Genomic DNA, 111,770 nt, shown 5'->3' on the forward strand with positions numbered 1-111,770 from the left:
GGAGCAGCACGTCACGCTTCCCGCCCTCTCGGACGATCTGTCCCTGCATGAGACGGGCTTCGACTCGCTCGCCTTCGCCATCCTGGTCGCCCGCCTCGAGGACGAGACCGGCGTCGATCCCTTCACCATTTCCGAGGACGCAGCGTTCCCCGCCACGGTGGGCGATTTCGTGCGGGCCTACGAAAATGTCCCCGCGTGAGATCTTTGCACTTCGCGACCATCTTGGCGCGGAGCTGAAAGGCCGCACCATCTCCGATGCGCATGATGTCGTATCGCTGACGGGCATCCTGTCGCACACTGTTCTGGGCGGGCGGCTGCACGAGCTCTCTGGCCGTGCCGTGCTGCTCAAGCTGTCGGACCAGCTCCGGTCCGGCCTTGCCATGATCGAGCTCGACGGTATCGCCCGCCGCATGCTGTTGTGTCCGCCGGACCTCAACCCGGCGCATCTCGACGCCTTGATCGCGGATGCCGGGATCGATGCCGTCGTCACCGACGAGCCCGAACTCTGGGCGGCGTCCGGCGTGCCGCTGGTCGTCACCGCGCAATTGCCGCCGCAAGCCGCCCCGCCGGCCAAGACCGCGCGCGGCACCGAATGGCTGATGCTCACCTCGGGCACCTCGGGGGTGCCAAAGATCGCCGGCCATACGCTGGAAGCGCTGACCGGCGCGATCGTCGCCGAAGGCCCATCGCGCGGACCTGCACCGGTCTGGGCAACGTTCTACGACATCCGCCGCTATGGCGGCCTGCAAATCTTTCTCCGTGCCATCCTCTCCGGCGGTTCGTTGGTGCTGTCCGATCCCCATGAGGCGCTCGCCGATCACGTCGCGCGGCTGAAGGCGCGCGGTGTCTCGCATATCTCCGGCACGCCTTCGCATTGGCGCAAGCTCCTGATGAGCGGCTCGGCCGCCCAGTTCGCCCCGGCTTACGTCCGTCTCTCCGGCGAGATCGCCGACCAAGCCGTGCTCGACGGCCTGAAGGCGGCATTCCCCCATGCGTCCGTCGGCCATGCCTATGCCTCGACCGAGGCCGGCGTCGGGTTCGCCGTCAATGACGGGCTGGAAGGCTTTCCGGCCGACTATCTCGGCAACCGCAACGGCGTCGAGATGAAAGTCGTCGACGGCTCGCTGCGCATCCGCTCGACGCGCACGGCTCATGCCTATATCGGCCGCAACGCCTCCGCGCTCACCGACGACGACGGCTTTGTCGACAGCGGCGACATCGTCGAGCTGCGCGGCAACCGCTATTATTTCGTCGGCCGGCGCGGCGGCATCATCAATATCGGCGGGCTGAAGGTCCACCCCGAGGAGATCGAGGCGGTGATCAACCGCCATCCGGATGTGCGGATGTCGCGCGCGAAGTCGCGCAAGAGCCCGATCACCGGCGGCATCGTCGTCGCGGACGTGATCCTCACCGAGGGCACCGATCCGGCGCGCGCGAAAGAGATCCGCGACCAAATCCTGGATCTGTGCCGCGCCCAGCTCGCATCCCACAAGGTGCCGGCGGTCCTCCGCTTCGTCGAGGCGCTCGACGTCACCCCGGCCGGAAAACTGGCGCGCACCGATGCATAATGTTCTCGTCACCGGCGGCAGCCGCGGCATCGGGCTTGCGATCGGCAAGCGCCTTGTCGCGGCCGGCTTCAACGTCATCGCGGCGGCGCGGCGCGAAAGCGAAGAGCTCAAGGCGGCCATCGCAGCTGCCGACGGGCGCCTGCATTTCCGTGCCTGCGATCTTGCCGTGATCGATGCAATCCCGGCCTTCGCAAAGCTCGTGCGCGACGAATTCGGCCCGATCTACGGCCTCGTCAACAATGCCGGTCTCGGCACCGAAGGCCTGCTGGCCACCATGCACAATTCCGAGATCGAGGCGCTGGTGCAGCTCAACGTGCTGTCGCCGATCATCCTCACCAAATATGTGGCGCGCCAGATGATGGCCGACGGCACTGGGCGCATCATCAACATCTCCTCGATCATCGCGACGACAGGCTATAACGGCCTCTCCGTCTACGGCGCGACCAAGGCCGCCGCGACCGGCTTCACCCGCTCGCTGGCCCGTGAGGTCGGCAAGCTCGGCATCACCGTGAACGCGATCGCGCCGGGCTTCATCGACACCGAGCTCACCCACAATCTGTCTGAGGAAGGCCGCAAGCGCATTGCGGGCCGCAGCGCGCTGCGCCGGCTGCCGGAGACGGATGACGTCGCGCGCATGGTGGAATACCTCCTGGGCGAAGGCGGCCGCAACGTCACCGGCACCGTGTTCACCATCGATGCCGGGAACACGGCGTAGACGGAACCCGGCTGCCACAATTGCGCTGATCGTGCGCAATGACAGCCAGCCGGATTTGGTCGTAAGATGCCCCGCAATCGATTGGTTTACGTCAATCGATCTGCCCTAAACGAAGGGGAGCAGTCGATGGCCACTTCAGACATGACCGCTTCAAGCCGGGCCCTGAAAGAGCCGGTGCGTGTGAAGTCGGATGAGGTCCGCTGCCCGCCGATGTCGCATCAGAATTCCGGCGATCACGGCCACGAGGCGTATCCGCAGCAATTCGTGCGCCTGATCGGCTGCCACGACGTCCCTGCATCCCAGCTGCGCAAGCGTCAGGACGAGAAGCTGCACTAGCCGCTCACGGCCGCTGCTTCAGCAGGTCGAATCGTTCGTGTGAAAATTCCGGCGGCCCTTCGGTGAGGCGGCGAATGCGGCGCTCGCGTTCGTCTGGCGGCAATGCCGGATCGAGCAGTAACTCGATCTCATGCACTGCGATCTCTTCGATCTTGGTCGCGTCCGATACGACCGGGTGCGCGGGCGCGGAGACGGGGAGTGCCAACTTCAGCCCCAGCTCGATCAGCTTGCAGATCGCATCCGAGCGGGTCAGGCGGTGAGCTTCAGCCCAGGCATCGACCGCCTCCGTGAATCTTTCCGGCATCTTCACCGCGCTGATCGGGTCGACACCCGTGCGCCGGCGGACCGGACAGGTGGAGTCCTTGCTGCTGAAGTCGGACACCTCGATTTTACCATGCAACCCCTTGGAGCCGACCGACGATAGCCGCTCTCCCCGGAAGGCCGTTTGATGCCGATCAATGATCCCGCCGGGGCATTGCAAGGCGGCCGCATCTTGTTGTCCGGGCCGCTTTCGGCCAATGATCGAAAGGGGGCGCGAGCCAGCGAACCCGGATCGATCCTGCCACGTATCTTGCTTCGCATTCCAACAGTCCGGCAATCCCGATGAGCTCAGGCGAGTCCTTCTATGGCGGCATTCCCGTCTTCCGAGGCTTCACCAGCCTGATGGATCCTGCGCTTTATGCGCCGCTGCCGGACGACTGGAGCATCGGTGTTGCCGATATCGTCGATTCGACCAAGGCGATCGCGGCGCAGCGCTACAAGGCCGTGAACATGGCCGGTGCCGCCGTGATCGCGGCGGTGACCAATGCGCTGCAGGGGCGGGAATTTCCCTTCGTATTCGGCGGCGACGGCGCCAGCTTCGCGGTGGCGCCAGATGACGTCGAGCTTGCCCGCCAGGCGCTGGCTGCGACCGCAACCTGGGTGCGCGAAGACCTCGATTTGACCCTGCGCGTCGCCTTGGTGCCGGTCAGCGTCATTCGCGCACAGGGCCTCGATGTGCGCGTCGCCCGGTTCGGGCCGTCGGCCAACCTGTCCTATGCGATGTTTTCGGGCGGCGGGCTCGCCTGGGCCGACGCCGCGATGAAGCGCGGCGAGTTTGCCGTCGAGGAGGCGCCTGGCGGCACGCAGCCGGACCTTTCGGGCCTGTCGTGTCGTTTCGAGGTGATGCCGGCGGCGCGCGGCCTGATCCTGTCGGTGCTGGTGATGCCGGCGCGCGGCGTCGATCAGGTGGCCTTCCGCAGGGTGATCGAGGACATCATTCATCTCGTCGAGCGCAGCCCGGAGGGCGGCCGGCCGGTGCCGCCGCAGGGGCCCCCGCTGAAATGGCCGCCGCAGGGCGTGGAATTCGAGGCCCGAACCAGGCGCGGAGGTCCGCTGCTCGCGCGCAGAGCCAGCGTACTCGCCTATACGTTGTTCGCCTATTTCATCATGCGCTTCGACATCAAGATCGGCGGTTTCGTGCCCAGCCTCTACAAGCGGCAGGTGGTCGAGAACTCGGACTTCCGTAAATACGACGACGGCCTGCGCATGATTCTGGACTGCACGCCGCAGCTCGAGCGCGCGTTGAACGATCGTCTCAAAGCCGCTGCGCGCGAGGGCATCGTGCGCTACGGCCTCTACCAGCAGGACGCTGCGATGATGACCTGCTTCGCGCCGTCGGCGCTGCGCAGCGATCACGTCCATTTCATCGACGGCGCGCGCGGCGGCTATGCCTCGGCGGCGACGGCGTTGAAGGCGATGATGGCAGCGGGTTAGCGCCCCGCGCGCGTCCAGGTCTCACCGCCGCAGAGCGCGCCGACGCAGCCTTCGACCCGCAGCGCGTCCGCGCCAGTCAGGCTGATGTTGCTCGCATAGGTGCTGCCGTCGTCCGCATTGTAGATCTGGCCCGACCATTTGTTCGGTCCCGTCGGCTCCATGCCGCTGAACAATGGCAGGCCGATCATCGGGCGCCTGGCGAGCGCGGGATTGGGATTCTTGCTGTCGGTGGCGGGCTGGCCGGTCGCGCTGTCCATGGGCTCGCGCAGCCAGACGATGTGGCCGCAGATGCCGCCGCCGCATTTGCTGATCTTGACGCGTGCATCGCCCGCCTGCGTGAGCCAGGTCCCGTCGGCGCTCTGCGCATGGGCGGAAGGCGCACCGATCAGCGCAGCCAGAATGACGGTGAGAGCGACGAATCTGAATGTCATGGAGAGGAGCCCTGGAATGGAGGCGACTCCATAGCAGCAAATCGAGCGCGCGCAACGCCCGAGGGAATCACATCTCTGAGCTTATCTGCCGGCGCTTATTTGCCTGCGATCATTTGCCCCAGCGCGCGAATGCGACCGAGGCGGCGGTCGAGAGCCCGAACACGACCATGGCGCCCCCGACCAGCGCGAACAGGGTCCAGGCCGGCGCTTGCGCGGTCATCAGTCCGATGCCGCCGATCGCAACGATCAGAAGCCGTGCCGTGGAAGCGAGCACCGGACCGCCGACGCGTGCGGCGCCTTGCGAGGAGAAGTAAAGCGACACGCCCATGCCGAAGAACACGAAAGCCGGACCGGCCCAGTGGAAATAGCTGTGCGCGGCGGCGGTGACGCCGGGATCGCGGGTGAAGAGCCCGACCCACAGTGACGGCGCGAGCGCAACGACGAGGCCGATCAGCCCCACCGTGAGTCCCGAGGCGGCAGCCGCGGTCCAGGCGACACGCCGCGCGCGCTTCACATGCCCGGCGCCGATCGCCATGCCGACCATCGGCACCGAGGCGATGCCGAAGGCGAAGGTGATCGGGATCAGCAGAAATTCCAGCCGCGAGCCGATACCGTAGCCCGCCAGCATCTCGGTGCCGAAGGTCGCGAGGATCTTCGTGAAGATCAGAATGGTGAGCACGGTCTGCAGCGGCGACAGGCAGGCCACCGCGCCGACTTTGAGAATGTCCAGGAACATCGCGCGCTCGAAATGAAAGGCGCGGACATCCAGCGGCAGCCGGCTGCGCCCCGACAACAGATACCAGATGAAGAAGATCGCCGCGCAGCTGAACGCGATCAGCTGCCCGCTCGCCACGCCCGGCATGCCGAATTGCGGCACTCCGAACAGGCCGAGCCCCAGCGTGCCGCCGAGCACGATCTGCAGCGCGCTCGCGCCGATCAGAATCATCGAAGGCAGGCGCATGTCGCCGGTACCGCGGATCACCGAGGCCAGCGTGTTGACGAGCCAGATCGCGACCGCGCCGGAGAACAGCACCTGCGAATAGCCGCTGGCCTCCTCGAGCACGCGCTCGCGTCCGCCGAGCAGCGCGAAGAAGGAGCGGCCGAAGGCGAGCATCATCACCGTGAAGAACAGCCCGCCGCAAAGGCCGATGATGGCGGCATGCAGCGCCAGCGTCGCGGCGCGGTCGCGATCCCCTGCGCCGAGGGCGCGGCTGATTGCGGACGAGACGCCGCCGCCCATCGCGCCCGCGCTCATCATCTGCGTCAGCATCGCGAACGGAAACACCAGCGCGATCGCGGCGAGCGGGATGGTGCCGAGCCGGCCGATATAGGAGGTCTCAGCCACTGCGACGAGCGTGCTGCCGACCATCGCGATCATGTTGGGGATCGCGAGCCGCAGCAGCGTCGGCAGGATCGGCGCGGTCAGGAGGCTCGCGATGGGGGAGGCGACCGGCGCAACCGGCGGGACGGCATCTGCGGGGGCGTCGATCGTCATGTTCACCGGGCGGAAAATTAAATGATGACCGACATATTATAAGAGAATGAGCCGGCCGGCGCAGCCCTGGCTCACGCAGGGCTCACCACGGCAGGCCGCATAGGTCGATGGTGCCCAGCGTCGGCGCGCGCACGATGTGGAAGACATAGGGCGCCATGTAGGTGAACCGAATCCGCCCTTCCGGCTGTTCGCAATAGACCTCGCCTTTGAACGGCAGCCAGCTCCGGGCCTCGTAGAACGCGAAATTGTGCGGCTCGCAGACCAGTAGGGCGAACCGAACCGCCTCGTTGGCGCGCATGGTATGCACCGCCGCGTCGATCGCCACGGTCGCATAGCCACGGCCGCGCTGGTCCTCGCGCGTCGAGACGCCGCCGATGCCGCCGATATGAACCTTCTGTCCATTCCAGGTGATGGTGCGGAAGTAGATGCCGACATGGCACACGAGACCATCCTCGGGCGTCTCGACCAGCACGCGGAGATCGGCATTGGCCCATTTGACATGAGCCCAGGGCTTGCCTGCGACCAACTGCGGTGCCCAGACCGCCTGAAGTAGCGGCTCGGCCCTCGGCCACGAGGCGTCGCCGTTCAATATGTCGATCTCGATGCTCATGGCGTCGTCCTCCACAGCTCCGCTTCGTGGCGCGTTTGTTCTGTCTTAAGCTCCTCAAAGGCAATGATATTTTACAGCGAACCGCAGGCCTGATCGACACGGCCGGTTGCGACGAATTTGTGCATTCAGGCAGGACGCGCCAAGTCACGCTTTTCGCAAATTCTGAGGTATTTAATGGCGGCGGAACCTTCTATAAGGGGTGACCGTTAGAACTCGTTCCCCACCAGTTGCGGACAAGAAGCCATGACCTTTACGCTGCCCCCACTTCCTTACGCCTATGACGCCCTTGGCCAGTACATGTCGAAGGAGACGCTGGAATATCACCACGACAAGCATCATCAGGCCTACGTCACCAACGGCAACAACGCGCTCAAGGGGACCGAATGGGAAGGCAAGTCCCTTGAAGAGATCGTCAAGGGCTCGTTCGGCAAGAACCCCGCGGTGTTCAACAACGCCGGCCAGCACTACAACCACATCCACTTCTGGAGCTGGATGAAGCCCAATGGCGGCGGCACCAAGCTGCCGGGCAAGCTCGAGAAGAAGATCAACGAGGACCTCGGCGGCTTCGAGAAGTTCAAGACCGACTTCCAGGCGGCCGGCGTCGGCCAGTTCGGCTCCGGCTGGTGCTGGCTCCAGGTCAAGAACGGCAAGCTCGAGATCTCCAAGACCCCGAACGGCGAGAATCCGCTGGTGCACGGCGCCACACCGATCCTCGGCTGCGACGTCTGGGAGCACTCTTACTACATCGACTATCGCAATCGCCGTCCCGACTATCTCAAGGCGTTCGTCGAGAACCTCGTGAACTGGGAATACGTGGAGTCCCTGTTCGAGAAGGCGTGACAGGTGTCATTCCGGGGCGCGGGAAGCGCGAGCCCGGAATCCATTTGTCTGCTCGGGTGACGCCCGATGGATTCCGGGTTCGGCGCTGACGCGCCGCCCCGGAATGACAGAAACAAAGGCGGTCGCAGGCGCGACCGCCTTTTTGCTGTGCGGAATTGCCCTGCGTGGCGCGCGCATGGGTCTGTCGTCACACCGTTTGCATCGGGGGAACACCGCCCTTAATCAAAACGGGCATCACCCTTCGAGCGATCCAGCCCGTTGTCAGAACCTTCCCCGAACCATCCAGCGCCTTCCGGCGACGCGGAATCCGAGCCGCGGCCGGGCCGGGTCCGCAAGCCGATCGGCTGGTCGACCGTCATCATCGCAGCTCTGGTGGCGGTGAGTGCTGCACTGGTCTGGCGGCGGGACGGCACTGACGGCGTTCTGGACATCCTCACCCACGATCTCTCGCTGTTCTCGGGCATCCTGCCGCGCGTGCTCGCCGGCTGCCTGCTCGGGGCCTTCATCTCGGAGATCTTGCCGCACGAGAAGGTCTCGCGCTCGCTCGGGCCGAAATCCGGCCTGATGGGCCTGCTGATCGGCACCGCCTTCGGCGCGATTCTGCCCGGCGGTCCCTTCACCGCCTATCCGGTCGCGAGCGCACTGCTCGCGGTCGGCGCCGATTTCGGCGCCACCATCGCCATGGTCGTGAGCTGGACGCTGATCGGTTATGGCCGGGCGGTCGCCTGGGAAATCCCGATCATGGGCACCGATTTCACGCTGTGGCGGATCGTGATCTCGCTGCCGCTGCCGGTGCTCGCCGGCGCCCTCGGCCGCTTCGTCTATGTCAGGCTCTATCCGAAGCCGCTCGCGAAGGACGACGAGAGTTGAGCGCAGCGCTTCTGATCGACATCCTGCTGTGGGGCTCGGTGCTCGGCGTCGGGCTGATCGCCTTTCGTCGTGGGCGTCCGGTGTTCGTGGCCTCGCTGCGCGAGGGCACGATGGACTTCGTCAACATCGTGCCGCGGATCGCGCTTGGCGTGATCGGCTCCGGCTACATCGCGGCCATCATCCCGCAGGAGGTGATCACCGGCTGGCTGGGCCCGGATAGCGGCTGGCTCGGGGTTGCCACCGCCGTGGTCGCCGGCGCCGCCACGCCCGGCGGTCCCGTGGTCGGCTTCTCCATTGGCACCGTCGCGCTGAAGTCGGGCGGCGGGGTGCCGCAGGTGGTCGCCTATGTCGTCGCTTGGGCGCTGTTCGCCTTCCAGCGGGTGATCCTGTGGGAGATCCCGTTCATGCCCGCCCGTTTCGTCTGGTTCCGCTGCGCCGTCTCGGTGCCGTTCCCATTCGTGGCAGCCGCCATCGCCATGGTGATCGGCAAGCCCTGAGCCGCGATGTCAGTCCCGCCGTGGACAGGCGTAATGTTATAATATAACGTCCGCAAATGGCTCCCGCCGCGTCCCACGCCCACCAGCACGACCATGCTCATGGCCATTCCCATGGTCACGGCCATGGACATTCGCACGGGCACGATCACGCCCACGCCCATGTCCACGATGCGACGTCGCCGCATCCGGCCCAGACCGCGCCTTGGTCGATCCTGCGCATGACCATGGCGGGCCGTCTCGCGGCCGCGCTCGCGGTCTGTGCCGTGCTGTGGGGCATCGTCTTGCTGGCGATGAGGTGACGATGGCAGCGTTGCACTTTCACAACGTCACGCTCGGCTATGACCGGCACCCCGCCGTGCATCATCTCAGCGGCGAGGTCGCGCCGGGCGCGCTGGTTGCGGTGATCGGCCCGAACGGCGCCGGCAAGTCGACGCTGTTGCGCGGCATCGTCGGCATCCTCAAGCCGCTCGACGGCACGATCCATCTCGGCGGGCTCGATGCCCGCGACATCGCTTATCTGCCGCAAAGTGCGGAGATCGACCGCAGCTTCCCGATTTCGGTGTTCGATTTCGTCGGCACCGGGCTGTGGCGTGGCACAGGCCTGTTCGGCGGCATCGGCAAGGCCGCGCGCGACAAGATTCTCCGGGCAATCGGAGCCGTTGGCCTCAGCGGTTTCGAGAACCGCCCGATCGGCACGCTCTCCGGCGGTCAGATGCAGCGCGTGCTGTTCGCCCGTGTGCTGCTCCAGGATGCCAGCCTGATCGTGCTCGACGAGCCCTTCAACGCCATCGACAGCAAGACCACCGCCGATCTGCTCGCGCTGGTGAGGCGCTGGCATGGCGAGGGTCGCACCGTGCTCGCCGCGCTGCACGACATGGAGATGGTGCGCAATCATTTCACCGAAACGCTGGTGCTGGCGCGCGGCCCGGTCGCGTGGGGTCCGACGGCGGAGGTGCTGACGCCGGAAAATCTGCTGGTCGCGATGCGGATGTGCGAGGCCTTCGACGACAGCGCCGCGGCCTGCGCGGCCGATGATATCAGCTCGCGGGCGGCCTGATATCCGATGCTCTATGACGCGCTGATCGGTCCGTTCACCGAATTCGAGTTCATGCGGCGCGCGCTCGCCGCGGTGATTGCATTGGCGCTGGCGGGGGCGCCGATCGGCGTGTTCCTGATGCTGCGCCGGATGAGCCTCGTCGGCGACGCCATGGCGCACGCGATCCTGCCTGGCGCGGCGGTCGGTTTCCTGCTCTCCGGCCTCAATCTGTTCGCGATGACGGCCGGTGGCCTGGTCGCCGGCTTTGCCGTCGCGATCCTCGCTGGCGTGGTCGCACGCTCGACCGGGCTGAAGGAAGATGCCTCGCTCGCCACCTTCTATCTCGCTTCGCTTGCGCTCGGCGTCACCATCGTCTCGATCAAGGGCACCAACATCGATCTCCTGCACGTGCTGTTCGGCAACATCCTCGCAATGGACGATCAGACGCTGTTGGTGGTCGCCTTCAACGCCACGGTGACGCTGCTGGTGCTCGCGGTGATCTACCGCCCGCTGGTGATCGAGAGCGTCGATCCCCTGTTCCTGCGCACCGTGAGCCGCGCCGGCGGCCCCGCCCATCTCGCCTTCCTCGCGCTGGTCGTCATCAACCTCGTCAACGGCTTTCAGGCGCTGGGCACGTTGCTGGCGGTGGGGCTGATGATCCTGCCTGCGGGCATCGCAAGGTTCTGGTCGCGCGATCTCACCGCGATGATCTGCATCGCCGTCACTGCTGCTGCGGTGTCCGGCTATGCCGGCCTCGTGCTCTCATTTCAGACCCGCGTGCCCTCGGGCCCGGCGATCATCCTAGTGGCGACGGTGCTCTACATCGTCTCCGTCCTGTTCGGCCGTGTCGGCGGCATCGTCCGGCAGCTGTTTCCCGGCCGGCATCTGGAAGCATGACGATGCGGCTCATCCTGGTCTTTGCACTGTTGCTGATCGCCTCGCCGCTGCGGGCCGCGGAGCGCCTCAACGTCGTCGCGAGCTTCTCGATCCTCAGCGATTTCGTCCGCAATGTCGGTGGTGACCGCATCAACCTGACGACGCTGGTCGGGCCCGACGGCGACGTCCACGTCTATACGCCGGCCCCTAGCGATGCCAAGCGGGTCGCGGCGGCGAAGCTCGTCATCGTCAACGGGCTCGGGCTGGAGGGCTGGCTGCCGCGCCTCGTGCAATCCGCAGGGAGCAAGGCCAAGGTGATCACCGCGAGCACCGGCATCGCGCCGCTGAAGCTGGGCTCGGCCGCTGATCCCCACGCCTGGCAGTCTATCCCGAACGCCAAGATCTACGTCACCGACATTGCGAGCGCGCTCGCCACGGCCGCTCCTGACGATGCGGAGTTCTTCCGCGCCCAGGCCAAGGCCTATCTGGAAAAGCTCGAAGCCCTCGATCGCGAGGTCCGCGACGCCGTCGCAAAAATCCCGCCGGAGCGGCGCAAGGTGATCTCCACCCATGACGCCTTCGGCTATTTCTCCAGCGAATACGGTATCCGATTCATCGCCCCCCGGGGCGTCTCCACGGAGAGCGAGCCGAGCGCGCGAGATATCGCCGCCATCATCGGCCAGATCAAGGCCGCGAGGATCCCGGCCGTGTTCCTTGAAAATATCAGCGACGATCGCCTGATCCGGCGGATCGCCGCCGAGACCGGCGCCAAGGTCGGTGGCACCCTGGTTTCGGACGGTTTGACCGGCGAAAAGGGCCCTGCACCCACTTACATTGACATGGTCAGGCACAATATAAAGGCCCTGACCAGCGCGCTTGACCATTAGGGCAGGGGCCACCCCGCCTCGCGTCGCGCGAAAAAGCCTTGAAGTCCGGAGTTGTTATGTCTGACGCGACCTCCCAGAAGATTCCCGTGACCGTGCTGACCGGCTATCTCGGCGCCGGCAAGACCACGCTGCTCAACCGCATCCTGTCGGAGAACCACGGCAAGAAATACGCTGTCATCGTCAACGAATTCGGCGAGATCGGCATCGACAACGACCTCATCATCGGCGCCGATGAGGAAGTGTTCGAGATGAACAACGGCTGCATCTGCTGCACCGTACGAGGCGACCTCGTCCGCATCATGGACGGCCTGATGAAGCGCAAGGGCAAGTTCGACGCCATCATCGTCGAGACCACCGGTCTTGCCGATCCCGCCCCCGTCGCGCAGACTTTCTTCGTCGATGAGGACGTGCAGAAGAACGCCCGGCTCGATGCGGTCGTGACGGTCGCCGACGCCAAATGGCTGTCCGACCGTTTGAAGGATGCACCAGAGGCCAAGAACCAGATCGCCTTTGCCGACGTCATCGTTCTGAACAAGACCGACCTCGTCAACAAGGGCGAGCTCGCCGAGGTCGAGGCCCGCATCCGCGGCATCAATCCCTATGCGAAGCTCCATCGCACCGAGCGCTGCGCGGTGGCGCTGGCCGACGTGCTCGACCGCGGCGCCTTCGATCTCGACCGCATCCTCGACATCGAGCCGGCTTTCCTGGAGGCCGACGATCATGACCACGATCATGATCATCACGGCCACGATCACCATCACCATGATCACGGCCACGGTCTGAAGCACTATCACGACGAGGAGATGCAGTCGCTCTCGCTCAAGACCGACAAGCCGCTCGATCCCAACGTGTTCATGCCCTGGCTGCAGAACCTGGTGCAGGTCGAGGGCGGCAAGATCCTGCGCTCCAAGGGCATCCTCGCCTTCCACGACGACGACGATCGCTACGTCTTCCAGGGCGTCCACATGATGCTGGAGGGCAACCACCAGCGGAAGTGGAAGGAGGGCGAGCCGCGCGAGAGCCGCCTCGTCTTCATCGGCCGCGAATTGCCCGAAGAGGCGATCCGCAAGGGTTTCGAGAGCTGCATCGTCTCGTGATGAAAGAGTTTACGCCCGCGCCCGAGTCCGCTTCGATCGTTTCCGTCACCGACCGCGTCAAGCCGATTGCGCTCGGCATGGCCGTGACCTCGGTGCATTTCCTGAAGGATCGCGCTGCCTTCGTCGGCGGCGAGGAGAACGTCGCATTCGTCGATGCCAATTGCGAGATCACCACGGTTGCCGTGCATAGCGGCGGCATTCTCTCGACCGCCTCCGACGGCAAGCGTCTCGTCATGGGCGGCGACGACGGCAAGGTCGTCTCGATCGATGCCAAGGGCGAGGTGACGCTGCTCGCCACCGATCCCAAGCGGCGCTGGATCGACGCGGTGGCGCTGCACGCCGACGGCGCGTTCGCCTGGTCGGCCGGCAAGACCGCGACCGTCAAGAGCGGCAAGGCTGAGGAGAAGTCGATCGACGTGCCCTCGACGGTCGGCGGCCTTGCCTTCGCGCCGAAGGGCCTGCGGCTCGCAATCGCGCATTACAACGGCGTGACGCTGTGGTTTCCGAACATGGCGGGATCGGCCGAATTCCTGCCCTGGGCCGGCTCGCATCACGCGGTCACCTTCAGCCCCGACAACAAATTCCTGGTCACCGCCATGCACGAGCCGGCGCTGCACGGCTGGCGGCTCGCCGACAACAGGCACATGCGCATGACCGGCTATCCGGGCCGCGTCCGCTCGATGTCGTGGAGCGCCGGCGGCAAGGGGCTGGCGACCTCGGGCGCCGACACGGTGATCATCTGGCCGTTCGGCAGCAAGGACGGTCCGATGGGCAAGGAGCCCGCGATGCTCGCGCCGCTGCAGGCGCGCGTCTCCGCGGTCGCCTGTCATCCCAAGAACGACATCCTCGCCGCCGGTTACAGCGATGGCACCGTGCTGATGGTCCGTCTGGAGGATGGCGCGGAGATCCTGGTCCGCCGCAATGGCACGCCGCCGGTGGCCGCGATCGCCTGGAACGCCAAAGGCACGCTGCTGGCCTTTGCCGACGAAAATGGGGACGGCGGTCTGCTCGAGCTTTAATCTGTCATGGTTCCCGCCGTATAGGGAACCATGCGATTTCTGACGACCTTCCAGCTTGCCGACTTTGGCGACACCCTGGTCAGCCTGATCACGGCCTTCGTGCTGGGCACGCTGATCGGCGCCGAACGGCAATACCGTCAGCGCACCGCGGGGCTGCGCACCAACGTGCTGGTCGCGGTGGGCGCTGCCGCCTTCGTCGATCTCGCCATGCAGCTGGATGGCGCCGACGGCGCGGTCCGGGTGATCGCCTATGTCGTCTCCGGCATCGGCTTCCTGGGAGCCGGCGTCATCATGAAGCAGGGCATGGATGTGCGCGGGCTCAACACCGCGGCGACGCTGTGGGCCTCGGCCGCGGTCGGCTCCTGTGCGGGCGCCGACATGATCGCACAGGCGGCCGCGCTGACCGTGTTCGTCATCGCCGGCAACACCATGCTGCGCCCGCTGGTCAACGCCATCAACCGCATCCCGCTGAACGAGAAGGCGCTGGAGGCGACCTACTATCTCAAGCTCGCAGTTGCGGCCGACGCCTTGCCCGACATGCGTGACCGCCTCGTCGACAAGCTCGAAGCGGCGAAATATGCCGTGGCCGATATCGAAGTCGCCGAGATCAGGGAGGGCATTCTGGAGATCGCCGCCAAGCTGGTTGCGACCGCGGTCGACCCGAACGAGCTGAACGCGGTCGCGACCGATCTGCAGCATCTGCCAGGCGTCCGGCATGCAACATGGGAAGTCAGCACGACGGAGTAGCGCGGCGTTTTGGCGCGTGCGGGTGGGTTCCGCGCGTTTTCAGGTTCCGGAACCGGCGCGCCCCAGTTTCGTTGATTCCGCGAACAAAGGCGGTGATCGACATGCCCGGCCGAGATGACAAACGTAGACTGAAGCTCAACCTGACAATCGCCGGTGCGCTGTTCGCAGCAGGCGTTGCGGTGTCGGTGATGTCCCTGGCGCAAATCCGCGCCGAAAGCCGCATGCAGCTGGCGCAGGCGACGCCCCCGCTCCAGGGCACCCCGTCCGACGAACAGAGCAAGGTGCCCGCGGAGGCGAAGCCCGGCGGTGATCGCCCGACCACGCCGGCCCCCGAGCCGGCACGGCCGGATCCGCAGACTCAGGGCGCGGCTGGTGCGGCCAAACCGGCGCTGCCGCCGGCCCCGGCCGAGAAGATCGCGCCGCCGATGGAGAAGAAGTAGTTTTTCCGGTCATTCCGGGGCGCGCGAAGCGCGAACTACGGTGCGCAATTGCGCACCGGAGAATCCATTTACCTGCAGAGTCTGCCGCCCGATGGATTCCGGGCTCGCGCCAAGTGGCGCGCCCCGGAATGACGGGCGGAGAGAGCCCGCCTCACCGCACCAGAATATTCCGGAACTGCCAGGGATCGCTGGTGTCGATATCTTCCGGGAACAGTCCCGGACGATCCGTCAACGGGGTCCAGTCGGTATAAAAGCCCTTCACCGGGCCGAGATAGGGCAGCTGAATTTCGAGCAGGCGCTCGAAATCCATCTCGTCGGCCTCGACGATGCCTTCGTTCGGGTTCTCCAGCGCCCAGACCATGCCGCCGAGCACGGCGGAGGTCACCTGCAGGCCGGTGGCGTTCTGGTAGGGCGCGAGCTCGCGGGTCTCTTCGATGGAGAGCTGCGAGCCGAACCAATAGGCGTTCTTGTCATGGCCGAACAGCAGCACGCCGAGCTCGTCGATGCCGTCGACGATCTCGTTCTCGTCGAGGATGTGGTGCTTCTCCTGCATCTTCCCGGCGCGGCCGAACATTTCATGCAGCGACAGCACGGCATCGTCGGCCGGATGGTAGGCATAGTGGCAGGTCGGCCGGTAAATCGCCTTGCCCGACGCATCGCGCACGGTGAAGTAATCGGCGATCGAGATCGACTCGTTGTGGGTGACGAGGAAGCCATACTGGGCGCCGCGGGTCGGGCACCAGGTGCGCACGCGCGTGTTGGCGCCGGGCTGCATCAGATAGATGGCAGCGCCGCAGCCGGCTTCATGGGTGTGCGCATTCTCGGGCATCCATTTCTCGTGGGTGCCCCAGCCGAGCTCGGATGGCTGCATGCCTTCCGACAGGAAGCCTTCCACCGACCAGGTGTTGACGAAGACGTCCGGCTCCTTCGGCTTCTTCGAGCGCTGGGTGTCGCGCTCGGCGATGTGGATGCCCTTGATGCCGGCCTGCCGCATCAAATCCGCCCATTCGCCCTTGGTCTTCGGCCTGGGTGCATTGAGCTTCAGATCGGTGGCGACATTGAGCAGCGCCTGCTTGACGAAGAAGGAGACCATGCCGGGATTGGCGCCGCAGCAGGAGATGGCCGTGGTCGAGCCGGCGGGACGGGCCTTCTTGGCGGCCAGCGTCGTTTCGCGTAGCGCGTAATTGGAGCGCGCTTCCGGACCCTTCGAGGAATCGAAATAGAAGCCAAGCCAGGGCTCGTTGACGGTGTCGATGTAGAGCGCGCCGAGCTCGTTGCAGAGCTCCATGATGTCGGTCGAGCCGGTATCGACCGACAGATTGACGCAGAACCCCTGGCCGCCGCCCTCGGTGAGCAGCGGGGTCAGCACCTCGCGGTAATTGTCCTTGGTCAGCCCTTTCTGGATGAAGCGGACATTGTGCTTCTCGCAAAGCGCCTTGCGGCCCTCGTCCTTGGGGTCGAGCACGGTGATGCGGGACTTGTCGTAATCGAGATGCCGCTCGATCAGGGGCAGCGTGCCTTTGCCGATGGAGCCGAAGCCGACCATGACGATGGGGCCGGTGATCTTCGCGTAGATCTGCGAGGGAGGGCTCATGGGATGGATTCTCCGGAACGTGCTGGCAGTGAGGGATGGATCAGGCGCTGCAGCGCTTGTCAGATGCTGCGGCGCTTGGCGGTGACTTCAATCTCGACCTTCATCTCGGGCCTCGCCAGGGCAGAGACGACCAGCAAGGTCGCCGCCGGCCTGATGTCGCCGAGGACCTCGCCGCAGACGGCGAAGTGGGCATCGATATAGCTGGCGTCGGTCACGTAATAGGTCGCACGGACGATATCGGCCATCTCGAATCCGCCCTCCTGCAGGGCGGCTGCGATGGTCTTGAAGCAGTTGCGTGACTGGCTCGTGACATCTGATGGCATCGTCATCGTGGTGTAGTCATAGCCGGTCGTTCCCGCGACGAAGGCGAACTCGCCGTCGATCACGGCACGGCTGTAGCCGACGGACTTCTCGAGCGGGGAGCCGGTGGAGATCAGGCGACGGGACATGGTCATGGGCCTCGACTGAAGGGGGTGTTTCGCGGGGTTAAAGGGCGTTTCCGACGCCTGCGCAACCCCAAAGGAACGGGCCTCGCGCAGGCGCGGCAGGGCGTTGCCGCTCAATGCGGCTGCGGTCGTCGCTACACGAGCGATCCCTCAGGCCGCGTGCGCCTCAGGCGCGCGAACCGACCTCCGTTTGGGCAGGGCCGCGCCGGTCGGGACGATCATCCCGGCGGCGCTATCAAGCGCGCCATCAGTGAACTCGATCGCCAGCAGGCGGTTGCGCTCGAACGGGCCGGGCAGCGACAGCTCGGCGGTCTTCTCGGCTGTGAAGCCGAAGCGGGCGTAATAGGGGGCATCGCCGAGCAGGATCACGGCGCCATGCCCGCGCGCCCGGGCGGCAGCCAGCGCTTGTTGCATCAGCGCGGCGCCGATCCCGAGCTCGCGGCAGGCAGGGTCGACCGCCAGCGGTCCGAGGACCAGAGCGGGCCTGCCTCCGGCGCTGACATGCCACAGCCGCACGGTTCCCACGAGCTTGCCCTCGCGCATCGCCGACAGGGCAAGGCCTGCAGCGGGCGCGCGTCCGTCGCGCAGGCGCTGGCAGGTGCGGCCATGGCGGTTCTCGCCAAAGCAGGCATCGAGCAGCGCTTCACGCGTCGCGACGTCTCCAGCACGTTCCGCACGGATCACGAACGGAGCGGCTTTCGAGGTGAGGGCAACTTGCGGCTTCCGAGGAGCAGTCATGGCACGTCAGTCCCCGCTTGAACCGGCGTGCGCACAGCACGCCTGTCCAAGACGTCGTCAGAAATCGAGATGTTGGATGAGGAGCCGGCGGACCGGCTCCCGGGTTCGTCAGGCCTCTGGAAAAGAGAGGCGGATCAGATGTGGTACGTCCGCAGCGGCGGAATGCCGTTGAACGCCACCGACGAGTAGGTCGACGTATAAGCCCCGGTGCCTTCGATCAGCACCTTGTCGCCGATCTCGAGCGTCACCGGAAGCGGATACGGGGTCTTCTCGTACAGCACATCGGCGCTGTCGCAGGTCGGACCTGCGAGCACGCACGGGGTCATGTCCGCGCCGTCGTGACGGGTGCGGATGGCGTAGCGGATCGACTCGTCCATGGTCTCGGCGAGACCGCCGAACTTGCCGATGTCCAGGTACACCCAGCGCACCTCGTCCTCATCGCTCTTCTTCGAGATGAGCACGACCTCGGATTCGATGATGCCGGCGTTGCCCACCATGCCGCGGCCCGGCTCGATGATGGTCTCCGGGATCTGGTTGCCGAAGTGCTTGCGCAGCGCGCGGAAGATCGAGCGGCCGTAGGTGACGACCGGCGGCACGTCCTTCAGGTACTTGGTCGGGAAGCCGCCGCCCATGTTGACCATGGACAGGTTGATGCCGCGTTCGGCGCAGTCGCGGAACACCTGCGAGGCCATCGCCAGTGCACGGTCCCACGCCTTCACCTTGCGCTGTTGCGAGCCGACATGGAAGGAGATGCCGCACGGCTCCAGGCCCAGGCGCTTGGCGAGGTCGAGCACCTCGACCGCCATCTCCGGGTCGCAGCCGAACTTGCGCGACAGCGGCCACTCGGCGCCGGCGCAGTCATAGAGGATGCGGCAGAACACCTTCGCACCGGGAGCGGCGCGGGCGATCTTCTCGACCTCGGCGGCGCAATCGACCGCGAACAGGCGAATGCCGAGCGCGAAGGCGCGAGCGATGTCGCGCTCCTTCTTGATCGTGTTGCCGAAGGAGATGCGGTCGGGCGTCGCACCCGCAGCCAGCGCCATCTCGATCTCGGCGACCGTGGCGGTGTCGAAGCAGGAGCCCATGGACGCCAGCAAGGCCAGCACTTCCGGCGCCGGGTTCGCCTTGACGGCATAGAACACGCGGCTGTCGGGCAGCGCCTTGGCGAAGCTCTGGTAATTGTCGCGCACGACCTCGAGGTCGACGACGAGGCACGGCTCGGTGTCGAGGCCTTCGTTGCGGCGGTTGCGCAGGAATTCCTGGATACGTTCGGTCATGGCACTCTCCAACGGTCCCAGCGACGGGAGCCGTATCAACGTGACGTCTGATGAGAGTGCTTCGGCCGCATCGCGCGATGGAGGCGCGCTGGGGCCAAAAAACTCAAACCAGACTGTGCTGCCGTGGATTGGTTGGGAGAGTTTCCCGCCCGCTCACCTGGCAATGAAGGACAAGCCTTTTCAGTAGCCCGCGCCGGCGTTGGACTGCCGGTAGAGACCAAAAAAGCCCGATCCGTCGTTGCTTTAAGTCGCGTCCCCCGTTGAGAGCGGGGTGCGCCGGTTCGCCTCCGGCTGCCAGTCACGGTTGCAAAGAGCGAAGTCACCTTCGACATGGCATCTCTTTGAGAGAGATGCTGGGCGCTCCGGGTTTGCTTCGGTCGCTCGACGTTTCAGTCTCGACTTCCGCACTTCCGAAGAGCCCCTCGGCTTCTTCACCCCTTGGCGGCTGTCCGGCCTCTTGTCCGGATACCTACCGACTGACACACGACCACAGGCACGTGCGAAATTGGGCAAGTCCGCACATAAGCGTTTTGACTCTGGTTCGCAAGAATTTTTTTAGGCTGCGGACAGGATTGCCTAACATCTGCTTGCGCACTGTTGCGCGAGCGACGCGGAAGATGAACGCGCGTTAAGTTTTCGCCGCGCAGCGCGTGCTGCCCACGCGCGAGACGCGTCAGCCGCGCTTGGTGAAGGGCTCGATGCGCTGAGCGCCGCGGATGAAGGCGGTCATCACGAGCACGCCGAGTGCGAACAGCACGGCCTGCAGGATATGGGCGCCTTGGTCGCCGAGCCCGAACAGGATCGCGAGTGCCCAGCCGCCGGCAAAGGCCGCGCCGAACACCTCCGCGCCGATCAGGATGGCGGCGCTGATGACGGTGATGACGCTGGACCAGACGATCTGGCGGGACGATGAAGAAGGCGCGTTCATGGCTTCAGAGGGTCCTGGCTTCGAGGGCCGCAATCTCCCCGAAAAGGCGGCCGGGGGCAAGGGCAAACGGCCCAAAAAAGCCCCACGCGTGCTATAGCTGGCCGCAACAATCGAGCCACGAAATCCGGGACTTGCGATGTCAGAAACCCGCCAAACTACGGACGCCGAGACCAATCCGCTGCTGAAGGCCTGGGTGACGCCGTTCGCGACCCCGCCCTTCGACGAGATCAAGCCGGAGCATTTCCTGCCGGCCTTCGAGCAGGCCTTCGCCGACCACGCCGCCGAAATCGCGGCGATCACCAACGATCCCGCGGCGCCCGACTTCGCCAACACCATCACGGCGCTGGAGCGCTCGGGCAAGCTCCTGAGCAAGGTCGCGGCGGTCTTCTACGACCTCGTCTCGGCGCATTCCAACCCGGCCATCCTGGAGATCGACAAGGAGGTCTCCTTGCGGATGGCGCGGCACTGGAATCCGATCATGATGAACGCCGTGCTGTTCGGCCGCATCGCCCATCTGCACGAGAACCGCGCGGGTCTCGGTCTCACGCCCGAGCAGATCCGTCTGCTGGAGCGCACCTACACCCGCTTCCACCGCTCCGGCGCCGGCCTCTCCGAGGAGGCCAAGACGCGGATGGCCGAGATCAACGAGCGGCTGGCCCAGCTCGGCACCAGCTTCAGCCACCATTTGCTCGGCGACGAGCAGGACTGGTTCCTGGAGCTTGGGGAGTCCGACCGCCAGGGCCTGCCCGAGAGCTTCGTCGCCAGCGCCAAGGCTGCGGCGGAAGAGCGCGGCATGGCAGGCAAGGCCATCGTCACGCTGTCGCGCTCCTCGGTCGAAACGTTCCTGAAGAGCTCCGCCCGGCGTGACCTCCGCGAGAAGGTCTACAAGGCCTTCATCGCGCGCGGCGACAACGGCAACGCCAATGACAACAATGCGACCATTGTCGAGATCCTGAAGCTGCGCGAGGAGAGCGCCGGGCTCCTGGGCTATCCGACCTACGCCGCCTACCGGCTCGAGGACTCCATGGCCAAGACGCCGGACGCGGTGCGCGGCCTGTTGGAGCGGGTCTGGAAGCCGGCCCGCGCCCGCGCGCTTGCCGACCGTGACGAGATGCAGGCGCTGATCGCGGAGGAGGGCGGCAATTTCAAGCTCGCCCCTTGGGACTGGCGCTTCTACGCCGAGAAGCTGCGTCTGCAGCGCGCCAATTTCGACGATTCCGCGATCAAGCCGTATCTCGGTCTCGACAACATGATCGCCGCCGCCTTCGACTGCGCCACGCGCCTGTTCGGCGTCACCTTCGAGGAGCGCGAGGACGTTCCGGTCTGGCACCCGGACGTCCGGGTCTGGGAGATGAAGGACAGGGGCGGCAAGCACAAGGCGCTGTTCTATGGCGACTACTTCGCCCGGCCGTCCAAGCGCTCCGGCGCCTGGATGACCTCGCTGCGCGACCAGCAGAAGCTCGACGGCGACGTCGCGCCGCTGGTTCTCAACATCTGCAATTTCGCCAAGGGCGCCGGCGGCGAGCCGTCGCTGCTGTCGCCCGACGATGCCCGCACCCTGTTCCACGAGTTCGGCCACGGCCTGCACGGCATGCTCTCCAACGTGACCTATCCCTCGCTGTCGGGCACCTCCGTGTTCACCGACTTCGTCGAGCTGCCGTCACAGCTCTACGAGCACTGGCAGGAGCGGCCCGAGGTGCTGCAGAAGTTCGCCCGCCACTACCAGACCGGCGAGCCGCTGCCGGACGACCTGCTGCAACGCTTCCTCGCCGCGCGAAAATTCAACCAGGGCTTTGCCACGGTCGAGTTCGTCTCCTCGGCGCTGGTCGACCTGGAATTCCACACCCAGCCGGCCGCCGCCGCGCAGGATGTCCGCGCCTTCGAGCGACGCGAACTGGAGAAGATCGGCATGCCCGAGGAGATCGCGCTGCGTCATCGCCCCACGCAGTTCGGCCATATCTTCACCGGCGACCACTACGCTGCCGGCTATTACAGCTACATGTGGTCGGAGGTGATGGACGCCGACGCCTTCGGCGCGTTCGAGGAGGCCGGCGACATCTTCGATCCCGCCGTGGCCAAGCGCCTGCACGACGACATCTATTCGTCGGGCGGATCGGTCGATCCGGAAGCCGCCTACGAGGCGTTCCGCGGCCGCCCGCCGGAGCCGGATGCGCTGCTCCGCCGCCGCGGCCTGCTCGAAGACGCCAGGGCGGCCTGATGAACATGCGCGCCCTGTTCGGATGCCTGCTCGCCGCCGCGATGTCGCTCGCGGCCGGGGCAGCGAATGCACATCCGCATGTCTGGATCACCGCCACCAGCGAATTGCTCTATGCCGCCGACGGCAGCATCACCGGCGTGCGCCATGCCTGGACCTTCGACGACATGTTCTCGGCCTATGCGGTGCAGGGGCTCGAGAGCAAGACCAAGGGCGCCTATACGAGCGAGGAGCTCAAGCCCCTGGCGCAGACCAATGTCGAGTCGCTGAAGGAATACGCCTACTTCACCTTCGCGCGAGCCGACGGCAAGAAGGAGCGGTTCCAGGAGCCGGTCGACTATTTCCTCGACTACAAGGACACCGTGCTGACCCTGCACTTCACCTTGCCGCTGAAGAATCCGGTCAAGCCCAGGCAGCTGGTGCTCGAAGTGTTCGACCGCTCCTTCTTCATCGACTTCCAGATGGCCAAGGACAGTCCGGTTAAGCTGGTCGGTGCGCCCGCGGGGTGCCAGATGAAGCTGGAGCGGCCGAACGACGGCACCGCGAGCGCGCAGAAGCTGAACGAGCAGACCTTCCTGAACGGTGAGAACTCGAATTTCGGCATGATGTTCGCCAACAAGATCACGGTGGATTGCCCTTGAAGCCGCAACTCTCTCCGCTTGCGCGTGGGCTGCTCGCCACTGCCGCTGTGCTGCTGGTCGTGGCCGTGACTGATGCCGCTCTTCATGATCTTCTCGCGCAAAACCCGTTCGGTGCGCCGCGACCAGCGCAGGCGGCCGAGCCTGAAGCGAGCGGCCTCATCGGCTGGCTGCTCGCCAAGCAGTCGGAATTCTATCGCCAGATGTCGGCAACCATCCGCGCCGCGAAGTCCGATGGCTCGGCGGTGTGGACGCTGCTGTTCATCTCGTTCGCCTACGGCATCTTCCACGCCGCCGGTCCCGGCCACGGCAAGGCGGTGATCGCCTCCTATCTGGTCGCCAACCGCGAGACGGCGCGGCGCGGCATCGCGCTGTCCTTTGCCTCGGCCCTGATGCAGTCGCTGGTCGCGATCCTCATCGTCGGCATCTCGGCCTGGCTGCTGAATGCGACGGCCAAGACGATGTGCAAGGCGGAAGGCGCGATCGAGATTGCGAGCTACGCCCTGATCGCGCTGTTCGGCCTGCGCCTGGTCTGGGTCAAGGGTCGCACCTTCATCCGCGCATTTCAGGCCATCCAGCCGGTGCCGGCGATGGCGGGCGTGCCGCACGACCATGATCACCACCATCATGATGCGCATGATCATCATCACCACGATCACGGCCATGATCAACACCATGGCCACGGCCACGCTCACCATCACCACGGGCACGACCACGTCCACGACGAGCATTGCGGCCATTCCCACGGACCCACGCCAAGCGAACTCGCCGGCCCCGGCGGCTGGCGGCGCGGCTTCGCTGCGATCCTGACCGTCGGCATCCGCCCCTGCTCGGGCGCAATCCTGGTCCTGGTGTTCGCGCTGGCGCAGGGCCTGTTCTGGGCAGGGATCGCCGCGACATTCCTGATGGGGTTGGGCACCGCGATCACGGTGGCGGCCATTGCTGTCGTCGCCGTCTACGCCAAGGACATTGCCGCCCGCCTCAGCGCCGGACGCGACGGCGGTGGCGCGCTGTTTATGCGCGGCATCGAGTTCGGCGCCGCGAGTCTGGTCCTGCTGTTCGGCGTCGGCCTCCTGTTCGGCTACATCGCCGCCGAACGGACCACGTGTTTTTGAGGCGATAGATGTCGCGCGAACACTTCTGGTTCTTCCATCCGTTCCGGGTGCGCTATTCCGAGATCGACGGCCAGGGCGTCGTCTTCAACGCGCATTATTTGACCTATTTCGACACCACCATCACCGAATATTTCCGCGCGCTCGGCTTCGACCAATATGCGGATGCAAAGGCGAGCGGCATCGATTTCCACGTCGTCAAATCGCTGATCGAGTACAAGGCGCCTGTTAGGTTCGACTGGGAACTCGACGTCGGCGCGCGCGTGGCGCGGATCGGCAATTCGAGCCTCCTGTTCGAGCTCGCCATCTTCCGGAAGGGCGGCACTGAGGCTCTGGTAACCGGCGAGATCGCCTGGGTCTACACGGACCAGAACACCCATCGTCCGGTCACGATCCCGGCATCAATGCGGGCACTGATCGCGACGCGAGAACGCCATCTTTCGGCGTGAAGCCGCTCACACCGGCAGAAACCGCTTCAATGCCGGCATGAAGAAGATGCCGAGATTGATCGCAAAGCCGATGCTCCAGAGGATCGAGCGCAGCGTCGGGCGGTTGCCGAGATACGTCAGCACATAGGCAATCCGCACGATCAGGAACAGCGCCGCGAGCTCGTCGATCAGCCGCTGCGGCGCTTCCCTGTATTCGGCGAGCAGCACCGCGAACGCAAAGAACGGAAACGTCTCGATGCCGTTCTGGTGCGCGCCAAGCGCGCGTTGCGACAGGGCGTCCTCATAGAAGGCGGGGTCGCGCGGCCGGGAATTGTCGAAGCGGCGAAACCTGATCCATTTGACCGTGACGATCGTCGACAGATAGAGCAGCAGCGCCCCGAAGACGCACCATTCCGCGAGTGTCATCCTGCCTCCCCCCGCTTGGGTGCGACCCTAGCGAACCCCGGCTCATCTTGACAAGTTCGGACCAACGCGCGACCCAACCAGTCATGAACAGCGTCCTCCCCCTCGAGACCGCGAAACCGGCCACCCGATCCGCCCTACCGCGCGTCGGCGTGCTCCTGATCAATCTCGGAACGCCCGATACGGCCGATGCTCCGGGCGTGCGGGTCTACCTCAAGGAGTTCCTCAGCGACGCCCGCGTCATCGAGGACCAGGGCCTGATCTGGAAACTGGTGCTGAACGGGATCATTCTGCGCAGCCGTCCGCGCACCAAGGCGCTCGACTACCAGAAGATCTGGAACAATGAGCGGAACGAGTCGCCGCTGAAAACCATCACGCGCTCGCAAAGCGACAACCTCGCGGCCGCCTTGTCGGACCGCGACAACGTCGTCGTGGATTGGGCGATGCGCTACGGCAATCCGTCGATCAAGTCGGGCATCGACGCGCTGATCGCGAAGGGCTGCGAGCGTATCCTGGCCGTGCCGCTCTATCCGCAATATTCGGCCTCGACCTCGGCGACCGTCTGCGACGAAGTCTTCCGCGTGCTCGCGCAGCTGCGGAACCAGCCGACTCTGCGGGTGACGCCGCCCTACTATGACGACGAAGCCTATATCGAGGCGCTCGCCGCCTCGATCGAGGGCCATCTGGCGACGCTGTCCTTCAAGCCGGAGCTGATCGTGGCATCCTTCCACGGCATGCCGAAAGCCTATGTCGACAAGGGCGATCCCTATCAGCAGCACTGCATCGCGACGACCGAGGCGCTGCGCCGCCGGCTCGGCATGGACGAGACCAAGCTGCTGCTGACCTTCCAGTCGCGCTTCGGCAACGACGAGTGGCTGCAGCCCTATACCGACAAGACCATGGAGCGGCTTGCCAAAGAGGGCGTGCGCCGCATCGCGGTGGTGACGCCGGGCTTTTCCGCCGACTGCCTGGAGACGCTGGAGGAGATCGCGCAGGAGAACGCGGAGATCTTCAAGCACAATGGCGGCGAGCAGTTTTCCGCGATCCCCTGCCTCAACGACAGCGGACCGGGCATGGACGTGATCCGCACCCTGGTGCTGCGCGAGCTCCAGGGCTGGATCTGATGGGCGTCCCATGAACCGCCGCCGGTGCCTGGCGCTTCTGGGGATGCTCGCGGCGCTGCCGGCCCCGGCCCTGGCGCAGCAGCCGAACGCGACACGGCGGCTCGGCGTGCTCTCGGTCACGGCTGCTGATGATGCGATCGGCCAGACGCGCAGCATGGCCCTGGTCGAAGCGCTCGCCGGCCAAGGCTGGAAGGAGCGCGACAATCTCAAGATCGATTGGCGCAACGGCGGCGGCGAGCGCGCCCGCATCGCGCAGTTCGCCGACGAGCTGATCGCGCTCAAGCCCGACATCCTGCTTGCGGTCGGCACACCCTCGGTCGAAGAGCTGCGCCGGCGCACCACGACGATCCCGATCGTGTTCGCCGTCGTCACCGATCCCGTCAGCCAGGGTTTTGTCGAAAACCTCGCGCATCCCGGCGGCAACCTCACCGGCTTTACCGATTACGACGGTCCGCTGGCCGGCAAATGGCTGGAGATGCTGACGCAGGTCACGCCGAAGGTGTCCCGCGTTGCGGTCGTCTTCAATCCCGCCACCGCGCCGTTTGCGCCCCTGATGCTGCGCACCATCGAGGACGCCGCACGGACGCTGCGCCTGACGGTCGAGCCCGCGCCCGTCCGTGACGCCGTCTCGATCGGGGCGCTGGCTTCCAGGCAAGACGGCGCCATCCTGGTCCTGCCGGACTTCTTCACCATGGCCAACCGCGCGCAACTGCTCTCGGCGATCGCACAGGCGCGTGTGCCCGCAGTGTTCTGGAGCCGTACCTTCGTCGACGAAGGTGGGCTGATGTCCTACAGCACCGACAGCGTCGAGCAGCTTCGCCGCGCCGCGGACTATATCGATCGGATCCTGAAGGGCGCACGGCCGGCCGACCTGCCGGTGCAGAATCCCACCAAGTTCGAGCTGGTGATCAACCTGAAGGCGGCGAGAGCGCTCGGCATCACGCTTTCCCCGGGCCTGCTTGCAATTGCGAATGACGTGATCGAATGAACCCGTCCGTGACGGACGCCTCGCCCGAATTCGTTAATCTCCGCCGCTAGAGCATGATCCGGAAAAGCGTGAAGCGGTTTTCCGAAAAGATCATGCTCAAACAATGACCTAAAGCGCGATGACGATTCATCATGATCGCATCGCGGTTCAGGCCTGCGCGCGCGCGCTTTCAAGAGCCTGTCGCAAATACATATCGCGACCGTTCTCTTGCTGTGCGTCTTGTGTGGAATTGCTCCGATACCGACGTGAATTGCGACCGCTGAACCGGTAGGATCGTGATCCCGACCAATGACAGCGCCGGAAAGGGCTTTTTCCTGACGTCTTGTCCCGGCTTGGAGGAGATATGAGCGGCTTCGACATTTTCGCGATTGTTCTGGTTTTGCTCGTCATCGTCACGCTGGTCGCCGGCGTGAAGACGGTGCCGCAGGGCTATGACTGGACCATCGAGCGGTTCGGCAAATACACCCAGACGCTGAGCCCCGGGCTCAATTTGATCGTGCCCTATTTCGATCGCGTCGGGCGCAAGATCAACATGATGGAGCAGGTGATCGACATTCCCGAGCAGGAGGTGATCACCAAGGACAACGCCACCGTGACGGTGGACGGCGTCGCCTTTTATCAGGTGTTCGATGCCGCCAAGGCGAGCTACGAGGTCGCCAACCTGAACCAGGGGATTACGGTGCTCACCATGACCAACATCCGCTCGGTGATGGGCTCGATGGACCTCGACCAGGTGCTGTCGCACCGCGACGAAATCAACGAGCGCCTGCTCCGTGTGGTCGACGCCGCGGTCTCGCCCTGGGGCGTCAAGGTCAACCGCATCGAGATCAAGGACATCGTGCCGCCCGCCGACCTGGTCGAAGCCATGGGGCGGCAGATGAAGGCCGAGCGGGTCAAGCGCGCCGACATTCTCGCGGCCGAAGGCCAACGCCAGTCCGAGATCCTGCGCGCCGAGGGCGCCAAGCAGGGCCAGATCCTCCAGGCGGAAGGCCGCCGCGAGGCCGCCTTCCGCGATGCCGAGGCGCGCGAGCGGTCGGCGGAAGCCGAGGCCAAGGCCACGCAAATGGTCAGCGAGGCCATCGCCAAGGGCGATGTCGCTGCGCTAAACTATTTTATCGCCGACAAGTATATCAAGGCATTCGGGCAACTCGCCGACTCGCCGAACCAGAAGGTCATCATGCTTCCGGTCGAAGCGATGAGCATGCTGGGCTCGCTCGCCGGCATCGGCGAAATTGCGAAGGCCACGTTCGGGGAGAGCGCGGCGACCGCCGCCCGCCGCGGCGGCTCGGTACCGTCGTCGGGCCCGACACCCCCGTCCGTGCCGCAGCAGTAATGGGACTATTCACAGAGGTCGTGTCATGACCGACATGTTCGTATCGCTCGGCAACTGGAACTGGCTGATCCTCGGCTTCATCCTGATGGCCCTGGAGGTGCTGGCGCCCGGCATCTTCCTGTTCTGGCTTGGGCTCGCTGCGCTGCTGGTCGGCCTGATCTCGTTCGCGGCTGCGATCTCCTGGCAGATCCAGCTCGTGATGTTCGCGATCTTTGCCGCCGCTGCCGTGCCGGTCTGGCGCCGCCTGGCCAAGCCGAAGCCGGACGCCAGCGCCAGTCCGTTCCTCAACAAGCGTACCGAAGCCCTGCTCGGCCGTGAGTTCACGCTGGAGAAGCCGATCATCGACGGCACCGGCACCGTGCGCATCGGCGACACGGTATGGCGCGTGGCTGGGCCCGATACGCCGGCCGGCACGCGGGTGAAGGTGGTACAGGTCGACGGCGCGAACCTGACGGTCGCCGCGGCGTGAGGACTTTTCCCCTCTCCCCTTGCGGGAGAGGGTGGCTCGCCGCAAAGCGGCGAGACGGGTGAGGGGTGTCTCTCCGCGATAGCTAAGCTGAGTTCGTGGAGAGAGACCCCTCATCCGGCGCTTCGCGCCACCTTCTCCCACAAGGGGAGAAGGAACACCAGCGCGTGGCAACGAGTGATGCTCACCTTCTCCATCGCTCCGCAAACCTGTGCAGTGGCATGAAGGTCTCGCACAATTCCCGGCCCAGCGGTGTCAGTCCGTAACCTCCGCCGTCGCCCAGCTCCACGAAGCCCGCCTCGCGCAGCTCGGTCAGCCGGGCCTGCAGCACCGTGGGCGAGGCCTCGTCGCAGGCGCTGCGCAGGGCGCGCGAGGTGAGGGGCTCTCCGCGCAACTCCCACAAGATCCGCAAGGCCCAGCGCCGGCCGAGCAGGTCGAGCAAAGCCATGATCGGCCGTCCGGTGCGCGAGCCGCGGACGCGGCGTTCTGCTGTTGTCGCCCGTTTCGCCATGGTCACCTCTTGCGTCATGCTACGGATAATGTAGCGTAGTGCTACGGTAAATGTAGCAACGGAAATCGCTCATGTCCCAGGCCTCACCGCGCATCGCCCCGCTCTCGCCGCCTTATCCCCTGGAGATCCAGGCGCAGTTCGACCGCATCATGCGCGGTGCGCCGCCGCTGGTGCTGTTCCGGGTGATGGCGGGCCATGACCGCGCCTGGGACAAGTTTCGCGCGGGCGGGCTGCTTGATCCGGGGCCGCTCTCGCTGCGCCAGCGTGAGATCGTCATCGACCGCACCTGTGCGCTGAACGGATGCGAATACGAATGGGGCGTGCATGTCGCGATCTTCGCCGGGCCGGCGAAGCTCACCGCGGAGGAGGTGCGTGCGACGGTGCTGGGTGATGCGAATTCGGCCCTTTGGTCGCCGGCCGAACAGGCGCTGATCGCAGCCGTCGACGCGCTGCATCATCGCGCGACGTTGAGCGACGATGAATTCGCCGCGCTCTCCGCGCATCACGACGAGGCGCAGATCCTGGAAATCATGCTGCTGTGCGGCTTCTATCGCACGGTGTCGTATCTGGCGAACGGGCTGCGCTTGCCGCTGGAGGAGAACGCGGCGCGGTTTCCGGCGTAGGTCTCTCCACCGTCATTGCGAGGAGCGTCTCATCCTCACCGTCATTCCGGGGCGCGCGAAGCGCGAGCCCGGAATCCATCGGGCAGCGACCTCGGGGTGAAATGGATTCCGGGCTCGCGCCAAGTGGCGCGCCCCGGAATGACGGGTGAAGCGGGCTGCGCGCCCTACGCCACGCCCGCGCGCAGCAGATCGTGCAGGTGCACGATCCCGACCACCTTGCCCGCTTCCGTCACCAGCAGCGAGGTGATCTTGCGGGTGTTCAGCACCTCGATCATCTCGGTCGCTAGCATCGAGGGCGGCACGGTCTTGGGCTGCTTCGTCATGATCTCGTCGACGGTCACCGTCAAAAGGTCGGGCCGCATGTGGCGGCGCAGATCGCCGTCGGTGATGATGCCGACGGCCTCGCCCGCATCGTTGATGATGCAGACGCAGCCGAGCCCCTTCGCCGACATCTCGACCACGGCTTCCGACATCTCGGTGCCGAGCGGCTTGAGCGGAATCTCAGCGCCCGTGCGCATGTAGTCGCGGACGAATTTCAGCATCGCGCCCAGCTTGCCGCCGGGGTGGAAATGCGCGAACTCCAGCGCGGTGAAGCCGCGTCCCTCCAGCAGCGCGATCGCGAGCGCGTCGCCGATCGCGGCCTGCATCAGCGTCGAGGTGGTCGGCGCCAGATTGTGCGGGCAGGCCTCGCGCGCCTTGGGCAGCTCGATCACGAGGTCGGCGGCCTGGCCGAGCGAGGACGACGCGCTCGAGGTCACCGCGATCATGGGGATCGCAAAGCGCGCCGAATAGTTCACGAGGTTCTTCATCTCCGGCTGCTCGCCGGACCAGGACAGCGCCAGGATGACGTCGTCGGGCGTGATCATGCCGAGGTCGCCATGACCGGCTTCGGCGGCGTGCACGAAGAAGGAAGGCGTGCCGGTCGAGGCCAGCGTCGCGGCGATCTTGCGGCCCATATGGCCTGACTTGCCGAGCCCGGTGACGATGACGCGGCCCTTGGCATTGCGGATCAGCTCGACCGCCTTGGCGAACGGCTCGCCCAGCGGGCCGCGCAGCGCGCTAGCGAGCGCATTGATGCCGCCGCTCTCCGTCTCCAGCGTGCGGAGCGCGGATTCGACGGTATCGGGAATGGAGCCGGATGATTGGGTCATCAGCGGTTTCGAGCTCGGCATGGTCGGGTCCAGAGAGGAGGGGCGTTCGCCCATTGGCGCCTGCTTAGCACGCCCCGATCAGCGAGGCGACGCGCGGCCGGATGCCCTCAACCGGTCATTAACCATAATTGTTTTAACTCCATTAACGATGGTTCTCGCCAGTCGGCGGGGATGATCGAGAAAGTGTTTGATTTCGTTGGGGTAATTCCATCGTGGGGTCGTCTCCAGGCAGGGGCCGGAGCAAGGTCGCGCATTTCCTGCGCGCCTCTTTGCCGTGCCTCGCGCTGACCACCCTCGCAAGCGGCCCGGCGGCGGCCCAGGGGCTCACGCCCGACCTGTTCAATCCCAACCGCGGCGCCTTCGCCTCGCCTGAGACGCTGCCGACCCGCCGCACCGCCGGCGTACCCCAGGCGCCCTCCGATGCCTTGCCGAAACTGCCTGATCCCAACGCCGACCCGCGCCAGCGCCAGCAGGCGCCGGCGAGCTCGCGTGTCGGTCAGGTCCCGACCTACGGCCTGCCGGCCGCCACCGGCGCGAGCGGCTCCGGCTACGACTCGCTCAACCGCAAGCGCCAGCAGCCCAAGCTCTATCCGGGCCAGCCGAAGCCGAAGCGCGCCGCCGGTCCCGGCTCACCGCCGCCGCCCGCAACGCCGGCCACGACGCTGGGCCCGCCGCGCATCGCGCCACCGCCCTCCGAGACCGCGCACAAGGTCCCGGTGCCGGCGGCGATGGCGGGCAACGTGCCCGGCCAGCCGCTGCGACGCCGCCTCAGGGCCGATGACGATCCGTTCGGCGCGGTCGGCGATTACGCCGGCAGCTTCCTGATCAAGGGCGGGCTCGAACTCTCCGCCGGCTACGACAGCAATCCGACGCGCCTCAACAGGCCCGTCGGCTCGCCGGCCTATGTCATCGCGCCCGATCTGCTCGTGGTGTCGGATTGGGAGCGCCACGCGCTGGTCGCCGATCTGCGTGGCTCGTTCTCGGGCTACACCAAGGACATGCCGGCGACGATCAACGGCTTGGCCTCGCCGTCGCCGGTCGAGGCCAATCGTCCCGATTTCAACGGCCATGTCGATGGCCGCCTCGACGTCACCCGCGATTTCAAGCTGACCTCGCAGCTGCGCCTGCGGCTCGCCACCGACAATCCCGGCAGCCCCAACGTGCAGGCCGGCCTGCAGAGATATCCGGTCTACGCCGCCTATGGCACGACGCTCGGCTTCGACCAGACCTTCAACCGCTTCCAGGTCGCGGCCGGCGCCACCATCGATCGCACCGCCTACACCGATTCCAAGCTCACCGACGGCTCGACCTTCAGCAACGACGACCGCAACTTCAACCAATATGGCGGCGTCGGCCGCTTCTCCTACGACCTCAAGCCCGGCCTAAAACCCTTCGTCGAGATCCAGGGCGATACCCGCGTCCACGACCAGGCTTCCGACCGCAACGGCTATTTCCGCGATTCCAACGGCGGCTATGCCAAGGTCGGCTCGTCCTTCGAGTTCTCGCGCATCCTCACCGGCGAGATCTCGGTCGGCTATTCCGCGCGCAGCTACACCGATCCGCGCCTCAGCCAGCTCGCAGGGTTTCTGACCACGGGCTCGCTGATCTGGAGCGCCAGCGGCCTCACCACGGTGAAGTTCTTCACCGACACGCAGATATCGGAGACCACGGTCCCCGGCTCATCCGGCGTCCTGGTGCGCACTTACTCCGCCCAAGTCGACCACGACTTCCGCCGCTGGCTCACCGCGGTCGGCAAGTTCACCTACGGCACGCTCGACTACCAGGGCCAGAACCGCAACGACAAGACCTACTCGTTCGAAAGCAATTTGATCTACAAGCTCAACCGCAACATCTGGGTCAAGGGCACGCTGCGCCACGACATCCTGAATTCGAGCCAGCCGGGCTCGAGCTCGCAGGGCACGGTGGTGCTGCTCGGGGTGAGGCTGCAGAATTGAGGCTTGTTAGCGCGTCGCACGAGACGAAGCCGAAAGGCGCGGCTCTCTCCAATTGTCATTCCGGGGCGCGCCACTTGGCGCGAGCCCGGAATCCATCGGGCGTCTGGGTTGGTGATGAATGGATTCTCAGGTGCGCAATTGCGCACCATAGCTCGCGCTTCGCGCGCCCCGGAATGACATCTCAGCGCGGCAAATCCGTCTTCCCCATAAGGAACGTATCGATCGACCGCGCGCACAGCCGGCCCTCGCGGATCGCCCACACGACGAGCGATTGCCCGCGGCGCATGTCGCCGGCGGTGAACACGTTCGGGCGCGAGGTCTGGTAGTCGAGCGTGTTGGCCTTGACGTTGCCGCGGGGGTCGAGCTCGACCGCGAGCAGCTTCAAGAGGCCCTCGTGCACGGGATGGACGAAGCCCATCGCGAGCAGGACCAGCTCGGCATCGAGCTCGAACTCGGTGCCGGCAATCGGCTTGAACTTGTCGTCGACGCGGACGCAGTGCAGCTTCTTGACCTGGCCGTTCTCGCCCGAGAACTTCTGGGTCAGCACGGCGTATTCGCGCACCGCGCCTTCGGCCTGGCTCGAGGAGGTCCGCATCTTCAGCGGCCAGTTCGGCCAGGTCAGGCCCTTGTTCTCGCGCTCTGGCGGCGCGGGCATGATCTCGAGCTGCGTCACCGAGAGCGCGCCCTGGCGCAGCGAGGTACCGATGCAGTCGCTTCCGGTGTCGCCGCCGCCGATGACGACGACATGCTTGCCGCCGGCCAGGATCTCCTGGACGCCGCCGAGCGGCTCCTCGGAGACGCGGCGGTTCTGCTGCGGGAGGAAGTCCATGGCGTAGTGGATGCCGGCGAGCTCGCGGCCGGGGATCGGCAGGTCGCGCGGGGCTTCCGCACCGCCGGTCAGCGCCACGGCGTCGTACTCGTTGAGCATCTCGCGCGGATCGACATTGCCGTCCGCGCCGACATGGCTGTTGTAGTGGAAGGTGACGCCTTCGGCTTCCATCTGCGCCACGCGGCGGTCGATGACGCCCTTCTCCATCTTGAAGTCGGGGATGCCGTAGCGCAGCAGGCCGCCGGCCTTGGCGTACTTCTCGTAGAGGTGGACGTCGTGGCCGGCGCGCGCGAGCTGCTGCGCACAGGCCATGCCGGCCGGACCCGAGCCGATCACCGCGACTTTCTTGCCGGTCTTCACAGTCGCGACTTCCGGCTGGAGCCAGCCATTGTCCCAGGCGCGATCGACGATCGCGCATTCGATGGTCTTGATGGTGACGGGGTTGTCGTCGATGTTGAGCGTGCAGGACGCCTCGCACGGCGCCGGGCAAATGCGCCCCGTGAACTCCGGGAAATTGTTGGTCGAATGCAGGTTGCGCGAGGCTTCTTCCCAATTGCCCTGGTAGACGAGGTCGTTCCAGTCGGGAATCTGGTTGTTGACCGGACAGCCCGGCGTGCCCGGCGCGACCGAGCCGGTGCCGTGGCAATAGGGAATGCCGCAATTCATGCAGCGCGCGGCCTGGTCGCGCACCTCCTTCTCGGAGAGCGGAACGACGAATTCCTTGTAATGCTTCACGCGCTCGGCGACCGGGGTGTACTTGCGGTCGTGCCGTTCGATTTCCAGAAAACCCGTGATCTTGCCCATTAAACCCGAAGTCCCTGCCGCTTAAATTCGTCTTGTTGTTTCCTCACCGTCATTGCGAGGAGCGAAGCGACGAAGCAATCCAGTCTTTTTTCCGCGGAGAGATTCTGGATTGCTTCGCTTCGCTCGCAATGACGAGGTGTAATGCCTTACGCCCCGATCGCGATTTTCGGCTCGGCGTCCGCGTTGGCCGCCATCTCGCGCAGCGCGCGCCGGTACTCGACCGGCATCACCTTGCGGAATTTGGGCAGCCAGTCCTTCCAATTGGCAAGGATGTCGGCGGCGCGCTTGGAGCCGGTGGCTTTGGCGTGGCGCGAGATCAGGACGTGCAGCCGCTCGACGTCGGAGGCGAGCAGGTTCCTGAACACGTCGACCCGGCCATGCGCCTCGAGGTCGCCGGCATGGTGATAGGTGCCGGCGTTGATCAGCTCCTCCGACAGCACCGGCTCGAGCTCGACCATGCTGAGGTTGCACAGCTTGTCGAAGTCGCCGGCCTCGTCGAGCACGTAGGCGATACCGCCGGACATGCCGGCCGCGAAGTTGCGCCCGGTCTTGCCGAGCACGACCACGATGCCGCCGGTCATGTATTCGCAGCAATGATCGCCCGCGCCCTCGACCACGGCGACCGCGCCCGAGTTACGCACGGCAAAACGCTCGCCGGCGATGCCGCGGAAGTAGCACTCGCCCTCGATCGCGCCGTACATCACGGTGTTGCCGACGATGATGCTCTCTTCCGGCACGATGGCCGAGTTCCTCGGCGGCTTGACGATGATCTTGCCGCCCGAGAGGCCCTTGCCGACATAGTCGTTGCCTTCACCTTCGAGCTCGAAGGTGACGCCGTGGGCGAGCCAGGCGCCGAAGGCCTGGCCCGCGGTGCCCTTGAGGCTGACATGGATGGTGTCGTGCGGCAGGCCGGCATGGCCGTAGATCTTGGCCACCGCGCCGGACAGCATCGCGCCTGCGGAGCGGTTGGTGCTGTTGATGGCGGCCTCGATCTTCACCGGCGCGCCGCGGTCGAGCGCTGCCTGCGCCTTCTCGATCAGCGTGCGGTCGAGCACCGCCTCCAGATGATGGTTCTGGCGCTCGGAGTGATAGATCTTCTGGCCCTTCTCTTCCTTCTGCTTGACGAAGAGCTTGGAGAAGTCGAGCCCCTTGGCCTTCCAATGCGCGACCAGCTTGGTCTGGTCGAGCAGCTGGACCTGGCCGACCATCTCGTTGAAGGTACGGAAGCCGAGCGAAGCCATGATCTCGCGGACTTCCTCGGCGACGAAGAAGAAGTAGTTGATCACGTGCTCGGGCTGACCGGTGAAGCGCTTGCGCAGGACGGGGTCCTGGGTCGCTACGCCGACCGGGCAGGTGTTGAGATGGCACTTGCGCATCATGATGCAGCCGGCCGCAATCAGCGGCGCGGTGGCGAAGCCGAACTCGTCGGCGCCCAGCAGCGCGCCGATCACGACGTCACGGCCGGTGCGGAAGCCGCCGTCGACCTGGACCACGATGCGGCTGCGCAGCCGCTCGCGCACCAGGGTCTGGTGGGTTTCGGCGAGCCCGATTTCCCACGGCGATCCCGCATGCTTGATCGAGGTCAGCGGCGAAGCACCCGTGCCGCCCTCGAAGCCCGCGATGGTGACATGGTCGGCGCGCGCCTTGGCAACGCCCGCGGCCACAGTGCCGACGCCGATCTCCGAGACGAGCTTGACCGAGACGTCGCCCGTCGGGTTGACGTTCTTGAGGTCGTAGATGAGCTGCGCCAGGTCCTCGATCGAGTAGATGTCGTGGTGCGGCGGCGGCGAGATCAGGCCGACGCCCGGCGTCGAGTGCCGGACTCTTGCGATGGTCGCGTCGACCTTGTGGCCGGGCAGCTGGCCACCTTCGCCGGGCTTGGCACCCTGCGCCATCTTGATCTGCATCATGTCGGAGTTGACGAGATACTCCGTCGTGACGCCGAAGCGGCCCGAGGCGACCTGCTTGATCGCCGAACGCATGGAATCGCCGTTCGGCATCGGCTTGAAGCGGTCGGCTTCCTCGCCGCCTTCGCCGGTGTTCGACTTGCCGCCGATCCGGTTCATGGCGATCGCGAGCGTGGTGTGCGCCTCGCGCGAGATCGAGCCGAAGCTCATCGCACCGGTGGCGAAACGCTTGACGATCTCCTTGGCCGGCTCGACCTGGTCGAGCGGGATCGGCTTGCGCTTTTCTTCCTCCGCGTTCTTGATCCGGAACAGGCCGCGCAGCGTCAACAGGCGCTCCGACTGCTCGTTGAGGATCTTGGCGAAGGCGCGGTAGCGCTCCTGCGAATTGCCGCGCGCGGCGTGCTGCAGCAGCGACACAGACTCCGCGGTCCACGCATGGTCCTCGCCGCGGCTGCGATAGGCATATTCGCCGCCGACATCGAGCGCGGTCTTGTAGACCTGCGCCTCGCCGAACGCGTCGGCATGGCGGCGCACGGCTTCTTCCGCGATCTCCCCAAGGCCGACGCCCTCGACGCGGGTGTGCGTGCCGGCGAAGAACTTGGCAACGAAGTCGGCCTTGAGGCCGACCGCGTCGAAGATCTGCGCGCCGCAATAGGACTGGTAGGTCGAGATGCCCATCTTGGACATCACCTTGAGCAGGCCCTTGCCGATCGACTTGATGTAGCGCTTGACGATCTCATAGTCGTCGAGCGAGCCGGGCAGGCGGTCCTTCATCGCGGTGATGGTCTCGAACGCGAGGTACGGATTGATCGCTTCGGCGCCGTAGCCGGCAAGGCAGGCGAAGTGATGCACTTCGCGCGGCTCGCCGGATTCGACGACGAGGCCGACCGAGGTGCGCAGGCCGGTACGGATCAGGTGATGATGCACGGCGGCGCAGGCGAGCAGCGATGGGATCGGCACGCGGTCGGTGCCGACCATGCGGTCGGACAGGATGATGATGTTGACGCCCTCGCGCACCGCGCTTTCGGCACGCGCGCAGAGCTCGTCGAGCACCTGGTCCATGCCCGCCGCGCCGAGGCCGGCGTGGAAGGTGGTGTCCAGCGTGCGAGACTTGAAGTGCGACTCGGCCACCTCCGAGATCGAGCGGATCTTTTCCAAGTCCGCGTCGGTCAGGATCGGCTGGCGCACTTCGAGGCGCTTGGTCGTGGCCATGCCCTGCAGGTCGAACAGGTTCGGCCGCGGCCCGATGATCGAGACGAGGCTCATCACCAGCTCTTCGCGGATCGGGTCGATCGGCGGGTTGGTGACCTGTGCGAAGTTCTGCTTGAAGTAGGTGAACAGCGGCTTGGCCTTGTCCGACAGCGCCGAAATCGGCGTGTCGTTGCCCATCGAGCCCGCGGCTTCTTCGCCCGTGGCCGCCATCGGCGTCATCAGGATGGTGATGTCTTCCTGGCTGTAGCCGAACGCCTGCTGGCGGTCGAGCAGCGACAGGTTGGAGCGCACGCCTGTCGTCGGCACCTTCGGCAGGTCTTCCAGCACGATCTGGGTCCGCTCCAGCCACTCCTTGTAGGGATGGCTGGCGGCGAGCGAAGCCTTGATCTCGTCGTCCGGGATTAGGCGGCCTTGCTCGAGGTCGACCAGCAGCATCTTGCCCGGCTGCAGCCGCCACTTGGTGATGATCTGGTCCTCTGGGATCGTCAGCACGCCCATCTCGGACGCCATGACGATGCGATCGTCCTTGGTGACGAGATAGCGGGCGGGCCGGAGGCCGTTGCGGTCGAGCGTGGCGCCGATCTGGCGGCCGTCGGTGAAGGCGATCGCGGCCGGGCCGTCCCACGGCTCCATCAGCGCGGCATGATATTCGTAGAAGGCGCGGCGCTTCTCATCCATCAAGGGATTGCCGGCCCACGCCTCCGGAATCATCATCATCACGGCGTGCGGCAGCGAGTAGCCGCCCTGCACCAGGAATTCGAGCGCGTTGTCGAAGCAGGCGGTGTCCGACTGTCCCTCATAGGAGATCGGCCAGAGCCGGTTGATGTCCTTGCCGTAGAGCTCGGAGCTGACCGAGGCCTGGCGTGCCGCCATCCAGTTGACGTTGCCGCGCAGCGTGTTGATCTCGCCGTTATGCGCGATCATGCGGTAGGGATGCGCCAGCGACCAGGCCGGGAAGGTGTTGGTCGAGAAGCGCTGATGCACGAGCGCCAGCGCGCTCTCGAAGTCAGCCTCGTGCAGATCGGGATAGTACTTGCCGAGCTGGTCGGCGAGGAACATGCCCTTGTAGATCACGGTGCGGCAGGACATCGAGCACGGGTAATAGCCGGCAAGGCCGCGGTCGCGGCGCTGGTAGATCGCCTGCGAGATCGACTTGCGCAGGATGTAGAGCCGGCGCTCGAACTCGTCCTCGGTCTTGGCGGTGCCGTTGCGGCCGATGAACACCTGCATGCAGGCGGGCTCGGTCGGCTTCACGGTGACGCCCAGCGAGGAATTGTCGGTCGGCACGTCGCGCCAGCCGAGCAGGGTCAGGCCCTCTTCCTTGATCTGGTCGGCGACGATGCTCTTGATGACGTTGCGCCAGGCGGTGTCGCGCGGCATGAACAACGCGCCGATGGCGTATTCGCCGGGCGCCGGCAACTTGAAGCCGAGTTCGGAGGCCTTACGGCTGAAGAAGGCGTGCGGGATCTGCACTAGAATGCCGGCGCCGTCACCCGCGCGCGGGTCGGCGCCGACGGCGCCGCGATGCTCGAGGTTGCAGAGGATGCTCAGCGCGTCCGAGACGATCTCGTGCGACTTCTTGCCCTTGATGTTGGCGATGAAGCCGACGCCGCAAGAGTCCTTCTCCAGGCTCGGATCGTACAGGCCTTCGGCTTTGGGGCGCGAATTGTGCTCTTGAATCGGTGAGGTGATCGGATCGGTCGTTTTCGAGGCGACCGTCGCCGACAGCTCTTCTGCCACGATGTTTGCGCGCTCGAATTGCGACCCGTTCATTGTTCCTGTCCTCTCCATGCGGCAAGCTGCCTCACCGCCATCTTCGGCGCACCTTGGGCGTCCCGCGGCACCCGCTCCTGGGCCACCGCTCGTCCTCTGCGAGCCGCATTTTCTTAAATTCAGGCCTAGGCGTTCTTCGTCCCCGAGAACGGCTTTGCCTGGTACCTTGCCGGCGCTCGAGAGCACCAGTTCTCGCTGCAATCCCTATGCCGGAACCGCAGGCAAAATTGAGACAGTCTTCCTGTCCTAACCATCACCTTGCCAAATTTTTGTCTAGCACACAAGCGCGCGGAAGTCCCGATTCCGCAGAAGTCAATCGATCGCTTTCCAAAAGTTGCGCAGCCCCGGTTTTGAGGCAAACACGCCCTGATCCGGCCCCGGCGGCGCCGAAATCCCAAATGAAGCTTCGGATCAACCCTTCGGAAGGCGCGCCACGCCGCGAGAAGCGAAAGAGGGCGGCCACCGGAGGGCCTGACAGGAGCGTCTGGATCATGAAGTTTTTCACAGGATGTGTGGCCGCCGCCGTGCTGGCGCTGGGTGCCAGTGCGGGGCAGGCCCAGGTTCCCGCGAGCGGTATCGCCAGAGGGGCCGTCATCGCGGTCTCGGATTTCGACGGGCCCTATGCGCCGCCGGAAGCCGCCCCGCCGCCGCGCTACGGTTATGGCTACGAGGAGCGCGGCCCTGCGCTGGCCTTGTTGCCGCCGACCGAGGTTTACGCCGTGCTGCGCGAAAACGGCTTCTCGCCGCTCGGCATTCCGCGCCTGCGCGGCGGCGTCTACACCATCGCGGTGATCGACAGAAACGGCGACGATGGCCGGCTGGTGATCGACGCCCGCGACGGGCGGATCATCCGCTTCATGCCCGCCCCTGACGCCTATGGCATGGCGCCCGCCTATGACGAGCGCGCGGTCGCGCCCTACGGGCCGCAAACCGCACTGCCGCCGACCGTGGTCCGCGGCGGCCCGCCGCGCCCGCCGGCGTCGATCCCGCATGTGGCAAGCCGCGCCGTGCCGCTGCCGAAGGCCGCCCCGCGGCGCGCCGAGCCGCCGGTCGTCGTTGCCAAGCCAGCCGAGCCGGCGGCGCAGGCAGCGCAGGCCCAACCCGCGCAGCAAGCCGCCGTGGTGCAAGCCAAGCCGACCGAAGCCGCTCCGCAAGCAACCGCGCCGACCGTCGGTCAGGTCAGGCCGGCCCCGACCATCCTGCCGACGCAGGAGATGCCAGCCGCACTGGGGCTGGATTAGGCCTCAGCAAACGGAAAGCGCCCGAGAATCTCTCGGGCGCTTTTGCGTGAACTGACTGCGCCTCAGCTCCGCGGATAGCCCGCCGCATCCAGGATCAGATTCGCCACCTCCTTTGGATGCGACACCAGCGAGAGGTGGCCGGCATCGAGCTCGATCGTGGTGGCGTTCATGCGCTTGGCGAGGAAGCGCTCGAAATCGGGGTTGATGGTGTAGTCGTTCTTCGACACCGCGTACCAGCTCGGCTTGGAGCGCCAGGCCGCCTCCGTGGTGCGGCCGGCGAAGATCGAGGCCGCCGTCGGCCATTGCACGGCGTAGAGCTCCTTGGCCTGCTCCGGCTTCACGCCGTTGGCGAAGTACTTCAGGAAGGCCTCTTCCGAGAGCTTGGTGTAGCCGTCGCGCTCGACGATGCCGGCGCGCGCCGGCCCGGCCGGAAACTGCTTCGACAGCGCCACGAAATCCTCGTTCGCATCGGGCGCACGTGCGGCGACGTAGACGAGGCCGGTGACCTTCGGGTCGGTGCCGACCTGGCTGATCACGGTGCCGCCCCAGGAATGCGCGACCAGCACCGTCGGCCCGTCCTGCTCGGCCAGCGCCCGCTTCGTCGCCTCGACGGAGTCGCTGAGCGAGGACAGCGGATTCTGCACGGCCGTCACATGCAGGCCTGCAGCCTGCAGGATCGGGATCACCTCCGACCAGCTCGAGCCGTCGGCCCAGGCGCCGTGCACCAGCACGACGTTCTTCGCCTTGACCGTCTGCGGTGTCTGGGCATGAGCGAGGTTGAGGGGAGCGGCCAAAAGGCTCGCGGCGACGAAAAGGCTGCGCCAGAGTGACATGATCTTCTCCGTGTTTTTGGTTCGATGCCCAAAGGACGGAGAGCGAGGCGACGGTGTTACGCCATCACTGCTCTGTGATGCATTGCAACGAAAAAAACGCCCCGGGGCACCGGGGCGTTTTCGCAACCTGGAAGTCGCCGGGTTTGGTCGCCTGGCTCAGGCGGCCTGCGCGGCGGAGTTCTCGATCACCTGCGCCTTGGCGCCGGCGTTGATCGCGATCTGGCGCGGCTTCTTGGCCTCGGGAATCTCGCGGACGAGGTCGACATGAAGCAGCCCGTTCTCGAGCGAGGCGTCCTTCACCTGCACGAAGTCGGCAAGCTGGAAGGCGCGCTCGAAGGCACGCGCGGCGATGCCGCGGTAGAGCACTTCGGATTTCGAGTTCTCGTTCGCGACCTTCTCGCCCTTGATCGTCAGCGTGTTTTCCTTCGCGACGATGGAGAGCTCATCCTTGGCAAAGCCCGAAACCGCAACGGTGATGCGGTAGGCATTCTCGCCGGTGCGCTCGATGTTGTAGGGGGGATAACCGGGGCTGCCGTCCGAGCTGGCCTGGTCGAGCAGGTTGAAGAGACGGTCGAAGCCGACGGTGGAACGATAGAACGGAGTGAGATCGTAGCTACGCATGGTCAAGTCCTCCATTGAGCGACTGTTGGTAACCCGCCCGCCAATCGGGCCGGGCTTTAGTCTGTGTGCAGCCTGATGTTCCGGTTCCGAAACACTGGTAGCGGCCTGCACGAAGGTGATATGGGTGGAACGAGACGGCGTTCAAGAGGGCGGGACAGGCGCCTTTTCGGCGCTTTGGCCCCTTGATTTGCAGCACTTCCCGCCCAAGCACGCCCAATGACGCTGGTCTCGATTCCCGCCAATCCGGTCCCCGAAAACGTCGTCAGCGGCACCATCAAGACCCCTGATGGCGTCGAGCTGCGCTTTGCGCGCTGGGCGCCGCCGGCGAACCGTAAGGGCACGGTCTGCGTCTTCACCGGGCGCAGCGAGCAGATCGAGAAATATTTCGAGACCGTGCGCGACCTGCGCGACCGCGGCTTTGCGGTGGCGATGATCGACTGGCGCGGGCAGGGCCATTCGTCGCGCCGCCTGCGCGATCCGCGCAAGGGCTATGTGCGCGACTTCGCCGATTTCGAAATCGACGTCGAGACCTTCGTGCAGCAGGTGGTGCTGCCGGATTGCCCGCCGCCATTCTTCGCGCTCGCCCATTCCATGGGCGGCACGGTGCTGCTGCGGGTGGCCCATGCCGGCAAGCGCTGGTTCGACCGCATGGTGCTGTCTGCGCCGATGATCGACCTGCCCGGGCGCACCACCTCGCTGCCGGTGCGTGCGCTGCTCAAGACGATGCGCCTGCTCGGGCAGGGCGGCCGCTACGTTCCCGGTGGCAGCGACCGCCTCACCGGGCTCGAACCCTTCATCAACAATCCCTTGACCAGCGATCCCGTCCGCTATGCGCGCAACGCCGCGATCCTGGAGGAAGACCCGACGCTTGGCCTAGCCTCGCCGACGGTCGCTTGGGCCGATACCGCCTTCCGCGCGATGCACACCTTCAAGCGCGTGAACTACCCCTCCCAGATCCGCCAGCCGATCCTGATGCTGGCGGCCTCCAACGATACCGTGGTCTCGACCGCGGCGATCGAGGAATTCGCCTATCATTTGCGCGCCGGCTCCCATCTCGTGATCGCCGGTGCCAAGCACGAGATCCTCCAGGAGCAGGACCGCTACCGCGCGCAGTTCTGGGCCGCCTTCGACGCCTTCGTGCCGGGCACGCCGCTGTTCAAGTGAGAAGAGATCGGGAGCCTCCACGAGGACGATGAGAATCGGAGTCGAGGAGCGTCCTCATTCTCCGTCATTGCGAGGAGCTCTTGCGACGAAGCAATCCAGGCTATCTCCGCGGCGACAGCCTGGATTGCTTCGCTGCGCTCGCAATGACGAAGCAAGATTCTTTACAGCGTCTTCAGATACTCGATCAGGTCGTAGCGTTCGGCGTCGTCCTTGAACATGCGGCCGATGACGCCGGGGCGCTTCGACTCACCGTCCTTGCGCTCGAAGGAATGGCCGAGCACGCTGTTGCCCTGGATCGGCTTGCCGTCGGAGCCGGTCGCGGAGAACTCCGTTTCACCGGTCTTGCAGCGCTCGTCGGCGGTGACTGCGAAACCGACGCTGTCGGGGTCGTAGTCGCGGCGGCCCATGCAGAATTTTTGCGGACGCTCGTTCTGCGGCTTCAGCAACCAGTACAGCGAAGGCACCGAGCCGTTGTGCAGGTAAGGCGCAGTGGCCCAGATGCCGTTCAAGGGCCGCGCGCGATAGCGCGGATCGGGCGCCGGATTGAGACAGTTCTTGCGCGCCATATTCCACATTTGCGCCCGTTCGGCCTCCGGGATCTTCTCGTCGTCCATCCATTTGCGGGCGACGAGATCGACCACCGTCATCAGCCCGAGTGCATAGACCATCTCGTTGGGCGATTTGCTGGCGGTCGGGATCTCGCACTGCCACCACGTCTGCAGGTCAGCCGTGTTGACTTTCAGAAAGCCGGGCACGTCGACGGTCCGCTTGCTGAGAACGAGGGACTGCTCGGGATCGGTCTTGATCTCGTCGAGCGGGATCGTCACCGCATTCAGCACCTTGCTGTCGCCGCTCGGCTCCCAGCGCTTCGACGACCAGAAGGCCGGGGTGTTGATGTCAGGCAGATGGCATCCGGAGCACATCTCCGCGTAGATGGCGCGGCCGCGTTCGACCCGATCGGGCTTCAGCTTCCAGGCATCGCCGAGGATGTGCGAGGGCCATTTCGGTGCGAGCAGACCGCCGAACTTCGGACCATCAGCCGCCTTGAATGGATCGGGGCCTCTCAGCATGTCCTCGATCCAGCCGAGCGTCCTGATGTTCACCGAGGAGCGCCACAGCCTGTCCTGCGGATAGGCATCGGACAAATTGAGCAGCGCCGTCACGCCGAGGGCTTCGCCGGCGTTGCGGATCAGCGGCTGCTCGATCGAGGCGTCGTACTGGGCGAATTTGAACCAGGGCACCGTCCAGATCGCGGGATAGCTGACCGGCGCGTCCTGGGCGTGCAGGTTCTTCTCGAATCCCTTGACCCCGCTCATTGCGAGGTCCTGCGAAAACACCTGGTTGCCGATGCGGTTGAGGGCATCGAGCCGGCCGAACCCTTCCTCGGTGTCCTGCTGCTGCTTGCCGTCCCAGGTCGTCTTGCCTTCGATCGTCTTCTCGTAAGTCTTGGCCCAGTCGATCAGGAAGCTGCCGATCGTGCTCAGCTTCTGCTTGAGCGCGGCGCGGTCCGCCTTGCTGGCGTCGGGGCCGAGCACGCGATCGGCGAAACGCTGGAAGCGGAACGGGACGTACAGCGTGTAGGCGATCGACAGGCCGGTCGCGAGCTCGAGCTTCTTCAGGTCGGTCATCGCCGGGCCGCCGTCGAAACGGACGTCGATGCCCTGGTAATGGATCTGGCCGGTATGACAGGCGGCGCAGGTCAGTCCGATCATGTCGTCCTCGCGGCGGCTCGTCGCGGGATCGACCACGCCGGTCATGCGCGCGAAGCCGACCGGCAGGCCGTCAACGTTCTCCGCCGGCGTCCAGCGCGTCGACCAGTCCGACGCTTGCGTGGTCTCGTAGACATTGGCGTAGCCGAAGCGGCGCAGCGTCGCCGTGTCGGTCTGGATCGTCTGCGGGCTCGGGATGAAGCCGAAGCGTTCGAGATAGGCGCTGTCCTTGATCAGGCCCGGTTTGGAGAACAGGTGGAGCTGCGGCTGCTCCAGCGCCACGAACCACTCATAGGGCACCGGGAACGTCGCGGTGCCCTGGCTGGCGTGGTGGAACCAATGTCGGTCCTTGAGCGACCAGTTTTGCTCGAGCCAATAGGCAGCCTTGGTTTCGGGCATCGCCGGCAGGGGCGGCGGCAGGAGATTCACCAGCACGCCCTTCTGCGGCAGCATGGCACGAACCTGGTTGGGGAATTCGGCGACCGCGACCAGGGCGACGAGGCCGAGGCCGATGACGAACGCCGTGAGCGCGACCGCCCAGCGAAAGCGGAGCTGGCAGGACGACAGCAGCGGCTGCGATACGATCCGCTGATTGATGCGGTCGGGGAATTGGCGCTGTTCGAACAGCGTGCGCACGTCGGCCACGCTGAGATAGCGCTCTTCGCCCTGCTTGCCCTTGCCGATGATCTTCAAAAGGATGGGCCATTCGAACTTCATCAGCAGCGGGTAGTACCAGCGAGCGGCGCTGCCGGCGCGCTCGAGGTTGTCGCGCATGAAGGTCTTGATTTGCGCGGCGTTGAGGCCGGGCTCGCTGCTGCCGGTGTTCGGGTCGGTGTAGTTCCGGCCGAAGCTCGCGAGCCGCGCGATCTCGTCCTCGTCGATCTTGCCGTCGACGCCGAGGATGCGCGAGCCGGCGCCGCGCTTGTCCAGCGGGCCGCCGCGCAGCGCGTCGAGCTGCGCGCCCGAAAAGATGCTCTTCAGAATGTGCTTGACGCCGTTGGCGATCATCGCGACGCCGCGGACCTGGATGCGGGCCGAGACCTTCTTCAGCCCCGTCTCGCCGGTCGCATTGGCGATGGTCTGCGACAGCGTGTTGAGCGGGACGGTGCCGCCCTCGACGAAGCCTTCGCCGACGAGGCCGCGCAGGAACGGGCAGGGATTGTTCGGCGAGACCGGAATCGAGGGATCGAGGGGCGGCTTCGAAGCGGGGTGATGCATGGCCCAAATCCTGAAAGCAGCGAATCTTGAAAAAGCAGGCGCGCTGTTAGAGCGCGGAAAGTCCTAACAAACCGACAGCACGATATACTACTTCAGCGTGTGACGAGTGTGGCCCATTTCACTGTCGTGTCAACAACGAGCAGGCGGTCGCACGGGAACCACGTCGGGCCTGCGGCCCTTTCGCTCAGGATTCTGCGGCCCGTTTCACGTCGCTCTGCACCAGCGTCAGCTTGCCGAGCGGCACGCCGGCCTTCAGCAGCCCCTCGCGATAATGGGCGATGTCCTCGGGCCGCTTCCAGTGGAAGTTGCGCAAGTGCCTGTCGACATTCAGCGTTGGATAATTTGCCATCAGCACGCGGGCGGCTTCGCTGGCCTCGTCGCTTCGCCCGAGCTGCGCCAACGCCGCGGCGCGGATCGCCAGCGCCTGCATGTGATTCGGGTTGATGTAGAGCTGCTCTCGCGCCCATGACAGCGTCGCGTCATATTGGCGCAGAAGGTAATGACTGAACGCGTTCAGCGCCGCCCATTGATAGCGCGGGTCGCTGTTGTCGCGCTGCGACGCCATCGAGAACAGCTCGATCGCCTCGCGGTGCTCGCCGATCATGAAATGGCAGATGCCGAGCACGCCGCGCGCGCCATTGTCGTAAGGGTTGAGCGCGACTGCGCGCTTGGCGGCGTCCATTGCTGCCTCGTGATGACCCTCCAACGCGTGCGCCCAGGTCAGGATCGAGAACGCAAAGGAGGAGCGCGGATCGAGCCGGACGCTGGTTTCAGCGAGGCTCATCGCCTCGGCCCACATCTCGCGCGTGCCCTTGACCCAGCCGAACTGAATGCTCTGGATCTGGATCGTGGCGAGATAGGCATGCGCGATCGACAGCTTGGGATCGAGCCCGATGGCCTCGCGGAACAGCTCGACAGCGGTGGCCAGATCTTCCTTGGTCTGCCGGTAGTAATGCGACAGCCCCTTGAGGAAGCGGTCCCAGGCGGTGACGTCGGTCGAGAGCCGCGCCGGCGCCGAGGCCTCGGCACGGACGATCTCGGTGGCGATGGCGGCGGACAGGTTGGTGGTGATCTCGTCCTGCATCGCGAACAGATCGCCGATGTCGCGGTCGTAGCGGCCGGTCCAGAGCTGCTCGCCGGTCTCCGGCGCGATCAGCTCGGCGGTGACGCGGATCTTGGCGCCGGCGCGCCGCACCGAGCCCTGGATCAGATAGGAGGCGTCGATCTCGCGCGCGATCAGCCGGGTGCCCACGTTCTTGCCCTTGAAGGCGAAGGTCGAGTTGCGGCTCAGCACCCGGTAGAAGGATTGCAGCGACAGCGCGTGGATCAGGTCCTCGGTGAGGCCGTCGGAGAAATATTCGTCTTGGGCGTCGCTGAGATTGGCAAAGGGCAGCACGCCGACGATGGCCGTTCGGTACTGCTGCGACAGCGCCGAGGCCTCACGGAGCTCGGGGGCAAGCGCCGGCGCCCCTTCGGGCGTCCAGGTAAAGACCCCGATCGCATCCTTGATGTTCTTGAAGCGATGGTTGCCGGCATCGGTCAGCGGCACGGTGAGATGCTTGCTCGCCTCCCGGTAGGCCTTGGCCGAGATCGCGAAGCCGCCGGGGCTCGCCACCGATTCCAGGCGGACGGCGATGTTGACATCGTCGCCGAAGACCTCGTCCTCGTCGGCGATGACGTCGCCCATGTGGATGCCGAGCCGGAACTGCATGGCGCGGTCGGCCGGCAGATGGCGGTTGCGTTCGGCCATCAGCGTCTGCATCGCGATCGCCGCCTCGGCGGCGCCGACGATCGAGGCGAATTCCAGCAGGAAGCCGTCGCCGGTGTTCTTCACGACGCGGCCGCCGTGATTGAGGATGATCGGATGGATCGCGGCGCGATGGGCCTTGAAGGCGGCATGGGTGCCGGCCTCGTCGCTGCCCATCATGCGCGAATAGCCGGCGACATCGGCGCAGACGATGGCGGCCAGACGTCTTTCCATATCCTCAAAGCTCCAAGGGACCAGATGACCGGCCACAGCGTGGCGGTTGCCGCGAATCCCGCATTTCAAGAACCCCACCTTTATAGAGCAGATGCGCCGCAGCGGAAGCATGATCCGCATTGCAAATTCGAGGTAAATCCTGCGCAATCCCGGCGGTGGACGGGAACGGGCGAACCGACTAAGCGGAACCAGGACCGCCAGGACGGCAGCGGAGGACCTTCATGCTGGGCATTCACGAGATCGGGCTTTTCATCCTCTCGGGCGTGCTGCTCAACATCACGCCGGGGCCGGATTCGGTCTATGTGATCGGCCGCAGCATGCAGATGGGCTGGCGGGGCGGCGCCGCTGCCGCCCTGGGCATCAGTTGCGGCTGCTTCGTCCATGTCGCGGGTGCGGCGATCGGGCTCTCGGCTCTGCTGATGGCCTCGTCCACGGCCTTCTCGATCCTGAAGCTGGTCGGCGCGGCCTATCTCGTCGTGACCGGGCTTCAGATGCTGTGGTCGCGCCCGACGCTGGCTTCAGACCTGGACGAGCCGGTGCGGAGCTCATTGCAGCGGGTCTTCCTGCAGGGTGTCTTCACCAACGCGCTCAATCCCAAGGTCGCGCTGTTCTTCCTCGCCTTTCTGCCGCAATTCGTCGCAGCCGATGCCCCGCACAAGCCGCTCGCCTTCCTGACGCTCGGCCTGATCTTCATCTTTACGGGGACGCTGTGGTGCCTGGTGCTGGCGGCGTTCGCCGCCAGAGCCGCCTACCGGCTGCGGCAGTCCGAGGGCGCGATCGCCTGGGTCAACCGCGCGCTCGGCGGCCTCTTCATCTATCTCGGCATCCGCGTCGCCATGCTGGAGACACGGTAGCTCCTTCTAGTGAATGAGAAGCGGTCCGATCGAGGCTGCGCTCGGGAGGTTTCGATGATCCGTGGAAGCTGTCTGTGTGGCGCCGTGCGGTTCGAGATCGAGAAGGTGCGCGCGCTGACGCACTGCCATTGCGTCAATTGCCGCAAGCTGAGCGGCGCGGCCTTCGCCACCTACGCGCATGTCGATGCCGACAGATTTCGCTTCGTGGCGGGCGAGGACATGACGGCATCTTACGAATCCTCGCCGGGCAGTATCCGCTATCGTTGCAGGACCTGCGGCTGCCCGACGCCGGGCAAGGCGAGCTATCTCCCGACCGTCAGCATTCCCGCTGGCCTGCTCGATGACGACCCGGAAGTCCGGCCTCGCCTCCACGTTTTCACCTCGTCGCGCGCGTCGTGGTGGACAATCCAGGACGACCTGCCCCAGCACGAAAAATGGGTGCCGGGCTACGGGCCGAAATCGTAAGGCGCTTAAGCGAATTCTTTCGCCAGCGCGCTGCCGGCGAGGTAAAGGCCGAGCAGGATCATCGCGATCAGGAACCAGCGGCGAAACGCCTCCGCCGGCATCCGCGCCCGCACCGATTGGCCGATGAACATGCCGGCAAAGGCCATGGCGAGTCCGATCGCGCCCGGCACGACATTGGCGGGCGTGAGCAATCCGACCGCGGTCAGGTTGAAGGCGAGCGCCAGCGTCGCGGTGGTGAAAAACACCCCAAGCGCCTGCACCAATTCGTCCTTCTCCATGCCGATCGCCTGCATGAACGGCATCGACGGGATCACCTGCACGCCGGTCGAGGCCGAGATCACGCCGGTGATGACGCCGACCACGCCGCCGACCCATTTCTCGTTCTCGGGCGCGACGCGGAACTGGAACTTGTTCAGGCCGATCACGGCGTAGACGACCAGCAGGGCGCCGAGCACGATCGTGCCGTAGCGCGCATGCGGCCCGGTCAGCGCGCCGGCATTGAGCCAGCAGCCGACCACGGTGCCGATCATCAGCGGCCACAGCCGCTTCAGGATGTCGCGCAGATGAGGGCCGACGAAGGTCTGCCAGATGTTGGTGACGATGGCCGGCACGATCACGATCGCGATGGCGCGGCTCGGCGCCATGCTCACCGCAAGCAGCCCCATCGACACCGTCGGCAGGCCGAGCCCGACCACGCCCTTGACGAATCCGGCGAGCAGGAACACGGCGGCGATGAGGATGAGCAGCGGGTCGATCATGCCAGCACATTGACCGAAGCCGCGCCGGCGCACAATCTGGAGGTTACGGAGAGAGCCTTCGGCCTCAACGAAGGCTCAAGGGAGACATCGCATGCGCTTCGACCTGGTCGATCTCCAGCTCTTCATCGCGGTCGCCGACCAGCGCAGCATCACCCGCGGCGCGGAGCGCTCGCACCTCGCGCTGGCCTCGGCCAGCGCGCGCATCAAGGGGCTCGAGGATACGCTCGGCGTCGCGCTGCTCAAGCGCGGCCGCCGCGGCGTCGAGTTGACCGCGGCCGGCGAGAGCCTGCTCGATCATGCCAGGCTCGTGATCCATCAGATCGACGCCATGCGCGGCGATCTCGCCGGCTTTGCCAGCGGCGTGCGCGCCAGCGTGCATTTTCTCGCCAACACGTCGGGCCTGTCGGAGCATCTGCCGAAGGCGCTCGCCGGCTTCCTGCGCGAGCATCGCGACGTCGCCGTCGACATCGAGGAGCGCGAGAGCACCGATATCGCGGCGGCGATCACCGCAGGCGCCGCCGATCTCGGCTTCGCCGCCGAGCACGCGCTGCCCGAGCATATCGAACGCTTTCCCTTCAGCGAGGATCGCCTGACGCTGGTGACGTCGAAACGCGGCCCGTTCGCCGGCCGCCGCCAGATCGACTTTCAGGAGGCAGGGGCTTGCGACTTCGTCGGGCTGACCAGCGCCACCGCGCTCCAGATGCACATCTCGAAGCACGCCGCGCGGCTCGGCATGCGGCCGCATTTCCGCGCGCGCCTGCGCGACTTCGACGCGATCTGCCAGATGGTCGCGGCCGATGTCGGCGTGGCGCTGGTGCCCGAAGCCGCCGCCCGCCGCTGTGCCAGGACCATGCCGCTCGCCATGGTCCGCCTGCGCGATGCCTTCGCCAACCGCCGCCTCGTGATCTGCGCGCGCAGCTTCAAGGCGCTGCCGAAGCCGGCCAAGCTGCTGGTGGAGCATTTGCGAGCCGAGGCGGTGTGAGGAGCTGTTACCCTCCCCTGGAGGGTCAATCGCAATTGAATTTTGCAGAGGTCGTCATGCCCGGGCTTGCCCCGGGCATCCACGTTCTTTGTGCCGCGTGGAAAGGCGTGGATGGCCGGGACAAGCCCGGCCATGACGCTGCCATAGCGGCATCTCATATGCGATAGCCCTGGCCCTCCAGGGGAGGGTAAGACACGTACTTCGCCATCTCCGCTCCCGCGTCGGTGATGCAAGCCCTCCGCCCGCGCGCTACTGGTTCAAAAGCTTCAACGCTGCCTCGTGCACCCGCGCGTCGCCAGCGGCGATGATGCGGCCGCCGCCCTGGGCCGGCTTGCCTTCCCAGGTGGTGACGACGCCGCCGGCGCCGGTCACGATCGGGATCAGTGCCGCGATGTCATAGGGCTTCAGCTCGGTCTCGACCACGAGGTCGACGTGGCCCGCGGCAAGCATGCAATAGGAGTAGCAGTCGCCGCCATAGCGCGACAGCCGCGCGCTCTTCTCGATGTGGCCGAAGATGGCGCGGTCGCGCTCGTTCATCAGCAGCGGGCTGGTGGTGTAGGTCGTGGCCTCCGACAGCGAAGCGCAGCGGCGGACCTGGAGCCGGCGCTCGCCCGACGGCCCTTTATAATTGGCCGAACCGTTGTCGCCGGAAAAGCGCTCGCCGATGAAGGGCTGGTGCATCATGCCGAACACCGGCGTGCCCTTGTGCAACAGCGCGATCAGCGTGCCCCAGATCGGAAAGCCGCCGATGAAGGATTTGGTGCCGTCGATGGGGTCGAGCACCCAGACATAGTCGGCGTCCTCGCGCTCGTTGCCGAATTCCTCGCCGACGATGCCGTGCTGGGGGAAGTTGGCCTTGATCAGCCGCCGCATCACCGCCTCCGCGGCGCGGTCGGCCTCCGTCACCGGGTCGAAATCCTTGGTCTTGCTCTTGTCGTCGATCGACAGCGAGGTGCGGAAGAACGGCAGGATGGTTTCGCCGGAGGCGGTGGCGAGCCGACCGATGAAGGCGGAGAAGTCGATCACCGTCACAGGCGAAATCCTCGAAGCGAAGTTGGAGAGCTTGCCTCCTGCCTAGCTCAATTCGCCTGCCGCGTGCAGCGCTGTCTTGATGTTGCTCCCTGGTATTTTGGATGCCGCGGCGGGCTGCCCCATTCCAGTCATCTGCTGGCCAAATATCGATCATGGAGTTGAAATCTTAGTTCCGACCTTGCCTTGTTCGTATGCAAATGACTATCAACCCATTGAATTCCCTTATCAAAGAAACTGAATCTGGGTTTCCATAGAAGCAACTGAGCCATGTGCGATTTGCATGGGAAACCGCGCAAAAGCCCTTGCACTTTGTGCGGCGCGGTCGCATATTGTTGCGGTGCGGTAGCGCCTCGCGTTACCGCTGCCCTCCTTGGGCGTTTCCTCCCTAGACTTGGGCCGCTTGCGTCATTCGCGAGCGGCCCTTTTTTCTGAGCCCCGCCGTTTTCATTTGGGACGCGCAAGCTTGCGAAGCGAAAACGCAGTCGCGCGCAAGGCCTCGTCGTTTCAGAGAAGAAGCTTCGTCCTATTCCGCCGCGGCCTGGAACGGGCCGAGATCGGCGAACGGAATCGTGGTCGCCAGCACGTCGGCGAGAACGCCGAAGTCGGAGGCCACTTGCGCAAAGCGAGCGCTGCGCTCGCGCCGCCGCTCGTCCATGTAGATCGCGCGGTTGAGCTCGAGCTGCACGGCGTGCAGGCCGCTCGCGGGATTGCCGTAATGCTCGGTGATGAAGCCGCCGGCATAGGGCTTGTTGCGGCCGATCGAATAGCCGAGCCCGCTCATGGTCTCCTCGACGCGATCGGGCAAGAGCGGCGTGCAGCTGGTGCCGTAGCGATCGCCGATCACGACGTCGGGCCGGCGCGGCTCGTCCCTGCTGACGCCGACCGACGGCATCGAGTGGCAGTCGACCAGCACCACCGTGCCGAACATCTGGTGCACCTTGTTGATCAGCCGGCGCAGCGCGCGATGGTAGGGCTTGTACAGCGTCTCGATCCGTCCCAGCGCATCGTCGACCAGAAGGCGGTCGCGATAGATCTCCTGGCCGTCGCCCACCACGCGCGGAATGGTGCCGAGGCCGCCGGCGACCCGCATCGAGCGCGTGTTGGCGAAGCTCGGCAGCCGGCCAGTGAACATGCGCGGGTCGAGCTCATAGGGCTCGCGGTTGACGTCGACATAGGAGCGGGGAAAGTTGACCCGCACCGTCGGAAAGCCGCGCGCGCTCAGATGGCCGATCAGCTCATCCATGAACGAATCTTCCGACCGTCGCAGCGTGGGCAGGTCGATCCGCGACGCCGCCAGGAATTCTTCAGGATAGGTCGAGCCGGAATGCGGCGAGTTGAAGATGACGGGCGCGCGCCATTCGGCAGGCTCGAAGATCTCGAAGGCTGGCGACATGTCGCCGTCAAAGCGGGTCATCTTCTCAGGCTTCGTCCCTTCGTGCCGCACGATCCGGACAAGCTCCGGGTCCAATGATTCGGCCGATCTCGCGGCTCTTATGTGTCGTCATTGTCCGGAATCGCAACCATTCTGCCAAGCGAAAAGATGTCATGGCCCCTTGGAACACGTCTTAACCGTGCAGGCATCGGGATGGGGACGCGCCGGTCCGGCTCGATTGATCTGGACCTCGTTCCGGTCCACAAAGAGCCGGCAGCGGGGCCGGCGCAGGGTTAAGATTTTCACCCCAAATTTACCCTCTGTCGGGCTTAGTGACCTCTGCTGATATCCTCTGGGGATTCGACGTTTCCTGCCATGCCAAAGATCCTGCTCGCCGAAGACGACAACGACATGCGCCGTTTCCTGGTCAAGGCGCTGGAAAACGCCGGTTTTCAGGTCTCGTCCCACGACAACGGCATGGCCGCCTATCAGCGGCTGCGGGAAGAGCCGTTCGAGATGCTGTTGACCGATATCGTGATGCCGGAAATGGACGGCATCGAGCTCGCCCGCCGAGCCTCGGAACTCGACCCCGACATCAAGATCATGTTCATCACTGGCTTTGCCGCGGTCGCCCTGAACTCGGATTCGGACGCCCCCAAGAACGCCAAGGTCCTGTCCAAGCCGGTGCATCTGCGCGAATTGGTCAGCGAAGTGAACAAGATGCTGGCGGCCTGAATCGGCCCCCTTCCGTCCTTGCGCCGGCTCCCCTGAGCCGTTATAGGGACCCCACCCGACACAAGTGGACTTTAGGGCACGTAGCTCAGCGGGAGAGCACTACCTTGACATGGTAGGGGTCACAGGTTCGATCCCTGTCGTGCCCACCACGCTTCGCCTTCGGCTTCGCGTGGCACAGCCTGGAAGATTGCGGCGAAGCGTGTCCGGCGCAGCTCGAAGAGCGAAGACGGACTGGTGCGGCTTGCTCGAAAGCTTCTAGCCCGTTGCAGCGACGCGCAATCCGGCCGCAGTTTCCCGGCCGCTGTCCCGGATGACCCTGCACTCTATCCGGGCTACAATGACATCTCCGACACGAGGCCGCCCATGACCGTGTCCGTCATCGAGCAAGCGAAGATCCAGGCGCAGGTGCTGGTGCCGCTGATCAAGACGTTGCAGGCCGAGCTCGGCGAGGCGCGCGCCAATGCGCTGGTGCGCAAGGCGCTCGGCGATCTCTATCGCGGCTTCGGCGAGGCATTCTGGAAAACCAAGAACGAGAGCAATCTCGGCAAGGCCGTGTCGTCGGCCTTCAAAACTTATGCCCGCGACGATGCGCTCGCTTATGACGTGATCGAACAGACGGCGGACGCCTTCGCGTTCGACGTGACGCGCTGCGCCTATGCCGAGTTCTACAAGGCCCTGGGCGAGCCCGAACTCGGCTTCCTGCTGATCTGCACCGCGGACTTTGCGACCGCGGAGGGGTTCGGTCCCGACGTCAGGCTCACGCGCACGCAGACCATCATGCAGGGCGCCTCTCATTGCGATTTCCGCTACCGCCGGGATGGAGGCGGATCACAGTGAGAGGAGCGATGCGGACGATCGGTCTCGCCATGGCGATGCTGGCGCTGATGGCGCCGCGCGCCGACGCCGCGATCGTCGACTGGCAAGCCGAGCTCCAGCGCTGCCGCAGCTTGCGCCAGAACGTGGCGCCGCTGCTTCAGGCCGGCGAGGGGATCTCCGCCGTCGGCCGCTCCAGCAGGTCCGTCCGCCGCTGCATCTGGATCCAGCGGATGGCGGTGCGGAAGAGAATTCCCGGCGCGGAGGTGTGTAGCCTGACCGAGCTCATGGCCCCGGCGTGACGAAGGCCGAGATGATCGTGCCGTCGTTGCCGAGCGCGATGTGCCAGTGCGAGGCTGCGCCACCCTGATGCCAGACGGAATAGACGTCCTGTCCTTGTGCGTTCACACCGAGGAATTCGATCGAGGTGATCGGACCCATTTCGGCAAGGCCCGGCTGCAGGCGCGGCAATTGCTTGCGTGTCGCCTCGGCCAAGTCGGCGCTCATCTCGCCGTAATTGGGCTGGCCCGATGCGACGCTCTCGATCAGACGGCGAAGCGCGGCCGCGGTCCCGGGATTGGCGGACCGGCTGCTCATACGAGACTCGATCGCGCGTTGGAGCTCTTGCGCCGTGCTCGTGTCGATGCGTGGCATGGTGTGATCGTTGCCGTGCTGGCGCAGGATCACGGTGGTAGGCACCCCATCCGGCCCGAGGGTAAACCGTAGCTCGACATCGATCTCCCGCGCGGCGAATTCCGTTTCGCCCACCGCGTAATATTGCGCCGAGCTTTGACCGCTCAGCCGTCCGGACAGATGATCCTGTTCACGCGTCACGGTGAAGACGGCGCTATGGAATTGGTATGTTCCGGCATAACGATCCAGCACCGCCTGCGGCAACTGAGTTTCTTTGGCTCTCGAGCGGAGCTGATCCGCAGCATCGGTCTTGGTGCTTTCCTCGTTGCTGCGGCCCGAGCCGGCCTGCTCCGCAGAACGGATTCGGGCCGCCAGGACATTCCAATCGGCCAGCCCGAATAACCTCGCGATGAGCTCGAGGCTCTCGCTGACGGTGAGGGAGACCGATCGGGCGTTGAGGGATTCTCGGAGCGTCTGCGCCATGGCTTTGGCGTCGCGGAAATCGCGCATACTCTGTTCCTTTGCAACATGAACGGAGAATGTCAGGGCTTGCGTTACTGACCCGTTCGCGTGAGCAAAGGAAGCGGGCGGCGGTCCGATACACTTCACCATACCCCGAAGGGCGCAAGCGGCCGGCGGTATCAACCTTTCGAAATTTTGCTTGAGAGCGCCATGCTTGTCAACTGACGTCGTCGGCGTCTCGACATGGATCACGCATCACTCTTCCGTTGATGCACGACGCGCAGGCTGCAGCAGCAAGTCCTTCAGTCCGGTCGGATAGAGCTTCGGCCCGCCGTCCAGGTCGAGATCGGCAAGGTCGAACCACCGCGCGACGATCTGCTCTCCATTGTCCTCGCGGAAGTCGATGCGCTCCCGGCCGGCGAATGCGCCATCCGGAAACGCGACCTCCGCGATGTACATCACCTCGTGCCCGGTCGATCCCTCGTGCACAAAGATGTTCTCCAGCATCAAGGGCTCACCCACGATGCCGACGTCGACGCCGAGCTCTTCGTTGAATTCCCGCACCAAGGCCGCGCGCCAGCTCTCGCCGAACTCGATCTCGCCGCCGAGCGGGCGCACCCCCTTGATCCGCCCCGCATCGTCGCGCACCTCGGCCGCCAGCAGCCGCCCGCCGCGCCAATGCAGGCCGATCGCGACGACGCGGATACCGGGATGTGGGCGCCAAGTGGTCATGGCGGATCGTTAATCCGTGTCGCATGCTTTCGCAACGAGGGACGAGATCGTGTGCTTGCGATGGCGAGATGAGAGACCCGTCACTCCACCAGATACTTCTTCACCGCCGCTTCGTCCCACGCGATCCCGTTGCCCGGCTCCTCGCTCGGCAGCGCAAAGCCGTCCTTGATCTGCAGCCGCGTTGCCAGCACCGCGTCGGCCCAGTCGACATATTCCAGCCAATGCGCGGTCGGCGTCACGCAGAGCAGATGCGCGCTGACTTCAGAGAACAGGTGCGACGACATCTCGATGCCGGCAGCATGGGCAAGCGAAGCGGCGCGGAGCCAGCCGGTGACGCCGCCGATGCGCTGGACATCAGGCATCACGTAGTCGCAGGCCTCTGCCGAGAGCGCGGCTTGCATGGAAAACGCGCTGTCAAAATTCTCGCCGATCTGGACCGGCGTCTGCAGCGCGTCGGCAATGCGGGCGCAGCCGGCATGATCGTCGTGGCGGATCGGCTCCTCGATCCAGCTGAGGCCCTCGTCGTCGAGCATCTCACCGCGGCGGATCGCTTCGGTGACCGTCAGCGCCTGGTTGTAGTCGCACATCAGCGTGACCTCGTCGCCGACGGCCTTGCGCACCGCGCGCACGACGGCGAGATCCTCCCGCGCATCGCGTCGGCCGACGCGGATCTTTGCGGCGTGAAACCCCTCGGCCAGCAGCTTGTGGGCTTCCTCCACCGCGGCGCCTGCCGGCATGATGCCGAGCCCCTTCGAGTTGTAGGCGCGCACCGGCTTCGGCGTGCCGCCGAGCAGGCGGGCGAGCGGCAGGCCGCGCGAGCGCGCCAGCGCGTCCCATGCCGCCATGTCGATGCCGGATTGCGCCAGCCGCTGCAGGCCGGCGAGGCCCAGCAGCGTGAAGCGCTGGCTCAGCTTGCGCTCGATCTCGAACGGCAGCAGCTCGTCGCCGGCGACGAGGTCCGACATTTCCGTGACCATCGCCGCCAGCGGCTTCAAGGCCGAGGGCGTGAGCGAGAACAGATAGGAATGACCCACCGCGCCGTGGTCGGTCTCGCAGTCGATCAGCACCAGCGGTGCCTTGGCGACCGCCCCGGTCGCGGTCTGGAGCGGCAGGTTCATCGGCACGATCACGGGACGTGCCTGGAAGCGCTTGATGCGGACGGTCTCGGTCATGGCTCTCTCCCGGCGGAGCGGATGCAGGTCGGCGCCGATCTTAAGCATCCGTGATCAAACGAAAAGGCGCTTGCTGCGACCACCATAAAATGGGGTTGCGCCGGCCGGCAATTCTTGGCTCTGTGCCGCCGCATGCATTGTCTCGGATTCCGGAAGGATTTGCGACAAAATCGCACAGAACGGAGCCACAGGGTGAAACAAGAGATCTCCGAACAACAGCGCAAGAGTGGCATTCTCACCGGCGCCGTGATCGTCTTCCTCCTGCTCGCCCTGCCGGTCGCGGTGTGGCTGGACCTGACCGAGCTCAGCAAGACGGCGCTGCGCCGGCAGGCGATCGATCTCAACTCGGTGATCACGAGCGTGCGCAGCTACTACGCCTCCAACGTGGTCGGCCGCGTGCTGGCCAATCCGAACGGCAGCACCAAGGTCGTTCACAACTACGAATCCGTGCCCGGCGCGATCCCGATCCCGGCGACGCTGTCGCTGGAACTCGGCCGGGTGATCGGCGCCCAGCAGGAGAACATCACCTATCGCTTCGTCTCGGACTTCCCGTTCCAGAACCGCGCTCCGCACCAGCTCGACAAGTTCGAGAAGGACGCGCTCGATGCGCTGCGCCGGGATCCCGAGCAGAAGATCGTGGAGACCGAGACCTCGCTGTTCAACGACAAGGTCCGCCTGGTTGCGCCCGTCACGATGGGTCCGGCCTGCGTCAGCTGCCACAACAGCCACCCCGAGAGCCCGAAGAAGGACTGGAAGGTGGGGGATGTCCGCGGCATCCAGGAGGTGATCATCGCCCAGCCGATCGCCGCCAACATCTTCTCGTTCAAGTTCCTGCTGGCCTACTTCGTGATCGCCGCCGGGAGCGGACTGGCGTTCCTGTCATTGCAGCGACGTCAGGCGCGCCGCATCAAGAACATGAACAAGGAGCTCGAATCCGCCAACGACTTCCTGGCCTCGCTGTCGATGAAGATCTCGCGCTACATCCCGCCGCAGGTCTACAAGAGCATCTTCTCGGGCCAGAAGGACGTCACCATCCACACCGAGCGCAAGAAGCTCACCATCTTCTTCTCCGACATCCAGAACTTCACCGCCACCGCCGAGCGGCTGCAGCCGGAGCAGCTGACCCAGCTCCTCAACGAATATTTCACGGAAATGTCGGCGATCGCCCACGAATATGGCGGCACCATCGACAAGTTCATTGGCGATGCCATGCTGATCTTCTTCGGCGACCCCGAGACCAAGGGCGATCGCGCCGATGCACAGGCCTGTCTGCAGATGGCCTGGCGCATGCAGCAGCGCCTTGCCGAGCTCAATGCGAAATGGCGGGCGTCCGGCATCGAGCAGCCGTTCCGCTCGCGCATGGGCATCAACTCGGGCTATTGCAATGTCGGCAATTTCGGGAGCGCCGACCGTATGGACTACACCATCATCGGTGCGGAGGCGAACCTCGCCGCGCGCCTGCAATCGATCGCTGAGCCCGGCGGCATCGTCTTGAGCTACGAGACCTTCGCCCTCGTCAGCGACATCGTCCGCGCGCATGCGCTGCCGGCGATCACGATGAAGGGCATCAGCCGCGAGGTGATCCCCTATTCGGTGGATGCACTGAGCGACAAAGCTGCGGAGAACAGCGGCATCATCACCGAACGCGCGCCGGGCCTCGAGCTCTATCTCGATCCCGCCGTGGTGAAATCAGGCGACGCCGCACGCGTGCGCTCGCTGCTGGAGAACGCGCTGGCCTCGCTCAAGCCGGCGTGAGGGGAGCTTCTTACCCTCCCTGGAAGGGGAGGGTCGATCGCGCGCAGCGCGAGCGGGGTGGGGTGATCTCTCAACACGGGCGGTGTCGTATGTGGAGAGACCGTCACCCCACCCCGCTACGCATTCCGGCTCGCTACATGCGTAGCGACCTACGGGCGAGCTACGCTCGTCCCGGACCCCTCCAGGGGAGGGTAAGTGACCTCACCTTGCCGCGCCTTCCGTGAACGCCGTCTCGATCACATCCCCGAACGGCTGCCACGAGCGCCCGTCGAACTGGACCAGCCGCATCTGCCTGATCGGCAGATAGCGATTGGGCGAGGTGTTCATCCTGATGTTGGGCAATGCGACCGAGGGCTGATAGTCCTTGAGCGAGGCCGCCTGGCGCATGATGTTGTCGCGCGAAAAATCGTCGCCGCATTGCTTCAGCACCTGCGTCAGCGCCTCGGCCGCGGCGTAGCCATAGACGGCTGCACTGTTGTTGGTGCTTTCGACCCGATGGTATTTGTCCATGAAGGCGAACCAGTCCTTCATGCCGGGATCGTCCTTCCAGGCGGGATCGCTCGGATCCTTCAAGAACGCCGCCGAAATCACGCCGGCAGAGTTTTCCAGCCCTGCGGGTGCCATCGCGTTGGCGATCGAGGCGGAGGCATCGTTGACGATGAACACCGGGTGCCAATTGAAGGACGCGGCCAGCTTGATCACCTTGGAAGCGGTCGAGGGCACGCCGAGGAAGACGAAGATGTCAGCGCCGGCGCGCTTGAGGATCGAGACGTGTCCGTCGAGATGCGCGTCATTGATGTCGAAGGCGATGCTGACGAGGACGAGACGATTCAGATCGCCAAGGCCCTCCTGAATGCCCTTGTAGAGCATGCGCCCGAACTGGTCGTTCTGCCAGAGCACGACGATCTTCTTCCTCGGATAATAGGCCTGGATGTAATTGGCATAAATGCGCCCTTCCGACCGGAACGACGGCTGCCAGCCCATGGTCCAGGGAAACGCGCTCGGCTGGCTCAGCTCCTCGTCGCCGGAGGCGACGAACAGCTGCGGAATCTTCTTCTCGTTCAGATACGAGCGCGTGACGAGATTACCGGGCGTGCCGAACGAGCCGAACATCAGGTGCACGCCATCCTTCTCGACCAGCTTGCGCGTCAGCTCCAGCGCGGTCGCCGGATCGGAATTATCGTCGCGGGTGATGAAGCGGATCTTGCGGCCGTTGATGCCGCCGCGCGCGTTGACCATGTCGAAATAGGCCGCTTCCGCCTGGCCGATCGCGCCGAATTCCGACAGCGGTCCCGAATACGGCATGACATTGCCGATGCGGATCTCCTGGTCGGTTGCGGGTTGATCCGAGTGCTGCTGCAGCGACATCGCGCCCAGCGATGCGATGGCAATCACCGAAACGAACAGCATCCTGCCGATGACGCGCATGTTCGACGCCTTGTGGTTGGCCCCCAACGAGGTCGGCTCAATCCTCACCAAGGACGATTGATCTAGGTCAAGCGTTTGGCAATCGTGTGGCTGGAGTCGCGCTTCGATGAAAGCGGCAGGCGTGCTGACGCGCCGTCGGTGCGCTGCCGCGAAGGTCTTACGTCATTCCGATTGAGGGGGTGTGCGGTGGCCTCTACCCAAAGGGGAGGGAACTTACCTGCGTGCGCGCTGAGTCCAGGTGATGACAATTCGCTTTGAGCTCTTAAACCCAGCTCTCTCCCTCGCGGCACGCTGTGCTCCCTCCCCTCTTGCGGGTCACAAGTTGGGCAGCTTGATCAGCAGAGGGCCGTTTGATGAGGTGTTCTGCTGATGTGGGCAAATGCTGCGGAGGGTTGATGGTCCTTGAGCGAAGCAGCCTGATTCTCATTCGGCGTTTTCATTTTTGGGCGAGTCATTCCAAGGGAAATTGAAAATGCCTTGTTCAGGAGTAGATGGGCTTGGCTTTGGAGAAGCTGGCTTCTTGTAGTCCACCGCAAGCCTTTCACATTTTGAAAGATTTTTGCTGAGAGGGGCCGGGTAGTCGTTGGGGTGTTCTCGCTCCAGATAGTCGATTAGCTTTTTGAAGACAGGCAAAACGGCGGCTCGCGCAGCCGATACGATTTCTGAGTCCGGTGTATTATCGTGATTCAATGGCTTCACCGAGGGGTCCTGAAATACGAGGTGTAGGATAATTCGATTCATGTGCACTGCTACCAGCTCAGCGCGCGGCAGCTCGGTCATTCTGAGCTTCTGCAATTCCTCGTCCACAGCTCGCATGACTAGAACACATCGCCAGACGCGCGCTGTTGTAAGCTCACTTGGAAAAATATCGGTATAGGGGGCGAGGTCGGTGTTAGCCCAGAGCGCGCCGATCTCTCGTTTGACTTGCACAGCCAAATACACGGACGCAGCGCAGCCAAGCGCCTGCGTAGCTTCAACAATACTGCACCCTTCTTCACCTCTCGGTTCGGGTTCGCCGGATTTATAAACGTACCTACGGCGATCCAAGGCAAAATCAGTTGCAAGTCGAAATTGAAGCGGATCCATCGCGGCGAATTCGCGGTTGCTTACCGCATTCTGTAGATTTGCGGCCCGAGTGATCCGCCTGCCAAAGTCTGGAGGGCATTTTTCTAAGGAGATGATCCTAATCTGAACCCAGCCTGTGGGAGGACTCGATCCATCCGGGATTCCGCCAATGATATTACCAATGCTGCCAACCGTTTGGGCTCCGTTGACGATGCTCACACCGTTGCAAGTAAAAACACCTACTCTGTGCTCTGGGGATCCTGCCAAGCCTCTAATAACGTTGTCGCAGATGACGGTAATACCATTGTTGAAATACCAAAAATGCTCGGGCTCATCGACGAGTGTTTGTTTCAGTGCCTCGTTGACTTCAGAACTGTGATAAAACAAACGCAAATTCTGAGTAAACAGGAAGTTGGCGTGCTTCTTCCACCATTCAGCGATTTCGCCCACGTGCACATAGCCGTAATAGGCGAGAAATGGCTTCTCGACCGATCCCCATTGGTTTAGGCCGATCTGAAGGTTGATTTTTTGAGGTTTTGACTCCGACGTGATTAGTTCGTAGGCGCCAGCCTGATCTAGATGCTCGCCGATAGCGGCAGGGACGGGATCGTTCAGTTCCGCGACTAGATCATCGACGCGTCTAGCGACGTGTGCATGTGTCGGCTGGTTCGCTGAATGAATCGTGATTAGTCGGATCCGGATCTGTCGATCCGCATATAACGCGGTGCGAATCTCTGGCTCCTTGTTTTTGATCTTCTCATTGAATCGATCAAAGCGACAGGAAAGCAAATCCCGGACACCCGCGACAAACTTACCGGTTCCTTCTACGTCGATCGGCTTGTTGCCGGTATCGCTCCATTTAGACTGTACCAAGAAGAGGGTGTCCGTTCTCGGCTCAAACCGGACAGCGTCGATACCGCCATCGTGGAATCCATCTGTGACGGATTCCCCCGCCACGTCAGCCTCAACTCCAGAGAGGCTCTTAATGCATAGCGCGGCTAGCGCCCTCGAAAGGAATGCCTGCCTAGCCTCCTCCTGGGGCTTAGTGACGTAGTCCGACATGTCAATTTTGCCGGTAAACTGCTGTTCCAGAACACTCCGGATCCGGTTCAGCGTGAGCTGGGTCATGACGAAAACATCCCCGGGTTGAGGTCGGAGAGCATATCGCCTAGATCGGCGTTCAATCAACGCCAGAACTTCTATCCTAAAGGCTCAGAATGCGGGCTGCCGAACATTCCAGCCACCAGAAGACCGCCAAACCGGTTCTTCAAACGCGAATGTTCGCCCTTTGGGAGGAGCAGTGTGACCAAATGGTGAGAACATGGTCGCGTCGCCCTACGGCGACCCCCGAGCCTCGAGTTGATGCACCAGCAACAGCATCGGCTCAGCGAGACTGTCGCTGAAGCCGTCCAGTCTGAACGCCGCGGCGATGCCGTCGCCGCTGCGCAGCAGCGTGGCGCACGGACAGTGGCCGGCGCCGCAGAGTGTCTTCTTCAGGGTCTCGGGCTGCACCACACCACGATACTGGCGAGATCGTCCGCGGCCCAGGCCAGCATGGTTGGCACGTCGACGTTGAGGATGCCTGGGAAACCGACTAGTTGTTACACTGGGTGGCGTCGCTGCCGAGATAAGCCTTTCGCTGGCGTCCCTACCCTCGCTCAATCCTCACGATCGTTACGCTCAGAGCCTGCTCGACAACCGATACGAAATCGGCCCTCGTATTGTTGTCCGACGATGGACGCCTCTGGGGCTTCCCAGAAATTGAGAAGGATCCACTGAGGTCGACTGCAGTAGCAGTTCCAAATGCGCATCAGTAATGTTTCTGGGACCTCCACGGCGGCGTGAAAGCGGTCTTGTGTGTAAAATATCCAGCTGCCGGACATCTGCGGCGACCTGGTTAGGCTCCCCGGTGTCGAGAACAGATGAACTTCCCCCGTCACCTTCCGCTTGTCGTCGTTCAACTTGCTCGACCTAACTTCAAGAGCCAGTTCGACGTCGTCCCGCGTAGAATCGTCGCTACGCCACGCCTGCATTTCCAATTGAGCACGAGTGATGATCAACTCGTGAATCAGGGACAGCGCCAACGACATTCGGATTCCCCCTCGCGGGATAGCTCCCTACAACTTAATGAAGAATACAGGGGCCTTCATAGGCCTAGCAACGCGCGAGATCCATGGCGACTGGTATTTTAGGTAATGGAAAGACCCCCTATAAAGAAAGCCTCATCCGAAACTTCCCCTCAGCTCGCAACGCCCGCTACGGCAACCCTCGCGCTTCCAGCTGACGCACCAGCAGCAGCGTCGGCTCCGCGAGGCTGTCGCCGGAACCATCGAGGCCGAAGGCGTTCGCGATGCCGTCGCGGCTGCGCAGCAGCGTGCTGCGCGGGCAATGGCCGGCGCCGCACAGCGTCTTCTTCAGCGTCTCGCCTTGCGCCACGAGGCCGGCGGAATCATCCGCGGCCCAGGCCAGCACGATCGGCACGTCGACATTGAGGATGCCGGGGAATACCGAGCGCTTGTCGTACTGGGTGGCGTCACCGCCGAGATAGGCCTTCTCGCTGTCGCTCGCGTCCTTGCCGACGCGGTAGATTCCGGACACCAGCACCACGCCCGCGACGTCGGCGCCGGCGGTCTGCAGCTCGGGATGCGCCAGCATGGTCGCGACGTGGAAGGCGCCGGCGCCGTAGCCGACCGCGACGATCTCGCGGGCATCGCCGTTGAAGAGGTCGATATTGCCATGAACCCAGGACAGCGCCGCGGCCACATCGGCCGCGCCGGCCGGCCAGGTCGCCGCGGGCGCCAGGCGATAATCGACGCGGACCCCGATCATGCCGTTGCGCGCGGCAAAGCACATCGCCTGGTCCTGGATCTGGCGCGACAGCTCCGGCGCTCCGCGGTCGCCGGTGAAGGTATCTCCCGTCACGAACAGCAGCACCGGCCGCGGCGTGTCGGCCTTGGTTGCGCTGGTCGCGACATCGAGCACATTGGCCTCGCTCTCGCCATAGCGCAGGCCGCGCGAGAAGGTGACCTGCTCGCATAGCCGTGCGGTGCCGCCTGCGGTGGTGTCGGAATCGGTGAGGCCCGCCTGCACGAGACCCGAGGGCGGCCGGAGCCGGCCCGGCACGGGTCCGTGCGCGAAGGCCGTGGTCATGGTCAGAAACAGGAAAAATGTCAGATAATTCTTCATGGATGTGGCGGCCTTGCGGGGCTCCATATCGGCTCGCTGATCTGGCCCGTCTTTCAATTCATCTCATAGTCAGCCGGCCTTGAGGCGAATTCGCGGCACCTTGGATGCGCAGCCGCCGTTTATCCCGATCCGTCAGGCCGCTGTCCAGCGCCGCCGAGGCTCGCGCCGGAAGCCGATTTCTACTGTGCATGGGGTTGTTTTCGCAGTTTTGTTTTGGATGGTCCGTCAGGCCCGCTTCATCGTCCGGAAGGTGATGGAGTAGCGCTTTGCCTCGACCGGTGGGATGCTGTGCTCCCACTGCGACCGCGCCTCGCCGTCCATCATGTAGAGCGAGCGCGGCAGGGCCGCGAGCGTGTGGCGCTCCCAGGTCCTGCCCCTGCGGCGGCGGAAGCGGAAGTTGCATGGCGAGCCCAGCGACAGGCCGAGCACCTTGTCGAAATGCGGCTTGTCGCGATGCCAGCCGATGCCGACACCGACCTCGTATTCGGTGCACAGCACCTGCCGGACGCTGCCCTCCGGCAGCGCCGCCCAGGCCTCGGCCTGCCGCGCGACCGGTCGCACCCAGTCCGGGATCGGATCGGCCTCGGCCAGACGCTGCAGCGTGTAGTCGTAGCGATAGCCGAACGACGCCACCCGGCGGTTGCCCTCGAACGCGCCGAACTGAAAGCGCTGGAGCGGCAATGCTGCGATGCGGCCGATCAGATCCTGCTCGGCGGCATGATCGATAAAATCGTCCGTGTAGTGAAGGCCGGCCGGGCCTTCCTGCGGGTCGGCGAACAAACCTAGCTGCGTCATGCCTCGCATTTCCGTGATGGAACCTGTTGGCTGCTGATGCGACTTATCTATGACGCGGGAAGAAACGTGCGAGGCTGTCATGGCAGAGAAGCATACCGCCGATCCGGTTGAGATCATGCGGGCGACCGGTCATCCTGAGTTGGAATACGCCGCCGGCTGGACTATCGCTGGTCTCGCCACCATCGGCACCATCGTCGCCGTCTGGGTCTTTGCGATCTAGGCAACCGGAAACTGGAGCTCGAAGGCTGCGCCCTCGTCGGTCGGCTTAAGCCTGATCGAGCCGCCATGGCTCGCCATCACCGCGCGCGCGATCGCCAGCCCCATCCCGGTGCCGCCCTGGTCGCGGCGGGTGGTGAAGAACGCATCGAAGATCCTGTCGCGGTTCGGCGCCGAGATCGGCTCGCCGTCATTGCTGACCGTCACGAGCACGGTCGTCCGTGCGTCGACCGCCTCCAGCCTGATCGTGCCGGCCTTGTGCCGCACCGCATTGTCGGCGATGTGCGACAGCACGATCAGCGCCTTCTCCGAGGACATTCCGATCGCCCGGTCGAGGCTGCCGCTGGCCTCGATCGCGCTTGCCGGAAACCGGCTTCTGAGATCGGCGATCACGGGTGCCAGCTCGGTGCGCTCGTTCTGCGGCAGGCTCTCGGCGCGGGCGAGCTCCCGCAGCCGCTGCGCCATCGCCTCCAGCCGCTGGGTATCCGACAGGATGTTGGCGATGAAGGTGTTCTGCTCGGCCGGCGTCAGGCCCTCGGCCTTGCCTTGAACCGAATCCTGCAGCAGCTCGGCCGCGCCCTTGATCGAAGTCAGCGGCGATTTCAGCTCGTGGGTGAGATGGGCCGAAAAGGTCGCGATATAGTCGGAGCGCCGCGCCAGCTGCTCGGCCATGCCGAGAAAGCTGTGCGAGAGCTGGGCGAACTCGCGCGTGCCGTAATGCTTCAGCGGCTGGAACGCCTCCCGGTCGCCGCGGCCGATTCGGGCGGCGCGGTCGATCAGCTCGCGCATCGGCAGCGTGATCGTGCGCGAGAACACGAGGCCGATCGCGATGGTGCCGAGGATGACGGCAAGGCCGGCCAGCACGAACTTGGCCCGCTCCTGATAGAGATGGTCGAAAATGTTGCTCGGCGTGCGCGTCGTGTAAATCACGCCGGCGACGCGGTTGTTGACGATGACGGGCATGGCCGAAAACACGTGCACGCCGAGGCCGCGGCTGAAGGAATAGATCGGCGGCGGCGGCTTGTCCGGCACGCGGTTGCGTAAAGTCGCGCGGTATTGCCCGTGCAGGGCGTCCGCGACCTCCTCGATATGGGCGAGCGACTGCCCGACCTCCTGCCGCCCGGCAATCACCACGCCTTGCGGATCGAGGATGCGAAAGCCGGCCAATGTCACCTTCTGGGTCTCGCGGATGATCGGCGTCAGCCTGGCCCCGATCTCGACATAGGCTGCTTGCGCCTGCCCGGGCGCGGGCAATGCGTCGGGCCGCCGCCGCAACAGGTCGTTCGCGGTGAGGTCGAGCGCGGGGCGGATCGGTGTGACCTGGTCGCCGGGATCGGGCAGCACGCCCGGCGGCACCTCGGCGCCGAGCACGAGGCCGCTGTCGAGCCGGGCCGTCACCTCCTGCGCATAGATCGTCGCCAGCACGCGGCTCTGTGCGATCAGCTCGGCCTGGGTCTGGCGGATCAGCTGGTTGTCGTAGAGTCGGAAGAAGAACAGGCCGACCAGCGGCAATATGCCGACCGTCGCCAGCACCGTGAAGATCACGAGCGTGAGCGACGGACGCCATTTGTCGGGCGCAGAGCTCATGCCTCTTTCTCGCAGCGGCCGAGCTTGAAGCCGACGCCGTGGATGGTCTCGATCACGTTGTCGCAGGAAAGCGCCGCCAGCTTGGCGCGGATGTTGCGGATATGGCTGTCGATGGTGCGGTCGGAAACCTGGATGTTGAGCTGGTAGGCGGCCCGCATCAGCTGCTCGCGGTTGAACACCGATGTCGGCCGGCTCAGGAACGCGCGCAGGATGCCGAACTCGATCGCGGTCAGCTTCAGCGGCGTGCCGGCAAAGGACGCGACATGCTGTTCGGGATCGATCAGCAGCCCGCCTTGCGTCAGCGCGGTGGGCCCGGCCTTGGCCTCGCCGTTGCGCGGGCTGAGGCGGCGCAGGATGACATTGACCCGCGCCACCAGCTCGCGCGGGCTGAACGGCTTCGTGACGTAGTCGTCGCCGCCGATCTCGAGGCCGAGGATGCGGTCGATCTCCTCGTCGCGCGCCGACAGGAACAGGATCGGCACGTCGGAGACTTTGCGAATCTCGCGGCAGACGTCGAGGCCGTCGAACTCGGGCATGCCGATGTCCAGCACGATGAGATCGGGCCTGTCGGCGGCAAAGCGGAGAAGCGCCTCCTTGCCGTCGCGGGCCTCGATCACGTCCATGCCGGCCTTCTTCAGGGCGACGCGGATGACCTCGCGGATGTGGCCTTCGTCGTCGACGATGAGAATGCGATGCGCCAAGAAACTCTCCGTGTCCTCGTCAACTCGCCGGCTGGCTGCCGGCCTGAGCTTTCGCCTCGGCGTCCAGCCTGCGCTGGAGTCGCCAGTTGCGAAAGCCCCAGCTTCGCCAGGCCAGGTCCTGACGCTGCTGTTCTACAAGGCGGTCGCGGCGCGACACAAGGCAGCCCTCTTTGACGGCGGGCCGTAGCGCGATCGCCTTGTCGATGGCTGGCACCGCCTGCGGCCCGAGCGTCAGGAGATAGTCGATGTCGATCTGCACGCCTTTTCCCGAAACTTCCCGGCTGTGGACGACATTGTAGTCGGCGATGAAGGCGTCGAAGTTCACGAGCGAGCAGCCATAGAGCACGATCGCCAATGCGGCGAGATTGGCGCCGATCAGCCATTGATTGGACCTGTCGAGCACGATGCGCGCGACGATCAGGATCAGGCCGAGCGCTACCAGTCCCATCCAGACGAACGCTGCAATCCGCCAATAGGTCAGCATGTAGATGTCGACATAGAGATCGAGCCGGCGGATGGAGGAGACGACCAGCAGCACGTTCTGCCCGACCCAGAGATAGACCAGCGGCCGGACCACCTTCGATTTCTCGGCCGGCCCGCCCGGACGCATCGCCACCAGCACGAAGGCAGCGGCGAGGAGGGCGGTCGCGATCAGCGGATAGGCGCCGCGATGGGAGTAGGTCGCATAAGTCATGTTGTCGGGCAGCGCCACGTGACCCCAGAGATAGATGCCGTCGAGAATGGACTGCGCCGCGAACAGCAGGTTGAACAGGATCAGCGAGCGCAGGATGGTGGAGGGGCCGAGAAATTCCGCCGAGACCATGGGCGGCAGCGGCGGTGGCACGGGGCCCTCGGCCACGGCGGCGGCGACGACCGCCCTGCGCCGCCAGCGCACATGGATGAACGGCCAGACCAGAGCCAGCATCAAGGTCCAGAACAGGACGCGCCACATGTTGACATAGTCGAGCATGACCTTGGGATTGAGCAGCGACACCCATTGCTCGATCACCGGATTTGCGGCGGCGAACAATGCGATGAAGACGGTGCTGAGCGCCGCGGGCATCAGCCAGAGCGCGATGCCGCGGGTGAAGGCCGACATGTTGAAGGCTTGGGGCGCATCGAGGAAGAACCTGAAGGGACCGAGCAGGAGGAAATTGCACAGCGCGCGGGCGCGGTCGGTGAGCCCGGTCGTATCGGGATTGGTTGCAAGCAACAGCGCAATCGTCAGCGACGCGACGAGGATCAGGAACGATAGCGTGTTGAGCTCTTCCATGGCCGGCACAAGGCCGAGCACGAGGATCGCGCCGCTGATCGCCGCGCGCCGCCAGTCCACGGCCGCGTGATTGAACAGCACCGACACGCAGGCGGTCGCGACCGCAAACAGCGTCAGCGACAGCCCGATCCGCTGACCGTAGAACAGCCAGTCGGCGAGCCCGGCCAGCAGCAGCGCCATTGCGAGCTTGGCCGACAGTGCAGAAGGCCTGATCGGTTGGATATCCGTCGTCGAAGCCAGGCTCGTCATGTCCAGAAAGTCTCCGTGAATGGTGGCATCACGAATTCTGAACGGCACTTGTGCAGACGGCGGGATCATCGTCTGCACGGCTTCAGGAGTTTCTTGCAGTTTTCGTGCAGGCGCGCTTTTGCCTCTCGCGCAGCGCGATTCGCTTTGCTAGGTGCGAAAACATTCATCGCCCATCGCACCTGGTGCATCATGCAATTGCTCAACCGCATCGGTCTCGCCCTGCTCTGGCTCGCCGCGCCGCTCGCTGCATTTGTCGCCGCGAACAAGAACGATCCCTATCTGCTCGTGCTGCGTGGCGCCGGAAACATCTCCCTTGTCGTCGCAAGCATCGCAATCGTCGCTCTTTTGTTGCGCAGCGGTCACTGGCGCACCTTCGCCGGCAAGGCGCTCGTCGTGCTCTGGTGCGTGCCGCCTGTCTTGATGTCCGCTGCGCATCTGAAGTTCGAGCTGCGCAAGCATGACGTTCTCGGCGCCGGCGCCGCCGAAGCGCGGCAGCTCGGGCCGCACTTCATGGTCGGCTATTCCTCCTTTCCCGAGGTCGCGCGTCTCGCCAGGCAGGGCCTGATCGGCGGCGTCTATGTCACCCGGCACAACATCCGCGGCCGTGCCATCGAGACGCTGCGGGCCGAGATCGCGGCGCTGCAGGATCTCAGGCGCGCAGCCGGCCTGCCGCCGCTGATCGTCGCCGCCGATCAGGAGGGCGGCATCGTCGGGCATCTTGCGCCGCCACTGACGAAAGTGCCGGCGCTGGCGACGCTCACGGGACTGGCTTCCGATGAGCAGCAGGCCAAGGCCGAGGAGTTCGGCCGCATCCACGGCCGCGAGCTCGCCCACGTCGGCGTCAACCTCAATCTTGCGCCGGTGCTCGACCTCAAGCCGCCGGCGCGGCGCAACCGCCTCGATTTTCACACGCTGATCGGCCAGCGCGCGATTGCGAGCGATCCCGCCGTCGTCAGCACCATCGCGAGCGCCTATGTGCGCGGGCTGGAAGAGACGGGCGTCGGCGCCACGCTCAAGCATTTTCCCGGCATTGGCCGCGTGCGCGCCGACACGCATCATTTCAGCGCCAATCTTGACACGCCGGTGAAGGAGCTGGAAGCAACCGACTGGCTCCCGTTCCGCGAGGTGCTGTCGCATTCGCGCAGCGCCCTCATGGTCGGCCACGTCACGCTCACAGCCGTCGATCCCGATCGCGCCGCCTCGCATTCGAAGCGCGTCGTCGAGGGGATCATTCGTGGGACGTGGGGTTACCAGGGCGTGGTGATGACCGACGATCTCATCATGGGCGCGATCTACCAGAACGACGTCTGCAAGGCCGTGGTCGAGGCGATCAATGCCGGCGTCGATCTGCTGCTGGTCGCCTACGACGGCGCGCAGTTCTACCGTGTCTTTGCCTGCGCCCTGGAAGGATCGCGACAGGGCAGGCTCGACGCGGCGATGCTGCATGCGAGCACCGCGCGCCTGGAGCGCGGCTTTTCGACCATGCAGGCACGAGCTGCCTCACGCGCCATCAGCGTCGCCCGGCAGAACTAGCCCTTCGCGAACTGGCGGTAGTCCGGTTCACGGTGAAACCAGAATTCGTAGCCGGAGATGCCCTTTTGCATGGCAACGTCGTGGATCGGCTGGTTGAGCGGAACCACGGGGACGTCGCGCATACAGAGCGCGATGAAATCCTTCACCGTCCTGTCGTATTCGGCGGCATCGGTGGTGAAGCGCGCCTTGTCGATCAGGGCGTCCATCTCCTTGTTCTTGTATGAGGAGATGTTGAAGATCGAGTTGTTGCCGTGGAAATTCCAGTAGAAGTAATATTCGGGATAATCGAGCCAGCCGCTGAAGCGGTTGAGCGCGAGCGGCAGCTCCTTCTTGTTCAGCGTCGTGCGCCAGTTCGCGCCGGGAATCTTTTCGATTGCCGCCTTGATGCCGATCTTGGCGAGATTCTCCTGGATCAGGATCGCGGTCGGCTCGCCGACGGTGGCGGTGCCGGCGTCCAGCGACAGCATCGTCTCCAGGCCGGATTCGAAACCCGCTTCCTTCAGCAGAGCCCTGGCCTTGTCGAGATCGGTGACGTAAGGAAACGGTTGCGGCCACACCGGCTTTGAGACTTCGGCGGTGCCGCCATACATGGGAACGGCGCGGCCGAAGAAGGCGCTGGTCTGAATCTGCTCGTACGGCATGGCCCAGGCGATGGCCTGGCGCAGCTTGACATTGTCGAACGGCGGCTTGGCGGTGTTCAGCGCGACGTACCACAGCGCGTTCGGGATCGGCACGCCCGAGACCTTGACCTTGCCCTCCTTGATGATCTGCTCGAAATCGCGCGGGGCAAAGCCGCTGGAAATATCCGCATCGCCCCGCTCCAGCATGGCACGGCGCGTGCCGGCGGAGGGAACGTCGCGGGCAATCACGCGCTTGACCTTCGGCAGCGGCCCGCTCTTCCAGTCGTCGAAGCGCGTCAGCACGGTCTCGCTGCCCGGCTTCCAGCTCTCGATCTTGTAGGCGCCGCCGCCGGCCTCGTTGTTCTTCAGCCAGGCCAGCGCCCACGGATCTTCCGGCGTCGCGTTCTTCCTGGCGAGCTCGGAATTGATGATGAAGGGCACGACGACGGCCACGTTGAACAGCAGCATCTTGTCATTGCGGACATAGTCGATACGGAAAGTGTGGTCGTCGACCACCACGAACTGCTCCGGCTTCTCCAGCGATCCCGCCGACATCTGGAAGGTCGGAAAGCCGCCGACCTTCACGGCGCGGTCGAACGACCATTTGACGTCCTTGGCGGTCACAGGCGTGCCGTCGTGGAATCTGGCATCCTTGCGAAGCTTGAAGGTGCAGGACATGCCGTCGGCGGCGACCTCCCAGCTCTCGGCGAGCTCGGGCGCGAGCTTCTCGCGGTCATACGACAACGTGCCGTCCGGCAGTGTCTTGGAGGCGTAGGTGAGCAGGCGGTCGTAGCAATTCCAGGACAGGCCGTTCACGGTCTGGTTGGAGCCGACGCCCTGCATGTCCAGCGAATTCGGCCCCAGCTCCTGCACCACCAGCAACGTCTCGCTGCGTCCCTGCGCCCAGGCAAGACGCGGCGCAAAGGCTGCCGTACCGGCGACACCGAGGCCGCCGAGCACGACGCTGCGGCGGTTCAAATCGAGGGGTGAAATGCTCAAGAGTGCCTCCCGTTCCGGAATTGTCCGGCATCGAGAGGCAAGCTGTATGCCAGAGCCAGGAAGCCCCAAGCCGCCCCGCGAGAAGGCGAGGCGGCTTGGATCGATAGGTGTTGCGCGTCGGCGCGGACTACTCGGCCTGCTCCAGCGCGGCGGGCATCTTCGCCACCGACATCAGCGATCGCGCGACCTGGTTGAGCAGGAGATCGGCATTCTCTTCTTCCGCAAGGGATTTGGAGAGCAGGGCGACGATCGCGCTGTGGCGCAGCTGCTGCGCGAGGTTGCGCGCGGTGGTGTAGCCGGACATCTCGTAATGCTCGACGCGTTGCGCCGCAGAGATCAGCGCGAGGTCGGCGGCTGCATCCTCCTTCTCTTGGCTTTCCTTCATGACCTCCTGGCCTTCCTCGATCAGGCCCATCATGCCCTTGCAAGGCTTGGCGCGGGCGTTCTCGCCGAGCAGCTCGAAGCACTCGTTGATGCGCTCGACCTGATTTTCGGTCTCGGCCAGATGCTGCTCGAACAGCTCGCGCAACTGATCGAAGCGGGCGGCCTGCGCCATCTTCGGGAGCGCCTTGGTCAGCTGCTTCTCGGCATGGAGGATGTCACGCAGCTCATGCAGCAGCAGATCGGTCAGGCCCGCCTCGTCGACAGGCGGTGAGCTCTCCGCGACGATCGACGGGGCAGCGCCGGGATCGGAGGATTGCAGCGCAGGCGATTCTGTGAACACCCAGTCCTCGCCCTCGTTCCAGGGACCGCGGGTATCGATTTCGCCGTGGTCGCCGCTACCGGTGGAATCGTTGAAGTACTGGTTGACGAGGCCGGGCGTCGGCGCAATCCTGCCGATGCTGAAGGCCGGCTTCGACAGGCTCTCGAGTGCGCGCGCGAACGCCTTCATATGCGTGATCTCGCGCGTCATCAGGAATTGCAGCGCGTCCTTGCTGCCGGCATCGTCGCAGAAATTGATCAGTCGCTCGTAGACGATCTTGGCACGCGCTTCGGCGGCGATGTTGCTGCGGAGATCGACGTCGAGCTCACCGGTGATCTTGAGATAATCGGCGGTCCAGGGATTGCCTTGCGAGTTGAACAGATTGACGCCGCCTCCGCCGGCAATCGCGATCAGCGGATCGGCCTCCGCCGCCTGGCGGTCGTTGCGCGAGGGCGCAAGATGCATCCGGGCGAGGCAACCGACGACCTCGAGATGGCTGAGCTCCTCGGTGCCGATATCCATCAAGAGGTCCTTGCGGTCGGGATCCTCGCAATTCAACCCTTGAATCGAATATTGCATCGCAGCCGCAAGTTCGCCGTTGGCGCCGCCGAACTGCTCGAGGAGCATATTGCCGAAGCGCGGATCGGGTTCGTCGACGCGCACGGTGAACATCAGCTTCTTGACGTGGTGATACATGGAGGGACTCGCGTGCTGGAGGGAAATATGCGCGACAACGAGACCTCCAGCCGTTCGTTCCTAAGTCTCTCCGAGATTGAGGCCGGACGTCTGCCAGGGAGCGCGATGGCTACGGCGTCACCGCACTGCGCGCGACGGCGCGCGGAGCCGTCAGTTCCCTCCAGGTCGAATTTGCCACATGCACCGGCGAAAAGGCGGGACGTTCGACGTATTGTCCGTCGCCGGCCTCGGCGCGCAGATCGCCATCCGTCCAGACGATACGGCCGCGCGACAGGGTCGCGGCCGCACCACCCGTGCAGGCAAAGCCCTCGAACACGTTGTAATCGATCCGGCTCATCTGCCGTTTGGCGCTGATGGTCTTGCTCGCCTTGGGATCCCACACCACGATGTCGGCATCCGAGCCTACGACGACCGCGCCCTTGCGCGGATAGATGTTGAGGATGCGGGCGATGTTCGCCGAGGTCACCGCGACGAATTCCTCTTTGGTCAGCCGCCCCGTGGCGACGCCCGCGGTCCAGAGCAGCGCCAGGCGATCTTCGAGGCCGCCGGTGCCGTTCGGGATCTTCCTGAAATCGCCGCGCCCGAACCGCTTCTGCTCGGTGGTGAAGGCGCAATGATCGGTCGCAACCACCTGGAGCGAGCCGGCTTGCAGGCCGGCCCAGAGGCTGTCCTGATGCTGTTTGTCGCGGAACGGCGGCGACATCACGCGCTGTGCGGCATGATCCCAGTCCTTGTTCTGATATTCACGCTCATCCAGCAGCAGATGCTGGATCAGCGGCTCGCCATAGACGCGCTTGCCGGCGGCGCGTGCCCGCGCGATGGCCTCATGCGCCTCGCGGCAGCTGGTGTGCACGATATAGACCGGCGTGCCTGTCATATCGGCGATCATGATGGCGCGGTTGGTGGCTTCGCCCTCGACCTCCGGCGGCCGTGAATAGGCGTGGCCTTCCGGGCCGGTGACGCCGCGCGCAATCAGCGCGTCCTGCATCAGGGCGACGACGTCGCCGTTCTCGGCATGGACGACAGGCATGGCGCCGAGATGGGCGCAACGCGCGAACGAGTTGTAGAGCTCGTCGTCGTTCACCATCAGCGCGCCCTTGTAGGCCATGAAATGCTTGAAGGTGTTGATGCCGTAGGTCCTGACCACGATCTCCATCTCGTCATGGATCTGCTTCGACCACGACGTCACCGCCATGTGGAAGCCGTAGTCGCTGGCCGCCTTCTCGGATTTGTGCCGCCACTCCTGATACGCCGCGAGCTTGGATTGGCCGGGATCGGGCAGGCAGAAATCCACCACCATGGTGGTGCCGCCGCTCAGCGCCGCCTTGGTTCCGGATTCGAAGTCGTCGGCGGTGACGGTGCCCATGAACGGCATTTCGAGATGGGTGTGCGGATCGATCCCGCCCGGAATGACGTAGGCGCCGCCTGCGTCGATGATCTCGCTACCTGTCGGGGCATCGAGCGAGGCGCCGATCGCGACGATGGTCTCGCCGTCGATCAGCACGTCCGCGCGGCGCGAATGATCGTGATTGACGACGGTGCCGCCGCGGATGAGGAGGGGCATGAGGTGCTCCGAGAGGTGAGGGACGGCTCGAAGGCTAAGCGCGCGACTGGCGATGCGACAGGTGAAATTTTAGTCAGCCGCCGCCGCTCCTTTCACGTCGTGCGCGATCAGCCCGTCGATCATCGCGCGCACGAGGCCCGTGATCTCCTTGCGCAGCGCCGGCAGCGGCACGGCCACCAGCTTCTGCTCCAGCCCGAGCGCCACCATGCCATGCACGGCCGAGAACAGGCTGCGTGCGGTGATGCCGAGTTCCTCCGGGCTGCGCCCAGGAAACAGTGCGGCCAGCGGCTGGTAGATATGACGGAACAGCTGCATCTGGTCGTGCACGGACCAATCCGGCACCAGCTTGCCCGTCTCCATCCGGTGCTCGAACAGCGCGCGCCAGAGCTGGAGGTTTTCGGCGGCGAAATCGCAATAGGCGAGGGCGATGCGGACCAGGGATTCCCGTGGCGATGGCTCGCCGGCATTTGTTGCGAGAGTCAGCGTCTCGTCGAGCCGGAGCAGCGTGCGCGAGCCGACCCGCAGGATCAGTTCGTCGACATCAGCCACGAGATTGTAGACCGCGCCATTGGCGCAGCCGATCTCGCGGGCCAAATCGCGGGTCTTGAGACCCGCCAGCCCCCGCTCGGCGATCATCTGTTCGGCCGCCTGGATCAGGGCCGCACGCAATTTCTCTCGCCGTTCCAGGGGTTTAGTCATCTTAACCAAATTCTTGAGCGTCGCTCAAAAATAATATTGAACGATGTTCAGGATTCCTGCTACAAACCATCTGTGAGCAACGCTCATAGATAGGGAGCAACCAATGTTCAAGACCGTCGTGACCCTCTTCCGCGGCAGCGTCGCCGCTGCGGGCGAGGAACTGGAAGATCGCACCGCCCTTCTGATCCTGGATCAGCAGATGCGCGATGCAGCCGCAGCCGTCGAGCGCAGCAAGCGCACGCTGGCGCTGGCGATCGCGCAGGACCAGCAGGAAGGCCGCAAGCTCGAGGCCACGAATGCGCGCATCGCCGATCTCGAGACCCGTGCCGTTGCGGCGCTGGATGGCGGCCGCGAGGACCTCGCCAAGGAGGCCGCCGAAGCCATTGCGGCGCTGGAGGCCGATCGCGATGCGGCCATGACGGCGCGCGCGCTGTTCGCGACCGAGATCATCAGGCTGAAGCGCCACGTCGCCAACGCGCAGGCCCGCATCACCGAGCTCGATCGCGGTCGCTGGATCGCCCGCGCCTCGGAAGCGGTGCGCTCGCTTCGCCGCAGCGGCATCGAGGCCGCGCGCCCCTATGAATCGACATTGCCGGAGGCGGAGGGGACGCTGAGGCGTCTGCGCGAGCGGCAGATGGAGGCTCAGGCGGCCGACGATGCCCTGGTCGAGCTCGACGCGGCCACCGGCCCGCTCGCCACCGCCGAACGACTCGCCGAGGAGGGCTTCGGCCCGCGGCTCAAGACGACCGCCGACGATGTGCTGGCGCGCTTGAAGTCCAGGCGCATGCCGGCGGGCTGATCTCAAGTTCCAATCCGAACGCAATCATCATTCCAATCGACAGGAGACCATCATGAACCAGAATGGCCAGCCCCACAGCGGCGCCTGGGTGAGCTTCACCTACGCGTCCTTCGCAGCTTCCGCCTTCCTCGTCGCCATCGGCATCTTCTTCCTGCCGATCAACCTCTGGATGAAGGGTTATCTCACCATGGGCATCGTGATGATGATCCAGACCTGCGTCACCCTGACCAAGACCGTGCGCGACAATCATGAGAGCAGCCGCCTCGTGAACCGCATCGAGGATGCCAAGGCCGAGCGGCTGCTGATGGAGGTCTCCAAGGCGGCCTAAGGCGAACGGTCGCAGCGCGCCTCTGAGGCGACAGGGGCGCGCGCGGCAGGCAGGGCACATTGTGCTTCGCGTGCAGGTGCGATATGGCTCTCGCGCTTTCCAGAGGCGGAGACGAGCATTGTCGAAACAATCCCTGCGCGAGGAGGCCGAGCGCCTGATCCGCGAATCGATGGAAAAGAAGACCATCGTGGTCAAGCAGGGCACGACCCGCATCGAGGCCGTCTGCGGCAAGTGCGGAGCGCCGAACCGGGTGCAGGCGGAGAAGGGCCAGACCCGCGTCAAGTTCGCCTGCAAGAACTGCGGGCATAAGCAAGAGACGTTGTAGGCGTCTTCACCTCATCCGGGTCGCCCCCGGCGATGCGCAGCATCGTCCGGCGCGATCCGGCTAGAGGCCCTACGGCCTCTCCCTCACATCACCTGATGCACGTCGATCACGACGCGATCCGCATGGCGCGCCGCTGACGCCACGAAGATGTGCTCCATCAGCCAGCGGTACGTCTCGTGCCCGGTCTCGAACTTCGGCACGGTGCGGAAATAGATCAGCTTCGGATCGACCGGCTCGCCGCGCTTGAGCTTGTGCAACAGCTCGACCGGGCCGAAGCGCATACCCTTGTTCTCGACGTAGACGGTCGCACCGTCGTCGGTCTCGAAGGCGTATTTCGCTTCGAGATCGATCAACTCGTTGGGCCGGATGGTCTGGAAATCGGCGCCGAAGGGGAGCACCTTTCCGCTGACCGCGCCCGTCACCTCGCCGCCGATGATCGGAATGATGCGGCGGACGCCGATCCCGGTCTCGCCTGCGGTCACGACGTCGCCGATCCGCGCGGTGATGGTGAAAACGTATCTTGTTTCGAGGGTCGGGGTGGTCATCTCTGCCTCCAATTATCGACGAGCCTTCCCTTCTCCCCTTGTGGGAGAAGGTGGCGCGAAGCGCCGAATGAGGGGTCTATCTCCACAAGCGTGCTCGCGGAGAGAGATCCCTCACCCGTCTCGCCGCTATCGCGGCGAGCCACCCTCTCCCACAAGGGGAGAGGGGAAGCAGCCACGCCGTGCGGCATTCAATCTTGTCACCTCTAATGCGCCATCATGCGCGTCGGCAGCCAGGTTGCCAGCAGCGGGAAGGCGATCAGGATCACGAGGCGCACGAGGTCCGTTGCCACGAACGGGCTTACGCCCTTGAAGATGGTGGAGAAGGAGACGTCCTTCACCACGCTTTTTATGACGAAGACGTTCATGCCCACGGGCGGAGTGATCAGGCCGAGCTCGACGGTCACGACGATGATGATGCCGAACCAGATCGGATCGAACCCCAGATGCATGATCACCGGGAAGATGATCGGCACGGTCAGGATGATCATCGCCATGGCATCCATCAGGCAGCCGAGCACGAGATACATCACCATGATCAGCGCCAGCACGCCGTAGGGGCCGAGGCCGAGCCCGGTGAGGAATTCCGTCACCTTCTGCGGCGTCTGCGTCACCGTGAGGAAATAGCCGAAGATCAGCGCGCCGATCAGCACGGTGAACACCGCAGCCGCGGTGCGCGTCGCCTGCAGCAGCGAGGCCAGCACCTTCTCGCGGTCGAGCCGGCCGGTCAGCACGCCGATGATGAAGGCCCCGGTCGCGCCGACGCCGCCGGCCTCGGTCGGCGTGAAGCGCGGCAGGAAGGGCAGGCCGTAGAGGCCGCCGATGACGAAGATGAACAGCAGCACCGGTGCCCAGATCTCCTTCAATCCGGCAAAGCGCTCGCGCCACGGCGTCACCTTGCCCTTGGGCAGGAACTCGGGGCGGAAATAGCCGATCAGGGAGATCGTGATCATGTACATGGTCATCGCGAGCAGGCCCGGGATGATGCCGGCGATGAACAGCTTGCCGATGTCCTGCTCGGTGATGATGCCGTAGACCGCAAGAACAGTGGATGGCGGCAGCATCGCGCCCAGCGTGCCGCCGGCCGCGATCACGCCGGTGGCGAAGGATTGCGGATAGCCGAAGCGCCGCATCTCGGGATAGGCGACGGCGGAGAAGGTCGCCGCGGTCGCGACCGAGGAGCCGCAGATCGCGGCAAAGCCGCCGCAGGCGCCGACGGTGGCAATGCCGAGTCCGCCGCGCAAATGTCCGACGAAGCCGTTGGCGGCGCGGAATAGCTCGCGGCTCATGCCGGAATTGCTGACGAAGGAGCCCATCAGCAGGAACATCGGGATGACGCCGAAGGTGTAGTCGGTCACGGTGCGCATGGTGACCTGACCGACCATCTTCAGGGCCGGTGTCGAGCCCACGAGATAGCTGAAGCCGCACACGCCGACGAGGCCCATGGCCATGCCGACCGGCACGCGCAGCAGCATCAGGGCGAACAGGGCGACGAAGCCGATGACGGCGACGGCGTCGGTACTCATGGTTACTCCGTCACCTTGATCTTGGGTTCATGCATGTCTTCGGGGTGGAAGATCAGCCGGTACGTGCGGATCGCGATCAGCAGCACGGCGCAGACGTCGCCGATCCACGCGACGAGGAAGAACGGCCATGTCGGCATGTGCAGGTCGAAGGTCTGAACGTTGTCGTTGTAGGTCAGCCGGACCTTGTCGAACAGCGTCCAGGTCTGCACGGTGACGACGAACAGCAGCACCAGGGTCGCGAACACGTCGATCCAGCGCTGATGGCGCGGCCCGACATTGCCCCAGACCAGGTCGACGGTGATGTGGGTGCCGCGATAGGAGGTTGCCGCGATGCCCCAGAAAATGAGGATGCCGAGCAGCATTCGGCCGATGTCGAAGCTGTCGGGGATCGAATAGTTCAGCGTGTTGCGCAAGAGCACCGACAGGAAGATGTCGAGCGCGACGATGCCGACGAAGCCGGCCGCGATCCATTCGATCGAGTCGATCACGCGATCCATCCAGGAGCGCTTCATGGGGTGGTCCTACCGGGTGAGGTGATTCGTTTAAGCCAGATGTCGCCGCGCACTTCGCCTCTCCCCGCGTGCGGGGAGAGGACGCAGCGCATCGAAGATGCGATGCGGGTGAGGGCGACTCTCCGCGAGTCCGTCTGTCATCATCTTTGCAGAAGCAGCCCCTCACCCCGACCCTCTCCCCGTAAGGACGGGGAGAGGGGGAGAGAGAGCTCGCCACCACGTCACTCCGCCAGCGCGTTGTACTTCTTCAGCGAGGCTTTGAGCTCCGCGAGCGCCGCATCCGGTTCGGCGCCGGCCTTCTTGGCGCCGTCGCCCCAGGTCTTGACCAGCGGCTCGGCGGCCTTCTTCCAGGCGGCGATCTGCTCGGGCGTCAGCTTGTAGACCTCATGGCTGGATTCCGCCTTTACCTTGGCGATGCCGGCGTCCTCGAACTTGCCCCAATGCTCGCCGACCGCGCCTGCCATCTCGACCGTGCAGTTCTTGTCGATCGCGGCCTTCTGCTTGTCGGACATCGCATTGTACTTGTCCTTGTTGATCACGAACACGAAGGTCGTGGTGTAGAGCGGCGCCTCCATGTCGTATTTGGTCACCTTGTCGATGCCGAACAGCACCAGTGAGCCCCAGGGGAAGGTGACGCCGTCGGCGACGCCGCGCTCGATGATGTCGCGCACTTCCGGCGCCGAGGACTGCACATTGGTGCCGCCAAGCGAGGTGACGAAGTTCGCCATGGTAGCGTGCGCCGGGCGGATCTTCATGCCCTTCACGTCCTCGGGGTTGACGATCTTCTTGGTGCGGGAATGGAACGAGGAGGGCGAGTGGACGAAGGCGAGGCAGTATTTGACGTCCTTCATCTCCTTCTCGGCATATTTGCGATACCACGCGTCGAGCCCCATCGAGCCGCCCTTGGCATCCGAGATCAGGAACGGCAATTCCCCGGCGCCTATGATCGGGAAGCGGCCGGGCTGGTAGCCGGGATTGACATAGGTGACGTCGGCGATGCCGTCGCGCGCCATGTCGTAATGGTCGAAGGCCTTGCCGAGCTGCTGGGCCGGAAACACCTTGCCGGTAATGGTGCCGCCGGAATCCTTGTTCACCGCAGCCACCCAGTCTTCCAGCGATTTCTGCAGCGGATGCGATGCCGGCACCCAGTGCGAGACCTTCAGGTCAAATGTCTTGTCCTGCGCGAGCGCGGGGCTCACGCTTGCTGCCAGCAGCAAGGCCAGACAGGCTTTCCTCATCACGCGTCTCTCCCTTTTGCGACGGCGGGCTTCGTTGGCCCGGTCTCGTTAATTAACATGTTATCTAATTCGCCGGCGCGTTCAAGCCGGAACTGAGGCCCGCCGTGTCGCGCCATCTACGTCAGTCATGTTTCATGGATTTGTCGCTGCTCGGGCGACCACCGCTCTCCCTTTGCGCAAACGTTATATGGTATAATTATCGCCTGCGAGCCTTTGCCACAAGCAGGCTGCGGCCAAAGCCTAACAGGATCGGAAGCAGCATGTATTGCGGACAAAGGTCGCAATCGTCGGGCCGTTGCGGCGATGGCGGGGCTCGTTTCAAACATCTGCACAAATTCCGTTTAAAGCTTTGTAGGTGATGCATTCCTCGCGTCATTCGCTTCCAATGCAGCCGAGGCAATGAAGCGAGACCGCCATGACCCGCACCGACATCCCCGCCGGCTACGAGCCACATTTCCGCAAAGCGCCGCTGACCGATCCCTGGGAGCCGCTCTATTCGAAGAAGACCGATAAGGGCGTCACCGTCGGACTGCGCCTGGCGACGCCGCACACCAACGCCCGCGGATTGATCCATGGCGGGCTGATCGCGGCGCTCGCTGACGCCGCCATGGGCTACAGCTGCGCCCAGGCGACGGGCTGGACCACGTCATTCGTCACCATCTCGCTGTCGGTCGACTATGTCGGCGCCGCCGAGATCGGCCAATGGCTGGCGGTCGAGGGCGAGGCGATCAAGACCGGGAACACGATCTGCTTCGCGCAGTGCCTGGTGAAGGCGGACGACGCCGTGATCGCGCGGGCCAGCGGCACGTTTCGGGTAGTGCCGAAGAAGGGGTGAGGCCCAACTCTCTCCGTCGTCATGCCCGGGGCAAGCCCGGCCATGACGGAAAAGATCACCCAAACCTCCACTCCGCCGTCTCCACCACGAGGTCGACGAACGCGCGCACCTTGGCCGAGAGCAGGCGCGAGGTCGGGTAGACGATGTGGATCGGCAGCGCCGGCTGCTCGTATTGCGCCAGTACGATCTTCAGGCGCCCGCGCTTCAGGCCCTCGGCGGCCTGATAGGCCAGCACCCGCGTCACGCCGCCGCCGGCCTCGGCATATTGCAGGGCGGCGTCGGCGCTGTTGCTGATGAAGCGAGGCGACAGCGGCAGCCCGATATCGCGGCCGTCGCGCAGGAAACGCCATTCGGACCAGGGGCCGAACTGGATGGTCTGGTGCGTGGCGAGCGCTTCCGGCGTCTTCGGCTCGCCGTTGCGCTTGAGATAACCGGGCGCGGCCACCACGATCCGCCGCATCTCGCCGACCTGGCGCGCCACAAGCGAGGAATCGGCGAGATGGCCGATCCGCACCGCGGCATCGACGGCGTCCTCGACGAGGTTGACGAGATGGTCGGACAGCCTGAGTTCGGCGGCGACCTCGGGATAGCGCTTGAGATAGGCGGTCATGACCGGTCCGACATGCAGGCGGCCGAAGCCGACCGGCGCGGACACGACGAGACGCCCGCTCGGCCGGTTGCGCTCCTCCCGCGCCGAGCCGTCGGCCTCCTCGACGTCGGCGAGGATGCGCCGCGCGCGCTCCAGGTACCGCGTGCCGACGTCGGTCAGCGCCACCTGCCGCGTGGTCCGCTGCAGCAGCCGCGCGCCGAGATGCTCCTCCAGCGCCGCGATCATCCGCGTCACCGCCGACGGCGACAGCCGCAGTTTGCGCGCGGCCGGCGCGAAGCCGCGCAGGTCGGCGACCGTGACGAAGACGTGCATGGCTTCCAGGCGGTCCATGGACATTATTGCATAAATGGCAATGATGAAGTGTCAAGCTGCTCAATTGTTTTAGACGCCGAAAGGTCCAGATTAGGCGCGGAAGACGCAGCAATGCGCCGGAATTTCAGGAGATGTTCCGATGACGGCAGTTCACACCTATGCCAGCGACGTGGCCTTTTCGCCGGCGGTGAAGACGATCCAGGCGCGCAAGGGCTCGCGCGAGGCCTATGCGCGCAGCGAGCAGCGCGGCTGGCGCACCGAGGTCGACGACAATCTCGCCGCGTTCCTGGCCGACGCCAACAGCTTCTATTTCGCCACGGCTTCAGCCGACGGCCAGCCCTACATCCAGCACCGCGGCGGCCCGAAGGGCTTTCTCAAGGTGCTGGACAAGCAGACGCTCGCCTTCGCCGACTACGCCGGCAACCAGCAGTTCATCACGCAAGGAAATCTCTCGGAGAATCCCAAGGCCTACATCTTCGTGATGGACTACGCCCACCGCCGCCGGGTGAAGATCTGGGGCGAGGCGCGCGTGGTCGAGGACGACGAAGCCCTGACCACGTCGCTGATGCCGAAAGGCTACCGCGCCCGGCCCGAGCAAGTGATCCTGTTCAAGATCGCGGCCTGGGACACCAACTGCCCGCAGCACATCCCGCAGAAGTTTGATGCAGCCGATGTCGCGGCCGCGCTCGCCGCGAGGGATCAGCGGATCGCAGAGCTGGAAGCGGAGGTTGCGGCGCTGAAGGGGTAGGCGGCGAGCTTAGCCTCTAACGAAAGCTGAAGCAGGCTGCGCGGTGCACCCTCTCCCCTTGTGGGAGAGGGTGGATTCGATGCGAAGCATCGAAGCCGGGTGAGGGGTTCTGTCCTCTCGGACGGTCTCACGCGCGGAGAGAACCCCTCATCCGGCGCTTCGCGCCACCTTCTCCCACAAGGGGAGGGAAGAAGAGCGCTGAATCGCTAAATCACACTCTCGCCTTCGTGCTGGAAGCCGAGATAGCTCGCGGCCACCCGTTCGTTGGCGGCGATGTCGCTGGCCTTGCCGCTGAGCACGAACTCGCCGAGCTCCATAACGTAGGCGTGGTCCGCGATCTTCAGCGCGGCCTGCGCGTTCTGCTCGACCAGCAGCACGGAGACGCCGGCGGCGCGGAGCTCGGTGACGATGCGGAAGATGTCGGCGACGATGATCGGCGCAAGGCCGAGGCTCGGCTCGTCCAGCATCAAGAGCTTCGGCTCGCCCATCAGCGCGCGGCCCATCGCGAGCATCTGCTGCTCGCCGCCGGAGAGTGTGCCGGCGAGCTGCTTGCGCCGCTCCTTCAGCCGCGGAAACAGCGCATAGACCCGCTCCATCGAGGCTTTGGCCTTGCTGCGCTCGATCCGGAACGCGCCCAGCTCGAGATTGTCCTCGACATTCATGGTCACGAACAATTCGCGATGCTCGGGAACGAGACCGAGCCCCATCGCGACGCGGTCCTCGATGTCGAGCCGGGCGAGATCCTGCCCGGCAAAGGCGACGCGGCCCTTCAGCGGCAGGATGCCCATGATGGCCGAGAGCAGCGTGGTCTTGCCGGCGCCGTTGGCGCCGACGATGGTGACGATCTCGTTGGCTCCGACCTCGAGCGAGACCGAACGCACTGCCTCGACCTTGCCATAGGCGACATGCGCGTCGGTGACGGACAACAGCGTGCTCATGCCGCCACTCCGAGATAGGCCTTGATCACTTCGGGATTGGTCTTGATCGTCGCCGGCGTGCCCTCCGCGATCTTGGTGCCGAAATCGAGCACCACGATGCGGTCGGCAAGGTTCATCACGAAGCCCATGTCGTGCTCGACCAAGAGGACGGACATCCCGCCGTCGCGCAGCTCGCGGAGCAGTGTTGCCAGCCGTTGCTTTTCCATGTGGCGCAGTCCGGCTGCCGGCTCGTCGAGCAGCAGCAGCATCGGATCGACGCAGAGCGCGCGGGCGATCTCGACGATGCGCTGCTGGCCGAGCGAGAGCGAGCCTGCCAGCTGGTGCATCTGCTCGGCGAGGCCGACGCGCTCGATCTGGCGCGCGGCCTCGGCGAGCAGCTTGGCCTCGTCAGCGCGGTCGAGCCGCAGCATCGAGGAGATTGGGCCGGAATGGCCGCGCAAATGTGCGCCAATCGCGACGTTCTCCAGCACGGTCATGTCGGGGACGAGCTTGACGTGCTGGAAGGTCCTGCTGATGCCGAGCTTGACGATCTCCTGTGGCGGCGCGTTGTCGACCTTCCTGCCGAGCACCGAGATCGAGCCCGAGGTTGCCGACAGCACGCCGGTAATCAGGTTGAAGGTCGTGCTCTTGCCGGCGCCGTTCGGGCCGATCAGCGCGACGATCTCGCGGGCGTGGACGTCGAAGGAGACGTTGTTCACCGCGACCACGCCACCGAATTGTTTTCGCGCCTTCTCGACCTGAAGCAGGACACCGGCCTCGGCGGGTGCGCGGGTGCGATGCTCCAGCTTCAGGGAGGTGTCCGGCTTCTTGCCGTCGGTGCGCTCGGGGAAGAACGACATCAGCCAGGGCCAGAGGCCGCCGGGCGCAAGCTGCAGCAGCGCCACCAGCATGATGCCGAACACGATGGTCTCGACCTGGCCGGAGCCGGGCAGGATCAGCGGCAGATAGCTCTGCAGTACCTCTTTCAGGATCACGACAATCGCCGCGCCCAGCACGCCGCCCCAGACATAGCCGGCGCCGCCGACCACCGCGATGAAGAGATATTCGATGCCCATATGCGCGCCGAACGGTGTCGGGTTCACCGCGCGCTGCAGATGGGCATAGAGCCAGCCGGACAGGCCGGCGAGCACCGCGGCGTGGATGAACACCAGGAGCTTTGCGCGCGGCGTGTGGACGCCGAACGCTTCGGCGGCGACATGGCCGCGGCGCAGCGCGCGGATGGCGCGGCCGGTGCGGGAGTCCAAGAGGTTCATCGTCAGCAGGGCCGAGAGGATCACGGCGACCCAGATCGCGTGATAGATCGAGCCGGGCGAGAGCATCTTGAAGGTACCGATCGACAGCGGCGGGATCGCCGAGATGCCGTCGTTGCGTCCGAGAAACTCCAGCTTGCTGAACAGGTAGAACAGCCCGAGCCCCCAGGCGAGCGTGCCGAGCGGCAGATAATGCCCCGAGAGGCGCACGGTGATTAGCCCCAGCAGCACCGCGAGCGAGCCGCTGACCAGAAGCGACAGCGGCAGCGTCAGCCAGGGCGACAGGCCATAGGCCGTCGTCAGCACGGCGGTGGTGTAGGCACCGAAACCGACGAAGGCGGCCTGCCCGAACGAGGTGAGGCCGCCGACGCCGGTCAGCAGCACGAGGCCCATCGCGACCAGCGCGGCAAGGCCGATATTGTCGAGCAGCACGATCCAGAACGGGGGCACGCCCGGGATGAGCGGGATCGCCGCCATGAGGATCGCGAAGACGAGGATGGGAAGCCGGCTCTGCATCGGGCTCAGTCCTTCTCTTCCTCGACCGCGGGCGCGGCGAGCGAGCGCAGCAGCAGCACGGGGATCAGCAGCATGAAGACGATCACCTCCTTGTAGTTGGAGGCATAGAAGGACGAGAACGCCTCGACGATGCCGACCACCAGCGCCGCCACGGCGGTGAGGGGATAGCTGACGAGGCCGCCGATGATCGCGGCAACGAAGCCCTTCAGCCCGATCAGGAAGCCGGAGTCGTAATACAGTGTCGTGATCGGCACGATCAGGATGCCGGAGAGTGCGCCGATCACGGAAGCCAGCAGGAAGGCGATCTGGCCCGACAGCGTGGTGCGGATGCCGGCAAGCCGCGCCCCGAGCCGGTTGACCGCGGTCGCGCGCAGCGCCTTGCCGTAGAGCGTCAGGCCGAAGAACAGCCAGAGCGCGACGATGAAGGCGATGGTGATGGCATAGACGGTGATGCTCTGGCCGGTGAAGCGCAATGCGCCGGCGGTGAAGGCGCCGGACAGCACGGCAGGCCCGCGCTGGCCTTCGGCGCCGAAGAACAACAGGCCAAGTCCCTGCAGCGCGAGATGGACGCCGACCGAGGCGATCAGCAGCACCAGCACCGAGGTGTGCGCCAGCGGCTGGAAGGCGATGCGGTAGAGATAGAGGCCGATCATCGCCACGATCACCAGCGACAGCGCGATGCAGACCGCGACCGGCGGTTTCTGCGCCGCGAGCGACAGGGTCAGCGCCAGCACGATCGCCGGCAGCACGACGTTGGCGATGAAGCTGCGGACGACCAGCCGTCCGTGCAGCGCCTTGCGCGCCACGAACAGGTCGAAGACGAAGGCGCCGATGCCGAGCGCCAGCGCCAGCTTTGCCGTGCCCGGCATCTGGCCGGCGGCCAGCGAGGCATAGGTCAGCGCGCCGTAGGTGACGAATTCGCCCTGGGGAATGAGGATGACGCGGGTGACGGCGAACACCAGCACCAGCGCCAGGCCGAGCAGCGCATAGATCGCGCCATTGGTGATGCCGTCCTGCACCAGGAACAGCATGATGGTGGTATTCAAGACCGGACGCTCCCCCTAATCCGGACCGGTCCCCTCGATTGCGGTGGACGGTCCGCTCACAGCCATTGAAAAACGCAGGCGATATTTGGTATGGTCCATAACAATTATCAAATATAACTTCAAGGGTGGGAACGACCCGCCCCGGAATTTAGCGGGATTACGAGCACGAGGCGATGACCGTTTCCAAAACCGCTGAAAAGTCCTCCGACAAGCCGGCCGACGTGGCCAAGGGCCGCAAGGACGCGAGCGAGCCGCAGGCGGAGGCCCTCCAGCTCGGCGAGCTTTCCGAGCAGCTCGGCTATGTCCTGAAACGTGCACAGCTCAAGGTGTTCGAGAATTTTCTGCGCTGCATGGCCTCGCTCCAGCTGACGCCGGCGCAGTTCTCGGTGCTGCTGCTGGTCGAGAAGAACCCCGGCCGTAACCAGACCGAGATCGCCTCCACGCTCGGCATCCTCAGGCCGAACTTCGTAGCCATGCTCGACAATCTGGAGAGCCGCGACCTCTGCGCGCGGATCCGCTCCACCAACGACCGCCGCTCGCACATCCTGGTCTTGACCGACAAGGGCAAGGCCGTGCTGGCGCGCGCCAAGAAGCTCGTCGCCACCAAGCACGAGGCCCGGCTGAACGACTTGCTCGGCCAGGCCAACCGCGAAGCCCTGATCGGGATGCTCGCGAAGATCGCCAACGAGTTTTGACTCTTACCCTCCAGGGGAGGGTAAGCGGACGTCAATCCACCAAAATCACCCTGATGTCGTTCACGTTGGTCAGCGTCGGTCCAGGCTGTAGCAGGTCGCCGGTCGCCTCGAAAAACGTGGTGGCGTCGTTGTTGGCGAGATAGGCCTGCGGCTCGAGCCCCAGCGCCTTCATCTTTGCGAACGTCGCCGCATCGATCAGCGCGCCGGCGGGGTCGGTCGGGTGGCCGGCGCCGCCATCGGCGCCGTCGGTGTCGCCGGCCAGCGCCGCGATGCCGGAAGTGTCCTTCAAGAGCGAGGCCAGCGCCAGCGCGTATTCCTGGTTCGGCCCACCGCGCCCGTTGCCGCGCACGGTGACCGTGAGCTCGCCGCCGGAGAGAATCGCGACGCGCTTGCCTTGGCTGCGTGCCTGAAGCGCCAGCCTGGCGTGATCGGCGGCGACCTCGCGCGCCTCGCCTTCGAGATCGGCGCCGAGATCGATGGTCTCGTAGCCGGCCTCGCGCGCGAGCTTGACCGCAGCGTCCAGCGACTGCTTGGGCCGCGCAATCAGCTCGAACGACGCGCGCGCAAAGGCGGCGTCGCCCGGCTTGCAGCTCTCGTTGTTGGGATCGTCGAGCGCGCGGCGCACCGCATCGTCGATGTCGAGCCTGTATTTCGCCACGATCGCGCGCGCATCCGCCAGCGTGGTCGGATCGGGCACGGTGGGGCCGGAGGCGATCGCGGACGGATCGTCATGCGGCACGTCGGAGATCGCGAGCGTCACGATCTCCGCGGCGTTGCTGCCAGCGCGGGCGAGGCGGCCGCCCTTGATCCGCGACAGGTGCTTGCGCACGACGTTCATCTCGCCGATCGGCGCGCCCGAGCGCAGCAGCGCCTTGTTGACCGCCTGCTTCTGCGCGAAGCTGATGCCGTCCACCGGCGCGATCCAGTTGGCCGAGCCGCCGCCGGTGAGCAGCACCAGCAGGAGATCGTCCGGCCCGGCCTCGCCCGCGAGTGCGAGCGTGTCGGCCGCGCCCTTCAGGCCCGCTTCGTCAGGCACGGGATGACCGGCCTCGACCACGCGAATGCTGCGCGTCGGCACGCCGTAGCCGTGGCGCGTGGTGGCGATGCCGACGAGGCGCTCCGGCGCCAATCCCAGCGCATCGAGATAATGCCGCTCCGCGGCTGCGGCCATCGCGCCGGCGCCCTTGCCGGCCGCGAGGCAGATCACGCGCCCCCTGGGCGCAGGTCGCAGGTGAGGGGCCAGCACCATTTCGGGATGGGCGGCGGCGACGGCCGCGTCGTAGAGCGCGCGGAGCAGGGGGCGTCGGTCGGTCATGGACAATGGCCTTGCGCAGACTGGACTGGCGGCGAGGAGGTCGCCGCCATCTGCCTACCGCATCGTGTGCCAAAGCGTAAGCGCCTTCGCCGTCATTCGATTGTGCAATCGCGTGATCATAATTGCCACACAAGCAGAAGCCCCCTCCGCGATCAGCGCAGGGGGCTCGTCGTCCGGGCTTTGAAGCTTCTAGCCGCCGGCGTCGGCGCTGATCACCTCGCCGAACAGGTCCCACTTGTCGCCCTTGAACTTCATCAGCTGCAGCGAGCTGATCGGTGCGAAGTCGTTCGGCCCGGTACTGATCTTGATGCCGGGCAGCAGCACTTCGGTGCGGAAGTCCTTCAGGCTCGCCGCCTGCTTCATGACGTTCTCGCGCGTGAGATTGTCGCCGCATTTCTTCAGCACTTCGACCAGCGTCTGCGCGACGCCGTAGCCGACGATGGTGCCGCCGTCGAGCTTGTCGCCCTCGGGGAAGTACTTCGTCATGAACTCCAGGAACGCCTTCATGCCGGCGTCGTCCTTCCACTGCGGATCGGAGACGTCCTTCAGATAGGCGGCCGAGATGATGTCCTGCGAATTCTCGAAGCCGGCGGGCTTGATCACGCTGCCGACCGAGGCCGAGACGTTGTTGAGGAAGTGGGTCGGCTTCCAGCCGATCTCGGAGATCTTCTTGATCGCCTGCGCAGCGAACTTCGGCGTGGTGATGTTGATGAAGACGTCGGCGCCGGTGGCTTTCAGCTTGACGATGTGGTTGTCGATGGTCGGCTCCGAAGTCTCGTAGCTTTCCTCCAGCACGATCATGCTCGCGGCCTTGGCCCCCAAGCCGTCCTTCAGGCCCTTCAGGTAATCCTTGCCGTAATCGTCGTTCTGGTAGAGCACGCCGATCTTGGCGTTCGGCATGGCCTTGAGGATGTATTTCGCGTAGATCTGCGTCTCGCTCTGGTAGTTGGGTTGCCAGCCCATGGTCCACGGGAAGTTCTGCGGATCGTTCCACTTGGTAGCGCCGGTGGCGACGAACAGCTGCGGCACCTTCTTCGAGTTCATGTATTTCTGGATCGCGGAGTTCGGCGGCGTGCCGAGCGAGTTGAAGACGAGCAGCACCTCGTCGCTCTCGACCAGCTTGCGCGCCTGCTCCACCGTCTTCGGCGGCGAGTAGGCGTCGTCGTAGGAGACGAAATTGATCTTGCGGCCGTTGATGCCGCCCTCTTCGTTGATCTTCTTGAAATAGGCGGCTTCGGTGCGACCGATGATGCCGTAGGCGGAGGCCGGTCCGCTGTAGGGCATGATGTTGCCGATCTTGATCTCGGTGTCGGTCGCACCGGTATCGTATTTCTTCTGGGCCGTTGCGGTTGAGGCCGAGGCCGCGATGAGCGCGAGCGCCAATGATGCGGCCGCAAGCTTGCCGGTGACAGCAGGCATTCCAATCTCCCTGTTTTTTCTTTGTGTGTGCGTCCCTTTTCTTGTCTCGTTTTTCTTCGCGACGCGGCCGCAATTCAATACGATTTGCCTGAACGCTTCAAGGAAAAGCCCCTGCGGCATGGCCGCAGGGGCTGCGTCTTTAGTCGATTTGGCTACATCTTGAGCAAGTGGTTAATGGTCAGCCGCCGACGTCGCCGCTCAGCACCTCGCCAAATGGCACCCAATGCTCGCCCTTGAACCGGATCAGCTGCAGTTGCGAGAGCGGCGCGAAATCGGTCGCCGAGGTGTTGACCTTGATGCCCGGCAACAGGCCCGCCGGCTCGAAGTCCTTGATGTTGGCGGCCTGCTTCATGATGTTCTCGCGGGTGAGATTGTCACCGCAGGCCTTGAGCACGTGAACGAGGCCTTGGGCGACGATGTAGCCGTACATTACCGAGGCATCGGCGCGGTTCGCTTCCGGATAGTACTTATCCAGAAATTCGTTCCAGGCGATCATCGCCTTGTCGTTTTTCCACTGCGCGTCGGTCGGATCCTTGAAATATTGCGACGAGATGATGTCCTGCGCGTTCTCGAATCCGGCCGGCTTGATTACGCTGCCGATCGAGGCCGAGACGTTGTTGAGGAAGTGCAGCGGCTTCCAGCCGATCTCGGCGTTCTTCTTGATCGCCTGTGCCGCGAATTTCGGCGTCGTGATGTTGAAGAACACGTCGGCGTTGGTCGACTTCATCTTGACGATGTGGGAGTCGATGGTCGGCTCGGAGACTTCGTAGCTGTCCTCGATGACGATCATCGAGGCGGCCTTGGCTCCGAGCCCGTCCTTGAACCCCTTCAGATAGTCCTTGCCGTAATCGTCGTTCTGGTAGAGCACGGCGATCTTGGCGTTCGGATGGTTCTTCAGGATGTACTTGGCGTAGATGATCGACTCGATCTGGTAGTTGGGTTGCCAGCCCATCGTCCACGGGAAGGTCTGCGGGTCGTTCCACTTCGTGGCGCCGGTGGCGACGAACAGCTGCGGAACCTTCTTCTGGTTCATGTACTTCTGGATCGCCGAGTTCGGCGGGGTGCCGAGCGAGTTGAAGATCAGCAGCACCTCGTCGCTCTCGACCAGCTTGCGCGCCTGCTCCACGGTCTTCGGCGGGGAATAGGCGTCGTCATAGGTGATGAAGTTGATCTTGCGGCCGTTAATGCCGCCTTCTGCGTTGATCTTGCGGAAATAGGCCTCTTCGGTCTTGCCGATCACGCCGTAGGCGGACGCGGGACCGCTATAGGGCATGATGTTGCCGATCTTGATCTCCGTGTCGGATGCGCCGGTGTCGTATTTCTTCTGCGCGAGCGCTGTCGTGGACAGCGTGGCGGCTAGCACGAGGGCAGCCGAGAAGGCCCCCAATCGCACATGCATTGCAGGCATTTTGATCTCCCTGGACAGGATTGAATGTGTCGTTTGTTCTTATTGGGAGCGATCGTTGCGCGTCGCTCCGTCACGCATTCAATACCTATCCACGGCCGTCAGCAAGAAGAACGCCTGCACGGGCCTCGCGCAGGCGGCGATCTCGTCGAAGGCGGTGCTGAATATTCCGGCGCGTGAGATTCTTTTTGCGGGGCAAACTCACCGCTTGAGTTGCTTTACGAGAAGGCGGCTATTTTGAATTGCGTCGTTCAGTGGCTCATCTCGCTCGAGATGATGTCGCCGAACAGCTCCCATTTCCTGCCCTTGAAGCGCATCATCTGCAGCTGCTCGATCGGGGCGAAATCGTCGGGCGCGGTGTTGATCTTGATGCCTGGCAGCAGCGTGTCGGGTGCGAAGTCCTTCAGGCTGGCGGCCTGCTTCATGACGTTCTCGCGGGTGAGATCGTCGCCGCACATCTGCAGCACCTTCACGATGGTCTGTGCGGCGGCATAGCCGTACACGACGCCGGCATCGAGCTTGTTGGCCCTGGGCTCGTATTGCGCGAGGAAACTGTAGAACTTCTTCATGCCGTCGTCGGCATTCCACTGCGGGTCGGAGCCGTCCTTGGTGTAGGTCGCCGACAGGATGCCTTGCGAGACTTCAATGCCCGCCGGCTCCAATACGCCGCTGACCGAAGCCGAGACGTTGGAGATGATGTGCATCGGATGCCAGTTGATCTCCGCGGCTTTCTTGATTCCCTGCGCGGCGAATTTCTGGTTGGTGAGGCTGATGAAGATATCGGCGCCGGCCGCCTTCAGCTTCACGACTCGCTCGTCGATTGCGGGCTCGGACGTGTCGTAGGCCTCCTCCCGCACGATCATCGAAGCCTTGGCGCCGAGGCCCTCCTTCAACCCGTTTAGATAGTCCTTGCCGAAATCGTCGTTCTGGTAGAGCACGCCGATCTTTCCGTTTGGCTTCTCCTTCATGATGTATTTGGCATAGATCCGGGCCTCGCTGACGTAGCTCGGCTGCCAGCCCATGGTCCAGGGATATTGCTTGGGGTCGTTCCATTTCGAGGCGCCGCTCGCCACGAACAATTGCGGCACCTTCTTCTCGTTCATGTACTTGCGGATGGCGCTGTTGGTGGAGGTGCCGAGCGAGCCGAAGATCAGCAGCACGTTGTCGCTCTCGACCAGTTTTCGCGCCTGTTCCACCGTCTTCGGCGGCGAATAGCCGTCGTCATAGGAGATGAATCTGATCTTGCGGCCGTTGATGCCGCCCTCGGCATTGATCTTGTTGAAGTAGGCTTCCTCGGTCCTGCCGATCGCAGCATAGCCGGAGGCCGGACCGCTGTAGGGCATGATGTTACCGATCTTGATCTCGGTATCGGACGCGCCGCTGTCGTATTTCTTCTGCGCCAGCGCCTCGCCGCTCATTGCAGTGCACAAGGCAAGCGCGGCCCAGAGCGTCGCAACCTGGGAACGAACGGCGGCCATTGCTCTCCTACCCCGGGATGGATCGATCGCATTGAACAAGATTGGCGCCTGTCGTCAACAAAAAGCCCCCGCGATTGTCCGCGGGGGCTCCTCGTCCTCGATCATCGCGTCACGCGTCACTCGGAGGCGACGTCACCGCTGATGATCTCGCCGAACAGTTCCCACTTCTCGCCCTTGAAGCGCATCATCTGCAGCTGCGCGATCGGAGCGAAGTCGGTGGCGCTGGTGTTGATCTTGACGCCGGGCAGCAGCGTATCCGGGGCAAAGTCCTTCAACGAGGCGGCCTGCTTCATGATGTTGGCGCGAGTGAGATCGTCGCCGCACATCTCCAGCACCTTGGCCAGCGTCGACGCGGCGCCATAGCCGTAGACCATGCTGGTGTCCGACTTGTCGGCACCCGGCATGTACTTGTCGACGAACTCGTTCCACTTCTTCATGCCTGGGTCGTTGGCCCATTGCGGATCCGTGGAGTCCTTGGCGTAGGCGGCCGACAGCACGCCCTGCGCGTTCTCGAAGCCAGCCGGCTTCATCACGCTGCCGACCGAGATCGACACGTTGGTGAGGATCTGGAGCGGTTTCCAGCTGAGCTCGGCGGTCTTCTTGATGGTCTGGGCCGCGAACTTCGGCGTGGTGTAGATCAGCAGCACGTCGGGATTGGCGGCCTTGATCTTGACGATATGGCCGTCGATCGACGGCTCGGAGACCTCGTAGCTCTCCTCCATGACGATCATGGACGAGGCCTTGGCGCCGAGGCCGTCCTTGGTGCCCTTGAGGTAGTCTTTGCCGAAATCGTCGTTCTGGTAGAGGATCGCGATCTTGGCGTCCGGCTTCTCCTTCATCAGCCACTTCGCGTAGATCTGCGCTTCGCTCTGGTAGGAGGGCTGCCAGCCCATGGTCCAGGGGAAGTTCTTCGGGTCGTTCCACTTGGTGGCGCCGGTCGCGACGAAGAGCTGCGGGATCTTCTTGGAGTTCAGATACTTCTGGATCGCACTGTTCGAGGGCGTGCCGAGCGGATTGAAAACGACCAGCACCTCGTCGCTCTCGACCAGCTTGCGGACCTGCTCGACAGCCTTCGGCGGCGAATAGCCGTCGTCATAGGTGACGAAGTTGATCTTGCGGCCGTTGATGCCGCCCTTGTCGTTGATCATCTTGAAATAGGCTTCTTCGGTCTTGCCGATGATGCCATAGGCCGACGCCGGACCGCTGTACGGCATGATGTTGCCGATCTTGATCTCGGTATCGGACGCGCCGGTGTCGTATTTCTTTTGGGCGAGTGCAGCGCCGGAGGTGAGAGTGATGGCCGCCGTTGCCGTGATCAGCGCGGCGGCTCGCAGTGTTCTTCCAAAATACAATTCGGTCTCCTTGGTTAATTCAACGGGTCTTCAGTTCTTCCTGAGCTTGCCGACGAGTTGCTGGCCCAGGATCGCGACCTGCCTTGCGCCGTGCGGCACGAGGTAGATGACGAGGAACAGCAGCACGCCGAATACCGCGCCGGAGAGGCCCTTGGAGATGCTCTCCGCCATGTTCGGCACGAAGATGATGAAGGCCGCACCGACGAACGAGCCGGGCAGCCAGCCGACGCCGCCGACCACCATGCCGAGGAACAGCGAGATCGCGAGCGTGATGGTGTAGCTGTCGGGCGCGACGAATTGCACCGCGATGGCGCCGAGCGAGCCGGCAACGCCGGTGATGCCGGCGGACACGCCGAAAGCCAGCGTCTTGTACAGCGCGACGTTGACTCCCATCGAGGAGGCCGCGATCTCGTTGTCGCGGATCGCCATGAAGGCGCGGCCCGAGCGGGAGCGCAACAGGTTCACCGAGAAGATGTAGATCGCGACCGTCACGGCGAGCGTGAAGTAGTACAGCCACATGTCCTGCGACATCGGCAGGCCGAACGGCGCGTCCGGCTTGGTGACGACGAGGCCCTGCACGCCGCCGGTCCAGTGCTCGAGGAAGTTCAGCTTGAGCAGCTGCGGCATCGCAGTCGCAAGCGCGAAGGTCGCGAGTGCGAGATAGATGCCGGACAGCCGCAGCGCCGGCTTGCCGAACAGGTAACCGAATCCAAAGCAAATCACGGCGGAGATCGGAATGGTCAGCGCGTAGTTGACGTTGGCATGTTCCATCAGCACCGCAGACACATAGGCGCCGACGGCGTAGAACGCGCTCTGGCCGAGCGAGAACTGGCCGCTTCCGCCGGTCAGGATGTTCAGCGCCAGCACCGCGAGCCCGTAGATCAGGAGCATCGTCATCTGGAAGATGATGAAGTTCTTGACGAACATCGGCACGATCAACAGCGCCGCCAGCACCACCAGCGAGGTGCCGGTGCCCAGCGTCATGGCCCGCTTCGGAACCGCCTCGACCGCCTCGTGGCCCTCGGCGACGACTTCTTCTGCTGCGCTCATGATCAAACTCGCTTGACGATATGCCGGCCGAACAGACCAGCGGGTTTGACGACCAGGACGGAGATGATCAGCGCGAGCGCGATCGGGAGTTTCAGCTCATTGCCGACGCCGGGGATGTAGGTACCGGCCAGATTCTCGAACACGCCGACCAGGAAGCCGCCGACCACGGCGCCGAACGGGCTCGACAGCCCGCCGAGCACCGCCGCGGCGAAGCCGTAGATCAGCACGCCGCCCATCATGTTCGGCTCGAGGAATACGACAGGTGCGATCAGCATGCCGGCGATCGAGCCGATCGCGGTCGCCATGCCCCAGCCGAGCGCGATCATCCAACTCGTGTTGATGCCGACGAGGCGGGCCGATTCGGGCACCGACGCTGCGGCTCGCATCGCAAGGCCGATGCGCGTGTACTGGAAGAAGAAATAGAGCGCGAGCAGCAGCGCCACGGTGACGCCGATCATGCCGGCCTGGTGCGTCGAGATCAGCTGGCTGCCGAGGAACGGTGCGGAGCCGAACGGGGTCGGATATTGCTTGATCGTGAAGTCCCAGATCAGGCCCGCCGAGGAGTTGATGATCGCAAACAGCGCGATGAAGCCGGCGACGTTGGTGAGCACCGGCGCCTTGACGAGCGGCTTGAACAGGATGCGCTCGATCGCGATGCCGGCAACGAAAGAAAATGCCAGCGTGATCAGGAAGGCAGCCCAATAAGACACGCCCCACTGCATCAGCTGCCATGAGATGAAAGTCGAGAACATCGCCATCTCGCCTTGCGCGAAGTTGAGATGGTCGATGGCCTGGTAGATCATGACCACGGCGAGCGCCATGCAGGCATAAATCGCCCCCGTGGCGATGCCGGCCAGGACCTGGTTGGTGAACAGCTCCATTGTGCCGGCTCCCTCAGTAACCCAGATAGGATTTGCGGATTTCTTCGTTGTTCGCGATGTCCTTGGCCTTGCCCGACATCACGATGCGCCCGGTCTCGATCACATAGGCCTGGTCGGCGAGCTCGAGCGCGAGCTGGGCGTTCTGCTCGACCACCAGGATCGAGACCTTGTCCTCGCGGTTGATCTTGCCGAGGATGCCGAACAGGTCGCGCACCACCAGCGGCGCGAGGCCGAAGGAGGGCTCGTCGAGCAGCATCAGCCGCGGACGCAGCATCAGCGCGCGGGCGACCGCGAGCATCTGCTGCTCGCCGCCGGAGAGTGTGCCGGCCTGCTGGGTATGGCGCTGCTTCAACACCGGGAAATGCGCGTACATGCGCTCGATGTCGGAGACGATGCCGGCGCGGTCCTTGCGGGTGATGGCCCCGAGCTGGAGGTTCTCTTCCACCGTCATGTTGGTGAAGGTGCCGCGGCCCTGCGGCACGTGGGCGATGCCGAACCGCACGATGCTCTCGGTCGAACGGTTGTTCAGCGGCTTGCCTTCGAACTCGACGCCGCCGGTGGAACGCACCATGTTGCAGATCGCGCGCAGTGTGGTGGTCTTGCCGGCGCCGTTGGCGCCCAGCAGCGTCACGAGCGAGCCCTCGTTGAGCGAGAAGGAAAGGCCATGGAGCGCCTGGACCTGGCCGTAATAAGCGCGCAGGTCCTTGACGTTGAGCAGTGGCGTCATTGATCCTTGCTCCCGAGATAGGCCTTGATGACGTCCGGGTCCGCCTGCACCTGGGCGGGCGTGCCTTCCGCGAGCTTCTTGCCGAAATTCAGCGCGACGACATGGTCGGCGATCGACATCACGAGGCCCATGTGATGCTCGACCAGGAGCACGGTCATATGGCGCTCGTCGCGGATTTTGCGGATGAGATCGCCGAGCACATGAACTTCCTCGTGGTTGAGGCCGCCGGCGGGTTCGTCGAGCAGCAGGATCTTCGGATCGGCCGCCAGCGCACGCGCCAGCTCGACCCGCTTCTGCGTACCGAACGGTAGGCCGGACACGACGGTATGGGCGACGTCCTCGAGGTCGAGGTAAGCAAGGATCTCGTGCACCTTCTTGTTGATGCTGGTCTCGCTGCGCCGGACCCAGGCAAGCTTCAGGGAGTCGCTGATAATGTCGCTCGAGGTCTTCGAATGGGCGCCGACGCGGACGTTGTCCATCACCGAAAGGTTGGGAAACAGCGCCACGTTCTGGAAGGTGCGGCCGATGCCGATCTCGGCGATCCGGTGCGGCGGCCGCGTCAGGATGCTCACGCCGTCCATCAAGATGTCGCCGGACGACGGCTGATAGAGGCGTGAGAGGCAATTGAAGAGAGTGGTCTTGCCGGCGCCGTTCGGGCCGATCAAGCCGAGGATCTGGCCCTTGTGCATGTCGAAGGACACGCCGTTGAGCGCGACGATGCCGCCGAACACGACGCTGACGTCGCGAACCGCGAGCAGGGGCGATCTACCCTGCGCGAGCTGTGCCTGCGTCATCTCGTCTCGCTCACGTCGTTCAGTGAGCGATGGGGCGATGCGAGCCGCTCCCGATGATGACAAAGGCTATCTGAATCCCTCGGCCACACGCGCAACTTTTCCTCCTGATTTCAGCTTTTTGCTGATGTCTTTTTTTGAATGCGGCATCAGACCCCCGAGCGCCGCTTCGATGTTCCTTACCATCGCCAAGAGACGCGGTCCAATGTCGTTGATCAAACGCTCTTCCGTGAAACGGAATGCGGGCGCGCCGCAATTGAATGCGTAAGGCCCGGTTCCGTCGTTGAGCTTGAGCGCGACGCCGGCGGCGCCGATGTCGTCGTGCCAATCGCCGACCGAAATCGCAAAGCCGTATTTCGCGACCGTCTCGCCGGAACGTTCCAAGCCCTCGCGCATCTTCGGCCAGCGGCTGCCGTAATGTTCGCGCAGGATGCGCGACACTTCGGCGCGACCTTCGTCATCGAGTGCCCAGAAATAGGCGCGGCCCATCGCACTGGTTGCAATCGGCACGCGCGAGCCGACGTCAAGTTGAACGCCGACGGTCTCGCTGCCGCGGCTCTGCCCGAAATAGATCATGCTGTGGCGGTCACGGCCGCCGACGGCGACGGCGCCGCCGGTCGCGCGCATCACCTCTTCGCGGAACGGCTCGGACAAATGCCGAACGCCCAGATTGGCCAGCGCCGCGTAGCCGAGCGACATCGCTGCCGGGGCGAGCTGATACTTCTCGAAGCGAGGAACCGGCGTCAGATAGCCAAGCTTGGTCAGCGTGTAGGTCAGCCGCGACACGGTGGGCTTGGGCAGATTGGTGCGGGACGCAATCTCCTGATTGCCCAGCAGGCCGTCATTGGGTTGGAACGCGCGCAATACTTCCAGTCCGCGGGAAAGCGCGACGACGAAATTCCGATCGGTCGCGGTCTTCTTTCCTGTACGCTTCATCCCTGATCTGCTTCTTGCGCGGAGTCGTTGACAACGTCCGTGCTTCAAAATAACCCTGCCGTCAAGATGCGGAATTAAATTCCGCAATGCGAAATCGAATAAAAGTAAATCCCCACCAAGGAGGGACACCGTGAGCGAAGTGGTCAAGCTTGAGCGTCATGATGAAGTCGGGATCGTCACGGTCAACAGCCCGCCGGTCAATGCGCTGAGTGCCGCAGTCCGCGGCGGGATCCTCGAGTGCATCAAGGCCGCGATCGCCGATCCCGCCATCAAGGGCATCGTGCTGACCTGCGCCGGTCGCACCTTCATTGCCGGTGCCGACATCACCGAGTTCGGCAAGCCGCCGAAGCCGCCCGCGCTCAACGACGTGCTGTCCGAGATCGAAAACTCGCCCAAGCCGGTCGTTGCCGCGATCCACGGCACCGCGCTCGGCGGCGGCCTCGAGGTCGCGCTGGCCTGCCATTTCCGCGTGGCGGTGAAAGAGGCCAAGCTCGGCCTGCCCGAGGTGAAGCTCGGACTTCTGCCCGGCGCCGGTGGCACCCAGCGCCTGCCCCGTGCGGTGGGCCCGGAGCTTGCGGTCAAGATGATCGTCGGCGGCGACCCGATCGGGGCGGCGGAGGCGCTGAAGAACGGCCTGATCGAGGAGATCGTCGAGGGCCCGGCCTCCGGCGGCGAGGCTTTCGTGCGCAAGCTGCTCGCGGAGAAGCGCCCGCTGCGCCGCCTGCGCGACGACGATTCCAAGCTCGCAGCCGCCAAGGCCGACCGCTCGATCTTTACCAATGCGGTCGCCGCCATGACCAAGAAGTCGCGCGGCCTCGAGGCGCCGTTCGCCGCCGCCGATGCCGTCGGCTACGCCATCGACCTGCCGTTCGACGAAGGCCTGAAGAAGGAGCGCGAGGGCTTCCTCAAGCTCGTCGCCAGCGACCAGTCCAAGGCGCAGCGCTACGCCTTCTTCGCCGAGCGCGAGGCCAACAAGATCGCGGGCGTTCCTGAAGGCACCAAGCCGCGGCCCGTGAACCGCGTCGCCATTCTCGGTGCCGGCACCATGGGCGGCGGCATCGCGATGTCCTTCGCCAATGCCGGCATTCCCGTCACCCTGATCGAGACCGGCGAGGAGCAGCTCAAGCGCGGCATGGGCATCATGCAGAAGAACTGGGAGGCGACCGCCGCGCGCGGCGGCATCCCGGCCGATGCGCCCGCCAAGCGCATGGCGCTGATCAACGGCGTCGTCGGCATCGAGAATGTCGGCGATGCCGATCTCGTCATCGAGGCCGTGTTCGAGACCATGGCGGTCAAGAAGGAGGTGTTCGGCAAGCTCGACCAGTACGCCAAGCCGGGCGCCGTGCTCGCCTCCAACACCTCGTATCTCAACATCGACGAGATCGCGAAGTCGACCAAGCGTCCGCAGGACGTGCTCGGCATGCACTTCTTCTCGCCGGCCAACGTCATGAAGCTGTGCGAGATCGTGCGCGCCGACAAGACCGCGCCGGATGCGCTGGTGACTGCGGTGACGATCGCGCGAAAAATCGCGAAGGTGCCGGCCGTGGTCGGCGTCTGCGACGGCTTCGTCGGCAACCGCATGCTGGCCCAGCGCGGCAAGCAGTCCGAGAAGCTGCTGTTCGAGGGCGCGCTGCCGCAGCAGGTCGATGCCGTGGTCACCAAGTTCGGCATGCCGATGGGCCCGTTCGCGATGAGCGATCTCGCCGGCCTCGACATCGGCTGGCGCTCGCGTAAGGACCGCGGCATCAAGTCGGAGATCGCGGACGCGCTGTGCGAGGCCGGCCGCTTCGGCCAGAAGACCGGCAAGGGCTATTACAAGTACGAGCAGGGTTCTCGTGCGCCGCTGCCCGACCCTGATGTCGAGAAGCTGATCGACGAGACCTTGCTGCGTCTCGGCCGCAAGAAGCGCGTCGTCAGCGACGAGGAGATCCTCGAGCGCATGATGTATCCGATGATCAACGAGGGCGCGAAGATCCTGGAAGAGGGTATCGCCGCGCGTCCCAGCGACATCGACGTGGTCTGGCTCTACGGCTATGGCTGGCCGATCTACCGTGGCGGCCCGATGTTCTGGGCCGACAGCGTCGGCCTCAAGCACATCGCCGAGCGCCTCGCCTTCTACGCTAAGGAGACCAACGATCCGAGCCTCGAGCCCGCCCCGCTGCTGAAGAAGCTCGCCGCGGAGGGCAAGACGTTTGCGTCGCTGGCTGCGGAGTCTAAAGCAGCGTGATCGGGGCTTCGTCCCAACCTTCGTCATTCCGGGATGCGCCGCAAGGCGCAGGCCCGGAATCCATAACCCCAGCTGGTGGTTATGGATTCCGGGCTCGCGACTTCGTCGCGCCCCGGAATGACGGTCTGTGTTAGTTGTTCGCTCGAGCAATCAGGAAAATGACCCATCCCGGCGAACAGTTTTATCCCGAGGGCGTGCGGTGGGACGATCCCATCGTCCAGGGCACGCTGCCGGACCTTCTCGCAAAGGCCGCCGCCGATTTCGGCCCGCGCATCGCGCTGGAATTCCGCGACCGGCCCATCAGCTACACCGAGCTCGCAAGCTTGGCCGATCGTGCCGCCGCGGCGTTCCTGCGCGCTGGCATCGGCAGGAACAGCTCGGTCGCGCTGTTCCTCGGCAACACGCCCGATCATCCCGTCAGCTTCTTCGGCGCGCTGAAGGCCGGGGGCCGCGTCGCGCATCTGTCGCCGCTCGACGGCGAGATCGCGCTGACGCACAAGATCACCGATTCCGGCTCGCGCCTGCTCGTCACCTCCAACCTCCAGGCCCTGCTGCCGACCGCGCTGAAATTCCTGGAGAAGGGCCTGATCGACAAGCTCGTCGTCTGCGAGGACGATCATTGGGGCAAGGTCGGCACGCCGCAGGCGGCAATCCCCGACGATCCCCGCATCGTCACCTTCGCGGCTTTCGTCGAGGGCGCCGCCGCGCCGGCGCAATGGCCTGTCGTCGCGGCCGACGACGTCGCGCTGCTGCAATATACCGGCGGCACCACCGGCCTGCCGAAGGGCGCGATGCTCACGCACGGCAATCTCACCTCGGCGGTGTCGATCTACGACGTCTGGGGCAGGCCGGCCCGCGCCGCCCGCGGCGAGACAATCGAGCGCGTGATCTGCGTGCTGCCGCTATTCCACATCTACGCGCTCACGGTGGTGCTGCTGTCCTCGTTCCGCCGCGGCAATCTGATCTCGCTGCATCAGCGCTTCGACGTCGAAGCCGTGATGCGCGACATCGAGGTCAAGCGCGCCACCTATTTCCCCGGCGTGCCGACGATGTGGATCGCGATCGCCGCGCTGCCCGATCTCGACAAACGCGATTTCTCCTCGCTGGTCACCATCGGCTCCGGCGGCGCGCCGCTGCCGGTGGAGATTGCGAGCTTCTTCGAGCGCAAGGTCGGCAAGAAGCTGAAGAGCGGCTGGGGCATGACCGAGACCTGCTCGCCCGGCACCGGCCATCCGCCCGAGGGCCCCGAGAAACCGGGCTCGATCGGCCTGACGCTGCCCGGCATCGAGCTCGACGTCGTCGCGCTCGACGATCCCAGGCGCGTGCTGCCACCGGGTGAGATCGGCGAGATCCGCATCAAGGGCCCGAACGTCACCAAGGGCTACTGGAACAAGCCGGAGGGATCCACGGAAGCCTTCGTCGATGGCCGCTTTCTCACCGGCGACATCGGCTATGTCGATGCCGACGGCTACTTCTTCCTGGTCGACCGCAAGAAGGACATGATCATCTCCGGCGGTTTCAACGTCTATCCGCAGATGATCGAGCAGGCGATCTACACCATCCCGGGCGTGCATGAGGTGATCGTGCTCGGCATTCCCGATCCCTATCGCGGCGAAGCCGCCAAGGCCTTCATCAAGCTGAGGCCCGAGGCAAAGCCGTTCACGCTCGACGAGCTGCGCGCGCAGCTTGCCGGCAAGCTCGGCAGGCACGAATTGCCGGCCGCGGTCGAGTTCGTCGACGACCTGCCGCGGACGCCGGTCGGGAAATTGTCGCGCCACGAATTGCGCCAGCAGCAGAAACCGCTATCCGGGATTCGCGCTGCTGATGCCCCCGCAATGACGAAAATGAAGTAACGTTTCACAGGAGGATCCAATGGATCTCGCATTCACTAGAGAAGAGCAGGCGTTTCGCGACGAAGTGCGGCAGTTCTTCCGCGACAACGTGCCGCCGGATACGCGGCGCAAGCTGGTCGAGGGCCGTCACCTCTCCAAGGACGAGATGGTGACGTGGTGGCGCATCCTCAACAAGAAGGGCTGGGGCGTCAGCCATTGGCCGAAGGAATATGGCGGCACCGGCTGGACCAGCGTGCAGCACTACATCTTCAACGAGGAGCTGCAGTCCTATCCGGCGCCGCAGCCGCTCGCCTTCGGCGTCAGCATGGTCGGCCCCGTCATCTACACCTTCGGCAACGAGGAGCAGAAGAAGAAGTACCTGCCGCGCATCGCCAATGTCGACGATTGGTGGTGCCAGGGCTTTTCGGAGCCCGGCTCCGGCTCCGACCTCGCCTCGCTCAAGACCAAGGCCGAGCGCCGTGGCGACAAATGGATCATCAACGGCCAGAAGACCTGGACCACGCTCGCCCAGCACGCCGACATGATCTTCTGCCTCTGCCGCACCGACAACAACGCCAAGAAGCAGATGGGCATCTCCTTCATCGTGTTCTCGATGAAGTCGAAGGGCGTCACCGTTCGCCCGATCCAGACCATCGACGGCGGCCGTGAGGTCAACGAGGTCTTCTTCGATGACGTCGAGGTTCCCTACGAGAACCTGATCGGCGAGGAGAACAAGGGTTGGGATTACGCCAAGTTCCTGCTCGGCAATGAGCGCACCGGCATCGCCCGCGTCGGCGTCTCCAAGGAGCGCATCCGCCGCATCAAGGATCTGGCCTCGAAGGTCGAATCCGCCGGCAAGCCGATCATCCAGGATCCCGCCTTCCGCGAGAAGCTGGCGGCCTGCGAGATCGAGCTGAAGGCGCTCGAGCTCACCCAGCTGCGCGTCGTCGCCGACGAAGGCAAGCACGGCAAGGGCAAGCCCAATCCGGCCTCCTCGGTGCTGAAGATCAAGGGCTCGGAGATCCAGCAGACCACCACCGAGCTGCTGATGGAAGTGATCGGCCCGTTCGCCGCGCCTTACGACGTGCACGGCGACGATGGCTCGAACGAAGCCATGGACTGGACCGCCCAGATCGCGCCGAGCTACTTCAACAACCGCAAGGTCTCGATCTACGGCGGCTCCAACGAGATCCAGCGCAACATCATCGCCAAGGCGGTGCTGGGGCTGTGATCTGCCACCTCTCTGCGACCGCGGGGAGGGCAATATTTCCACCGTCATTCCGGGGCGCGACGAAGTCGCGAACCCGGAATCCATCGGGCCCATACACTGAGGCGAAATGGATTCCGGGCCTGGCCCTTCGGGCCATCCCGGAATGACGAAGTCAAATAAGTCCGGGTACGAGGAACCAAAGAAATGGATTTTGATCTGTCCGAGGAGCAGCGGCTTCTCAAGGAAAGCATCGACGGCCTGCTGACCGATTCCTACGATTTCGAGCAGCGCAAGAAGTACATGGCGGAGAAGGGCGGCTGGAGCAAAACGGTCTGGCTCAAGCTCGCCGAGCAGGGACTTTTGGGCCTGCCCTTCAGCGAGGCTGACGGCGGCTTCGGCGGCGGCGGTGTCGAGACCATGATCGTGATGGAAGCGCTCGGGAAGGCGCTGGTGCTCGAGCCCTATCTGGCGACGGTGGTGATCGGCGGCGGCTTCCTGCGTCATGCCGGCACCGATGCGCAGAAGGCCGCGCACGTGCCCGGCATCATCGACGGCAGCAAGACGTTTGCGTTCGCCCAGCTCGAGAAGAACTCGCGCTACGATCTGTTCGACGTCGTCACGACCGCGAAGAAGAAGGGCGACGCCTACGTGATCGACGGCGAGAAGTTCGTCGTGCTGAACGGCGAGAACGCGGACACCCTGATCGTCACCGCGCGCACCAAGGGCGACCGCCGCGACAAGTCAGGCATCGGCGTGTTTCTGGTTCCGGCCAATGCCAAGGGCGTCGCGAAAAAGTCCTATCCGACCCAGGACGGCCTGCACGCCGCCGACATCACCTTCACCGGTGTCGAGGTCGGTCCCGACGCCGTGCTCGGCAACCCCGAGGATTCGCTCGCGCTGATCGAGCGCGTGGTGGACGAAGCCCGCGTCGCGCTCTGCGCCGAGGCGGTCGGCCTGATGGACGAATCGCTCAAGACCACGGTCGAGTACATCAAGACGCGCAAGCAATTCGGCGTCGCGATCGGCTCGTTCCAGTCGCTGCAGCACCGCGCCTCCGACATGTTCGTCGCCACCGAGCAGGCGCGCTCGATGTCGATGTTCGCGACCATGGCGAACGACTTCGAGGACGCCAAGGAGCGCAGCAACGCGATCGCCGCGGCCAAGGTGCAGATCGGCAAGTCGCTGAAATTCGTCGGCCAGCAGTCGATCCAGCTCCACGGCGGCATCGGCATGACCATGGAGGCCAAGATCGGCCACTACTTCAAGCGCCTCACCATGATCGAGAACACCTTCGGCGACACCGACTACCACCAGCGCCGCGTCGCAGACGCGGGCGGGTTGATCTGACCTGTCATCCCGGGGCGCGCGAAGCGCGAGCCCGGGATCCATAGCCACGATCGGGAGTATGGATTCCGGGCTCGCGCCAAGAGGCGCGCCCCGGAATGACCAGGAGGAGGCAACAACAATGAAGAACACCCCGTTCGATCTCACCGGCAAGGTCGCCGTGGTCACCGGCTCCAGCCGCGGCATCGGCCGCTCCTCCGCCGAGTTGCTCGCCAAGTTAGGCGCCAAGGTGGTTGTCTCCTCGCGCAAGGCCGACGCTTGCAAGGAAGTCGCCGACGGCATCAATGCCGCTGGCGGCGATGCCATCGTCATTCCCTGCAACATCGCGCGCAAGAACGAGGTCGAGGCGCTGATCGCGGGCGCGACGAAGCATTACGGCAAGATCGACATTCTCGTCTGCAACGCCGCCGTGAATCCCTATTACGGCCCGCTGCTCGAAATCACCGACGAAGCCTTCGACAAGATCATGGGCTCGAACGTCAAGAGCAACATCTGGCTCTCCGCGCTCGCGATCCCGCAAATGGCCGAGCGCGGCAAGGGCTCGGTGATCATCATCTCCTCGATCGGGGGCCTGCGCGGCTCCACCGTGATTGGCGCCTACGGCATCTCCAAGGCCGCCGACTTCGCGCTGTGCCGTTCGCTCGCCGGCGAATGGGGTCCGAAAGGCGTCCGCGTCAACTGCATCGCGCCCGGCCTGGTCAAGACCGACTTCGCCCGCGCGCTCTGGGAAGACGAAGCCAATCTGAAGCGCCGCACCGCCACCACGCCGCTCCGCCGCATCGGCGAGCCCGACGAGATCGCCGGCGCCGTCGCCTATCTCGCCTCCGACGCCTCTAGCTTCATGACCGGCCAAACCATCGTCATCGACGGCGGCGTGACGACGGCGGCGGTGTAGGGTTCTTCCCCTCTCCCCTTGCGGGAGAGGGTGGCATAGGCGGCCTTCGGCCGCCGTTCTCAAGAACGCCGATGCTTCGCATCGGCTATGGCGAAGCGGCGAGACGGGTGAGGGGTATCCCTCCGCACGTGACTCTTTTGCGGCTGTGTTCGCCGAAGCATACCCCTCATCCGGCGCCGTAGCCGAAGCCTTGCTTCGGCGTTCTTGAGAACGGCGGCCGACGGCCGCCTATGCCACCTTCTCCCACAAGGGGAGAAGGAAGGGCAGCGGCCCCCACTGATCCAAACCTTGACCTTGCCGCCCTAATCCGCTCCCTTTGGCGCGACACAATGACCCCTCCAGGGAAGACGCCCAAAGAAAACGCCAAGGTAAGCCGCCATGTCTTTCGTCCTCGCCATCGACCAGGGCACCACCTCTTCGCGCGCGATCGTGTTTCGCGGCGATATTTCCATCGCGGCGAAGGCGCAGGCCGAGTTTCCGCAGCATTTTCCGGCCTCCGGCTGGGTCGAGCACGAGCCGGAGGACATCTGGACCTCGACCGTGATGGTCTGCCGCGAAGCGATCGAGCATGCCGGGATCACCGCAAAGGACATCGCCGCGATCGGCATCACCAACCAGCGCGAGACCACCGTGGTGTGGGACCGCGCCACCGGCCAGGCCGTGCACCGCGCCATTGTCTGGCAGGACCGCCGCACCGCCGACATCTGCGCCAAGCTCAAGGCAGAAGGCCGCGAGCCCGTGATCTCTGAGAAGACCGGCCTGATCATCGATCCCTATTTCTCCGGAACCAAAGTCGCCTGGATCCTCGACCACGTCCCCGGCGCCCGCGCGCGCGCCGCGCGCGGCGAATTGATGTTCGGCACCATCGATTGCTATCTGCTCTGGCGCCTCACCGGCGGCAAGGTGCACGCCACCGACGCCACCAACGCCTCGCGCACGCTGCTGTTCAACATCCACACCGGCGCGTGGGACGACGAGCTGCTGGAGATCATCGGCGTGCCTCGCTCGATGCTGCCCGAGGTGAAGGATTCCTCCGCCCGCTTCGGCGAGAGCACGCCGGACCTGTTCGGCGGCCCCATCGTCATCGCCGGCATCGCCGGCGACCAGCAGGCCGCCACCATCGGCCAGGCCTGCTTCCGCCCGGGCATGATGAAGTCGACCTACGGCACCGGTTGTTTCGCGCTGCTCAACACCGGCACCACGCCCGTCGTCTCCAAGAACAAGCTGCTCACCACCGTCGCCTATCAGCTCGATGGCAAACGCACCTACGCGCTGGAAGGCTCGATCTTCGTCGCCGGCTCCGCTGTGCAATGGCTGCGCGACGGCCTCGGCATCATCAAGCATGCCGCCGAAACCGGACCGCTTGCCGATCAGTCGGACTCCATGCAGAGCGTCTACCTGGTCCCCGCCTTCGTCGGCATGGGCGCGCCCTATTGGAATCCGCGCGTCCGCGGCGCGCTGTTCGGCCTCACCCGCAACACCGGCCCCGCCGAGCTCGCCCATGCCGCGCTGGAAAGCGTCTGCTACCAGACCTTCGATCTCTGGGCCGCAATGCGCGCGGACTGGCCGAGTTCGGAAACCGCAAGCGTCGTGCTCCGCGTCGACGGGGGCATGACCGCCTCCGACTGGACCATGCAGCGCCTCGCCGATCTCCTGGATGCGCCGGTCGACCGCCCGGTGATCCAGGAGACCACGGCGCTGGGCGCCGCCTACCTCGCTGGCCTCCAGGCGGGCGTTTATCCCGAGCCGACCAAGTTCGCCGACAATTGGCGCCTCGAGCACCGCTTCAAGCCCAACATGAGCCAGGCCACGCGCGAGCGGAAGCTCGCCGGCTGGGCGCGCGCGGTAAAGGGCGTGCTGGCGAGCGACGAGGGGGAGGGGTAGCGGCAAATGTCGTAGCCCGGATGGAGCGCAGCGTAATCCGGGTCCGCTGTCGATGGTGGCACAAATCCCGGATTGCGCTGCGCTCCATCCGGGCTACACCACCGCCTCTACACCGTCATTGCGAGGAGCTCTTGCGACGAAGCAATCCAGACTGCCTCTGCGGAAAAATCCTGGATTGCTTCGCTGCGCTCGCAATGACGGAGTGTGGCGCTGCTGTGGTGCCTCAAACGGCGCCGCCCGCTAATCGCTAACAAAAGAAGAAACGAAGCATGATCGTCCCCGACGGCTATTCCGACGTCCCGAACGGCAAGATCGCCGCAATCGTCACCCATCTGGAGATGACTGCACCGCCCGCGCGCCGCGATGATCCGCCCGGCGCCTGGACCTTGCGCAAGGTCGATGCCCCCGCGCTTCCCTGGTACCGCGATCTCTTCCGCCGCGTCGGCGAGGGCTGGCTGTGGTTCTCGCGCGCGCGCATGACCGACGCCGAGCTCGCCGCGATCATCCATGCGCCTGGAATCGAGGTCTATGCCCTCGTCCTCGACGGCCGCGACGAAGGCCTGCTCGAGCTCGACTTCCGCGAGCGCGGCCAGTGCGAGCTGACCTATTTCGGCGTCACCGCTGGCCTCATCGGCACCGGCGCCGCCCGCTTCCTGATGAACCGCGCGCTGGAGCGCGCCTGGTCGCGCGACGTCCGCCGCGTCTGGGTCCACACCTGCACGCTCGACCATCCCTCCGCCGTCGCGTTCTATCAACGCTCCGGCTTCCGCGCGTTTCGCCGCCAGATCGAAGTGGCGGATGATCCGCGGCTTGATGGCCCGGCGCCGCGCGATGCGGCGAAGCACGTGCCGATCATTGAATAGTGCGCGACTGCCTCCTCACCGTCATTGCGAGGAGCCCTTGCGACGAAGCAATCCAGAGTCCGCACGGAGAGATTCTGGATTGCTTCGCTGCGCTCGCAATGATGGGAGTCTGCGCTGCCGTTCTACGATCTCAAAACACCTCCTGCTTCCCCCGCGCCAGCGAAAAACCCCGCTGCATCGCATTGAAGCACGTCAATCCCGTCTGCTCCGACCGGCACGTGAATCCCCCGCGCTGCCACACCTCGCCATAGGCCAGCACCGGCAGTGAGGGGTCCATCACGGTGTCGCCGGCGCAGATGCGGCTTGCTGCGCCCTTCGCGCTCATCTCGAAGGCGTGGCCCCAGTCGAGCTCGCAATCGGCGGGCCGGCGCGGGCGCACGTCCATGTTCATGATGTCGCAG

The 111,770-nt window shown here is 64.8% G+C and carries 105 protein-coding genes and 1 tRNA gene (2 of these 106 only partly in view); 51 read left to right on the forward strand and 55 right to left on the reverse strand.

Annotation, left to right across the window (positions count from 1 at the left end; translation table 11 throughout):
• From I6F12_RS14615 to I6F12_RS14630, 4 genes are all read left to right on the forward strand, one after another.
• On the forward strand, positions 1-199 hold the 3' portion of the coding sequence (locus I6F12_RS14615) for an acyl carrier protein (RefSeq protein ID WP_015688794.1). Its footprint begins 47 nt before the window's first position; 199 of the gene's 246 nt are visible here — the last part of the coding sequence; the start codon falls outside the window, past its left edge; the stop codon is at positions 197-199.
• Positions 186-1,568 carry a fatty acid--CoA ligase family protein gene (locus tag I6F12_RS14620; protein ID WP_225156701.1) on the forward strand — a complete coding sequence of 461 codons (1,383 nt, stop codon included), beginning with the start codon at positions 186-188 and terminating at the stop codon, positions 1,566-1,568. The genes I6F12_RS14615 and I6F12_RS14620 overlap by 14 nt, the downstream gene beginning before the upstream one ends.
• The gene (locus tag I6F12_RS14625) at positions 1,561-2,283 is read left to right on the forward strand and encodes an SDR family NAD(P)-dependent oxidoreductase (protein WP_109142372.1); all 723 of its coding nucleotides are present in this window, start codon (positions 1,561-1,563) and stop codon (positions 2,281-2,283) included. The genes I6F12_RS14620 and I6F12_RS14625 overlap by 8 nt, the downstream gene beginning before the upstream one ends.
• A 126-nt stretch (positions 2,284-2,409) precedes the next feature.
• Complete coding sequence (locus I6F12_RS14630; RefSeq protein ID WP_035997682.1) at positions 2,410-2,619, forward strand: hypothetical protein; 210 nt, start codon at positions 2,410-2,412, stop codon at positions 2,617-2,619.
• 4 nt (positions 2,620-2,623) lie between these two features.
• On the opposite strand, the gene I6F12_RS14635 is transcribed toward I6F12_RS14630, so the two are convergent.
• Entirely contained in the window at positions 2,624-3,019 is a 396-nt protein-coding gene (locus I6F12_RS14635) for a hypothetical protein (protein WP_225156843.1), read from the reverse strand.
• Between the two features lie 203 nt (positions 3,020-3,222).
• Between I6F12_RS14635 and I6F12_RS14640 the strand changes: the two genes are divergently transcribed.
• A complete protein-coding gene (locus I6F12_RS14640; RefSeq protein ID WP_225156702.1) occupies positions 3,223-4,374 on the forward strand; it encodes a DUF3095 domain-containing protein in 1,152 nt (383 codons plus the stop codon).
• Here the strand turns inward: I6F12_RS14640 and I6F12_RS14645 are convergent.
• The 3 genes from I6F12_RS14645 to I6F12_RS14655 form a co-directional block, all read right to left on the reverse strand.
• Positions 4,371-4,805, reverse strand: a complete 435-nt coding sequence (locus I6F12_RS14645) for a DUF2147 domain-containing protein (protein WP_225111620.1) — start codon at positions 4,803-4,805, stop codon at positions 4,371-4,373. The genes I6F12_RS14640 and I6F12_RS14645 overlap by 4 nt on opposite strands.
• A 109-nt stretch (positions 4,806-4,914) precedes the next feature.
• Positions 4,915-6,300, reverse strand: coding sequence for an MATE family efflux transporter (locus I6F12_RS14650; RefSeq protein ID WP_035997689.1), 1,386 nt, complete (start codon positions 6,298-6,300; stop codon positions 4,915-4,917).
• An 82-nt stretch (positions 6,301-6,382) separates the two neighbouring features.
• Entirely contained in the window at positions 6,383-6,910 is a 528-nt protein-coding gene (locus tag I6F12_RS14655) for a GNAT family N-acetyltransferase (protein ID WP_035997755.1), read from the reverse strand.
• A 243-nt stretch (positions 6,911-7,153) separates the two neighbouring features.
• Here I6F12_RS14655 and I6F12_RS14660 point away from each other — a divergent pair, with 243 nt between their 5' ends.
• The 11 genes from I6F12_RS14660 (at position 7,154) to I6F12_RS14710 (ending at position 15,219) form a co-directional block, all read left to right on the forward strand.
• Positions 7,154-7,750, forward strand: a complete 597-nt coding sequence (locus I6F12_RS14660; RefSeq protein ID WP_027573470.1) for a superoxide dismutase — start codon at positions 7,154-7,156, stop codon at positions 7,748-7,750.
• Positions 7,751-8,008: 258 nt separating this feature from the next.
• Positions 8,009-8,620 carry a permease gene (locus I6F12_RS14665; RefSeq protein WP_225146336.1) on the forward strand — a complete coding sequence of 204 codons (612 nt, stop codon included), beginning with the start codon at positions 8,009-8,011 and terminating at the stop codon, positions 8,618-8,620.
• Positions 8,617-9,117 carry a hypothetical protein gene (locus I6F12_RS14670; protein ID WP_036036588.1) on the forward strand — a complete coding sequence of 167 codons (501 nt, stop codon included), beginning with the start codon at positions 8,617-8,619 and terminating at the stop codon, positions 9,115-9,117. Before I6F12_RS14665 ends, I6F12_RS14670 begins: the two co-directional genes overlap by 4 nt.
• A gap of 56 nt (positions 9,118-9,173) precedes the next feature.
• Positions 9,174-9,416 (forward strand): hypothetical protein, encoded by a 243-nt coding sequence (locus I6F12_RS14675; protein ID WP_035997699.1) that lies wholly within the window; start codon positions 9,174-9,176, stop codon positions 9,414-9,416.
• Between the two features lie 2 nt (positions 9,417-9,418).
• Positions 9,419-10,174, forward strand: coding sequence for an ABC transporter ATP-binding protein (locus I6F12_RS14680; RefSeq protein ID WP_035997701.1), 756 nt, complete (start codon positions 9,419-9,421; stop codon positions 10,172-10,174).
• Between the two features lie 6 nt (positions 10,175-10,180).
• On the forward strand, positions 10,181-11,050 hold the full coding sequence (locus I6F12_RS14685; RefSeq protein WP_036021355.1) for a metal ABC transporter permease: 870 nt from the start codon (positions 10,181-10,183) through the stop codon (positions 11,048-11,050).
• A gap of 2 nt (positions 11,051-11,052) precedes the next feature.
• Positions 11,053-11,916, forward strand: coding sequence for a metal ABC transporter substrate-binding protein (locus tag I6F12_RS14690; RefSeq protein ID WP_225156844.1), 864 nt, complete (start codon positions 11,053-11,055; stop codon positions 11,914-11,916).
• A 56-nt stretch (positions 11,917-11,972) separates the two neighbouring features.
• A complete protein-coding gene (locus tag I6F12_RS14695; RefSeq protein WP_035997707.1) occupies positions 11,973-13,013 on the forward strand; it encodes a GTP-binding protein in 1,041 nt (346 codons plus the stop codon).
• Positions 13,013-14,032 carry a WD40 repeat domain-containing protein gene (locus tag I6F12_RS14700; RefSeq protein WP_225156703.1) on the forward strand — a complete coding sequence of 340 codons (1,020 nt, stop codon included), beginning with the start codon at positions 13,013-13,015 and terminating at the stop codon, positions 14,030-14,032. The genes I6F12_RS14695 and I6F12_RS14700 overlap by 1 nt, the downstream gene beginning before the upstream one ends.
• 30 nt (positions 14,033-14,062) lie before the next feature.
• Positions 14,063-14,779 carry an MgtC/SapB family protein gene (locus I6F12_RS14705; protein WP_225156704.1) on the forward strand — a complete coding sequence of 239 codons (717 nt, stop codon included), beginning with the start codon at positions 14,063-14,065 and terminating at the stop codon, positions 14,777-14,779.
• 101 nt (positions 14,780-14,880) lie between these two features.
• The gene (locus I6F12_RS14710) at positions 14,881-15,219 is read left to right on the forward strand and encodes a hypothetical protein (protein ID WP_192893073.1); all 339 of its coding nucleotides are present in this window, start codon (positions 14,881-14,883) and stop codon (positions 15,217-15,219) included.
• Between the two features lie 151 nt (positions 15,220-15,370).
• On the opposite strand, the gene I6F12_RS14715 is transcribed toward I6F12_RS14710, so the two are convergent.
• The 5 genes from I6F12_RS14715 to I6F12_RS14735 form a co-directional block, all read right to left on the reverse strand.
• Entirely contained in the window at positions 15,371-16,813 is a 1,443-nt protein-coding gene (locus tag I6F12_RS14715) for a homospermidine synthase (RefSeq protein ID WP_225140974.1), read from the reverse strand.
• Positions 16,814-16,872: 59 nt separating this feature from the next.
• Positions 16,873-17,262 (reverse strand): RidA family protein, encoded by a 390-nt coding sequence (locus tag I6F12_RS14720; RefSeq protein ID WP_225156845.1) that lies wholly within the window; start codon positions 17,260-17,262, stop codon positions 16,873-16,875.
• Positions 17,263-17,409: 147 nt separating this feature from the next.
• Positions 17,410-17,997, reverse strand: a complete 588-nt coding sequence (locus I6F12_RS14725) for an N-acetyltransferase (RefSeq protein WP_225156705.1) — start codon at positions 17,995-17,997, stop codon at positions 17,410-17,412.
• A 134-nt stretch (positions 17,998-18,131) separates the two neighbouring features.
• Positions 18,132-19,274: a type III PLP-dependent enzyme gene (locus tag I6F12_RS14730; protein ID WP_035997723.1), complete on the reverse strand. Its 1,143-nt coding sequence runs from the start codon at positions 19,272-19,274 to the stop codon at positions 18,132-18,134.
• A 673-nt stretch (positions 19,275-19,947) separates the two neighbouring features.
• Complete coding sequence (locus I6F12_RS14735; RefSeq protein WP_035997726.1) at positions 19,948-20,202, reverse strand: hypothetical protein; 255 nt, start codon at positions 20,200-20,202, stop codon at positions 19,948-19,950.
• A gap of 136 nt (positions 20,203-20,338) precedes the next feature.
• Here I6F12_RS14735 and I6F12_RS14740 point away from each other — a divergent pair, with 136 nt between their 5' ends.
• Genes I6F12_RS14740 through I6F12_RS14755 form a run of 4 tightly spaced genes read left to right on the forward strand, consistent with a single transcriptional unit; the run spans position 20,339 to position 24,616 of the window.
• Positions 20,339-22,420, forward strand: coding sequence for a M3 family metallopeptidase (locus I6F12_RS14740; protein WP_225156706.1), 2,082 nt, complete (start codon positions 20,339-20,341; stop codon positions 22,418-22,420).
• Complete coding sequence (locus I6F12_RS14745) at positions 22,420-23,058, forward strand: DUF1007 family protein (protein ID WP_225156707.1); 639 nt, start codon at positions 22,420-22,422, stop codon at positions 23,056-23,058. Before I6F12_RS14740 ends, I6F12_RS14745 begins: the two co-directional genes overlap by 1 nt.
• Complete coding sequence (locus I6F12_RS14750) at positions 23,055-24,170, forward strand: nickel/cobalt transporter (RefSeq protein WP_225156708.1); 1,116 nt, start codon at positions 23,055-23,057, stop codon at positions 24,168-24,170. Before I6F12_RS14745 ends, I6F12_RS14750 begins: the two co-directional genes overlap by 4 nt.
• An 8-nt stretch (positions 24,171-24,178) precedes the next feature.
• The gene (locus tag I6F12_RS14755; protein WP_225156709.1) at positions 24,179-24,616 is read left to right on the forward strand and encodes a thioesterase family protein; all 438 of its coding nucleotides are present in this window, start codon (positions 24,179-24,181) and stop codon (positions 24,614-24,616) included.
• Positions 24,617-24,622: 6 nt separating this feature from the next.
• Here I6F12_RS14755 and I6F12_RS14760 read toward each other — a convergent pair whose 3' ends face one another.
• Positions 24,623-25,021: an MAPEG family protein gene (locus I6F12_RS14760; RefSeq protein ID WP_035997738.1), complete on the reverse strand. Its 399-nt coding sequence runs from the start codon at positions 25,019-25,021 to the stop codon at positions 24,623-24,625.
• Between the two features lie 83 nt (positions 25,022-25,104).
• On the opposite strand from I6F12_RS14760, the gene hemH reads away from it, so the two are divergent.
• The 4 genes from hemH (at position 25,105) to I6F12_RS14780 (ending at position 28,932) form a co-directional block, all read left to right on the forward strand.
• Positions 25,105-26,142: a ferrochelatase gene (gene hemH / locus I6F12_RS14765; RefSeq protein ID WP_225156710.1), complete on the forward strand. Its 1,038-nt coding sequence runs from the start codon at positions 25,105-25,107 to the stop codon at positions 26,140-26,142.
• Between the two features lie 10 nt (positions 26,143-26,152).
• Positions 26,153-27,130 (forward strand): ABC transporter substrate-binding protein, encoded by a 978-nt coding sequence (locus tag I6F12_RS14770; protein WP_225156711.1) that lies wholly within the window; start codon positions 26,153-26,155, stop codon positions 27,128-27,130.
• Between the two features lie 343 nt (positions 27,131-27,473).
• Positions 27,474-28,463 carry an SPFH domain-containing protein gene (locus tag I6F12_RS14775; RefSeq protein ID WP_225156712.1) on the forward strand — a complete coding sequence of 330 codons (990 nt, stop codon included), beginning with the start codon at positions 27,474-27,476 and terminating at the stop codon, positions 28,461-28,463.
• Positions 28,464-28,488: 25 nt separating this feature from the next.
• Entirely contained in the window at positions 28,489-28,932 is a 444-nt protein-coding gene (locus I6F12_RS14780; protein ID WP_036021378.1) for an NfeD family protein, read from the forward strand.
• Between the two features lie 181 nt (positions 28,933-29,113).
• Here I6F12_RS14780 and I6F12_RS14785 read toward each other — a convergent pair whose 3' ends face one another.
• On the reverse strand, positions 29,114-29,440 hold the full coding sequence (locus tag I6F12_RS14785) for a helix-turn-helix domain-containing protein (RefSeq protein WP_035997791.1): 327 nt from the start codon (positions 29,438-29,440) through the stop codon (positions 29,114-29,116).
• A gap of 71 nt (positions 29,441-29,511) precedes the next feature.
• Between I6F12_RS14785 and I6F12_RS14790 the strand changes: the two genes are divergently transcribed.
• Complete coding sequence (locus I6F12_RS14790; RefSeq protein WP_225156713.1) at positions 29,512-30,063, forward strand: carboxymuconolactone decarboxylase family protein; 552 nt, start codon at positions 29,512-29,514, stop codon at positions 30,061-30,063.
• Between the two features lie 164 nt (positions 30,064-30,227).
• Here the strand turns inward: I6F12_RS14790 and I6F12_RS14795 are convergent, their stop codons facing one another.
• Entirely contained in the window at positions 30,228-31,235 is a 1,008-nt protein-coding gene (locus I6F12_RS14795) for a KpsF/GutQ family sugar-phosphate isomerase (protein WP_225156714.1), read from the reverse strand.
• 191 nt (positions 31,236-31,426) lie between these two features.
• Here I6F12_RS14795 and I6F12_RS14800 point away from each other — a divergent pair, with 191 nt between their 5' ends.
• A complete protein-coding gene (locus I6F12_RS14800; RefSeq protein ID WP_036021389.1) occupies positions 31,427-33,169 on the forward strand; it encodes an outer membrane beta-barrel protein in 1,743 nt (580 codons plus the stop codon).
• Positions 33,170-33,350: 181 nt separating this feature from the next.
• On the opposite strand, the gene I6F12_RS14805 is transcribed toward I6F12_RS14800, so the two are convergent.
• Complete coding sequence (locus I6F12_RS14805; protein WP_035997787.1) at positions 33,351-34,802, reverse strand: glutamate synthase subunit beta; 1,452 nt, start codon at positions 34,800-34,802, stop codon at positions 33,351-33,353.
• Between the two features lie 146 nt (positions 34,803-34,948).
• Positions 34,949-39,694 (reverse strand): glutamate synthase large subunit, encoded by a 4,746-nt coding sequence (gene gltB, locus I6F12_RS14810; protein WP_225156715.1) that lies wholly within the window; start codon positions 39,692-39,694, stop codon positions 34,949-34,951.
• A 491-nt stretch (positions 39,695-40,185) separates the two neighbouring features.
• Here gltB and I6F12_RS14815 point away from each other — a divergent pair, with 491 nt between their 5' ends.
• The gene (locus I6F12_RS14815) at positions 40,186-40,935 is read left to right on the forward strand and encodes a hypothetical protein (protein ID WP_225156716.1); all 750 of its coding nucleotides are present in this window, start codon (positions 40,186-40,188) and stop codon (positions 40,933-40,935) included.
• Between the two features lie 62 nt (positions 40,936-40,997).
• On the opposite strand, the gene I6F12_RS14820 is transcribed toward I6F12_RS14815, so the two are convergent.
• Both I6F12_RS14820 and I6F12_RS14825 read right to left on the reverse strand, forming a co-directional pair.
• Positions 40,998-41,768: an alpha/beta hydrolase gene (locus I6F12_RS14820; RefSeq protein ID WP_036036655.1), complete on the reverse strand. Its 771-nt coding sequence runs from the start codon at positions 41,766-41,768 to the stop codon at positions 40,998-41,000.
• Between the two features lie 156 nt (positions 41,769-41,924).
• Positions 41,925-42,389 carry an Hsp20 family protein gene (locus I6F12_RS14825; RefSeq protein ID WP_035997846.1) on the reverse strand — a complete coding sequence of 155 codons (465 nt, stop codon included), beginning with the start codon at positions 42,387-42,389 and terminating at the stop codon, positions 41,925-41,927.
• A 216-nt stretch (positions 42,390-42,605) separates the two neighbouring features.
• On the opposite strand from I6F12_RS14825, the gene I6F12_RS14830 reads away from it, so the two are divergent.
• Complete coding sequence (locus I6F12_RS14830; RefSeq protein WP_035997802.1) at positions 42,606-43,553, forward strand: alpha/beta hydrolase; 948 nt, start codon at positions 42,606-42,608, stop codon at positions 43,551-43,553.
• A gap of 161 nt (positions 43,554-43,714) precedes the next feature.
• Here I6F12_RS14830 and I6F12_RS14835 read toward each other — a convergent pair whose 3' ends face one another.
• Together I6F12_RS14835 and I6F12_RS14840 are read right to left on the reverse strand one after the other, a co-directional pair.
• Entirely contained in the window at positions 43,715-46,480 is a 2,766-nt protein-coding gene (locus I6F12_RS14835) for a di-heme-cytochrome C peroxidase (protein WP_225156717.1), read from the reverse strand.
• Positions 46,481-46,664: 184 nt separating this feature from the next.
• On the reverse strand, positions 46,665-48,461 hold the full coding sequence (locus tag I6F12_RS14840) for a tetratricopeptide repeat protein (protein ID WP_057028205.1): 1,797 nt from the start codon (positions 48,459-48,461) through the stop codon (positions 46,665-46,667).
• 221 nt (positions 48,462-48,682) lie between these two features.
• Here I6F12_RS14840 and I6F12_RS14845 point away from each other — a divergent pair, with 221 nt between their 5' ends.
• Entirely contained in the window at positions 48,683-49,315 is a 633-nt protein-coding gene (locus I6F12_RS14845; protein ID WP_225156718.1) for a LysE family translocator, read from the forward strand.
• A gap of 54 nt (positions 49,316-49,369) precedes the next feature.
• A complete protein-coding gene (locus I6F12_RS14850) occupies positions 49,370-49,780 on the forward strand; it encodes a GFA family protein (RefSeq protein ID WP_225126470.1) in 411 nt (136 codons plus the stop codon).
• Positions 49,781-49,785: 5 nt separating this feature from the next.
• Here the strand turns inward: I6F12_RS14850 and I6F12_RS14855 are convergent, their stop codons facing one another.
• The gene (locus I6F12_RS14855) at positions 49,786-50,538 is read right to left on the reverse strand and encodes a sulfite exporter TauE/SafE family protein (RefSeq protein WP_225156719.1); all 753 of its coding nucleotides are present in this window, start codon (positions 50,536-50,538) and stop codon (positions 49,786-49,788) included.
• 91 nt (positions 50,539-50,629) lie between these two features.
• Here I6F12_RS14855 and I6F12_RS14860 point away from each other — a divergent pair, with 91 nt between their 5' ends.
• A complete protein-coding gene (locus I6F12_RS14860) occupies positions 50,630-51,520 on the forward strand; it encodes a LysR substrate-binding domain-containing protein (RefSeq protein ID WP_225111639.1) in 891 nt (296 codons plus the stop codon).
• Positions 51,521-51,769: 249 nt separating this feature from the next.
• Here the strand turns inward: I6F12_RS14860 and hisN are convergent, their stop codons facing one another.
• Both hisN and I6F12_RS14870 read right to left on the reverse strand, forming a co-directional pair.
• Positions 51,770-52,552, reverse strand: coding sequence for a histidinol-phosphatase (gene hisN, locus I6F12_RS14865; protein ID WP_035997821.1), 783 nt, complete (start codon positions 52,550-52,552; stop codon positions 51,770-51,772).
• Between the two features lie 523 nt (positions 52,553-53,075).
• Positions 53,076-53,966, reverse strand: a complete 891-nt coding sequence (locus I6F12_RS14870) for an N-formylglutamate amidohydrolase (protein WP_036021434.1) — start codon at positions 53,964-53,966, stop codon at positions 53,076-53,078.
• Positions 53,967-54,299: 333 nt separating this feature from the next.
• Here I6F12_RS14870 and I6F12_RS14875 point away from each other — a divergent pair, with 333 nt between their 5' ends.
• The 4 genes from I6F12_RS14875 to I6F12_RS14890 all read left to right on the forward strand — a co-directional run bounded on the left by I6F12_RS14875 (position 54,300) and on the right by I6F12_RS14890 (position 55,774).
• Positions 54,300-54,659 (forward strand): response regulator, encoded by a 360-nt coding sequence (locus I6F12_RS14875; protein WP_007597092.1) that lies wholly within the window; start codon positions 54,300-54,302, stop codon positions 54,657-54,659.
• A gap of 74 nt (positions 54,660-54,733) precedes the next feature.
• Positions 54,734-54,808: transfer RNA gene (locus tag I6F12_RS14880), tRNA-Val, on the forward strand.
• A gap of 214 nt (positions 54,809-55,022) precedes the next feature.
• On the forward strand, positions 55,023-55,496 hold the full coding sequence (locus tag I6F12_RS14885) for an L-2-amino-thiazoline-4-carboxylic acid hydrolase (RefSeq protein ID WP_225156720.1): 474 nt from the start codon (positions 55,023-55,025) through the stop codon (positions 55,494-55,496).
• An 8-nt stretch (positions 55,497-55,504) separates the two neighbouring features.
• Positions 55,505-55,774, forward strand: coding sequence for a hypothetical protein (locus tag I6F12_RS14890; RefSeq protein ID WP_225156721.1), 270 nt, complete (start codon positions 55,505-55,507; stop codon positions 55,772-55,774).
• Here I6F12_RS14890 and I6F12_RS14895 read toward each other — a convergent pair.
• The 3 genes from I6F12_RS14895 to I6F12_RS14905 form a co-directional block, all read right to left on the reverse strand.
• A complete protein-coding gene (locus I6F12_RS14895; protein ID WP_249786981.1) occupies positions 55,758-56,615 on the reverse strand; it encodes a glyoxalase superfamily protein in 858 nt (285 codons plus the stop codon). The genes I6F12_RS14890 and I6F12_RS14895 overlap by 17 nt on opposite strands.
• Before the next feature lie 207 nt (positions 56,616-56,822).
• Positions 56,823-57,299 carry an NUDIX hydrolase gene (locus tag I6F12_RS14900; protein ID WP_225152957.1) on the reverse strand — a complete coding sequence of 159 codons (477 nt, stop codon included), beginning with the start codon at positions 57,297-57,299 and terminating at the stop codon, positions 56,823-56,825.
• Positions 57,300-57,379: 80 nt separating this feature from the next.
• Positions 57,380-58,471, reverse strand: a complete 1,092-nt coding sequence (locus tag I6F12_RS14905; protein ID WP_036021436.1) for an enolase C-terminal domain-like protein — start codon at positions 58,469-58,471, stop codon at positions 57,380-57,382.
• A 192-nt stretch (positions 58,472-58,663) separates the two neighbouring features.
• On the opposite strand from I6F12_RS14905, the gene I6F12_RS14910 reads away from it, so the two are divergent.
• Positions 58,664-60,226 (forward strand): adenylate/guanylate cyclase domain-containing protein, encoded by a 1,563-nt coding sequence (locus tag I6F12_RS14910; protein ID WP_035997835.1) that lies wholly within the window; start codon positions 58,664-58,666, stop codon positions 60,224-60,226.
• A gap of 201 nt (positions 60,227-60,427) precedes the next feature.
• On the opposite strand, the gene I6F12_RS14915 is transcribed toward I6F12_RS14910, so the two are convergent.
• From I6F12_RS14915 to I6F12_RS14935, 5 genes are all read right to left on the reverse strand, one after another.
• Positions 60,428-61,654, reverse strand: a complete 1,227-nt coding sequence (locus I6F12_RS14915) for an ABC transporter substrate-binding protein (RefSeq protein ID WP_192893389.1) — start codon at positions 61,652-61,654, stop codon at positions 60,428-60,430.
• A gap of 423 nt (positions 61,655-62,077) precedes the next feature.
• The gene (locus tag I6F12_RS14920; RefSeq protein ID WP_225156722.1) at positions 62,078-63,847 is read right to left on the reverse strand and encodes an AIPR family protein; all 1,770 of its coding nucleotides are present in this window, start codon (positions 63,845-63,847) and stop codon (positions 62,078-62,080) included.
• Positions 63,848-64,054: 207 nt separating this feature from the next.
• A complete protein-coding gene (locus I6F12_RS14925; protein ID WP_225156723.1) occupies positions 64,055-64,231 on the reverse strand; it encodes a hypothetical protein in 177 nt (58 codons plus the stop codon).
• Positions 64,232-64,975: 744 nt separating this feature from the next.
• Positions 64,976-65,905: an alpha/beta hydrolase gene (locus tag I6F12_RS14930; protein WP_225156724.1), complete on the reverse strand. Its 930-nt coding sequence runs from the start codon at positions 65,903-65,905 to the stop codon at positions 64,976-64,978.
• A gap of 225 nt (positions 65,906-66,130) precedes the next feature.
• A complete protein-coding gene (locus tag I6F12_RS14935) occupies positions 66,131-66,700 on the reverse strand; it encodes an alpha-ketoglutarate-dependent dioxygenase AlkB (protein ID WP_225156725.1) in 570 nt (189 codons plus the stop codon).
• Positions 66,701-66,779: 79 nt separating this feature from the next.
• Here I6F12_RS14935 and I6F12_RS14940 point away from each other — a divergent pair, with 79 nt between their 5' ends.
• Positions 66,780-66,920 carry a hypothetical protein gene (locus I6F12_RS14940; protein WP_167361649.1) on the forward strand — a complete coding sequence of 47 codons (141 nt, stop codon included), beginning with the start codon at positions 66,780-66,782 and terminating at the stop codon, positions 66,918-66,920.
• Here I6F12_RS14940 and I6F12_RS14945 read toward each other — a convergent pair.
• Genes I6F12_RS14945 through I6F12_RS14955 form a run of 3 tightly spaced genes read right to left on the reverse strand, consistent with a single transcriptional unit; the run spans position 66,917 to position 70,726 of the window.
• The gene (locus tag I6F12_RS14945) at positions 66,917-68,503 is read right to left on the reverse strand and encodes an ATP-binding protein (RefSeq protein ID WP_225156726.1); all 1,587 of its coding nucleotides are present in this window, start codon (positions 68,501-68,503) and stop codon (positions 66,917-66,919) included. The two genes, I6F12_RS14940 and I6F12_RS14945, sit on opposite strands and share 4 nt — an antisense overlap.
• Entirely contained in the window at positions 68,500-69,204 is a 705-nt protein-coding gene (locus I6F12_RS14950; protein WP_225156727.1) for a response regulator transcription factor, read from the reverse strand. The genes I6F12_RS14945 and I6F12_RS14950 overlap by 4 nt, the downstream gene beginning before the upstream one ends.
• A 19-nt stretch (positions 69,205-69,223) precedes the next feature.
• Positions 69,224-70,726 (reverse strand): DUF4173 domain-containing protein, encoded by a 1,503-nt coding sequence (locus I6F12_RS14955; protein WP_225156728.1) that lies wholly within the window; start codon positions 70,724-70,726, stop codon positions 69,224-69,226.
• A 189-nt stretch (positions 70,727-70,915) separates the two neighbouring features.
• Between I6F12_RS14955 and I6F12_RS14960 the strand changes: the two genes are divergently transcribed.
• Positions 70,916-72,259, forward strand: a complete 1,344-nt coding sequence (locus I6F12_RS14960; protein WP_225156729.1) for a glycoside hydrolase family 3 N-terminal domain-containing protein — start codon at positions 70,916-70,918, stop codon at positions 72,257-72,259.
• Here I6F12_RS14960 and I6F12_RS14965 read toward each other — a convergent pair.
• The 4 genes from I6F12_RS14965 to I6F12_RS14980 all read right to left on the reverse strand — a co-directional run bounded on the left by I6F12_RS14965 (position 72,256) and on the right by I6F12_RS14980 (position 77,540).
• Positions 72,256-73,878 (reverse strand): ABC transporter substrate-binding protein, encoded by a 1,623-nt coding sequence (locus I6F12_RS14965; RefSeq protein ID WP_225156730.1) that lies wholly within the window; start codon positions 73,876-73,878, stop codon positions 72,256-72,258. The two genes, I6F12_RS14960 and I6F12_RS14965, sit on opposite strands and share 4 nt — an antisense overlap.
• Positions 73,879-74,005: 127 nt before the next feature.
• A complete protein-coding gene (locus I6F12_RS14970; RefSeq protein ID WP_225111648.1) occupies positions 74,006-75,277 on the reverse strand; it encodes a DUF892 family protein in 1,272 nt (423 codons plus the stop codon).
• 109 nt (positions 75,278-75,386) lie between these two features.
• A complete protein-coding gene (gene hydA / locus I6F12_RS14975; protein ID WP_225156731.1) occupies positions 75,387-76,841 on the reverse strand; it encodes a dihydropyrimidinase in 1,455 nt (484 codons plus the stop codon).
• A 69-nt stretch (positions 76,842-76,910) separates the two neighbouring features.
• Positions 76,911-77,540 (reverse strand): TetR/AcrR family transcriptional regulator, encoded by a 630-nt coding sequence (locus tag I6F12_RS14980; protein ID WP_225156732.1) that lies wholly within the window; start codon positions 77,538-77,540, stop codon positions 76,911-76,913.
• A 103-nt stretch (positions 77,541-77,643) separates the two neighbouring features.
• Between I6F12_RS14980 and I6F12_RS14985 the strand changes: the two genes are divergently transcribed.
• The 3 genes from I6F12_RS14985 to I6F12_RS14995 all read left to right on the forward strand — a co-directional run bounded on the left by I6F12_RS14985 (position 77,644) and on the right by I6F12_RS14995 (position 78,992).
• The gene (locus I6F12_RS14985) at positions 77,644-78,339 is read left to right on the forward strand and encodes a PspA/IM30 family protein (RefSeq protein ID WP_225156733.1); all 696 of its coding nucleotides are present in this window, start codon (positions 77,644-77,646) and stop codon (positions 78,337-78,339) included.
• Between the two features lie 52 nt (positions 78,340-78,391).
• Positions 78,392-78,667: a YiaA/YiaB family inner membrane protein gene (locus I6F12_RS14990; RefSeq protein WP_225156734.1), complete on the forward strand. Its 276-nt coding sequence runs from the start codon at positions 78,392-78,394 to the stop codon at positions 78,665-78,667.
• 118 nt (positions 78,668-78,785) lie between these two features.
• On the forward strand, positions 78,786-78,992 hold the full coding sequence (locus tag I6F12_RS14995; RefSeq protein WP_025033895.1) for a hypothetical protein: 207 nt from the start codon (positions 78,786-78,788) through the stop codon (positions 78,990-78,992).
• A gap of 83 nt (positions 78,993-79,075) precedes the next feature.
• On the opposite strand, the gene I6F12_RS15000 is transcribed toward I6F12_RS14995, so the two are convergent.
• The 4 genes from I6F12_RS15000 to I6F12_RS15015 all read right to left on the reverse strand — a co-directional run bounded on the left by I6F12_RS15000 (position 79,076) and on the right by I6F12_RS15015 (position 82,810).
• Complete coding sequence (locus I6F12_RS15000; protein ID WP_035997901.1) at positions 79,076-79,537, reverse strand: DUF3237 domain-containing protein; 462 nt, start codon at positions 79,535-79,537, stop codon at positions 79,076-79,078.
• Positions 79,538-79,740: 203 nt separating this feature from the next.
• Positions 79,741-81,060, reverse strand: a complete 1,320-nt coding sequence (locus tag I6F12_RS15005) for a TRAP transporter permease (protein WP_035997903.1) — start codon at positions 81,058-81,060, stop codon at positions 79,741-79,743.
• A 2-nt stretch (positions 81,061-81,062) separates the two neighbouring features.
• On the reverse strand, positions 81,063-81,572 hold the full coding sequence (locus tag I6F12_RS15010) for a TRAP transporter small permease (protein ID WP_035997911.1): 510 nt from the start codon (positions 81,570-81,572) through the stop codon (positions 81,063-81,065).
• Between the two features lie 221 nt (positions 81,573-81,793).
• Complete coding sequence (locus I6F12_RS15015) at positions 81,794-82,810, reverse strand: TRAP transporter substrate-binding protein (RefSeq protein WP_225156735.1); 1,017 nt, start codon at positions 82,808-82,810, stop codon at positions 81,794-81,796.
• A gap of 415 nt (positions 82,811-83,225) precedes the next feature.
• Here I6F12_RS15015 and I6F12_RS15020 point away from each other — a divergent pair, with 415 nt between their 5' ends.
• Positions 83,226-83,645 carry a PaaI family thioesterase gene (locus I6F12_RS15020; protein ID WP_035997915.1) on the forward strand — a complete coding sequence of 140 codons (420 nt, stop codon included), beginning with the start codon at positions 83,226-83,228 and terminating at the stop codon, positions 83,643-83,645.
• Positions 83,646-83,700: 55 nt separating this feature from the next.
• Here the strand turns inward: I6F12_RS15020 and I6F12_RS15025 are convergent, their stop codons facing one another.
• On the reverse strand, positions 83,701-84,585 hold the full coding sequence (locus tag I6F12_RS15025; protein WP_225111710.1) for a LysR family transcriptional regulator: 885 nt from the start codon (positions 84,583-84,585) through the stop codon (positions 83,701-83,703).
• Positions 84,586-84,706: 121 nt separating this feature from the next.
• Between I6F12_RS15025 and I6F12_RS15030 the strand changes: the two genes are divergently transcribed.
• Complete coding sequence (locus I6F12_RS15030; RefSeq protein WP_225126449.1) at positions 84,707-85,315, forward strand: pyridoxamine 5'-phosphate oxidase family protein; 609 nt, start codon at positions 84,707-84,709, stop codon at positions 85,313-85,315.
• Positions 85,316-85,521: 206 nt separating this feature from the next.
• Here the strand turns inward: I6F12_RS15030 and I6F12_RS15035 are convergent, their stop codons facing one another.
• From I6F12_RS15035 to I6F12_RS15045, 3 genes are read right to left on the reverse strand one after another with little or no spacing between them, the layout of a single operon-like run.
• Positions 85,522-86,253 carry an ABC transporter ATP-binding protein gene (locus I6F12_RS15035; RefSeq protein WP_035997921.1) on the reverse strand — a complete coding sequence of 244 codons (732 nt, stop codon included), beginning with the start codon at positions 86,251-86,253 and terminating at the stop codon, positions 85,522-85,524.
• Entirely contained in the window at positions 86,250-88,019 is a 1,770-nt protein-coding gene (locus I6F12_RS15040; RefSeq protein ID WP_225156736.1) for a branched-chain amino acid ABC transporter ATP-binding protein/permease, read from the reverse strand. Before I6F12_RS15040 ends, I6F12_RS15035 begins: the two co-directional genes overlap by 4 nt.
• 5 nt (positions 88,020-88,024) lie before the next feature.
• Positions 88,025-89,065, reverse strand: a complete 1,041-nt coding sequence (locus tag I6F12_RS15045) for a branched-chain amino acid ABC transporter permease (protein WP_035997923.1) — start codon at positions 89,063-89,065, stop codon at positions 88,025-88,027.
• A gap of 173 nt (positions 89,066-89,238) precedes the next feature.
• Between I6F12_RS15045 and I6F12_RS15050 the strand changes: the two genes are divergently transcribed.
• Positions 89,239-89,760: a MarR family transcriptional regulator gene (locus I6F12_RS15050; RefSeq protein ID WP_036021509.1), complete on the forward strand. Its 522-nt coding sequence runs from the start codon at positions 89,239-89,241 to the stop codon at positions 89,758-89,760.
• A gap of 31 nt (positions 89,761-89,791) precedes the next feature.
• Here I6F12_RS15050 and I6F12_RS15055 read toward each other — a convergent pair whose 3' ends face one another.
• The 10 genes from I6F12_RS15055 to I6F12_RS15100 all read right to left on the reverse strand — a co-directional run bounded on the left by I6F12_RS15055 (position 89,792) and on the right by I6F12_RS15100 (position 101,114).
• On the reverse strand, positions 89,792-91,075 hold the full coding sequence (locus tag I6F12_RS15055) for a glycerate kinase (RefSeq protein WP_225156737.1): 1,284 nt from the start codon (positions 91,073-91,075) through the stop codon (positions 89,792-89,794).
• A 189-nt stretch (positions 91,076-91,264) separates the two neighbouring features.
• Entirely contained in the window at positions 91,265-92,494 is a 1,230-nt protein-coding gene (locus I6F12_RS15060; RefSeq protein ID WP_035997932.1) for an ABC transporter substrate-binding protein, read from the reverse strand.
• Between the two features lie 178 nt (positions 92,495-92,672).
• A complete protein-coding gene (locus I6F12_RS15065) occupies positions 92,673-93,902 on the reverse strand; it encodes an ABC transporter substrate-binding protein (protein WP_035997935.1) in 1,230 nt (409 codons plus the stop codon).
• 248 nt (positions 93,903-94,150) lie between these two features.
• Entirely contained in the window at positions 94,151-95,377 is a 1,227-nt protein-coding gene (locus tag I6F12_RS15070; protein ID WP_109142407.1) for an ABC transporter substrate-binding protein, read from the reverse strand.
• Positions 95,378-95,493: 116 nt separating this feature from the next.
• The gene (locus I6F12_RS15075) at positions 95,494-96,729 is read right to left on the reverse strand and encodes an ABC transporter substrate-binding protein (RefSeq protein ID WP_036021515.1); all 1,236 of its coding nucleotides are present in this window, start codon (positions 96,727-96,729) and stop codon (positions 95,494-95,496) included.
• Positions 96,730-96,759: 30 nt separating this feature from the next.
• Positions 96,760-97,779 carry a branched-chain amino acid ABC transporter permease gene (locus I6F12_RS15080; protein WP_036021517.1) on the reverse strand — a complete coding sequence of 340 codons (1,020 nt, stop codon included), beginning with the start codon at positions 97,777-97,779 and terminating at the stop codon, positions 96,760-96,762.
• Positions 97,780-97,781: 2 nt separating this feature from the next.
• Positions 97,782-98,660, reverse strand: coding sequence for a branched-chain amino acid ABC transporter permease (locus I6F12_RS15085; protein WP_035997949.1), 879 nt, complete (start codon positions 98,658-98,660; stop codon positions 97,782-97,784).
• A 13-nt stretch (positions 98,661-98,673) separates the two neighbouring features.
• Positions 98,674-99,387: an ABC transporter ATP-binding protein gene (locus tag I6F12_RS15090; protein WP_035997952.1), complete on the reverse strand. Its 714-nt coding sequence runs from the start codon at positions 99,385-99,387 to the stop codon at positions 98,674-98,676.
• The gene (locus I6F12_RS15095) at positions 99,384-100,181 is read right to left on the reverse strand and encodes an ABC transporter ATP-binding protein (protein WP_225156738.1); all 798 of its coding nucleotides are present in this window, start codon (positions 100,179-100,181) and stop codon (positions 99,384-99,386) included. Before I6F12_RS15095 ends, I6F12_RS15090 begins: the two co-directional genes overlap by 4 nt.
• Before the next feature lie 66 nt (positions 100,182-100,247).
• Positions 100,248-101,114 carry an IclR family transcriptional regulator gene (locus tag I6F12_RS15100; RefSeq protein WP_035997958.1) on the reverse strand — a complete coding sequence of 289 codons (867 nt, stop codon included), beginning with the start codon at positions 101,112-101,114 and terminating at the stop codon, positions 100,248-100,250.
• Positions 101,115-101,244: 130 nt separating this feature from the next.
• Here I6F12_RS15100 and I6F12_RS15105 point away from each other — a divergent pair, with 130 nt between their 5' ends.
• The 7 genes from I6F12_RS15105 (at position 101,245) to I6F12_RS15135 (ending at position 111,369) form a co-directional block, all read left to right on the forward strand.
• The gene (locus I6F12_RS15105) at positions 101,245-103,341 is read left to right on the forward strand and encodes a 3-hydroxyacyl-CoA dehydrogenase NAD-binding domain-containing protein (protein ID WP_225156739.1); all 2,097 of its coding nucleotides are present in this window, start codon (positions 101,245-101,247) and stop codon (positions 103,339-103,341) included.
• 158 nt (positions 103,342-103,499) lie between these two features.
• Positions 103,500-105,194 (forward strand): dicarboxylate--CoA ligase PimA, encoded by a 1,695-nt coding sequence (gene pimA / locus I6F12_RS15110; RefSeq protein ID WP_225156740.1) that lies wholly within the window; start codon positions 103,500-103,502, stop codon positions 105,192-105,194.
• A 19-nt stretch (positions 105,195-105,213) separates the two neighbouring features.
• Positions 105,214-106,404: a pimeloyl-CoA dehydrogenase large subunit gene (pimC, locus tag I6F12_RS15115; protein ID WP_035997966.1), complete on the forward strand. Its 1,191-nt coding sequence runs from the start codon at positions 105,214-105,216 to the stop codon at positions 106,402-106,404.
• Between the two features lie 183 nt (positions 106,405-106,587).
• On the forward strand, positions 106,588-107,730 hold the full coding sequence (gene pimD, locus I6F12_RS15120; protein WP_109142411.1) for a pimeloyl-CoA dehydrogenase small subunit: 1,143 nt from the start codon (positions 106,588-106,590) through the stop codon (positions 107,728-107,730).
• A 118-nt stretch (positions 107,731-107,848) separates the two neighbouring features.
• Entirely contained in the window at positions 107,849-108,622 is a 774-nt protein-coding gene (locus I6F12_RS15125) for an SDR family oxidoreductase (RefSeq protein WP_109142412.1), read from the forward strand.
• Positions 108,623-109,000: 378 nt separating this feature from the next.
• A complete protein-coding gene (glpK, locus tag I6F12_RS15130) occupies positions 109,001-110,506 on the forward strand; it encodes a glycerol kinase GlpK (protein ID WP_035997987.1) in 1,506 nt (501 codons plus the stop codon).
• 269 nt (positions 110,507-110,775) lie between these two features.
• Positions 110,776-111,369: a GNAT family N-acetyltransferase gene (locus I6F12_RS15135; RefSeq protein WP_225156741.1), complete on the forward strand. Its 594-nt coding sequence runs from the start codon at positions 110,776-110,778 to the stop codon at positions 111,367-111,369.
• Between the two features lie 130 nt (positions 111,370-111,499).
• Here I6F12_RS15135 and I6F12_RS15140 read toward each other — a convergent pair whose 3' ends face one another.
• Positions 111,500-111,770, reverse strand: partial view of a DUF6636 domain-containing protein gene (locus I6F12_RS15140; protein WP_109142415.1) — the 3' portion only. It continues 149 nt past the right edge of the window; the window shows 271 of its 420 coding nt (coding positions 150-420); its start codon lies off the right edge, out of view; its stop codon occupies positions 111,500-111,502.

Source organism: Bradyrhizobium sp. IC4059 (assembly GCF_020193615.1).
GTDB lineage: Bacteria > Pseudomonadota > Alphaproteobacteria > Rhizobiales > Xanthobacteraceae > Bradyrhizobium > Bradyrhizobium yuanmingense.

What these genes read in the sequence shown, in the direction of transcription:
- I6F12_RS14620 (WP_225156701.1), top strand. Translation starts at nt 186, where the DNA reads ATGTCCCCGCGTGAGATCTTTGCACTTCGCGACCATCTTGGCGCGGAG.
- I6F12_RS14625 (WP_109142372.1), top strand. Translation starts at nt 1,561, where the DNA reads ATGCATAATGTTCTCGTCACCGGCGGCAGCCGCGGCATCGGGCTTGCG.
- I6F12_RS14630 (WP_035997682.1), top strand. Translation starts at nt 2,410, where the DNA reads ATGGCCACTTCAGACATGACCGCTTCAAGCCGGGCCCTGAAAGAGCCG.
- I6F12_RS14640 (WP_225156702.1), top strand. Translation starts at nt 3,223, where the DNA reads ATGAGCTCAGGCGAGTCCTTCTATGGCGGCATTCCCGTCTTCCGAGGC.
- I6F12_RS14645 (WP_225111620.1), bottom strand. Translation starts at nt 4,805, where the DNA reads ATGACATTCAGATTCGTCGCTCTCACCGTCATTCTGGCTGCGCTGATC.
- I6F12_RS14650 (WP_035997689.1), bottom strand. Translation starts at nt 6,300, where the DNA reads ATGACGATCGACGCCCCCGCAGATGCCGTCCCGCCGGTTGCGCCGGTC.
- I6F12_RS14655 (WP_035997755.1), bottom strand. Translation starts at nt 6,910, where the DNA reads ATGAGCATCGAGATCGACATATTGAACGGCGACGCCTCGTGGCCGAGG.
- I6F12_RS14660 (WP_027573470.1), top strand. Translation starts at nt 7,154, where the DNA reads ATGACCTTTACGCTGCCCCCACTTCCTTACGCCTATGACGCCCTTGGC.
- I6F12_RS14675 (WP_035997699.1), top strand. Translation starts at nt 9,174, where the DNA reads ATGGCTCCCGCCGCGTCCCACGCCCACCAGCACGACCATGCTCATGGC.
- I6F12_RS14680 (WP_035997701.1), top strand. Translation starts at nt 9,419, where the DNA reads ATGGCAGCGTTGCACTTTCACAACGTCACGCTCGGCTATGACCGGCAC.
- I6F12_RS14685 (WP_036021355.1), top strand. Translation starts at nt 10,181, where the DNA reads ATGCTCTATGACGCGCTGATCGGTCCGTTCACCGAATTCGAGTTCATG.
- I6F12_RS14690 (WP_225156844.1), top strand. Translation starts at nt 11,053, where the DNA reads ATGCGGCTCATCCTGGTCTTTGCACTGTTGCTGATCGCCTCGCCGCTG.
- I6F12_RS14695 (WP_035997707.1), top strand. Translation starts at nt 11,973, where the DNA reads ATGTCTGACGCGACCTCCCAGAAGATTCCCGTGACCGTGCTGACCGGC.
- I6F12_RS14700 (WP_225156703.1), top strand. Translation starts at nt 13,013, where the DNA reads ATGAAAGAGTTTACGCCCGCGCCCGAGTCCGCTTCGATCGTTTCCGTC.
- I6F12_RS14705 (WP_225156704.1), top strand. Translation starts at nt 14,063, where the DNA reads ATGCGATTTCTGACGACCTTCCAGCTTGCCGACTTTGGCGACACCCTG.
- I6F12_RS14710 (WP_192893073.1), top strand. Translation starts at nt 14,881, where the DNA reads ATGCCCGGCCGAGATGACAAACGTAGACTGAAGCTCAACCTGACAATC.
- I6F12_RS14715 (WP_225140974.1), bottom strand. Translation starts at nt 16,813, where the DNA reads ATGAGCCCTCCCTCGCAGATCTACGCGAAGATCACCGGCCCCATCGTC.
- I6F12_RS14720 (WP_225156845.1), bottom strand. Translation starts at nt 17,262, where the DNA reads ATGTCCCGTCGCCTGATCTCCACCGGCTCCCCGCTCGAGAAGTCCGTC.
- I6F12_RS14725 (WP_225156705.1), bottom strand. Translation starts at nt 17,997, where the DNA reads ATGACTGCTCCTCGGAAGCCGCAAGTTGCCCTCACCTCGAAAGCCGCT.
- I6F12_RS14730 (WP_035997723.1), bottom strand. Translation starts at nt 19,274, where the DNA reads ATGACCGAACGTATCCAGGAATTCCTGCGCAACCGCCGCAACGAAGGC.
- I6F12_RS14735 (WP_035997726.1), bottom strand. Translation starts at nt 20,202, where the DNA reads ATGAACGCGCCTTCTTCATCGTCCCGCCAGATCGTCTGGTCCAGCGTC.
- I6F12_RS14740 (WP_225156706.1), top strand. Translation starts at nt 20,339, where the DNA reads ATGTCAGAAACCCGCCAAACTACGGACGCCGAGACCAATCCGCTGCTG.
- I6F12_RS14745 (WP_225156707.1), top strand. Translation starts at nt 22,420, where the DNA reads ATGAACATGCGCGCCCTGTTCGGATGCCTGCTCGCCGCCGCGATGTCG.
- I6F12_RS14755 (WP_225156709.1), top strand. Translation starts at nt 24,179, where the DNA reads ATGTCGCGCGAACACTTCTGGTTCTTCCATCCGTTCCGGGTGCGCTAT.
- I6F12_RS14760 (WP_035997738.1), bottom strand. Translation starts at nt 25,021, where the DNA reads ATGACACTCGCGGAATGGTGCGTCTTCGGGGCGCTGCTGCTCTATCTG.
- hemH (WP_225156710.1), top strand. Translation starts at nt 25,105, where the DNA reads ATGAACAGCGTCCTCCCCCTCGAGACCGCGAAACCGGCCACCCGATCC.
- I6F12_RS14770 (WP_225156711.1), top strand. Translation starts at nt 26,153, where the DNA reads ATGAACCGCCGCCGGTGCCTGGCGCTTCTGGGGATGCTCGCGGCGCTG.
- I6F12_RS14775 (WP_225156712.1), top strand. Translation starts at nt 27,474, where the DNA reads ATGAGCGGCTTCGACATTTTCGCGATTGTTCTGGTTTTGCTCGTCATC.
- I6F12_RS14780 (WP_036021378.1), top strand. Translation starts at nt 28,489, where the DNA reads ATGACCGACATGTTCGTATCGCTCGGCAACTGGAACTGGCTGATCCTC.
- I6F12_RS14785 (WP_035997791.1), bottom strand. Translation starts at nt 29,440, where the DNA reads ATGGCGAAACGGGCGACAACAGCAGAACGCCGCGTCCGCGGCTCGCGC.
- I6F12_RS14790 (WP_225156713.1), top strand. Translation starts at nt 29,512, where the DNA reads ATGTCCCAGGCCTCACCGCGCATCGCCCCGCTCTCGCCGCCTTATCCC.
- I6F12_RS14795 (WP_225156714.1), bottom strand. Translation starts at nt 31,235, where the DNA reads ATGCCGAGCTCGAAACCGCTGATGACCCAATCATCCGGCTCCATTCCC.
- I6F12_RS14805 (WP_035997787.1), bottom strand. Translation starts at nt 34,802, where the DNA reads ATGGGCAAGATCACGGGTTTTCTGGAAATCGAACGGCACGACCGCAAG.
- gltB (WP_225156715.1), bottom strand. Translation starts at nt 39,694, where the DNA reads ATGAACGGGTCGCAATTCGAGCGCGCAAACATCGTGGCAGAAGAGCTG.
- I6F12_RS14815 (WP_225156716.1), top strand. Translation starts at nt 40,186, where the DNA reads ATGAAGTTTTTCACAGGATGTGTGGCCGCCGCCGTGCTGGCGCTGGGT.
- I6F12_RS14820 (WP_036036655.1), bottom strand. Translation starts at nt 41,768, where the DNA reads ATGTCACTCTGGCGCAGCCTTTTCGTCGCCGCGAGCCTTTTGGCCGCT.
- I6F12_RS14825 (WP_035997846.1), bottom strand. Translation starts at nt 42,389, where the DNA reads ATGCGTAGCTACGATCTCACTCCGTTCTATCGTTCCACCGTCGGCTTC.
- I6F12_RS14830 (WP_035997802.1), top strand. Translation starts at nt 42,606, where the DNA reads ATGACGCTGGTCTCGATTCCCGCCAATCCGGTCCCCGAAAACGTCGTC.
- I6F12_RS14835 (WP_225156717.1), bottom strand. Translation starts at nt 46,480, where the DNA reads ATGCATCACCCCGCTTCGAAGCCGCCCCTCGATCCCTCGATTCCGGTC.
- I6F12_RS14840 (WP_057028205.1), bottom strand. Translation starts at nt 48,461, where the DNA reads ATGGAAAGACGTCTGGCCGCCATCGTCTGCGCCGATGTCGCCGGCTAT.
- I6F12_RS14845 (WP_225156718.1), top strand. Translation starts at nt 48,683, where the DNA reads ATGCTGGGCATTCACGAGATCGGGCTTTTCATCCTCTCGGGCGTGCTG.
- I6F12_RS14850 (WP_225126470.1), top strand. Translation starts at nt 49,370, where the DNA reads ATGATCCGTGGAAGCTGTCTGTGTGGCGCCGTGCGGTTCGAGATCGAG.
- I6F12_RS14855 (WP_225156719.1), bottom strand. Translation starts at nt 50,538, where the DNA reads ATGATCGACCCGCTGCTCATCCTCATCGCCGCCGTGTTCCTGCTCGCC.
- I6F12_RS14860 (WP_225111639.1), top strand. Translation starts at nt 50,630, where the DNA reads ATGCGCTTCGACCTGGTCGATCTCCAGCTCTTCATCGCGGTCGCCGAC.
- I6F12_RS14870 (WP_036021434.1), bottom strand. Translation starts at nt 53,966, where the DNA reads ATGACCCGCTTTGACGGCGACATGTCGCCAGCCTTCGAGATCTTCGAG.
- I6F12_RS14875 (WP_007597092.1), top strand. Translation starts at nt 54,300, where the DNA reads ATGCCAAAGATCCTGCTCGCCGAAGACGACAACGACATGCGCCGTTTC.
- I6F12_RS14885 (WP_225156720.1), top strand. Translation starts at nt 55,023, where the DNA reads ATGACCGTGTCCGTCATCGAGCAAGCGAAGATCCAGGCGCAGGTGCTG.
- I6F12_RS14890 (WP_225156721.1), top strand. Translation starts at nt 55,505, where the DNA reads ATGCGGACGATCGGTCTCGCCATGGCGATGCTGGCGCTGATGGCGCCG.
- I6F12_RS14895 (WP_249786981.1), bottom strand. Translation starts at nt 56,615, where the DNA reads ATGCGCGATTTCCGCGACGCCAAAGCCATGGCGCAGACGCTCCGAGAA.
- I6F12_RS14900 (WP_225152957.1), bottom strand. Translation starts at nt 57,299, where the DNA reads ATGACCACTTGGCGCCCACATCCCGGTATCCGCGTCGTCGCGATCGGC.
- I6F12_RS14905 (WP_036021436.1), bottom strand. Translation starts at nt 58,471, where the DNA reads ATGACCGAGACCGTCCGCATCAAGCGCTTCCAGGCACGTCCCGTGATC.
- I6F12_RS14915 (WP_192893389.1), bottom strand. Translation starts at nt 61,654, where the DNA reads ATGCGCGTCATCGGCAGGATGCTGTTCGTTTCGGTGATTGCCATCGCA.
- I6F12_RS14920 (WP_225156722.1), bottom strand. Translation starts at nt 63,847, where the DNA reads ATGACCCAGCTCACGCTGAACCGGATCCGGAGTGTTCTGGAACAGCAG.
- I6F12_RS14930 (WP_225156724.1), bottom strand. Translation starts at nt 65,905, where the DNA reads ATGAAGAATTATCTGACATTTTTCCTGTTTCTGACCATGACCACGGCC.
- I6F12_RS14935 (WP_225156725.1), bottom strand. Translation starts at nt 66,700, where the DNA reads ATGACGCAGCTAGGTTTGTTCGCCGACCCGCAGGAAGGCCCGGCCGGC.
- I6F12_RS14940 (WP_167361649.1), top strand. Translation starts at nt 66,780, where the DNA reads ATGGCAGAGAAGCATACCGCCGATCCGGTTGAGATCATGCGGGCGACC.
- I6F12_RS14945 (WP_225156726.1), bottom strand. Translation starts at nt 68,503, where the DNA reads ATGAGCTCTGCGCCCGACAAATGGCGTCCGTCGCTCACGCTCGTGATC.
- I6F12_RS14955 (WP_225156728.1), bottom strand. Translation starts at nt 70,726, where the DNA reads ATGACGAGCCTGGCTTCGACGACGGATATCCAACCGATCAGGCCTTCT.
- I6F12_RS14960 (WP_225156729.1), top strand. Translation starts at nt 70,916, where the DNA reads ATGCAATTGCTCAACCGCATCGGTCTCGCCCTGCTCTGGCTCGCCGCG.
- I6F12_RS14970 (WP_225111648.1), bottom strand. Translation starts at nt 75,277, where the DNA reads ATGTATCACCACGTCAAGAAGCTGATGTTCACCGTGCGCGTCGACGAA.
- hydA (WP_225156731.1), bottom strand. Translation starts at nt 76,841, where the DNA reads ATGCCCCTCCTCATCCGCGGCGGCACCGTCGTCAATCACGATCATTCG.
- I6F12_RS14980 (WP_225156732.1), bottom strand. Translation starts at nt 77,540, where the DNA reads ATGACTAAACCCCTGGAACGGCGAGAGAAATTGCGTGCGGCCCTGATC.
- I6F12_RS14985 (WP_225156733.1), top strand. Translation starts at nt 77,644, where the DNA reads ATGTTCAAGACCGTCGTGACCCTCTTCCGCGGCAGCGTCGCCGCTGCG.
- I6F12_RS14990 (WP_225156734.1), top strand. Translation starts at nt 78,392, where the DNA reads ATGAACCAGAATGGCCAGCCCCACAGCGGCGCCTGGGTGAGCTTCACC.
- I6F12_RS15000 (WP_035997901.1), bottom strand. Translation starts at nt 79,537, where the DNA reads ATGACCACCCCGACCCTCGAAACAAGATACGTTTTCACCATCACCGCG.
- I6F12_RS15005 (WP_035997903.1), bottom strand. Translation starts at nt 81,060, where the DNA reads ATGAGTACCGACGCCGTCGCCGTCATCGGCTTCGTCGCCCTGTTCGCC.
- I6F12_RS15010 (WP_035997911.1), bottom strand. Translation starts at nt 81,572, where the DNA reads ATGAAGCGCTCCTGGATGGATCGCGTGATCGACTCGATCGAATGGATC.
- I6F12_RS15015 (WP_225156735.1), bottom strand. Translation starts at nt 82,810, where the DNA reads ATGAGGAAAGCCTGTCTGGCCTTGCTGCTGGCAGCAAGCGTGAGCCCC.
- I6F12_RS15020 (WP_035997915.1), top strand. Translation starts at nt 83,226, where the DNA reads ATGACCCGCACCGACATCCCCGCCGGCTACGAGCCACATTTCCGCAAA.
- I6F12_RS15025 (WP_225111710.1), bottom strand. Translation starts at nt 84,585, where the DNA reads ATGGACCGCCTGGAAGCCATGCACGTCTTCGTCACGGTCGCCGACCTG.
- I6F12_RS15030 (WP_225126449.1), top strand. Translation starts at nt 84,707, where the DNA reads ATGACGGCAGTTCACACCTATGCCAGCGACGTGGCCTTTTCGCCGGCG.
- I6F12_RS15035 (WP_035997921.1), bottom strand. Translation starts at nt 86,253, where the DNA reads ATGAGCACGCTGTTGTCCGTCACCGACGCGCATGTCGCCTATGGCAAG.
- I6F12_RS15040 (WP_225156736.1), bottom strand. Translation starts at nt 88,019, where the DNA reads ATGCAGAGCCGGCTTCCCATCCTCGTCTTCGCGATCCTCATGGCGGCG.
- I6F12_RS15050 (WP_036021509.1), top strand. Translation starts at nt 89,239, where the DNA reads ATGACCGTTTCCAAAACCGCTGAAAAGTCCTCCGACAAGCCGGCCGAC.
- I6F12_RS15055 (WP_225156737.1), bottom strand. Translation starts at nt 91,075, where the DNA reads ATGACCGACCGACGCCCCCTGCTCCGCGCGCTCTACGACGCGGCCGTC.
- I6F12_RS15060 (WP_035997932.1), bottom strand. Translation starts at nt 92,494, where the DNA reads ATGCCTGCTGTCACCGGCAAGCTTGCGGCCGCATCATTGGCGCTCGCG.
- I6F12_RS15065 (WP_035997935.1), bottom strand. Translation starts at nt 93,902, where the DNA reads ATGCCTGCAATGCATGTGCGATTGGGGGCCTTCTCGGCTGCCCTCGTG.
- I6F12_RS15070 (WP_109142407.1), bottom strand. Translation starts at nt 95,377, where the DNA reads ATGGCCGCCGTTCGTTCCCAGGTTGCGACGCTCTGGGCCGCGCTTGCC.
- I6F12_RS15080 (WP_036021517.1), bottom strand. Translation starts at nt 97,779, where the DNA reads ATGAGCGCAGCAGAAGAAGTCGTCGCCGAGGGCCACGAGGCGGTCGAG.
- I6F12_RS15085 (WP_035997949.1), bottom strand. Translation starts at nt 98,660, where the DNA reads ATGGAGCTGTTCACCAACCAGGTCCTGGCCGGCATCGCCACGGGGGCG.
- I6F12_RS15090 (WP_035997952.1), bottom strand. Translation starts at nt 99,387, where the DNA reads ATGACGCCACTGCTCAACGTCAAGGACCTGCGCGCTTATTACGGCCAG.
- I6F12_RS15095 (WP_225156738.1), bottom strand. Translation starts at nt 100,181, where the DNA reads ATGACGCAGGCACAGCTCGCGCAGGGTAGATCGCCCCTGCTCGCGGTT.
- I6F12_RS15100 (WP_035997958.1), bottom strand. Translation starts at nt 101,114, where the DNA reads ATGAAGCGTACAGGAAAGAAGACCGCGACCGATCGGAATTTCGTCGTC.
- pimA (WP_225156740.1), top strand. Translation starts at nt 103,500, where the DNA reads ATGACCCATCCCGGCGAACAGTTTTATCCCGAGGGCGTGCGGTGGGAC.
- pimC (WP_035997966.1), top strand. Translation starts at nt 105,214, where the DNA reads ATGGATCTCGCATTCACTAGAGAAGAGCAGGCGTTTCGCGACGAAGTG.
- pimD (WP_109142411.1), top strand. Translation starts at nt 106,588, where the DNA reads ATGGATTTTGATCTGTCCGAGGAGCAGCGGCTTCTCAAGGAAAGCATC.
- I6F12_RS15125 (WP_109142412.1), top strand. Translation starts at nt 107,849, where the DNA reads ATGAAGAACACCCCGTTCGATCTCACCGGCAAGGTCGCCGTGGTCACC.
- glpK (WP_035997987.1), top strand. Translation starts at nt 109,001, where the DNA reads ATGTCTTTCGTCCTCGCCATCGACCAGGGCACCACCTCTTCGCGCGCG.
- I6F12_RS15135 (WP_225156741.1), top strand. Translation starts at nt 110,776, where the DNA reads ATGATCGTCCCCGACGGCTATTCCGACGTCCCGAACGGCAAGATCGCC.